This window comes from Halobacteriovorax sp. DA5, assembly GCF_002903145.1.
GTDB lineage: Bacteria > Bdellovibrionota > Bacteriovoracia > Bacteriovoracales > Bacteriovoracaceae > Halobacteriovorax_A.
In genome coordinates, this window is sequence record NZ_PPDJ01000003.1 from 346,028 (window position 1) to 435,307 (window position 89,280).

The 89,280-nt window shown below is 36.4% G+C and carries 92 protein-coding genes and 2 pseudogenes (1 of these 94 running past the window's edge); 54 read left to right on the plus strand and 40 right to left on the minus strand.

All coding sequences use genetic code 11. The features are described from left to right. Window positions 1–336, plus strand: the 3' portion of a protein-coding gene (locus tag C0Z22_RS08325) for a hypothetical protein (RefSeq protein WP_103217898.1). The gene continues 189 nt to the left of window position 1, outside the view; only the last 336 of its 525 coding nucleotides appear in the window; the start codon falls outside the window, past its left edge; it ends in the stop codon at window positions 334–336. Between the two features lie 199 nt (window positions 337–535). Here C0Z22_RS08325 and metG read toward each other — a convergent pair whose 3' ends face one another. Beyond that, entirely contained in the window at window positions 536–2,020 is a 1,485-nt protein-coding gene (gene metG / locus C0Z22_RS08330; RefSeq protein WP_103217899.1) for a methionine--tRNA ligase, read from the minus strand. 2 nt (window positions 2,021–2,022) lie between these two features. Then, window positions 2,023–4,431, minus strand: a complete 2,409-nt coding sequence (gene leuS / locus C0Z22_RS08335; RefSeq protein WP_103217900.1) for a leucine--tRNA ligase — start codon at window positions 4,429–4,431, stop codon at window positions 2,023–2,025. Between the two features lie 179 nt (window positions 4,432–4,610). Between leuS and C0Z22_RS08340 the strand changes: the two genes are divergently transcribed. Genes C0Z22_RS08340 through C0Z22_RS08350 form a run of 3 tightly spaced genes read left to right on the plus strand, consistent with a single transcriptional unit; the run spans window position 4,611 to window position 6,083 of the window. Further along, on the plus strand, window positions 4,611–5,111 hold the full coding sequence (locus C0Z22_RS08340) for a c-type cytochrome (RefSeq protein WP_103217901.1): 501 nt from the start codon (window positions 4,611–4,613) through the stop codon (window positions 5,109–5,111). 54 nt (window positions 5,112–5,165) lie between these two features. Next, window positions 5,166–5,558: a cell envelope biogenesis protein OmpA gene (locus C0Z22_RS08345; protein ID WP_103217902.1), complete on the plus strand. Its 393-nt coding sequence runs from the start codon at window positions 5,166–5,168 to the stop codon at window positions 5,556–5,558. After that, window positions 5,559–6,083 carry a gamma carbonic anhydrase family protein gene (locus tag C0Z22_RS08350; protein ID WP_103217903.1) on the plus strand — a complete coding sequence of 175 codons (525 nt, stop codon included), beginning with the start codon at window positions 5,559–5,561 and terminating at the stop codon, window positions 6,081–6,083. Here C0Z22_RS08350 and C0Z22_RS08355 read toward each other — a convergent pair. Genes C0Z22_RS08355 through C0Z22_RS08375 form a run of 5 tightly spaced genes read right to left on the minus strand, consistent with a single transcriptional unit; the run spans window position 6,073 to window position 10,932 of the window. Continuing rightward, the gene (locus C0Z22_RS08355; protein WP_103217904.1) at window positions 6,073–6,489 is read right to left on the minus strand and encodes a response regulator; all 417 of its coding nucleotides are present in this window, start codon (window positions 6,487–6,489) and stop codon (window positions 6,073–6,075) included. The two genes, C0Z22_RS08350 and C0Z22_RS08355, sit on opposite strands and share 11 nt — an antisense overlap. Next, window positions 6,489–7,964: an ATP-binding protein gene (locus C0Z22_RS08360; RefSeq protein ID WP_103217905.1), complete on the minus strand. Its 1,476-nt coding sequence runs from the start codon at window positions 7,962–7,964 to the stop codon at window positions 6,489–6,491. The genes C0Z22_RS08355 and C0Z22_RS08360 overlap by 1 nt, the downstream gene beginning before the upstream one ends. A 15-nt stretch (window positions 7,965–7,979) precedes the next feature. Continuing rightward, complete coding sequence (locus tag C0Z22_RS08365) at window positions 7,980–8,441, minus strand: hypothetical protein (RefSeq protein WP_103217906.1); 462 nt, start codon at window positions 8,439–8,441, stop codon at window positions 7,980–7,982. Between the two features lie 3 nt (window positions 8,442–8,444). Beyond that, entirely contained in the window at window positions 8,445–9,200 is a 756-nt protein-coding gene (locus C0Z22_RS08370; RefSeq protein ID WP_103217907.1) for a hypothetical protein, read from the minus strand. 7 nt (window positions 9,201–9,207) lie between these two features. Continuing rightward, window positions 9,208–10,932 (minus strand): SpoIIE family protein phosphatase, encoded by a 1,725-nt coding sequence (locus tag C0Z22_RS08375; protein ID WP_103217908.1) that lies wholly within the window; start codon window positions 10,930–10,932, stop codon window positions 9,208–9,210. A 60-nt stretch (window positions 10,933–10,992) separates the two neighbouring features. Here C0Z22_RS08375 and C0Z22_RS08380 point away from each other — a divergent pair, with 60 nt between their 5' ends. Together C0Z22_RS08380 and C0Z22_RS08385 are read left to right on the plus strand one after the other, a co-directional pair. Further along, window positions 10,993–13,896 carry a FecR domain-containing protein gene (locus C0Z22_RS08380; RefSeq protein WP_103217909.1) on the plus strand — a complete coding sequence of 968 codons (2,904 nt, stop codon included), beginning with the start codon at window positions 10,993–10,995 and terminating at the stop codon, window positions 13,894–13,896. A gap of 167 nt (window positions 13,897–14,063) precedes the next feature. Beyond that, window positions 14,064–16,385, plus strand: coding sequence for a hypothetical protein (locus C0Z22_RS08385; RefSeq protein WP_146037846.1), 2,322 nt, complete (start codon window positions 14,064–14,066; stop codon window positions 16,383–16,385). On the opposite strand, the gene C0Z22_RS08390 is transcribed toward C0Z22_RS08385, so the two are convergent. From C0Z22_RS08390 to C0Z22_RS08405, 4 genes are read right to left on the minus strand one after another with little or no spacing between them, the layout of a single operon-like run. Next, the gene (locus tag C0Z22_RS08390; protein WP_103217911.1) at window positions 16,353–17,438 is read right to left on the minus strand and encodes a hypothetical protein; all 1,086 of its coding nucleotides are present in this window, start codon (window positions 17,436–17,438) and stop codon (window positions 16,353–16,355) included. The genes C0Z22_RS08385 and C0Z22_RS08390 overlap by 33 nt on opposite strands. A gap of 50 nt (window positions 17,439–17,488) precedes the next feature. After that, the gene (locus C0Z22_RS08395) at window positions 17,489–17,926 is read right to left on the minus strand and encodes a DUF1499 domain-containing protein (RefSeq protein WP_103217912.1); all 438 of its coding nucleotides are present in this window, start codon (window positions 17,924–17,926) and stop codon (window positions 17,489–17,491) included. Next, window positions 17,926–18,243 (minus strand): DUF2288 family protein, encoded by a 318-nt coding sequence (locus tag C0Z22_RS08400; RefSeq protein ID WP_103217913.1) that lies wholly within the window; start codon window positions 18,241–18,243, stop codon window positions 17,926–17,928. The genes C0Z22_RS08395 and C0Z22_RS08400 overlap by 1 nt, the downstream gene beginning before the upstream one ends. A 12-nt stretch (window positions 18,244–18,255) precedes the next feature. After that, the gene (locus tag C0Z22_RS08405; RefSeq protein ID WP_103217914.1) at window positions 18,256–18,522 is read right to left on the minus strand and encodes a hypothetical protein; all 267 of its coding nucleotides are present in this window, start codon (window positions 18,520–18,522) and stop codon (window positions 18,256–18,258) included. A 54-nt stretch (window positions 18,523–18,576) separates the two neighbouring features. Here C0Z22_RS08405 and C0Z22_RS08410 point away from each other — a divergent pair, with 54 nt between their 5' ends. The 5 genes from C0Z22_RS08410 (at window position 18,577) to C0Z22_RS08430 (ending at window position 21,682) form a co-directional block, all read left to right on the plus strand. Continuing rightward, window positions 18,577–19,125, plus strand: a complete 549-nt coding sequence (locus tag C0Z22_RS08410) for an RNA polymerase sigma factor (protein WP_103217915.1) — start codon at window positions 18,577–18,579, stop codon at window positions 19,123–19,125. Further along, the gene (locus C0Z22_RS08415) at window positions 19,115–19,732 is read left to right on the plus strand and encodes an NrsF family protein (RefSeq protein WP_103217916.1); all 618 of its coding nucleotides are present in this window, start codon (window positions 19,115–19,117) and stop codon (window positions 19,730–19,732) included. Before C0Z22_RS08410 ends, C0Z22_RS08415 begins: the two co-directional genes overlap by 11 nt. 85 nt (window positions 19,733–19,817) lie before the next feature. Beyond that, the gene (locus C0Z22_RS08420; protein WP_103217917.1) at window positions 19,818–20,111 is read left to right on the plus strand and encodes a hypothetical protein; all 294 of its coding nucleotides are present in this window, start codon (window positions 19,818–19,820) and stop codon (window positions 20,109–20,111) included. Between the two features lie 3 nt (window positions 20,112–20,114). Beyond that, window positions 20,115–20,933: a DUF692 domain-containing protein gene (locus C0Z22_RS08425; protein WP_103217918.1), complete on the plus strand. Its 819-nt coding sequence runs from the start codon at window positions 20,115–20,117 to the stop codon at window positions 20,931–20,933. Then, window positions 20,930–21,682: a DNA-binding domain-containing protein gene (locus C0Z22_RS08430; RefSeq protein ID WP_103217919.1), complete on the plus strand. Its 753-nt coding sequence runs from the start codon at window positions 20,930–20,932 to the stop codon at window positions 21,680–21,682. Before C0Z22_RS08425 ends, C0Z22_RS08430 begins: the two co-directional genes overlap by 4 nt. Here C0Z22_RS08430 and C0Z22_RS08435 read toward each other — a convergent pair. Then, window positions 21,632–22,321 carry an RluA family pseudouridine synthase gene (locus C0Z22_RS08435; RefSeq protein ID WP_158246861.1) on the minus strand — a complete coding sequence of 230 codons (690 nt, stop codon included), beginning with the start codon at window positions 22,319–22,321 and terminating at the stop codon, window positions 21,632–21,634. The two genes, C0Z22_RS08430 and C0Z22_RS08435, sit on opposite strands and share 51 nt — an antisense overlap. A gap of 167 nt (window positions 22,322–22,488) precedes the next feature. Between C0Z22_RS08435 and C0Z22_RS08440 the strand changes: the two genes are divergently transcribed. After that, complete coding sequence (locus tag C0Z22_RS08440) at window positions 22,489–23,829, plus strand: hypothetical protein (protein ID WP_103217921.1); 1,341 nt, start codon at window positions 22,489–22,491, stop codon at window positions 23,827–23,829. Between the two features lie 35 nt (window positions 23,830–23,864). On the opposite strand, the gene C0Z22_RS08445 is transcribed toward C0Z22_RS08440, so the two are convergent. Next, entirely contained in the window at window positions 23,865–24,689 is an 825-nt protein-coding gene (locus C0Z22_RS08445; RefSeq protein WP_103217922.1) for a mechanosensitive ion channel family protein, read from the minus strand. A gap of 8 nt (window positions 24,690–24,697) precedes the next feature. Next, entirely contained in the window at window positions 24,698–25,396 is a 699-nt protein-coding gene (locus tag C0Z22_RS08450; RefSeq protein ID WP_103217923.1) for a YdiY family protein, read from the minus strand. A 310-nt stretch (window positions 25,397–25,706) separates the two neighbouring features. On the opposite strand from C0Z22_RS08450, the gene C0Z22_RS08455 reads away from it, so the two are divergent. After that, window positions 25,707–26,180 carry a chemotaxis protein CheX gene (locus C0Z22_RS08455; RefSeq protein ID WP_103217924.1) on the plus strand — a complete coding sequence of 158 codons (474 nt, stop codon included), beginning with the start codon at window positions 25,707–25,709 and terminating at the stop codon, window positions 26,178–26,180. A gap of 3 nt (window positions 26,181–26,183) precedes the next feature. Beyond that, window positions 26,184–27,185, plus strand: coding sequence for an HAD family phosphatase (locus tag C0Z22_RS08460; protein ID WP_103217925.1), 1,002 nt, complete (start codon window positions 26,184–26,186; stop codon window positions 27,183–27,185). On the opposite strand, the gene C0Z22_RS08465 is transcribed toward C0Z22_RS08460, so the two are convergent. Both C0Z22_RS08465 and C0Z22_RS08470 read right to left on the minus strand, forming a co-directional pair. After that, the gene (locus C0Z22_RS08465) at window positions 27,139–27,792 is read right to left on the minus strand and encodes an O-methyltransferase (protein ID WP_103217926.1); all 654 of its coding nucleotides are present in this window, start codon (window positions 27,790–27,792) and stop codon (window positions 27,139–27,141) included. The genes C0Z22_RS08460 and C0Z22_RS08465 overlap by 47 nt on opposite strands. Next, window positions 27,780–28,268: a hypothetical protein gene (locus C0Z22_RS08470; protein WP_103217927.1), complete on the minus strand. Its 489-nt coding sequence runs from the start codon at window positions 28,266–28,268 to the stop codon at window positions 27,780–27,782. Before C0Z22_RS08470 ends, C0Z22_RS08465 begins: the two co-directional genes overlap by 13 nt. Before the next feature lie 177 nt (window positions 28,269–28,445). Here C0Z22_RS08470 and C0Z22_RS08475 point away from each other — a divergent pair, with 177 nt between their 5' ends. The 3 genes from C0Z22_RS08475 (at window position 28,446) to C0Z22_RS08485 (ending at window position 32,530) form a co-directional block, all read left to right on the plus strand. Continuing rightward, a complete protein-coding gene (locus tag C0Z22_RS08475; RefSeq protein WP_103217928.1) occupies window positions 28,446–29,960 on the plus strand; it encodes a potassium/proton antiporter in 1,515 nt (504 codons plus the stop codon). 31 nt (window positions 29,961–29,991) lie between these two features. Next, window positions 29,992–31,407 carry an MATE family efflux transporter gene (locus C0Z22_RS08480; RefSeq protein WP_103217929.1) on the plus strand — a complete coding sequence of 472 codons (1,416 nt, stop codon included), beginning with the start codon at window positions 29,992–29,994 and terminating at the stop codon, window positions 31,405–31,407. An 88-nt stretch (window positions 31,408–31,495) separates the two neighbouring features. After that, entirely contained in the window at window positions 31,496–32,530 is a 1,035-nt protein-coding gene (locus tag C0Z22_RS08485) for a murein L,D-transpeptidase catalytic domain-containing protein (RefSeq protein ID WP_103217930.1), read from the plus strand. Here the strand turns inward: C0Z22_RS08485 and C0Z22_RS08490 are convergent. The 3 genes from C0Z22_RS08490 to C0Z22_RS08500 form a co-directional block, all read right to left on the minus strand. Further along, window positions 32,527–33,396, minus strand: coding sequence for a mechanosensitive ion channel family protein (locus C0Z22_RS08490; RefSeq protein WP_158246862.1), 870 nt, complete (start codon window positions 33,394–33,396; stop codon window positions 32,527–32,529). The genes C0Z22_RS08485 and C0Z22_RS08490 overlap by 4 nt on opposite strands. Before the next feature lie 63 nt (window positions 33,397–33,459). Then, complete coding sequence (locus C0Z22_RS08495; RefSeq protein ID WP_103217932.1) at window positions 33,460–34,353, minus strand: patatin-like phospholipase family protein; 894 nt, start codon at window positions 34,351–34,353, stop codon at window positions 33,460–33,462. Then, window positions 34,328–35,056 carry a hypothetical protein gene (locus C0Z22_RS08500; protein WP_103217933.1) on the minus strand — a complete coding sequence of 243 codons (729 nt, stop codon included), beginning with the start codon at window positions 35,054–35,056 and terminating at the stop codon, window positions 34,328–34,330. Before C0Z22_RS08500 ends, C0Z22_RS08495 begins: the two co-directional genes overlap by 26 nt. Before the next feature lie 122 nt (window positions 35,057–35,178). Between C0Z22_RS08500 and C0Z22_RS08505 the strand changes: the two genes are divergently transcribed. Continuing rightward, window positions 35,179–35,631, plus strand: a complete 453-nt coding sequence (locus C0Z22_RS08505; RefSeq protein ID WP_103217934.1) for a PPC domain-containing DNA-binding protein — start codon at window positions 35,179–35,181, stop codon at window positions 35,629–35,631. A gap of 3 nt (window positions 35,632–35,634) precedes the next feature. Continuing rightward, window positions 35,635–36,159, plus strand: coding sequence for a PepSY domain-containing protein (locus C0Z22_RS08510; protein ID WP_103217935.1), 525 nt, complete (start codon window positions 35,635–35,637; stop codon window positions 36,157–36,159). A 3-nt stretch (window positions 36,160–36,162) separates the two neighbouring features. Here the strand turns inward: C0Z22_RS08510 and C0Z22_RS08515 are convergent, their stop codons facing one another. The 3 genes from C0Z22_RS08515 to C0Z22_RS08525 all read right to left on the minus strand — a co-directional run bounded on the left by C0Z22_RS08515 (window position 36,163) and on the right by C0Z22_RS08525 (window position 37,640). Continuing rightward, the gene (locus tag C0Z22_RS08515) at window positions 36,163–36,717 is read right to left on the minus strand and encodes a hypothetical protein (protein ID WP_103217936.1); all 555 of its coding nucleotides are present in this window, start codon (window positions 36,715–36,717) and stop codon (window positions 36,163–36,165) included. 42 nt (window positions 36,718–36,759) lie between these two features. Further along, complete coding sequence (locus C0Z22_RS08520) at window positions 36,760–36,957, minus strand: DUF2892 domain-containing protein (protein ID WP_103217937.1); 198 nt, start codon at window positions 36,955–36,957, stop codon at window positions 36,760–36,762. 80 nt (window positions 36,958–37,037) lie between these two features. Further along, a complete protein-coding gene (locus C0Z22_RS08525; RefSeq protein ID WP_103217938.1) occupies window positions 37,038–37,640 on the minus strand; it encodes a 2OG-Fe(II) oxygenase in 603 nt (200 codons plus the stop codon). A 139-nt stretch (window positions 37,641–37,779) separates the two neighbouring features. Between C0Z22_RS08525 and C0Z22_RS08530 the strand changes: the two genes are divergently transcribed. Both C0Z22_RS08530 and C0Z22_RS08535 read left to right on the plus strand, forming a co-directional pair. Next, on the plus strand, window positions 37,780–38,193 hold the full coding sequence (locus C0Z22_RS08530; protein WP_103217939.1) for a VOC family protein: 414 nt from the start codon (window positions 37,780–37,782) through the stop codon (window positions 38,191–38,193). A gap of 83 nt (window positions 38,194–38,276) precedes the next feature. Next, window positions 38,277–38,648 carry a hypothetical protein gene (locus C0Z22_RS08535; protein WP_103217940.1) on the plus strand — a complete coding sequence of 124 codons (372 nt, stop codon included), beginning with the start codon at window positions 38,277–38,279 and terminating at the stop codon, window positions 38,646–38,648. Window positions 38,649–38,660: 12 nt separating this feature from the next. On the opposite strand, the gene C0Z22_RS08540 is transcribed toward C0Z22_RS08535, so the two are convergent. Beyond that, window positions 38,661–39,971: a sensor histidine kinase gene (locus tag C0Z22_RS08540; RefSeq protein ID WP_103217941.1), complete on the minus strand. Its 1,311-nt coding sequence runs from the start codon at window positions 39,969–39,971 to the stop codon at window positions 38,661–38,663. Window positions 39,972–40,155: 184 nt separating this feature from the next. Here C0Z22_RS08540 and C0Z22_RS08545 point away from each other — a divergent pair, with 184 nt between their 5' ends. The 6 genes from C0Z22_RS08545 to C0Z22_RS08570 all read left to right on the plus strand — a co-directional run bounded on the left by C0Z22_RS08545 (window position 40,156) and on the right by C0Z22_RS08570 (window position 45,271). Then, window positions 40,156–40,761: a phospholipid scramblase-related protein gene (locus tag C0Z22_RS08545; RefSeq protein ID WP_158246863.1), complete on the plus strand. Its 606-nt coding sequence runs from the start codon at window positions 40,156–40,158 to the stop codon at window positions 40,759–40,761. A 273-nt stretch (window positions 40,762–41,034) separates the two neighbouring features. Then, window positions 41,035–41,808 (plus strand): nitroreductase family protein, encoded by a 774-nt coding sequence (locus tag C0Z22_RS08550; RefSeq protein WP_103217943.1) that lies wholly within the window; start codon window positions 41,035–41,037, stop codon window positions 41,806–41,808. A 57-nt stretch (window positions 41,809–41,865) separates the two neighbouring features. Then, window positions 41,866–42,633, plus strand: a complete 768-nt coding sequence (locus C0Z22_RS08555; protein WP_103217944.1) for an efflux RND transporter periplasmic adaptor subunit — start codon at window positions 41,866–41,868, stop codon at window positions 42,631–42,633. Window positions 42,634–42,635: 2 nt separating this feature from the next. Further along, window positions 42,636–43,877, plus strand: a complete 1,242-nt coding sequence (locus C0Z22_RS08560) for an ABC transporter permease (protein ID WP_103217945.1) — start codon at window positions 42,636–42,638, stop codon at window positions 43,875–43,877. Further along, window positions 43,877–44,548 (plus strand): ABC transporter ATP-binding protein, encoded by a 672-nt coding sequence (locus C0Z22_RS08565; RefSeq protein ID WP_199177540.1) that lies wholly within the window; start codon window positions 43,877–43,879, stop codon window positions 44,546–44,548. The genes C0Z22_RS08560 and C0Z22_RS08565 overlap by 1 nt, the downstream gene beginning before the upstream one ends. A gap of 69 nt (window positions 44,549–44,617) precedes the next feature. Beyond that, window positions 44,618–45,271, plus strand: coding sequence for a hypothetical protein (locus C0Z22_RS08570; RefSeq protein ID WP_103217946.1), 654 nt, complete (start codon window positions 44,618–44,620; stop codon window positions 45,269–45,271). A gap of 36 nt (window positions 45,272–45,307) precedes the next feature. On the opposite strand, the gene C0Z22_RS08575 is transcribed toward C0Z22_RS08570, so the two are convergent. Both C0Z22_RS08575 and C0Z22_RS08580 read right to left on the minus strand, forming a co-directional pair. Continuing rightward, window positions 45,308–47,251, minus strand: coding sequence for a methionine--tRNA ligase (locus C0Z22_RS08575; protein ID WP_103217947.1), 1,944 nt, complete (start codon window positions 47,249–47,251; stop codon window positions 45,308–45,310). 33 nt (window positions 47,252–47,284) lie between these two features. Further along, entirely contained in the window at window positions 47,285–47,767 is a 483-nt protein-coding gene (locus tag C0Z22_RS08580; RefSeq protein WP_103217948.1) for a methylated-DNA--[protein]-cysteine S-methyltransferase, read from the minus strand. 124 nt (window positions 47,768–47,891) lie between these two features. Here C0Z22_RS08580 and C0Z22_RS08585 point away from each other — a divergent pair, with 124 nt between their 5' ends. The 4 genes from C0Z22_RS08585 to C0Z22_RS08600 all read left to right on the plus strand — a co-directional run bounded on the left by C0Z22_RS08585 (window position 47,892) and on the right by C0Z22_RS08600 (window position 51,752). Further along, a complete protein-coding gene (locus tag C0Z22_RS08585; RefSeq protein WP_103217949.1) occupies window positions 47,892–48,413 on the plus strand; it encodes a peroxiredoxin in 522 nt (173 codons plus the stop codon). Between the two features lie 6 nt (window positions 48,414–48,419). Then, on the plus strand, window positions 48,420–49,007 hold the full coding sequence (locus tag C0Z22_RS08590; protein WP_146037847.1) for a hypothetical protein: 588 nt from the start codon (window positions 48,420–48,422) through the stop codon (window positions 49,005–49,007). A gap of 221 nt (window positions 49,008–49,228) precedes the next feature. Further along, window positions 49,229–51,355: a catalase/peroxidase HPI gene (katG, locus tag C0Z22_RS08595; protein ID WP_368667184.1), complete on the plus strand. Its 2,127-nt coding sequence runs from the start codon at window positions 49,229–49,231 to the stop codon at window positions 51,353–51,355. Window positions 51,356–51,482: 127 nt separating this feature from the next. Beyond that, entirely contained in the window at window positions 51,483–51,752 is a 270-nt protein-coding gene (locus C0Z22_RS08600) for a cupin domain-containing protein (protein WP_103217952.1), read from the plus strand. Here C0Z22_RS08600 and C0Z22_RS08605 read toward each other — a convergent pair. The 3 genes from C0Z22_RS08605 to C0Z22_RS08615 form a co-directional block, all read right to left on the minus strand. Beyond that, on the minus strand, window positions 51,749–53,692 hold the full coding sequence (locus C0Z22_RS08605; protein ID WP_103217953.1) for a hypothetical protein: 1,944 nt from the start codon (window positions 53,690–53,692) through the stop codon (window positions 51,749–51,751). The two genes, C0Z22_RS08600 and C0Z22_RS08605, sit on opposite strands and share 4 nt — an antisense overlap. A gap of 181 nt (window positions 53,693–53,873) precedes the next feature. Beyond that, window positions 53,874–54,245: a hypothetical protein gene (locus C0Z22_RS08610; protein ID WP_103217954.1), complete on the minus strand. Its 372-nt coding sequence runs from the start codon at window positions 54,243–54,245 to the stop codon at window positions 53,874–53,876. A gap of 15 nt (window positions 54,246–54,260) precedes the next feature. Further along, window positions 54,261–54,464 carry a hypothetical protein gene (locus C0Z22_RS08615; RefSeq protein WP_103217955.1) on the minus strand — a complete coding sequence of 68 codons (204 nt, stop codon included), beginning with the start codon at window positions 54,462–54,464 and terminating at the stop codon, window positions 54,261–54,263. A 199-nt stretch (window positions 54,465–54,663) separates the two neighbouring features. Here C0Z22_RS08615 and acnA point away from each other — a divergent pair, with 199 nt between their 5' ends. The 5 genes from acnA to C0Z22_RS08640 all read left to right on the plus strand — a co-directional run bounded on the left by acnA (window position 54,664) and on the right by C0Z22_RS08640 (window position 61,551). Further along, a complete protein-coding gene (gene acnA / locus C0Z22_RS08620) occupies window positions 54,664–57,291 on the plus strand; it encodes an aconitate hydratase AcnA (protein ID WP_103217956.1) in 2,628 nt (875 codons plus the stop codon). A gap of 150 nt (window positions 57,292–57,441) precedes the next feature. Next, complete coding sequence (locus C0Z22_RS08625; protein ID WP_103217957.1) at window positions 57,442–58,257, plus strand: isoprenylcysteine carboxylmethyltransferase family protein; 816 nt, start codon at window positions 57,442–57,444, stop codon at window positions 58,255–58,257. A gap of 101 nt (window positions 58,258–58,358) precedes the next feature. Further along, window positions 58,359–58,952, plus strand: coding sequence for an energy transducer TonB (locus C0Z22_RS08630; RefSeq protein WP_103217958.1), 594 nt, complete (start codon window positions 58,359–58,361; stop codon window positions 58,950–58,952). A gap of 79 nt (window positions 58,953–59,031) precedes the next feature. Further along, window positions 59,032–61,053 carry a TonB-dependent receptor domain-containing protein gene (locus C0Z22_RS08635; protein WP_103217959.1) on the plus strand — a complete coding sequence of 674 codons (2,022 nt, stop codon included), beginning with the start codon at window positions 59,032–59,034 and terminating at the stop codon, window positions 61,051–61,053. 15 nt (window positions 61,054–61,068) lie between these two features. Further along, window positions 61,069–61,551 carry a hypothetical protein gene (locus C0Z22_RS08640; RefSeq protein ID WP_103217960.1) on the plus strand — a complete coding sequence of 161 codons (483 nt, stop codon included), beginning with the start codon at window positions 61,069–61,071 and terminating at the stop codon, window positions 61,549–61,551. A 5-nt stretch (window positions 61,552–61,556) separates the two neighbouring features. Here C0Z22_RS08640 and fumC read toward each other — a convergent pair whose 3' ends face one another. From fumC to C0Z22_RS08675, 7 genes are all read right to left on the minus strand, one after another. Continuing rightward, complete coding sequence (gene fumC / locus C0Z22_RS08645; RefSeq protein ID WP_103217961.1) at window positions 61,557–62,945, minus strand: class II fumarate hydratase; 1,389 nt, start codon at window positions 62,943–62,945, stop codon at window positions 61,557–61,559. 145 nt (window positions 62,946–63,090) lie between these two features. Then, on the minus strand, window positions 63,091–64,041 hold the full coding sequence (locus C0Z22_RS08650; RefSeq protein ID WP_103217962.1) for a hypothetical protein: 951 nt from the start codon (window positions 64,039–64,041) through the stop codon (window positions 63,091–63,093). A gap of 8 nt (window positions 64,042–64,049) precedes the next feature. Next, entirely contained in the window at window positions 64,050–64,913 is an 864-nt protein-coding gene (locus C0Z22_RS08655; protein WP_103217963.1) for a DUF4423 domain-containing protein, read from the minus strand. A gap of 52 nt (window positions 64,914–64,965) precedes the next feature. Beyond that, window positions 64,966–65,472, minus strand: a complete 507-nt coding sequence (locus C0Z22_RS08660; protein WP_103217964.1) for a hypothetical protein — start codon at window positions 65,470–65,472, stop codon at window positions 64,966–64,968. Window positions 65,473–65,686: 214 nt separating this feature from the next. After that, complete coding sequence (locus C0Z22_RS08665; RefSeq protein ID WP_103217965.1) at window positions 65,687–66,775, minus strand: methyl-accepting chemotaxis protein; 1,089 nt, start codon at window positions 66,773–66,775, stop codon at window positions 65,687–65,689. Window positions 66,776–66,873: 98 nt separating this feature from the next. Beyond that, window positions 66,874–67,845 carry a cytochrome c peroxidase gene (locus tag C0Z22_RS08670; RefSeq protein ID WP_103217966.1) on the minus strand — a complete coding sequence of 324 codons (972 nt, stop codon included), beginning with the start codon at window positions 67,843–67,845 and terminating at the stop codon, window positions 66,874–66,876. Between the two features lie 71 nt (window positions 67,846–67,916). Next, a complete protein-coding gene (locus C0Z22_RS08675) occupies window positions 67,917–68,450 on the minus strand; it encodes a beta-lactamase hydrolase domain-containing protein (RefSeq protein WP_103217967.1) in 534 nt (177 codons plus the stop codon). Between the two features lie 142 nt (window positions 68,451–68,592). On the opposite strand from C0Z22_RS08675, the gene C0Z22_RS08680 reads away from it, so the two are divergent. From C0Z22_RS08680 to C0Z22_RS08690, 3 genes are all read left to right on the plus strand, one after another. After that, window positions 68,593–68,937: a rhodanese-like domain-containing protein gene (locus C0Z22_RS08680; RefSeq protein WP_255407616.1), complete on the plus strand. Its 345-nt coding sequence runs from the start codon at window positions 68,593–68,595 to the stop codon at window positions 68,935–68,937. Between the two features lie 133 nt (window positions 68,938–69,070). Then, window positions 69,071–69,814: a helix-turn-helix transcriptional regulator gene (locus tag C0Z22_RS08685; RefSeq protein ID WP_103217969.1), complete on the plus strand. Its 744-nt coding sequence runs from the start codon at window positions 69,071–69,073 to the stop codon at window positions 69,812–69,814. Between the two features lie 87 nt (window positions 69,815–69,901). Beyond that, window positions 69,902–70,426, plus strand: a complete 525-nt coding sequence (locus C0Z22_RS08690) for a hypothetical protein (RefSeq protein WP_103217970.1) — start codon at window positions 69,902–69,904, stop codon at window positions 70,424–70,426. A 32-nt stretch (window positions 70,427–70,458) separates the two neighbouring features. Here C0Z22_RS08690 and C0Z22_RS08695 read toward each other — a convergent pair whose 3' ends face one another. Continuing rightward, window positions 70,459–72,852 (minus strand): methyl-accepting chemotaxis protein, encoded by a 2,394-nt coding sequence (locus C0Z22_RS08695; protein WP_103217971.1) that lies wholly within the window; start codon window positions 72,850–72,852, stop codon window positions 70,459–70,461. Window positions 72,853–73,106: 254 nt separating this feature from the next. On the opposite strand from C0Z22_RS08695, the gene C0Z22_RS08700 reads away from it, so the two are divergent. The 6 genes from C0Z22_RS08700 (at window position 73,107) to C0Z22_RS08725 (ending at window position 78,330) form a co-directional block, all read left to right on the plus strand. Next, entirely contained in the window at window positions 73,107–73,694 is a 588-nt protein-coding gene (locus C0Z22_RS08700; protein WP_158246865.1) for a Crp/Fnr family transcriptional regulator, read from the plus strand. Between the two features lie 54 nt (window positions 73,695–73,748). Next, window positions 73,749–74,219 (plus strand): DMT family transporter, encoded by a 471-nt coding sequence (locus C0Z22_RS08705; RefSeq protein WP_158246866.1) that lies wholly within the window; start codon window positions 73,749–73,751, stop codon window positions 74,217–74,219. Beyond that, window positions 74,203–74,952, plus strand: a complete 750-nt coding sequence (locus C0Z22_RS08710) for an arylamine N-acetyltransferase (protein WP_103217974.1) — start codon at window positions 74,203–74,205, stop codon at window positions 74,950–74,952. Before C0Z22_RS08705 ends, C0Z22_RS08710 begins: the two co-directional genes overlap by 17 nt. 92 nt (window positions 74,953–75,044) lie before the next feature. Then, window positions 75,045–76,424 carry an ATP-dependent RNA helicase DbpA gene (gene dbpA / locus C0Z22_RS08715; RefSeq protein WP_103217975.1) on the plus strand — a complete coding sequence of 460 codons (1,380 nt, stop codon included), beginning with the start codon at window positions 75,045–75,047 and terminating at the stop codon, window positions 76,422–76,424. Between the two features lie 14 nt (window positions 76,425–76,438). Continuing rightward, window positions 76,439–76,891, plus strand: a complete 453-nt coding sequence (locus C0Z22_RS08720; protein WP_103217996.1) for a YaiI/YqxD family protein — start codon at window positions 76,439–76,441, stop codon at window positions 76,889–76,891. 149 nt (window positions 76,892–77,040) lie between these two features. Further along, complete coding sequence (locus C0Z22_RS08725) at window positions 77,041–78,330, plus strand: DEAD/DEAH box helicase (RefSeq protein WP_103217976.1); 1,290 nt, start codon at window positions 77,041–77,043, stop codon at window positions 78,328–78,330. A gap of 5 nt (window positions 78,331–78,335) precedes the next feature. Here C0Z22_RS08725 and C0Z22_RS08730 read toward each other — a convergent pair whose 3' ends face one another. After that, entirely contained in the window at window positions 78,336–78,965 is a 630-nt protein-coding gene (locus tag C0Z22_RS08730) for a hypothetical protein (protein WP_103217977.1), read from the minus strand. Window positions 78,966–79,111: 146 nt separating this feature from the next. Here C0Z22_RS08730 and C0Z22_RS08735 point away from each other — a divergent pair, with 146 nt between their 5' ends. Then, window positions 79,112–79,558 (plus strand): YiiD C-terminal domain-containing protein, encoded by a 447-nt coding sequence (locus C0Z22_RS08735; protein ID WP_103217978.1) that lies wholly within the window; start codon window positions 79,112–79,114, stop codon window positions 79,556–79,558. Here the strand turns inward: C0Z22_RS08735 and C0Z22_RS08740 are convergent. Then, window positions 79,548–80,768 carry an NAD(P)/FAD-dependent oxidoreductase gene (locus C0Z22_RS08740; protein WP_103217979.1) on the minus strand — a complete coding sequence of 407 codons (1,221 nt, stop codon included), beginning with the start codon at window positions 80,766–80,768 and terminating at the stop codon, window positions 79,548–79,550. The two genes, C0Z22_RS08735 and C0Z22_RS08740, sit on opposite strands and share 11 nt — an antisense overlap. 88 nt (window positions 80,769–80,856) lie before the next feature. On the opposite strand from C0Z22_RS08740, the gene C0Z22_RS08745 reads away from it, so the two are divergent. From C0Z22_RS08745 to C0Z22_RS08770, 6 genes and pseudogenes are all read left to right on the plus strand, one after another. Then, on the plus strand, window positions 80,857–81,765 hold the full coding sequence (locus tag C0Z22_RS08745) for a LysR family transcriptional regulator (RefSeq protein WP_103217980.1): 909 nt from the start codon (window positions 80,857–80,859) through the stop codon (window positions 81,763–81,765). A gap of 32 nt (window positions 81,766–81,797) precedes the next feature. Next, window positions 81,798–82,190, plus strand: a complete 393-nt coding sequence (locus tag C0Z22_RS08750) for a MepB family protein (RefSeq protein ID WP_255407617.1) — start codon at window positions 81,798–81,800, stop codon at window positions 82,188–82,190. A gap of 16 nt (window positions 82,191–82,206) precedes the next feature. Further along, entirely contained in the window at window positions 82,207–83,052 is an 846-nt protein-coding gene (locus C0Z22_RS08755; protein ID WP_103217982.1) for an EamA family transporter, read from the plus strand. Window positions 83,053–83,114: 62 nt separating this feature from the next. Further along, complete coding sequence (locus C0Z22_RS08760; RefSeq protein WP_103217983.1) at window positions 83,115–84,377, plus strand: NCS2 family permease; 1,263 nt, start codon at window positions 83,115–83,117, stop codon at window positions 84,375–84,377. A 56-nt stretch (window positions 84,378–84,433) separates the two neighbouring features. Next, on the plus strand, window positions 84,434–84,865 hold the full coding sequence (locus tag C0Z22_RS08765; RefSeq protein ID WP_103217984.1) for a thioredoxin domain-containing protein: 432 nt from the start codon (window positions 84,434–84,436) through the stop codon (window positions 84,863–84,865). Between the two features lie 445 nt (window positions 84,866–85,310). Next, a pseudogene (locus C0Z22_RS08770) lies at window positions 85,311–86,012 on the plus strand (C1 family peptidase); the annotation flags it as partial. Window positions 86,013–86,014: 2 nt separating this feature from the next. Here the strand turns inward: C0Z22_RS08770 and C0Z22_RS08775 are convergent. Then, window positions 86,015–86,992 (minus strand): 2-hydroxyacid dehydrogenase, encoded by a 978-nt coding sequence (locus C0Z22_RS08775; RefSeq protein ID WP_103217986.1) that lies wholly within the window; start codon window positions 86,990–86,992, stop codon window positions 86,015–86,017. Window positions 86,993–87,071: 79 nt separating this feature from the next. On the opposite strand from C0Z22_RS08775, the gene C0Z22_RS08780 reads away from it, so the two are divergent. Continuing rightward, window positions 87,072–87,353, plus strand: a complete 282-nt coding sequence (locus C0Z22_RS08780; RefSeq protein ID WP_146037848.1) for a hypothetical protein — start codon at window positions 87,072–87,074, stop codon at window positions 87,351–87,353. A 64-nt stretch (window positions 87,354–87,417) separates the two neighbouring features. Continuing rightward, window positions 87,418–87,508 (plus strand): annotated as a pseudogene (locus C0Z22_RS08785) (DUF188 domain-containing protein); the annotation flags it as partial. 297 nt (window positions 87,509–87,805) lie between these two features. Here the strand turns inward: C0Z22_RS08785 and C0Z22_RS08790 are convergent. Beyond that, entirely contained in the window at window positions 87,806–88,861 is a 1,056-nt protein-coding gene (locus C0Z22_RS08790; RefSeq protein WP_103217988.1) for a M4 family metallopeptidase, read from the minus strand. Window positions 88,862–89,280 lie beyond the last annotated feature (419 nt).

An 89,280-nucleotide genomic window follows, 5' to 3' on the forward strand; every position in this document is an offset into this window, starting at 1 on the left:
CTTTCAAGAGAAATCGCGGGAGAGCGCTACGTGGCCGAGGTAAAGATTATTCTTGATCGGAATGCAAAGACCTATGACATGATCTATTCGGAATATCCATTTCCCGCCAATATAGATCAAACAAACTTTACAACTAGTTTATCAAGTACATATGAAGTTGTGGAAAATACTATTGCTTTAAATAACTTTGCTATTATTAAAGCAACTGTAGAGAATGATAAAATTTCTCCTCTTATGGAAATCACAAATGACATTCGAAGTATTATTGATACTAGAGCTATTGTAGGACGTGCGAAGTTCTATTCAGATGATGATATTGTTAATGAGTGCTTGTAGATTTTTCTTTTCGTTTTATTCTTCAACTTTCCCATTGCTCCAGAGGCAACAGTCAGCTCCGGCTCCTGCCTCTCGCTGACATACAATTCATCCTTAACATAAAAGCCTGCATAAACGCAGGCTTGTTGAATTTGTTTTCTAGCTAAAGTGTAGGGGAGCTATAACAGCGTCAAATCTTAGCTTCGCTAAGATGCCGCAGTTATTTTAATTCTACCTTAGGGAAAAGTGCTTCCGGCGGTTGAGGCGTATAAGTCGCCTTACCAAACTCCATTAACTCAGATCCATTTACGCTTGAACCAATATATTCAAGAGCAGTCTTTGTACAGTTTGGTAGGAAGGCCTGTAGCATATAAGATGCAGCTGCCATTCCGTAGAAACAGTTATAAGCGATTGGAGCAAATGCTGCTTCATCAGCCTTATGCTTCCAAGGCTCTTTGTCGTTAACGTAAACGTTGAGGCTAACGATTAGATCCCAAATAGCATCAATTGCTTTATTGTGCTCACGCTTTTCCATGAACTCTTTAGCGCGCTCAAAATATGGAAGAGCATCGATCTCTTGAGTTACACCTTCAGCGTTATAAACTTTATCTGGGAAGCTCTTAAGACCTAGCTTGATAACTCTCATTAGAAGGTTACCGTAGTCATTTGCAAGTTCACTATTGTGTTTATCTACTAACTCTTGCTCAGAGAATTTTCCATCTCCTGAAGAAGAAATATTCTTTAGCATATAGTAACGGAAAGTATCCGTTGGATATTTTTCAAGCATCTCAAATGGATCAACAACATTTCCAAGAGACTTACTCATTTTCTTTCCGTCTTCAGCAAGTACCATTCCGTGAACGTAAACTTGTTTTGGAAGAGGAAGATCAGAAGCCTTTAGCATACATGGCCAGATTACAGAGTGGAACCAAAGAATATCTTTTCCAATTACGTGCATATCTGCTGGCCAAAACTTTTCTCTCTGGTCTGTAGTAAGAGCAGAGTAGTAGTTAATTAAGGCATCAAACCAAGTATACATAACAAATTTGTCATGACCTGGAACTGGAACACCCCAGCCTTGGCTTGGACGAGAGATGGCAAGGTCTCTTAGATCGTCATTTTCAAGACGAGAGAGGATTTCTTTGTAGCGTGCAGTTGGCACGATAAAGTCTGGATTTGCTTTTAGGTGATCGATAATCCAGTTTTGGTATTCACTTAGCTTAAAGAAGAAACCTTCTTCTTCTTTTAGTTCAAGTGGCTTGTGGTGTTCTGGACAATTGCCATCTGGCGCTTGTGCTTCTGTATAAAAAGACTCACATGAAAGACAGTAATTACCAGAGTAGTGACCGTGATAAATCAGTCCTTTGCTTTCCAGGTTCTTCCATAGTTCAACACATGTATCAGCATGGCGCTTTTCAGTTGTTCTAATGAAATCATCGTATTGGATATTTGCTTTAGCACATAGCTCTTTGAAGATCTCAACATTGGCATTTACGAACTCAAGTGTATCAAGTCCAGCGGCTTTTGCTGATTCAATTAGTTTTTGTCCGTTCTCATCAGTTCCTGTTAGGTAGTGAACTTCTTTTCCAAGAAGTTTATACCAACGAGCGTATGAGTCAGTTACGATCTTCTCATAGGCATGGCCAATATGTGGACGCCCATTAGGGTAGTCAATTGCAGTCGTCGTATAAAATGTATTTTTCATAATTATCCTTTTACAACAATATTACAAATTCTACCTGGTACGTAGATTTCTTTTACAATAGTTCCTGTTAGGAATTTCGCAACTTTCTCATCAGCTTTCGCTTGAGCTAGAAAGTCTTCTTTTGAAATATCTGCTGGAACATCAATTGTTGATCTCGTCTTACCATTTACTTGGATGGCCATTGTAATGAGGTCATCTTTTGCAAGGTCAGCATCAAATACTGGCCAAGCTGCAAGTGAACAAGAAGTCGTCTCACCTAGGTTTGCCCACATCTCTTCAGCAGCGTGTGGTGCAAATGGAGAAAGAAGTCTTGTGAAGGCCTTAGCTGTCTCAACAGAAACCTTGCCAAGCTTGATAACTTCATTATTCATTACCATCATTGCTGAGATAGCTGTGTTAAAACGTAGGTTCTCAACATCTTCAGTAACTTTCTTAATTGTCTTATGTAGGTGCTTTAGAACGTCTTGGTTTGTTTCTTGACCTTCGTAAGTATTTTCTGGGTTACCGTAGAAAGTGAAAGACTTTCTTAGGAAGTTAAATACTCCTTTTACACCTTTCGTTTGCCATGGCTTAACTTTTTCAAGTGGCCCCATAAACATTTCATAAAGTCTTAGAGCATCGGCACCGTATTCAGCGATAATATCATCTGGGTTTACAGTGTTTCCTTTAGACTTACTCATCTTCTCACCGTGCTCATCTAGGATAAGACCTTGGTTGAAAAGTTTTTGGAATGGCTCTTTTGTTGAAACTAGTCCTAGATCAAAAAGAACCTTGTGCCAGAAACGAGCATAAAGTAAGTGTAGAACTGCGTGCTCAACACCACCAACATATAAATCTACTGGCATCCAGTATTCTTCTAATTGTTTATCCCATGCAACTTCAGAGTTTTGTGGATCGATGAAGCGTAGGTAGTACCAACAAGAACCTGCCCACTGAGGCATCGTGTTTGTTTCACGTCTTGCTTTCTTTCCTGTCTTTGGATCAGTTAGGTATAACCAGTCATCAATACGTGCAAGTGGAGATTCACCAGTTCCAGATGGCTCATATTTTTCAACTTCTGGAAGACCAACTGGAAGCTCATCTTCATCAAGGCATCTTACTGTTCCATCTTCAAATTTAAGAATTGGGAATGGTTCACCCCAGTATCTTTGACGAGAGAATAACCAGTCACGAAGTTTGTAGTTAATTTCTTTTTTTCCAATTCCTTCAGCTTCAAGGTGAGCGATTGCTTTTGCGATACCGTCTGCCTTATTAAGCCCATCAAGGAAACCTGAATTAATATGAGTTCCGTCACCTGTGAATGCAGCTTCATTTACATCGCCACCTTCAAGTACTGGAGTAATTTCTAGGTCGTACTTCTTAGCAAATTCCCAGTCTCTTTCATCGTGAGCAGGAACGGCCATGATCGCACCAGTTCCGTACGAGATTAGTACATAGTCTGCAATCCAAACTGGAATCTCTTTTCCATTAAGTGGGTTGATTGCATAGGCTCCAGTGAATACACCAGATTTATTTTTGTTTAAGTCTGTTCGATCAAGATCTGACTTAAGAGATGCTTCTTTAATATAAGCTTCTACTTCAGCTTTCTTCTCATCTGTCGTAATTTGAGCAACTAGGTCGTGTTCAGGAGCTAGAACCATATATGTTGCACCAAATAGAGTATCTGGACGAGTTGTGAAAACATCAATTTTCGAATCAACACCTTTTACAGAAAAAGAAACTTGGGCACCTTCAGAGCGTCCAATCCAATTTCTTTGCAGCTCTTTAAGAGACTCTGGCCAATCAAGATCATCAAGGTCTTCTAAAAGACGATCAGCGTATTCAGTGATTTTTAACATCCACTGCTTCATTGGCTTTCTGATTACAGGGTGTCCACCAACTTCAGATTTACCATCGATTACTTCTTCGTTAGCTAAAACTGTTTTTAGCTCTGGACACCAGTTAACAGAGATCTCGTCTTCAAATGCTAAACCTTTATTGTAAAGTTGAGTGAAGATCCATTGAGTCCACTTATAGTAGTCAATACTTGATGTTGCGATCTCACGATCCCAATCATAAGAAAATCCACAGGCCTTTAGTTGTCTTGTGAAATTTCCAATATTTTCTTTTGTGATCACACTTGGGTGTGTTCCAGTTTTGATTGCATAGTTTTCTGCAGGAAGCCCAAAAGAATCCCATCCCATTGGATGAAGAACATTATGTCCGTTCATTCTCTTGAAACGTGCAAGAATATCTGTTGCTGTATAACCTTCAACGTGACCTACGTGAAGTCCTGCTCCAGAAGGGTATGGAAACATGTCCAATACATAGTATTTAGGTTTTGATTTGTCTGTTGAGTCTGTTCTAAAAGTTTTGTTGTCGTCCCAAAACTTCTGCCATTTTGGTTCAATTTCACCAAAGTTGTACTGCATTAAAAGCTCCTGAATTTACTAGTAAAATATCAGGCCGAATTATAAACCCTATAATGTAGATCGTCTATTATGTGTGTCGCGTTAACTTGGGGATGCCCCGCTAAAGGAATTGCCAAAATAAGTCAGTGGATTTATACTTAAGCCATTAAAAGTAGATTAATTTTTTGAATGGAGAAACGATGTATCGTTTAGTGCTTTTTTCCCTAACGCTAGTAGGGCTAGTTCTTGTTATGAACCTATCGGGTTACCAGAGTGTTGAAGTCAACAATGAGAAATATAACTTTGAAAATGCAAAGAAAGCGCACGCTGCTCACTTAGTTGAAGTTGCGGAACTTGCTAAGAAGCACGCAGAAGTAACAGCACCTCCAAAAGTTAGTGATGAAGTTATCGAAGAGAAGACTCTTATTCCTCTAGATACTCCACAACTTGTTAGAGCAGATAAACTTTATAAGCAATGTATTGCATGTCACGCTAAAGATGGTTCAGGGAAAGCTGCAAATAAGGCACCAAGAATCGGTGGTCAAATGGAATGGTATATTGAGAAGCAACTTCTTGATATGAAATCAGGGGCCCGTGTTAACCAACAGATGTTAACGATTGTTAAAAAACTATCGACTGAAGATATTGCAGACCTAGCGGCTTACTTATCTAAGGTGCCATGGGGCGGAGTTAAAAACTAAAATTGAATATCGATAAGAAGCCGCTTTTAAGCGGCTTTTTTTTTGGGAGCAACCATGAGAATATTTTCACTTTTACTACTTTTGACGATTACTGCTTGTGCATCTAAACCAAAGCTTTATCCGAACTCAGCCTATCAAAGATACGGAAAGGTCCAAGCCGATCGCGATATTGAAATTTGCATGGCCAAGGCCGACGAGTTTCTTGAGAGTGATCGTGGAAGACAAATGGTTCGTGAAGGTGGAAAAGGTGCTGCGTGGGGTGCTATTGTAGGCGCTGTGGCAAGTGCAGTCTTTGGTGGTAATGCTGGTAAAGGTGCTGCTCAGGGGGCCGCAATTGGTGGTGCTAGTGGAGCCGCTTCAGCGGGGCTTAGTGAAGATCAGATCAAGCAACGTTTCGTAAACCGTTGTCTTGCGGAGAAAGGCTACGAAGTAATTGGGTGGAGATAAATGACTTTATATCGTTATAAAAATATTGAACCGACAATTGGAGAGGGATGCTTTATTGCAGACTCTGCTGATGTTATTGGTAAAGTTTTCTTGGGAAAGAATGTTTCTCTTTGGTTTAAAGTTGTGGCCCGTGGGGATGTGAACGAGATTCATATTGGCGACAATTGTAATATTCAAGATTTAACAATGCTTCATGTAGAAGATAATATTCCCCTAATCATTAAAGAAAACGTTAGTGTTGGTCATAGTGTGACTCTTCATGCTTGTACAGTCGAAGAAGGCTGCTTAATTGGTATGGGGGCGACCGTCTTAGATGGAGCAGTTATTGGGAAAAACTCAATTGTAGCTGCCGGAAGTGTTGTTCCTCCTGGTAAGGTATATCCTCCTGAGAGCTTTATTATCGGAACGCCTGCTGTGGTTAAAAGGAAGCTTACTCCACAAGAAGTAGAGCAGTATAGTAACCACTATAAATCGTACTTAATAACAAAAGATGAGTATTTAAACGAAGTCGAAGTTATTTGCTAAGCTTTAATAGATTGAAGACTTTATCAACAAGGTCATCTCTTGAGAAAGGCTTAACAAGAACATTTGTTACTCCTGAATTGATTACACTCACCATTGATCGGTTATCTAAGAATCCTGAAATAAGAAGGTATTTCATCTTCTGATACTTCATCGACTTACTTGCTATATCAATGAAGTAAGTTCCATCTTTATCAGGTAATTTGTAATCAATAATAACTAGATCGAAATCTTCATTTCTTAGTTTTAATAAAGCAACACTTACAGAGTCGGCCGTGACAATATTTCTAAAAGCACCAGTTTGCTCCAGAAACGTTTTTATTAAAAAGCAAATCTTATCTTCATCATCTACGATGAGAATAGAAGGTTTTTTAGGTGTAAGTGAATTCTTAGAAGGGGACATGGCCATTAGTCCTGCTCCTCATTTTTAATACCAAGCATATTTAATATATCTTCTCTATTAAAAGGCTTCTCAATAAAGCCTTTAATCTCTTTATGATTATCAAATTTTGATTTATCCGCTACTCCTGACATTACGAAAGTAGGGGTATTGAGGCCATTTTTTATGATATCTTTGGCAAACTCAACACCATTCATATTTGGCATATCATAATCAGTGATTATGGCATCAACATCAGTACCTTCTAAGATTCTTTTTGCTTCAATAGCACTTGATGCAAAGATCAAAGTAATAGGTCCTTTTGCAAAAAAGTTCGTAAAAAGATTTAAGATCTTTGGTTCATTATCAATGATTAAAACTTTTTGGAAGCTATGGTTTACACTAAGTTCACTATCCGTAAAAGTTGTCGTTTCCATTTTCGGAAGAGTGATTTGAAACTCACATCCAGTTTTTGTATCAATTAATTCAAGTGATCCCGAATATGAATCAATGATTTTAGAAGAAATTGAAAGTCCAAGACCTGTTCCTTCTCCTACCTCTTTCGTGGTAAAGAATGAATCAAATATCTTTCCTCGATTTTCTTCAGGAATACCTCTTCCATTATCTTTAACTGTAATGATGTAGCAGACATCATTGCTGGAGATTGAAAGTGAAATTTTTGGATCTTTAGTATTTGCCTCACCCAGAGCGTGAATTGCGTTGGTAACTAAATTGATAATAACCTGTTCTATCTCGATAGGATTAACTTTAACGATCGAAGATGTGTTTACATTAAAATCAAGAGATATCTGATTCTGCTCTAATGGTAGTTTCAGTAGGGTAAGAGACTTATTGATAATATCTTCAAGGGTAATAAACTTCTTATCACTCTCTCTATTATGAAGAAAGCTCTTTAAGCCTTTGACGATTTTAGTGATACGATCAATTGACTCACGAGTATCACTAATACTTTCGTGGATAATATCATTTTCTTTTAATTCTTCTCCGGCCAAAAGAACACTAATTAATTCAATATTTCCTGAAGCAATAGTAAGTGGATTTGAAATCTCATGGGAAATCGTTGCTGTAATTTCCCCAATTGTACTTAACTTATCAGCTTGAATAATTTGATTGTGAATTTGCTTCAGCTCTTCAATTTGATAACGATACTTCGTATAGAGATTTTTCTCGATACTGATGTCGTTAAAACAAATTACTTTCTCGTTGTTGTCACTTTCAATTGCTTTGATAATAACGTGATAGAAGGTTTGATCTTCTAAGAAAATCTCTACTTCTGGCCCTACCTTTACATCATTCATATCTTCAAGAAAATCTTCAATATCAAAGCCGGTAAATAGGGTGCTAAGCTTTGGCGATTTTTTTAAAACTCTTGGCGACTTTTTGAAGAATGAAGCAAAGAAGTGATTATAATAAACTATCTCATTGTCATTATTTATGACACAGATTGGTTCAAAAATGGAGTCGTATAATTCGTATTTTGCCATCAGTTACATCTTTGTTTACTTCATCTGTTTAATGAATTGAAAGTACTGTGCTTCAATTGCATCAAATTCGAGTTCTTCACCTTCATCACTTTTCATAACAGGTGCCTTGTTATCAACGACATCACTTGTTTTAATAAGCATCATTTTTACATCGTCTGAAGATTCTTCGTAATATGGAGCATAGAAGCTTTCAACTTTTATTCCCGGTTTTATAAAGCCATGAACCATATTAATTTGTTCAATAACTGCCTGTGGACAATGAGAGTAGGTGATTGAACCAGTCAGCTCTGAAAGCATATTAATCCATTCACGAATTCCACATGAGTTAATCATCTCAACAGCATCGAAGTTGATATGAAGATTTTTATCTTTAACTCCAAGGATTGGTGTTAGATCAGCATCTTCATCAATTCTTCCAATTAAATTTAAAATCGTTTCATCATTTTCGGCCTTAATTTCGACCTTTAAGTTACTCATATTTTAATCCTTTAAATTATAAAAACTTATTGATGGTATTCTTTTACTAATATCTTTATACCGTTTATTTTTTTCAATATAGATGTAGAAGCTAGTGCTATCTTGATTTCCAACAATGTGAAGTTGATCACAATTTTGAAGCATCAGATAAAGTCCAAGCCCTGCTCCACGTCCTTCCTGCCTCGGTGTCTTCTCTACAGCTGCTCGGTAGAGAGAATTTATAATTGAGGATTTTCCCACATTAGTATAACTCCTGTAGTGGAGGATCGTTTTATGTTCATCTTGAGAAATTTCAATTTCTCCATGTTTTTGGCTGTTTACTCGATGAAAAATATCATTTGTGTAAAATTCATTTGTAATCAATTTTAATTTATTTTCAAAGCTATCGTGATAATCTTTTAAGTCAATACCATCGAGTAATTGATGGCACTTCTGATCAAATTCATTTTCAAGAGTTATTTCTATTTTGTTTGTTTTTTTTGAATTGATTCTACTATCAAGATTGTTTTGTTTCTGCTTTGTTAGATAGGCAATAACGCTCTCAACCTCATCTTGTATGCAAGGGGAGGCTCCAATGAGGTGATTTGTTCTGTTGTCTTTAAGGTACTTTAAGTTCACAAGTATATCGTAGCGACTCAAAAAGATATCACTTGAATCAGCTAACTGATCACTGATTTTAAGATCAAGACTCGAGGATTGAATTTTCATTTTTTCAATCTCTTTAAATTGTTCGTTTGCAATCTTAAATTCTATACCCATAAGTACATCACTTTATTTCCTGGCAGATGAGTGTAAGATCATCATCAAATGAATCACTTCCTCTGTGGTCGTATACAACAGAAACTATTGTATCACGAATTTCAGTGGCCGTGTGCTCTCCATATGTCATTAAGATCTTTAGTAATTTTCTTAGGCCCCATTGTTTGCCTTCACTATTTTCTGCCTCTGTTATTCCATCTGTCATATAAACAAGCAGATCACCTTGTTCTAGAATGATCGTTTCATAGTCGTAGCTAGAGTCTGCACTTTCTCCAAGTCTTGGCCCTTTAGCATCAAGTAGGGGAATGATATCTGCTTTAGTAATCTCAGGCTTTTTAGGAACCTTAAGCACTTCTAAGTGACTTGCATTAGTATATGAGTATTCCTTAGTCATTGTGTTATAGACCGATACAAAGGCAGTAAGAAGTATTTTATTATTTGAAAGATTAATAACCTTATTTAGATGTGAAGTAATTAAAGCTGGCGAGATTTGACTCGAATCTTCTGTCAGTCTTATTTTAATACTATTAAATGCAGAATTGATTGCTGAAGTTAGAAGGGCCGCTGGCAGGCCGTGACCTGTTGCATCTGCTATGATGGTAATAATATATTCATTAAATTCGAAGTGTCCCCACCAATCTCCACCACACTCAGAAGCTGGAGCAGCATAAGAGCTTAGGCGAACATTTGGTGTATCAATATCTTTTGGCGGAAAGAACTCTTCTTGCACCATTTTAGCAACTTTCACTTCTTCATCTAAGCGTGCTTTCTCTTTCATTTTTTCAATATATTCTAGAATCTCACGACTCATTTGATTAAATGAGTCTCCAAGTGTCCCGAGCTCATCACTAGTGTTGATCTCTACTGTTGATTCAAAATCTCCCTGACCAATACTGATGGCCCTTTGGTAAAGCTTTTCTATCGGCTTTGAGATTGTTTTTGATAGAAGGATAATAATTATAGTCGACAGAGCAATAATAAAGACTGCAAAGAATATAGCTCGCTGAATAAGAAACTTTGTTACCGATAGTGCATCCGACTCTGAAATTGTTGAAACAACAGAAAGTGCAAATGCCTTTGTTTGTGCTATGGAAACAAGGTAGTCGTCATTATTGAAAGTTAACTTTTTTACAATGTTATTTCCCTTAAGTTCATTCTTATCATAATTATGAAGTCCAATAAGGTCATTTCCAAGAACAAGTGCTCCATCTTTAAAGACAAGCGTATTATATGTTCGATTTTGTGAGAGTAGGTTATTTAAAATATTGGCCTTGATAACAATTGAAGTAAGACCTTTATTTATCTTTTTAGTTAGAATAACAAAAACATCTTCTTTGTATTTGAAAGAAGTAAGTGAGTTATCTCTTGTGCTCTTAGGAATCACTAACTTGAAATCATTTTCATTTTGTTCAAAATCTTTATTGATTATGAATTGGTTCTTTTCAATGAAGGCGAGAATATACTTACTTTCTGCTACGGCCTTTGCTCTAAGTTTATTGTTCTTTATAAGAGATAAATTTTGGAGATCATTCTCAATTTTATTAAGAGTATAGTTCATCTCCTTAGCAACACTTGTAACATTGAATAGTGAGTTCTCATATAAGTAGGCTTTCTTATCCTTTTCAAAAAGGTGAGTGGCATACTTAGTTAGAAAAGCGATAACAATTATTAGCAGCGCTGTATTAAGCGATATTAATTTAAGCTTGATCGGAAATGTCGGTCTTTTGCCCATTATTTACCTATGTAGAAGTCTATTGAATATTTAGATACAATGATATTAACGATTTGCGTCATGCGCAAGAATGAGAAAAGAGTACCAGGAACAATTTTGGGGCGACTAAATTCATTAGTTGATACATTTCTAATCTTGATGTGCCTTTGTGTTGCGGCCTTTGCCGGCAACCAAGTTTTTAACACATCATATATTCCACCAATCATGGGTGGGGAGCGCATTACTTTAGGCCAAGTCTTCGAATTACAAAATGATGTGAGAAGAAGAAGTTTTGATAATTTCTCTTGGCATGATCTTGGTTCAAACGAAGCACTTTTCCATAATGATCGTATTTTCACAGATAGAGATTCTACTACTCAGTTGGAATTTAGCTCTGGTAACCGCATTAAAGTCTCCGAAGAGAGTCTATTTAAAATCACACAAGAAACAGATGGAATTAATCTTAATATCGAACAAGGTGTTATCTTTGCTACTCTTAATAATGCAAGTGAAGCCTTTGTTGTTAAAGTAGGTGATCAGATCTATGAGATCACTTCAAATGATTCGAAGATTAAGATTTCAAATACAAATGGTAATAAAGAGTTATCTGTTCTTGATGGTAAGGCAAGCGTAAGACTAGGCGATCGTGAAGAAACCATTGAAAAGGGTGTAAGAGTACTGCTTACTGATGAGAGCTATACTATTAAGCAGAGCTGGCCAAGCGAATTTTCTCCCGTTGATGGTGATGTGTTCTATGTTAATGAAAAAAATAAAATTACATTTAAGTTTAATGAAAAAGTAGAAAAGTTATACATTTCAAACTCTCGTGAAGCTTTTGAAAACGGAGAAGCACATACTGTTAATGGACTCGAACTTAAGTTAGAGAATTTAGCTCAAGGCAGTTACTATTGGCAGGTAAGTGATGAAAGTAATGTTTCAACGGAAAAGTCATTTGAAGTTATCTATGAAGTTGTCCCTGAATTTGAAAACCTCGATGAGATTCAAAACACCGTTTTAGTGAATAAAGAGAAGCTTATTTATACTCAAGCATTTGAAAATATCGAATTAATGATTAATGGAAAAGTTTGGGAAGATTTTGATTATGATGAAGGTGAGTTGAAAATTTCTTTTGAGGAAGTTGGTGAGTATGAACTTTCTTATCGAAATAAAAGTGAGACGCATCCTTATGCGCTCTTTTCTAATCCTGTTCTAATAAAGGCCGTTGCAAAGCCTGGAGATATTGTTTTAAAGAGACCATTTAATGGCGAAGAATATTATTTCTATAATGATGGTACTGTTAAATTTTCTTGGGAAACTCAAGATCTCTTTAGTGGGGTTAGTACTTATCTAGTTTTAAATGGCAAAAGACAACTGGTTGCTGGGAGTTCTTTTTCTACTAGTGTTAATGAAAGTGGAGAATATTTTTGGTCATTGGAGTATGTCCTAAATAATGAAGTGATTGCTCGTTCAAAAGAAAATAAATATGTTGTTACTTTTGATAATGACAATAGTGCTCTTGAACAAGGACGTAAGATAGTTGTTAAAAAGCCAGGTGATGTTATTGATTTAACATGGCAGCAACAGGGGAGTGATGAGTTCATTGTTGAGATCTCTCGCGATCGTAATTTTAGTGCTATTAAAGAATCTATAAAGACCACTGAAAGTAATACTAAGCTACTTATTAAGGAACTTGGTGTTCACTATTGGCGTGTTAAGAATGAGGAAAATAAATTTGTTCCTCCCGTTAAAATAATTATTGTACCTCCGCCGCCACCAAAAGCGCCTCGTATTGATAAGGTCGAAAAGAGAGTTCAAGTTATTAGGCAGTCACTACCAATTGCCATCGTAAATTTACTAATTGATCAGGCATTTGCTCAAGAGAAGATTGAACTTAAGTGGGAGCCTGTAAGTGATGTTAAAGAGTATCGTATACAGATTCTTGATGGTGAAAAAATTATCGTTGATGAGAAAGTTAAGAATAATCGTTATGAGTGGGATGACTATCTAACAGGTAACTTCCAGTGGAGAGTTTCTGCAATTGATTATTGGAACCAGGAAAGTCCATTTTCTGCGCTTGAGGATTTAATCATTACAAAAAAGTTTGGTGGAGCAAAGGGGATTGATCTCGTTTCTCCAAGACACGGCCTTGTTATTAATGAAGGTGATATTGTTGAGATGAAGTTTGACCAAGTTCGTGGAGATAAATTCTTTATCGAAATTTCAAAAGATAAGTATTTCACAAATATTAAGGAAATACCTCTTGGAAATAAAACAACTTATACTTTTAGAAATAAATTAGCAGAAAGCTTTTATTGGCGCGTTAAGGCCATTGAAAAGAAGGACGTAATCTATTCTAAAAAAAGAAGAGTTGATGTTTTAAGTAAAAAAATTGCCAAAGTAGAAAACAGTAGAAAAAAGATTTTTACTCCAGGTAATAAGAAAGAAAAAAATTGGTATGTAGGCTACGCTCCTGAAAAAACAAATTATGAAGCCATTAGTAATGGAAAGAAAATTGTCGTTGATGATATGAACTTGATCTCATTTTATGCTGGCCTTAAGAAAGATTTTAAGGTCGCTGTAACTGATTTTGAATTACGTCATTCGAGTGGTGTTGTTTTTGATGATCTTGCATTTAATCAAACGCGCTTAAAAGTTAGCAGTCACATGCCCTTAAAGAAGCTCCCTCGCTTCAAATATGGTGCGGCAGTTGCTTTTGATTATCGAAGTACCCTTTCTTATGAGGGAAGTGAAGTTGTTTCAAATGCTGAGTTTACTTTCAATATTGGTATAAGCGGTATTTATGAATTTGAAAAAATTAAGATAAAAGCAGAGTATTTCATCCTTGGTTTTTCTGGCCTTAATGCAGAGGCACTCTATCAGATTAATAATAAATATCAGGTTGGTTTCCAATATCAGACCCTTGAAAAAGATGACCCAAGTATCACGCTTGATAAGATGGCCTTCAAACTTCAGTATAGTTTTTGAAAATATATTTTATGGACTGACCAGTATATGGGCCAGATTTTTGGCCCAATAATCTTAATATTCCCTTCTAAGTTATTGATAATGAATAAAAGTAAGGCCATTTTCGGGGCATGCCGATGGGCGTTTTATAATTAGAGCAGGTTTAAACTTGAACTTGTGAGGGCATTTTGAAAAGAGAAAGTAAAAGGCCACATTCACATTTATATTCGGTAAAGCTATTTGCTTTTCTCGTTGGGGTTATGTTGGTTGCTTCATCTTGTGTTCCACAAGATGAAGTTGAGGATTTAGTAAATGTACCGGGAGCAGATCTACCAACGCTTCCAAATCTTGATGTAGCTTGTTACCAAGATGTGTATGCACCTAAAGAAGAAGATATTACGAGAAATATAGATATTCTGGTTATCCCAGATACTTCTGCTTCAATTATTTCTGAAAGAGCGCAAATTGCAGAAGGATTTAATGCCTTCTTAGATGTTCTTCCATCGGCCGCTGATGTAAATATCGCAGTTATGCTGGGGCATGGGTCTGGATCGACACACTTTGGTAAGCTTTATACAAAGTCGACGGAGCCGACAATTCTTTCAAATCGTTCATTAACAATTGAAGAGATTAAAACACACTTAAGAACAAAAATGGAGAACCCAGCTGGAGACTATCGAACTGATGGTGGGGAGGCCGGACTTGCATCTCTTAATCGTGCACTAGAAGACGATTACTATAGCTCTATTCAAGGACAAGGCTTCTTTAGAGAAGATGCAGCTCTTGTGGTTGTATTTGTCGCTGATGAGCAAGATATTTGTGCGATTTATCCGGAAGGTGTAACACCTGTTCCTGACCCTCAAGGTGGTGAGGATCGTTCACGTCTTACTGAATGTTTTGATGGTGAAACACAAATCGTAACTCCTAAGAGTGTTCTAGATAAATTAAAGGCCCGTTATACAGATCGTCCACTTGTTACAGGTGGTGTTATTTATAACAATCTAAGTACTATTCCATTTGGTGGAGAAAACGAAATTGGATATGGTTATAAAGAGTTTGTTGAATTTGGTGGTGGATTCACTGTCGACATGGCAACTGGTGAATACGGAGATGGGTTATCTAAACTAGGTACACTAGCAATGTCACGTATTGATCCAGTTAATTCATTTAACCTAGAAGTAACGAATATTGATACGAATACGATTCGAACTTTTGTTGATGGAAAAGAAGTACAGTATTCATACGATACTGAACTGAATATTGTTTCACTCAATGAGGAGCGAGGTCCATTTTCAATTGCAGCTGTTCAATACTGTGAAAAGCCTTCAGTTACAAAACAGGTTATTCAAATTGTAGCAGGTGGTTCACACTCTTGTGCTCTTATTGCAAATGGTGAAGTAAAGTGTTGGGGAGATAACTCTAAAGGTCAGTTAGGACAAGGTGATACTGTTAATCGTGGTGATGATGAGGGAATTGATTCGATTCCGGCCATTGATTTAAACGGAGAGCTTGCACTACAAGTCATTGCAGGAAATCTTCACACGTGTATTCTAACTGAATCTAATAAAGTTAAGTGTTTTGGTGACAATACTTATGGACAATTAGGGATGGCATCAACTGATACTTTAGGTGATGACGAACAATTATCAGAATACGGTTATACTGAAATTGGCGGAATTGTAAGAAAGCTTTATGGTGGTACTTATCATAACTGTGCTCTTCTAACGACAGGTGATGTTCGTTGTTGGGGACAAAACTATTATGGTCAGCTTGGTACTGGTGATACTGAAATAATTGGAGATGATGAAACTCCAGCTCAGGGTAATCTTGTTGCTTTAGGGGCAAAGGCCATTCAAATGGATATTTCTTCGATGAGTTTCCATGCCTGTGCAATTTTATCTGGTGGTACTCTTAAGTGTTGGGGACGTGGGACTCACGGACAGCTTGGCCTAGGAAATACTAACAATGTGAATTCTCCAAGCTTGGCCACTCCAACGCCGAAAGGAGTAATTGCAGTTACAACTGGTGGTATCCATACTTGTGCACTTCTTTCTGATTCGACAGTATATTGTTTTGGGAATAATTCTCAAGGTCAGCTAGGGGATGGAACAAGTGAAGCAATGGGTGATAATGAAACTTTAGATAATCATACTGCTCTAGACTTAGGTTTTGAAGTTGCCTCAGTTGTTGCTTCAAACACTGCAACATGTGCTCTCTCTAAAGCTGGAGATGCAAAGTGTTGGGGTAACGGAACTTCTGGTAAGTTAGGTCAAGTTGGAACGGCCAAGATTACAGGTGATCTTGCAAACCTTCCAGCAATTGAACTTGGAAAGAGCGTTTCACAAGTTTCAGGTGGACTTAATCATCATTGTTTCTTAACAACTGATGAAGGTCTTGTGAAATGTATTGGTAATGGTAGTAAGGGACAACTTGGTAATGGAAATACAGATTCTATCGGTGATGATGAGTCACCTGTATTAGCAAACTTCCTTGCTCTTTTTAATATTTAAGAAATTAATTCCAAATAATAAAATCATAAGAACGATGGCACCGAGTATACTTTCATTATTCGGTGTCATATCTTCTCTCACTGCGCAGCCAGGATCAATTCCAGATTGAAGAGTTTCAAAACCGTTTGCTCCAAGGGTTACTATCGTTGGGTTAGGTGAGTAAGAACCACCAACTCCTGTAATGACTCCATCAACTTCATCAAGACGAATGATCCCGTCTCCGCCATTTCCACCGGCCCTTCCTAAAACTCCACCTGCGGCTCCACCTGTACCTCCTGAGGCATCGAGAGCAGCATTGAGTTCGATATTACCAACTGCTTGTAAGAAGATAACTCCACCGGCACCGCCACCTGAGCCACCAGAGTCTCCGTTGGCAGAAGTTGTGCCCGGCTGTCCAGCTCCACCATTGGCCAGAATAGGAGCGTTGATATACATATCTCCACCTGCGGCGATATGAATGACTCCACCTCCGCTTCCTCCTGGAGTTGCACCAGTTTCAGTCGCACCACCTTGCTCGCAGCCACCTCCGCCATTTCCGCCACCGGCACCACCAAGCATTTGTGCTTCAAGATTTAAAGCTGAGTCATATGTTACAGATGTGGAACCAGGGGCACTTAGAGTGTCCGATCCATCAACTGGTCCTGAAGAAACACCTGAGCCACCATTTCCACCAAGGGTTGCATGGGAGCCACCGGCACCACCACTACCGCCAATATCTGAAAAGCTTGATCCACCACAGGCTGCATCCGTTGCACTCGATCCTTCTGATCCTGGAAATGCTACTGGACTTAATCCTGCACCATAGCCTCCAGCAAGACCTTCTGCTACTGAGATTGTGTGAGCAATTGTAACGTCACCTTGAACTTTAATGATTAGTGGATTATTTCCAGTGATTGTAAGAGCACCAGTTGTCGTTAAGTCAGTACAATTATAAGTCCCACTTGGGATTAATCCTGTCCAGTTGCACGAAAGATCACTACCATCGCCAGTGTCAACAGCGGCAAAAGTAGTTGATGATAATAGTAGGAATATGGGTAGGATAAATCTCTTCACTGAAGAAATTTTAACATATCTTAACTATGTCTTTAACTAGGTATAAATGGCTAGAAATTGCCTTGAAAGAAGTTAAAGCGAACCGCCTCAATATCCTTTCTTCCTTGATTATATGAGAAGAAACTTTGTTTCAAAACTTGAGAGCGTACTTCAATCTGCTTTGCTGCTTCGTTGAAGATGAACTCAAGTTGAACTTCTTCATTTGTGGCCTTTAAATAGACCTCATTTCTTTCGATTTGATAGCCACCAATCTTTCTGATGACACTTGCTATCTTTTCAATATTCTCTTCAGGAGTTGCCCCTAGCATTTTAAAAGGCATGATATAACTTGAAGATGCTTTCTTCTCTTTAGAAGAAAGACAGTTGTCGATGGATGGACAAGTAAAATTATCTAGACTCGAAGACTCTTGAATTAGAAATTCCTTTGAGCATGATGCTGTTGTTAAAAGAATAGCAATAATCACTGATAGTCTAGCGAGTCTTTTCATTAAATTAGTCCTTCTCTTTTAATTTTCACTAAAACATACGGCTGAACTATTAGGTATTGGAATTCAGTGTTCTCTTCTTCCCACATTGTGATTTGTTCATCTGTTGGACGAAACATCTGTTCATCAGCAAGCCATTTCTTAATATATTCAACTTCGTCACGCGCCATTGTAAATCCTACGGCCGCAAGCTCAAGTTCATCAGTTATCATGAATAATGCTTCTCTTTCATGGTGAGGCTTTAGTAAGTCCCACTTTGCATCATCAATATCATTAGCTAATCTGTCTAATAGGTTCTCATTGTTATTTTCATCGTTCATATTAATTTCCTATTAAATTGCTTTCATCATTTTCTTATCATTATTAATTTGAGCAATTAACTTTTCATCAGTGTCGATGTAGTTAGAAGTGTGAACTTTTTTTGCTGCTTCAATTAATTCTTTAGAAGGATCTTCTTTGTCGATTTCGTTCTTAAGAAGAGAGTAATATTCTCTTTCTAGTTTATTCTTTTTTTCTTCTTTCTTACGGTAGTATGGAGTTAGGATAAAGAGGAAAGCAAGAACGGCAATCATCGACCAAACAATATGATAAATTTTCAAAAATACACCTCATGATTTAGTTTCGTTATAAATATACTATGTTAAAATTGCTCTGTGAATGATTTAAAGAAACTTGTTATTCTTGCCCAAAGCGGTGATGCACAGGCTTATCACGTCTTTTTGGAAACCGTATCGCAAACAATAAAACGCATTGTTTCTTTTAAGGTTTTTAACGAGTCACATCGCGACGATATATGTCAGGAAATCTTAATAAGTATTCATCATTCACTACCGACATACTCGCCAGATCGACCGATAATGCCTTGGATTAATTGTATTATTGAACGTCGAATAATCGATTACATTCGTAAATACACGAAATTAGAAGAAAGAGAAGAAATATTTGATGAGGCCGTCACAAAAGAGGCTAATGCATCGAATAATACAATAGAAAGAGTTGCGCTCGAGCAGCAGCTAGAGCTGTTGATTGAAAAGTATCTAACTGACGAATTGAGTAAACCGCTTCTCATGGCAAAACTTGAAGGGTTAAAAACGAAGGAAATCTCACAAGAGCTCGGAATTAGCGAGGCTGCGACACGAACGAGAATTTCTCGTGCTATGGCAAAGCTAAAAAAAGCGGTTAGGATTAATAATGGAAAATGAAAAGTTAATAAATTCATTAGTAAGTGACTTGAGGCCAGTAAAGAGATTGGCATCGCCAAGTCTTAGGACATTCTTTTGGCTTATTCCACAAGTCGCGATTAGTTTAATTGCAATTTCGATTAGTTCACCAATTGACTTTAAGTATATGCAAAATGCACATTTTATTATCCAAGTAATTGTTGCCCTAATTGCACTTGCCATTGGTTCTTACTTTGGTTTTGCTAATACTGTACCTGGTCTATTAAGTGAGAAGAAAGCAAAGCTTATTTTCGTACCATTTATTATTTTATTCGCTCTTATTATCTTTAATCTTTTATTTCCTATTGGCCTTGATTCGGCCCATGAGCATCGAGCAAATTGTTATCAAGAATTGAGTGTTCTTATGATTATTGGATTTGCTCACAATTACTATATGCTTAAGAAAGGCTTTATCGCTTTTAATAATGCAACTGTAGCGACAAGCTTATTAACAAGTGGGATGATCCCATTAGTAATTCTTTACTTTGGTTGTTCATTTTCGACAAAGCATCTAGTTATTTCTCATTATCTACCAATCTTGGTTATTACAACTTTAGGTATGATAATTTTTAAATTTACAAAAAAATAAAGTAGAATGTAACAATTTTAATTTTATATTCGAATAATTGAGTAAGAAGGAATTTAGCTTCTTAAAAAAAATAAAGGAGAATATTATGAATTCTAAAAAGTCACTATTAATGGGTGCCGCTGTTGCTGGTCTAATGATTTCATGTACGGGAACAGAAACTAAGATGCCAGAAACGGCTGCTAATGAAGTTATGTGTTACGGAGTAAACTCTTGTAAAGGTCAAGGGGCTTGCCACGGTAAAGTTGATGCTTGTAATGGAAAGAATGGCTGTCAAGCAGAGCTTAAGTGTGGTGGACAAAACTCTTGTAAAGGTAAAGGCTTAGTCAAGCTTACAAAAGAAGATTGTGAAGCTAAAGGCGGAAAAGTAGCTGCAAGGTAAGAAATGCAAAAGTACGGTGTTGGATTAAGACATACACATTTTCCATATTTGGAAAGTGAACACTCGAAGTCACAAGAAGGTGTCGAGTGGTTTGAGGCTCTTCTCGAAAATTATATGGGAACTTACGGGCGACCATATAAAATGCTTGAGAAGATTAGGGCCGATTATCCAATAGCGTTTCACGGAGTCTCTTTATCAATTGCCTCTAGTGAAGAATTAAATTTCGATTATATGAAAAAGGCAAAAGAGCTATATGATAACTTCGATCCTTTCGTGACGAGTGATCATATGTGTTGGACAGGGCATGCCCATTCAAATTTACACAATCTTTTGCCTTTTGCGTATACTAAGGAAAATCTTGAATTCATTGCTGATAAGGTAATGAGAGTTCAAGACTTTTACGCAAGAGAGATGGCCTTTGAAAATCTATCGGCCTATTTTACTTTAAATAAATCGACAATGAGTGAAGCCCAGTTCTTAAATGAATTGGCCAATAAAAGCGGCTGTAAAATTCTTTTAGACTTTAATAATGTCTACGTAAATGCAGTAAACCAAAAATTTGATGCAGCTGAATTTTTTGAAACAATTGAGACCAAGAATGTTTCTCAAATACATCTTGCTGGTTACTCTGACTTAGGTACACATCTTTTTGATACTCATTCTCATCCCGTTCACGCCGAGGTGTGGCAATTGTTTAAAAAGTATTGCCATAAATTTGATGTTCCAATTCTTCTAGAATGGGATGAAGACATTCCTGAATTCCCAGTTTTAGAAAGAGAAGTCTTAAAAGCAAAAGAGATTTTTGAAGGGGCCTTATTATGAATCATCATGATTTTCAAAATAAGTTCCTGAAGGGGGTTCTTTCGAAAGATATATCTCACGATATTATGAATGAAATGATTCCTATTGGTGAATTATCAAATGAACAAGTGATGGAAGTTTATCAAAATGACTATCGTGCACGCTTACAAGAAGTTATTGGTGATAATTTTGAAACATGTTGGTTTGTCATAGGCGATGATGACTTCCTTGATATTTCACTGGCCTATGTTGAGTCTAGGCTATCTGAATTTACAAATCTACTTTATTATGGAGATGACTTTCCCGAGTTTATTTCTTCACGTGTAAAAGAAGTTTCTTTTATTAGAGAACTCGCAGAGTTTGAAAAAAGATTTTGGAATTTATTTCATCAAAGAGACAATTCAAAATCGTTTATTCCTCAAGAATTTGGAGAAGGAATTTTTGAAATTCCTTTAAATTTAAAAGATACTTTCTCTCTTTTTTCTAGTGAAGTTCAGTTATCTGAGCTTTGGCAAATGAGAAAAGGTGATAGTGACAAGAGTTATCATGATATTCAAAATAATGAATTAACAATTCTCTATAAGAGAGATGAGAAAATGCAGATTCAAGTGATCTCAGAGGGGATCTTTGAACTCATTACAAACTTAAAGAATCATCAAACAATCTTTGAAGCTGTCGAAGAAATTGAGGAGGATAAATTAAGTGATCCAACTTTGTGGTCAGTTTTCTTCAATCTTCTTGGTTATATTGCCGAGATCAAAGGCAAATAAATCGTTGGCTATTTTAAGACAGTCTTCTGTTACTGGGGACTCGATGACGATATCTTCTTGAGTGATTGGATGCTTAAAACATAATTTATAAGAATGAAGAAAGATTCGGTAGAACTTATAATCTTTCCTAAATTGATTGTTAATCGACGAATGGCCATATTTCGCATCACCAACTAGGTTGTGCATACGACGAGAAAAGTGCTTTCTTATTTGATGCTGGCGACCTGTGAAGATTTCAATCTCAACAAGACTGTACTCTTCATTTGTAGCGAGTCTTTTAAATGCTGTCTTCGCATCTTGAATACCCTTGTCTGTTTTAATTGGAAAGTCGTACACGCCTTCTTCTTCCGCTACGCCCTTAACCATTGCAACATAGTGCTTTGAAACATTGTCACTATTCCATTGCTCCTTCATAAGCTTTGTTGCTTCCTTTGATTTTGCAAAGAGAACTACACCTGAAACTGGTTTATCAAGCCTGTGAATAGGAAAGAGATAAATATCTGTTTGTTTCTTTAGCGATCTTAGAAGACTTCTTCGATCAGAGCTTCTGGCCTTAAAAGGGTGGACTAAAAGATCACTTGGCTTTGTGGCCGCTATATAGTGATCATCTTCAAATAGGACTTGGATTTTATTCTTCACGAGTAAATATATATCAGATTTGATCGAGGTAAGTATATGAAATTTTAGGAAGTCTTACTCTTTTACTAAGGTACTGCTTATAAGTTACCGATATTTGAGATGTGAGAATATTAAGAGAGAAACTATTTTTTATTTTATTTATATGTGTGGGCCTTTCGCTGCCTTCCATGGCATCTGAATCGGGTGTTCTCTATCGCAATGGAGCGACAACGATTTCGTATGACCGCAGTAAAGATCAATTTATCTTTAGAGATGAAAAATCAGTTTCAGAATATTCAAGATTTCGCTACAACGATTTAATTCTCGAAAAATTTCATCGTATTCCTATCGAGGATCACGGGGAAGTCGAAAGAAGATTAAAAATGGTAAAGAAAACGTACCATCTTTCAGCTCCCGCTCCTGAAGAAATTTTACAGGAGAGTCTGGCCGTTGCTTCAAAAATTAATGAGGCAGATGATTATGGCTGTGGGGATTCGAGAATTAATATCGGAGATGACCAAGTTGCTTATACGGCAGAGATTGAAATAGAAAAGCTTGATGTTAAGAAAGAAGGCTTCTTTGGCCTTGGAGAACTTGAGGGTGCCGAGTTTGAATTAAATACTTCAAATGATAATCCATTACATGGAGGATTAATGGCCCTTGGGATAACTAACTTCAATGAGCGTGATGGTATTGAAGGGGATGATCGAGGTCTGACTTTTGGTGCAAAAATTTCTGCTAAGTTAAAATTTGAAAATGGTGAGGTCCTATTTAGCTATAACTCGAGGGCCTATACTAAACTTGTTGAAAAATCTTGTGGAGTCGTTGAAATCCATGGACGTTTATACGAGAGGTTCTGCTATCAAAACGACGACGGTACATGGAATCAAGAAGGATTAAATAGAGACGATATTGACCTTAGTGTTTATCGATTAATAGGTGATGATAAAAAGAGCTTTGTCCAACTTGGAGCAGGTTTAACAATCCTTGACGACAATGGGCTTGCGATGAATACGCAAAGAGCGTGGCATAAAATGTCTAAGTCCGCGGGAACGGTTCAGTATAAGAACTACGGTCATATGGATCAAGTGGTATCACCAAAAGCACATTTTAAGGTTGGAAAGATCTATGATTATAAAAATGAAGAGGGGACGATTTCAACAACCTCTCAAATCTATACTGGTGGACAACTTTCTCATATTAGTGGAAACGAAAATTATGTCGGCTTAGGTGGCGAGTTTAAAGTTAACTTCAAGCCACAAGATAGTAACGGTAAATTTCCAGCGGTAGAAACTCGTTTCTACTATGACGGCCAATATACACAAGAAGGTGAATTAAATCATTACTATGGTGTTGAAGCTAAAACAAATGTCTATACAACGAAAAAGTCTGTTATCTATATTAAAGCGGGTATGGGAATTGAAGATGATCAGTATACTCGCCAATACGAGAATTATGGAAAGTCTTTTCTTAATCGTAATTTAGATATTCAGCACTACTTAGGAATTGGTATAGAAAAAAGGTTCTAAGCAAAGCAAAGAACCTTTTGTATTTATTATGGTGATTATTTTTCTTGATAGATATGAACATCTCTTTGAGGAAATGGAATCGTAATCCCTTCTTTATCAAACTCTAGTTTTACATTCTCATGCATATCAAACATAACTTGCCAGTAGTCCGCAGACTTTACCCATGGCCTAACAGCAAAGTTAACTGAACTATCTGCAAGAGCAGCAACTGCAACGACAGCTTCAGGTTCATCAAGTACCATTGGATGCTCTTTTGTAAGTCTCATTAGAACTTCCTTGGCCTTCTTGATATCGTCTCCGTACCCAATTCCAAAAGTCATATCAACGCGTCTAATTCCTTCAGCTGAGTAGTTTACAATACTTCCAGATGAAAGTGATCCGTTTGGTAGAATGACAGTTTTATTATCTGCAGTATTTAAGATTGTGCAAAATAGTCCAATCTCTTTTACCTTACCAATAAACCCTTGAGCTTCGATTACATTTCCAACTCTAAATGGCTTAAAGAATAGAATAAGTACACCACCAGCAAGGTTACCAAGAGCTCCTTGTAGAGACATACCAAAAGCAAGACCTGCAGCACCAAGCATTGTAATGAAACTCGTTGTCTTAACTCCCACCATTCCAATGATAGTGATGAATAGTCCAATTTTTAGAGCAATACTTACGATTGAAGTGATAAAACCTCTTAGAGATAATTCAACTTCTTTCTTTTGTAGCGCTTTATCAACTAATCTATCGATGAAATTGATAACTTTAAGTCCGATAATTAGGACGACAATTACTTTGATAAATTGAATTCCATACTCAGCAGCATGATTCATTAATTTTTCAATATTGGCTTCATTTAATAATTCTTTCATTTATTCTCCTAAAAATTCGCCAAAAGACTAATTGTTGTTTTGTAATCGTGTTGATCTCTTCCTTCAACTGGCTCGTTTTCGTATTCCCAAATAACACCAGCTTTTAAAGAAAAAGTACTATTAATTAACATACGAATAGATGGCTCCATATTAATAATGTAATTTTCACTATTCTTTAGACTCGGAATATATTCTAGCCAGTAACGAGCATTCACACCTTTTCGAAGTTCCTTACTAATTTCATAATACGCACGCAGTTTTTGTTCGTGGCTATCTGGCTCATTTTGAACAAAATTTTCTCTTGTATAACGATAACCAAGTTCAGCAAACATTTTATAATCATCTTGATCGTAGAACTTATACTTAAAACCTATTTCCATGTTATTTCTGGCCCAAAAACCTTTAAAGCGATCCGACTCAAATAAGTCGCCAAGATAGATATCTACATTTTTTGAAAGTACGTGATCAAGTCTTAGTAGGGCACTCCATTTTTCATCATCAACAATTTCGTCGGACTCACCATAAGAGTATGTCCCATTAAAAGTCAGGGTATTGGTATCCCATTTATAAGAGTTACGTGATGCAAAGTCATATGTCTTTTTGTTAGTATTTCCACCAGAAGCAATAAATGTTACTTCATCTTCTGATTTAAATTGTGCATGAGTAAATTGGCCTACGATAAGGGCCAAAAATAGTAATTTCTTCATAACAAAATCCTTTTTAAAAAAACTATTCTATGTTCATTGTTAATAATAATTATCCTAAATTCTGTCTATTTATCTTAACTACGATTAACTCTTTTGTACAATTCAACCTTTAGCAAAATAATGCCAATAATCATTGGTTTGAGATAATGCTTATTTGAAACTAGTAATTATTTGGCCAACAATTACAGAAGCTTAAAGACTGATAAAAAAACTAGATTAATAATAGTGGGATTATCGGCAAAATGGAGTAAATGTTTGTAGGAAGTGTTTTTCTCAATTAAAATTAATTAATTGCGAAATTGGAGCTGTAATGGAGTTAATCGAACCTTTTTTAAACGCTTTACTTGAAGTGTTTAAAAAGCAACTAAATATCCCTCTTCTGGCAGGAGAGGTCCATCCAAATTATGAATTCAAGGATGTTGTTGATATTGTAGGACTTATTGGAATTAGTAGTGAAAAGATTAACGGAGAGTTAGCACTATGTTTTAATAAGGATAGTTTTTTAACTATTTATAACACAATGTTTTCTGAAAACCAGACAGAGCTAAATGAGGATATTTCAGATTCAGCTGCTGAATTTGTTAATATGGTTTTAGGTCAGGCCAAAGCTGACATTAATAAAATAACAGGACTTACTGTTGAAAGAACAACACCGGAAGTAATCATAGGGGAGAGTATTAAGAATGATCGAATAACAGGACCAAGAACTGTTACGATTCCATTTGAGCTTCCTGTTGGTATGAATAAACAAGTATTTTATATGAGCCTAACAATCGAAGAGTAATTAATGCAAAAAAAAATATTTCTAATTTCCTTTCTATCTATTTTTCTATTTATTTCATGTAACAAAAATGTAGCGCCTAAAGCTGATTTAAAATATTGGAATGATACTGCGGTAACAAATAAGATTAAAACTTATTTGAAAGATATTTCTGATGAAAAATCTAAAAACTTTATTCCTGTTAGTGAAAGAATTGCTGTTTTTGATAATGATGGAACACTTTGGGGCGAGTACCCGATGTATGTTCAATTTATTGCGTTGTTAGACTTCTATAAAGACATCATTGTTGGAAAGTATGATCGACCAAATGCCTTAGTTGATGAAGTCCTTAAGCAGTTTCCTAATGTTGAAGATAAGGGCAAGCTTTATCAGGCCCTACTTGATATGCAAGCTGGTGTTACTAATGACGAGTATATGGAATACATGGCAAAGTGGTTAGAGACTAAGAAGCACCCAAAGTTAAATAAGAAATACACAGAGCTGATCTACGCTCCAAGTGTTGAGCTAATGAGAACGCTTGAAGATTTTGGTTTTAAAGTTTTTATCGTAACAGGTGGGGGAACACACTTTGTTAGGGTTCTAAATAATATTGTATACGACCTTCCTTCATATCAAATTGTTGGAACAAAGTTTGGTAAGAAGTTTTCTGAAAATGGAAAAGTCGAATTTCAAAATGAGGCAAAGCTTGCTTTTTTAAATGACAAAGAAAATAAGCCTGTCGGTATTCTAGAACATATTGGAAAAGTTCCTGTATTTGTTTTAGGGAATTCAGATGGGGACTTTGCAATGGGGAAGTATGCTACTTTAAATTCAAAATATAAATCATTTGTTGGTATTATTCATCACGATGATAGTGCACGTGAGTTTGCCTATGATAGAAAATCACACGTTGGTAAACTTGATAAGGTTCTAACTGAAGGTGATAAATACTTTGTAAATCTAATTAGTATGAAAAAAGATTTTAAGCAGATTTATTTTTCTGAATCAGATAAAGGCCATCGCGAATAGGGAGCATGGTCTTATAAAGATCATCTCTCGATTCAATATAGTTATTAAATTCAATGAGCGCATTGGTTGTCTTATCCTCAGGGTCAACAATATCAGAAGCGACCTTGCCATTCCAAAGAACGTTGTCCACAACAATCATACCATTTTCACTGAGTAGTTCTAAAGAGAGTTCTAAGTAGTTCTTATAACTTCCTTTGTCGGCATCAATGAAAATTAAATCAAAGCTTTGTCCTGCTAACTCTTTTAGAACTAAGTTAGCATCACCGAAGCGAGCTTCGATTTTCTTACCTACTTCGCTACGATCCCAGTAAGACTTTGCAAAAGTATTGATTTTTTTATTCTTATCAATGGTAATCACTTTTCCATCAACAGGAATATTCTCTGCCATGGCCAAGGCCGAATAGCCTGTGAAAGTACCGATCTCTAAAATATTCTTGTAATTATTTGAGCGAATAAAGAAGCCCAGAAGGGAAGCGACCAGTTCTCCCGAAATCATGCGTCCAAGTGGATGATTATCTTTTGTATAATCACCCAGCTCAACGCAAAGATCACTTGGGATATTTGATTTATTTAAACAATATTTTTCAATCTCTTTTAAATTTTCCACTGAAACTCGATAAGTTTATTTCCGCTTATTTCATCGCAAACGCTAGTTAATTCTTTCGATAAGAATAGCATAGAAATATATGCATTGTATTTAATGATATATTTAAATCCAGGAGAAATATAACGATCGAGTTGTTCTTTTAGCACCATGCACTCTGGTGTAGTTGTCATATATGATGTTTCAAAATCTAATCTCTTAAAACCTTTTTGTCTTGAAAAGTCTGCACTATAAAAGCATTGACCATCATTTGACTCAACATCAAGAATAATTCTTCTCGTCGAATCGGAAATACCTAGTTTCGTAAATGAAATATCAAGTCCCGCTATCTCATTTGGCGCAGGGACTTTATCGCGAAAGCTCTTGCACGCAAAAGTTGTAAATTCAGTGACAAATTTCATATCCGTGGCACTTGGAATGATCTCGTCTGAGGCGTAAGTATTTGAAATAAGTAAAATTGTAAGCAGGAGTGTCTTCATTTATGAGGTCCTTTATCACTTTTGTTTGATGAGTAAAACATTAATTCTCCTTTTCATACTCCTGTCTTGGCAAAGAGTAAAGTTAGTATGAAAATTTGACGGGCCAATCTTAAAAAAAGTAAATAACCCGATGTTTTTACTAAAGTTTTAAGAAATCTCTCCGATAAGCCCAGTCCTATGGAGCAGTTTTTAAATAATTTTCTATTGGCATCTTCAATCTTACTTCTTTTAAGTATTGTGCTTAGTAAGTCTTCAAGCCGTTTTGGTTTGCCTGTTCTAGTACTATTTCTCTTCATAGGAATGATGGCCGGTTCTGACGGAATTGGTGGAATCAATTTTAGCAATTATGAGTTAACTCACTCTCTAAGTTTAGTGGCCTTATGCTTGATTATTTTTAATGGAGGTTTTGAAACTCCATTTAGTAAAGTTAAGAGGGACTTTGGGAGAGGTGTTGTTCTTTCTTCAATTGGTGTCATGCTCACAACATTTCTTGTGGGTGGTTTCACACATCTTGTAACGGACTTAGGTTTACTTGAATCACTACTCATTGGTGCCATTTTATCGGCAACAGATGCGGCAGCGGTCTTTGCTGCTTTTAAAGATCCAACTGCACAAGTTGGTGATGTTAAAAATATTCTCCGTTTTGAATCGGGAAGTAACGACCCAATGGCCTACTTTCTTGTTTCAGTCATCATTGGATTTATTGAACAAGGAATGGGGGACGTTAAAACAACAGCAATCATGTTTATTTCAAATCCAATTATTGGTCTAATTGGTGGTTGGGTAACTGCTCGCTCATTCATCTTAATCAATAATGTGGTTAAACTAGATTTTAACGGACTGTATCCACCTCTAACAATGGCCATGTTATTTCTTGGCTACTCTTTGACAACGAAGTTAGGTGGAAATGGATTCTTAGCTGTTTATGTATTTGGAATGATGATTGGTAATAGAAAGATTCTACACAAGAACCTACTATCACTATTCTTTGATGGAGTTACTTGGCTTTCTCAGATTGGACTCTTTATTATGCTAGGGCTACTTGTATTTCCAAGTCGTCTGCTTTCAATCGCTCCAGCTGGACTTTTCATTGCTTGCTTCCTGACATTTGCAGCAAGGCCAATAACTGTTTTCCTATGTTTAGTTAAGAGTCGTTTTAACTTAAATGAAAAGCTCTTTGTCTCTTGGGCAGGGCTCAAAGGTGCAACACCAATTGTTTTTGCAAGTTTTGCAGCTACACATATCGGAGAAAAAGCACACGTCTTATTTGATATTGTATTCTTCGTTGTAATTGTTTCAGCTCTAATGCAAGGTTCATCTTTAAAGTTTGTAGCAAAGAAATTAGGTCTTATTGTTGAGCAAGAAGATGAAACAAACTTTCCTGTGGATCTGGAACTACTGGAACAAACAAAGCATGGTATTGTTCAACTAGAAATTAGACAAACAGATTATGCGGTTGAGCACAGGGTTGTCGATCTACGACTTCCGACAGGGGCAATCGTTCTCTTTATTAAAAGACATGGTGCATTTATTATTCCAGATGGTGCAACAGTTTTTGAAAAAGGGGATAAAATTCTTTTAGTGACTAAACTAAAAGAGGATCTAGAAGCGGCTCAAGAGTGTTTCGTAAAAAAAAAGATTGAAGATTTAGATGAAGAGGATGATGATACACAAGAGTTACATGCGGCCTAAAATTAGTTAGGTCACTAACTAAAGGATATTTGTGGAAGCTCGTGATCTTACACAAGGATCTGTCATCAAGTCTTTGTTTAAATTATCGATACCAATTGTAATGGCCAATTTTCTACAAACGGCCTATCAACTTACTGATACATTTTGGGTTGGGCGTTTAGGAACAAACGCTATCGCAGCACTCTCTCTTTCTTTTCCTGTTATCTTTCTTTTAATTTCAATGGGCGCAGGCTTTGCTGTTTCTGGTACAATTCTTGTTTCTCAGTATACTGGTCAAAAAAATACTAAGATGGTTTCAAAAGTATGTCTTCATACTTTATTTATTATTCTTATTACTTCGGCTTTATTAGCAGGTGTTGCCTACGCAGTTATTCCTTATGTCATTCGCGCGATGACACCGACCGTGGATATTCAAGATATAACAATATCGTATTTAAGAATCTCATTTATTGGTTTGATTTTTAGTTATCTCTACATGATGTTTCAATCTCTATATCGAGGAGTTGGAGATGTTAAGACACCATTTTATATTGTTCTATTCTCTGTCATATTAAACTTCATCATTGATCCAATCCTAATCATGGGATATGGGCCTATTAAAGCTTATGGTGTAGATGGAGCAGCGTATGCGACTATTTGTACCCAAGGTTTATCAGCAGTTATTGGACTTTATTTACTAGCAAAAGGTAAGGGGGGAATAAAAATTGATTTCACAAAAATCTCTTTTGATCTTTCTTTGGCCAAAAGAATTATATATCTTGGCTTTCCTGCTTCGACAGAACAGTCCTCAAGGGCCATGGCCATGATGGTTATGACTTTTCTAATTGCAACTTTCGGTGATATTGCTCTTGCTGCTTACGGAATCGGAATTCGAGTTTTAACTTTAATGATTATTCCTAGTCTTGGTTTTGCGATGGCGACCTCAACTCTCGTAGGTCAAAATATAGGTGCGGGAAAAATTGAAAGAACGAAAGTTGTTACGAGTCAAGCGCTATGGGTAATATTCATTGCTTTATCAATTGCTGGAATAGGCTTTTTCATATTTGCTGAACAAACACTTCAGATTTTTGTACCGAATGAAATTGAAGTTATAAATGAAGGGGCGAAGTTTATTCGTATCATCGCTCTCACATTCGGTCTAATAGGTGTTCAGCAGGTTGCTTCTGGTGCCATGAGAGGGGGAGGAAGTCCGATGATCTCGATGATGGTGGCCATCGTTTCTTTATGGGTCATTCGTTTTCCAATTGCTTATGTTCTTTCAAAGCATACAAGTCTTGGCCAAACAGGAATCTACTTGTCATTTGTTGTAGGTAATATTCTTGGTGCTTCCATTGCGATTTTTATTATTAAACAGAATCGATGGATTAAGAATCTAACGGATCCAATTACTGAAGAAGAGCGAAAGGTAATAGAAGAAACCATTGTTGAAGATGGTGTAATTTCTTGAATTCACTGGATTATAAAGAATAATTGTTAAGTAAGTAACCTAGTCCTCCGATAAGGTATTGAGAGATTTCTTTGAGAGGGGGGAGACGGTGAGAAAGGTTTACTTGATGCTTTGTATGCTGGCCGTACAGGCTTATGCTGATGCCGTTGTTGTTAATACTTACGAGAAAATTTCAACCTCAAACTATGTCGAAGAAGTCACTAATCAAGTTAATAATGTCGTCGATGAAGCAATTGAAGATATGGAAATGGACCCTGTTTCAAATCCTGAAAGTGCCGTCACTTGTAATCCAAATACAGCTATAGATAATCACGCTCCTGAGGCAAAGAGAGTTCTTGAAGAAGGACTTAAGTTAGCAGAAGCTGCCGCAAGAGGAGAGGATTGCCAATTCTATCAAAGATTTATCGATCAAGGTGTTCCTATCGAGGCACTTAAGCAGTCACTTCTTTATTATAAAGAGAATAAGAATAAGTTTAAGAATAAAAATTACATAACTATTGCTGACTACTCTCAGAATTCTAAAAGGAAACGCTTTTTTCTACTTGATATGAAAACTGGTGATGTGAAAAGTTATAAGGTTTCTCATGGTAGTGGAAAAGTTAAAGGAGTTACTTACGCTGATGCAACAATTGCTGATAGTGGTAGAGTGACTAGGGCATCAAATCATGTTGGAAGGTTAGTTCGCTGTCGTGTTCCTGCAAGGGCGAAACCTCAACATGACCAATGGGCGATGACGAGACCAGGCTTTTTTAAGACAGGTGAATTCTATATGTCTAGTAGTCACGACGAAAGAGTAAAAGGTGAGAGAGGATGGCCAACTTTCAAAGCATCTGGAAGAAATTATAACGGTATGCGATTAGATGGTCTTTCAAAAGGTGTAAATGATAAGGCCCGATCGCAAGGTGTTGTGATGCATGAGGCTTATTATAACCGCGGTAATATTATGGGAAGAAGCTTTGGTTGTCCTGCATTCGTACCAGGTGAGGGGCGAGAGATCATGGAGAAAATCAGTAACGGCTCCCTCTATTATTCATATGTTCCTAATGAAGGATGCCGTAGTGATTATAACAAGGCCCTGGGCGATGTTAAGGGTTGGGAAAGAATGTGTACAGGACGTGATTAGCCCTTATTAACATCAAGTGGATTGGAAAACTCAATTGTACGAATTGGAAATGGAATTGAGATACCATTTTGATCGTAGTACTTTTTAATATTAATAACAGCTTGGTGTCGTGCTTTGTAAAAGGCCACTCCTGTCTTGTAGTGAATCCAAACTCTTGCCGTAAGATTAATTGAACTGGCCCCAAATTCTTCAAAGAACACTTCGACTGGAACATTTTCAAGTCTTCCTTCGATTGCCTCTAGTGCTTCTCTAGTAACTTTTTCTACTTTCTCTAAATCATCATGATAAGAGACACCAACGGAGATATCTACTCGACGTTGTGGGGTACTTGTGTAGTTGATAAAAGGTTTTGTGAACATATCTTTATTTGGAATAAAGACTTCAAGACCTTGATATGTTGTAATCCCCGTCGTTCTTAATTCAATATTTGTAACCTGACCAACGATCTTATCAATTTCGATAATATCTCCAATTTGATAAGGCTCACGAAAAGCAATCAGAACACCTGAAACGAAGTTTGCAGCAATTTCTTGGAAGGCAAAACCTAAGGCCAAACCAATTACCCCGGCCCCTGCAAGAATTGATGTAACGGTTTTTTCAAGACCGATAATTTCTAGTGCTGTAAATATTCCGACGACGATAACGATGACATTTGTCGTTGTTCCAAGAATCTCGTTAACTGATTTTTTATAAGAAACTTTTTGGAGAACTTTCTTAACTAAGTTTCGAAGAGTTTTTCCAAGATAGAAGAAAACAAATAGAGCGACGATAGCAACGATCAAATTAGGAATATTCTTAATAAATGCTTCGTACCAAAAAGTTAACTTTCCAGAAATAAGTGTAAAAACTCTATTTATATCAAACAATGTAAACTCCATTTAAATTATTTCCCTAAATTTTATCGTATTTAAAAGAAATAAAAAAGGAGCTTATTTGATTGAAATCTTTGCAAGCTTTTCTTTATAAAGATTTGAAATGACTTTAGGAACCTTAAATGGAATTGTTTCGATTATAAGCTTCTTAAAAAATTCAATATAACTTGCCCTGCGATACCATGTTAAGCTTGAAAGATTTTGAGTCATTGGCCCGTAGCCTTCATTGATTAACTCTTTAATACACTTTGAATTATCGAGTCTGTTGTATTTACTTAAGTCGAGAGAGAGGATGATGTCAGCATCTTGAATTTGCTCCCTTGTTCTAAGGTCTATTGCAATATCCATAGCATTACTTATGATCGCAAATGTATCATCTGGCTCCTGATATTTTTGTACACCATTCAAATCCACCGCAACGATAATACCCGCGCCCATATCTTCTAGAGGGGAAACCGGAACGTTCTCTGTGATACCTCCATCAACAAGAGTTCTACCATCGATTACTTGAGGAATAAATGCACCGGGAACACAGACAGAAGCACAGAGCGCATCCGCAAGATTACCCTTATAGAAAACAACTTGCTCTCCAGTTGAGATGTCTGTTGTACAAATTGCTAAGGGAATCCTTGCATCTTCAATATTCACATCTCCTAAATCTTTGATGATCATTTCTCGTATGGACTTCGTACTAAAAAATCCTTTCTTTGGTATTGTTAAGCTTATTGTATCTTTATAATTGAGCTTATTGGCCAATGCTAAGAAGTCATCGTAGTTCTTACCAAATGCGTAATAGGAAGCGATTATTGCACCGACACTTGTTCCTGATAAGTAGGAAATAGGAATTCTTTGTTCCTCAAAAGCTTTTAAGACGCCTATATGTGCGATACCTTTTGCAGCACCACCACCAAGAGCAAGACCAATTTTAGTATTTAGAAAGTTCCATCTCATATTCTAATCTTATAGGAATATGAGGGACATCTCCACATAAAATTGTAATACCTCTCTCTTGAAGAAAAGCGGCTTTTTTATCGAGAGAGTGGGAGTATTTAAGGGCGAAAATATTTTTTCTTAAATATTTGTTTAGAAGCTTTCTTGGTGATTTAAGGCCTAGTTTATTGGCATGTTCGATATAGAAGGGAGTCAGAAATGAGCTGCGCCCAAGTGATTCAAGAACATGCTTTAGCATACAATTGTAATTTCCATATTTGCTTTTATCAGAGATCTCATTCTCGATATATTCAACCATTCCTAAGTAATCTTCATTTTTTAGTTGTTTGGATAGCTCGGAGCGAAGCTCTTTAATATCGACTGATTCAATATCACTATATTTTAAACGAGGAGCATGTAGCTTTGTTTCAATTTTTGGGGCCTTACTCATTTCGATAAAATCAAGGCAAAGAATTGGAATACCAGCAGTTCTGTATTTATCTAAACTTAGATTTAAGCTCTTTGCATAGATACGCGAGATCTTTTCTGCAAATATTAAGCTATTAGATATTTTCCTGCTTTCTGAATTTGAGATTTTTGAATAGATTTCACGACGTTGGCGATTGCTAGAGATGGCCGCATCGAGATGCTCTTCAAAACATTCCATGGCCATTGAGTCTTGGGCCAAGTTTAGGAAAACAAGAATGAAAAGAAGCGCTTTCATGCTCTAGTACTACCACTTGGCCAAATTTGAGTAAAGTGAGCATAGAAGTTTTTCAGGGAGCAACGGGTCGAGACTTTGGTGGTGAAATTGTTATAATTAGTCTGTAAAATCAGGAGCTTACCATGCAATATATCAAGCAAGAAGAATGTTACTTAATTAAATTATATAAGGATGAAGATCTTTTCACATCTCTAGAGGAATTCGCTGCTGCAGAAGAGCTGGGGGCGGGGATGTTAAAAGGCATTGGTGCTCTGAAAGACGTTGAGCTAGGCTTCTACCATCTTGATACTAAAACATATGATCGAAAAGAATTTAGTGGTGATTATGAATTATTAAGTCTTGATGGGAACTTGTCTCATTTGGATGGAAAACCATTCTTTCATATTCATACGGTTTTAGGTGATGAAGATTTTTCTTGTAAAGGCGGACATCTGTTTCGTGCCACTGTTGCGGTTACTACAGAAATCTATTTCTTTCCAATCATGCAAAAAATTGAAAGAAAGATGGATGAAGAAATCGGCTTAAACTTATTATCATTACCACAAGCTTTTTCTCGATGTGGAATTAAAGGATAGAATATGAAATTTAATCGCCCATTTTTTATTAAGATTCACCTATACTTATCGGCCCTCGCTTCGCCGCTACTTTTGATGATGGCCTTTACAGGTGTTTCTTACTTATTAGGTTTTAAAGGAAGTGAAGTTGTTGAACCTATAAAAGTTGTACAACTTTCAAAATCTGAACTTACGAAAGAAAATATTTCAGTTCAATTAAATGAAATCGATGAAAGCTATGACTTTGCCTATGTTAAACAAGTTGGAGATGGTGCAATCACTAGACCAACAACTCGTGACTACTATAAATTCCAAATAAAAGAAGATGGAACACATATCTCTCATGTTAAGCCAAATCTTCTAAAAAGATTGATTGAACTACACAAAGGTCATGGCCCACAATTTCTTCGTTATATTGAAAAGATTATTGGGATTTTTTTACTGCTAATTATTTTGAGTGGATTGTACTTAGCTTATACAATGAAAAAGGAAAGAAAGATCGTAGGGATTTTATTTCTTATTGGACTAAGTGTTTACCTTTTTATGTAGAGGTTATTTAATCCATCTTGTGAAGCGCTCGTGATTGCTTAATCTCTTATTTTCTTTTTGGATTTTAAGCTTCACGCGCTCTTGTAAACTCAAATTTTCATAAATTGGAGCTTCTATAACCTTTGTATTGTCTCCAAACTCTAAAGTCTCAAGATCAATATACATAAGCTTATTTTTAGTTATAAAGAAATAGTTAAGTTGCCATTCAAAGTGATAGCCGTATGGAGCGGTCAGTTCATTTAGGCGAATTTGAATTTCGGAAACTTTTTTGGCCAAATCCTCATCAATTTTTTCTTCAACAAGCCTTGCAAGTTTTCCGTTAGGAATGTCATAGAGAATGAGTGAATCGGTTTCTTTTAGTAGGGTAGGAAGTTCCGGAAATTCCTCATTAAATCTTCTCATCAATGGAAGAGCTTCAGGTTCGATTTCATTTTTTAAGAGCACCATATAATTCTCTTTTTCATATTTCATGAAAAAGAAAAACTTACTTCTTTTGTCGATATAAAGTGTAATACCATCAAAGCCCAGCTCTGATTTAATAAGCTCTTTTGGATCCAAAACAATGACCTCTCTTTATGAGAGTATATCATAGTTTATTAGTTAGTGGGCCTTCTTCGATTTACGTGTTGAGAATCCAAGCATTGAATAGCCCGGACAAATTCCAACTGCGCCAGTAATTAGAGGTATCAAACCGATAAGACCCCAATATGTTTTGGGACCGACAAAGACAAGTGAGATTAAAACTAACCCTGCAATAACTCGAATCACTCGATCAGCATTTCCTTCATTCATTTTCATAGATTACTCCTTCATTTTCACTATCATTATAAATTTTTAATCTGTAGCTAGAATGAATTAATGTTAAAGAATTTTAAGAGTTATGCTCTAAGCCAACCGGTTAAAGAAAGCCTTGGCTTAAATGCTGGGAGAACTTCGTGTGGAAGGTCTTCAGAAAGAAAAATTAAGATTCTTCCAAGCATTGGATTAATACGAGCAACTTCTTGATCTTGATCGTCGTGATGGTAGATAACGACTTCACCACCATCACCATCATTCATATCACTTAGATAAAGAATAACACTTAAGCGCCTTAGGCCTCTTCCACGGTGTTGATCCACATGCTTGCGATAAAATGCACCTTCATCATAACAAGCAAAGTGGCCTTCATATGAGCGAATACCTAGGTAGAAAATAGGATTAAGTAAATCTTTAAGATCATCGAGAAATTTTAAATATTCTTGTAGTGCCGGTGGATGGTCGGCCATGTCTCCCTCAATCCAAGAAGTGAGGTCTCCACGAATCTTTTCATCTAGGCGCTTTGTTAGCTGTCGTCCAACTTTGGCTTCTTGAAAGTCTCCAATGTGAAAACGTGTCTGGGCCTCGTCCTTTAAAGAACGAGCTAGTTCATTTGAAATAAGCGTATCACTCACGTAGTATCGTTTCTCAGTTAAGGATTCGACCAGCGTTTCAAGCTCTTGCATTAAAATGTTCTCACTAGGCCTAGGGCCTTAAAAGGTGACAGGAAGGATTGGTCACCAAAATAATGGATAAAATCATTTAATCCTAAAGGCTATCTAAGTCAATTTAATTGTTATAACATAAATAGAAATAGGATAAATCATGATCAAGGCACTTTCACATTTAGTCATTACCTCTAAGAATGTTACGAATATTTCGAATTTTTTCACTGATGTCTTCGGTGTTGAAGCGCATTTTGCTAATGAAGACTTTGCTGATTTTGTTCTACCTGACAAAAGCCGTGTGGCCTTTTTTCGTCCAGTAGGTAAAGCTTCTAAGTTCTTTGAATTAGTCGAGAATCCGGCCCAGGTCTCATATGGTGTCACTGTTGAGGATGTTGATGACTTCTACCATAAACTTATGGCGCAAAAGGCTAAGTATGAATTTGAAGTGAGTGGTAAACCAAAAGATCATCCGTGGGGAGAAAAGAGCTTTCTTTTGATTGATCCAGATGGAAATCGTTGGGAAATAACGCAGTCACCCAGTGATGATGGTCATCTCGTAAATATCTCATAATTAGATGGAATCTATATTTTTAATATAATTGATAACTGAACGGCCTCGCGGTAAATAAAGCCTGTGTTTATGTGGAGGTCGTTATGAAATCAGTTGTTGTTCTTTTATCAGTTATTCTTTTTAGCTCGGCCATGGCCTGTCCAGAGTTGAATAATGTTGATCTTGCATCAAGCTATGATCGTGATGAATACACTGAAGTTTACTCTGAGAGACTGCCAAAATTATCAAGAGAGGAATTTGCTAAGTATACAGAATTAGCAGATTTCGAATATGAGTACTGTGCAGACGCCCTAGAGCTAAGAAGAGTAGAGGCGACACAAACTGGCACTGTGTACACAATCGTAGTAACTGTTGAAGATAGCTGCGATGGTGGTAATTCTTATGGAAATATTTTCGATGAGTCTGGAAGTAAGATTCTAGGTAGCATCGGCGATTCGTATATTGCTTGTTTCTAATTTAGAAATAATTCAGCTTGCTTTGGGTATCTTTATCACAAAGCAAGTTGTTTTCTTATTTGGTTCTAAGAATAATTCCCCTTGATGCTTCTCTAAAATCCCTTTTGAAATCGATAGTCCTAATCCCGTTCCTTTCCCAACTTCTTTAGATGTATAGAATGGCTCAAAAATCTTATTTCGAAGATCAAGATTGATTCCGGGGCCAGAATCCATTACATAAACTAAAACGGAATCTTCTGTATTTTTTACGGAGATATCAATCCAAGCAGATTCACTTCCTTCAACGGCATCATAAGCGTTATTTAAAAGATTAATGAAGACTTGAGATAATTGGACTCTATCTACATTTACTTTTATGTTAAAGGCATCGTCGTCGAGATCAAATTTAAGTATAACCCCATGGGCCCTAAACTTCTCTGAACAAATGGCCGTCGCATCAATAATAATATCTCTAAGGGGAATAACTTCTTTTTTTATCTCACCGCTCTCGCGAGAAACAACTTTCAAGCTAGAGATAATGCGAGTAATTCGATCAATTGTATCTAGGATACGATTGATATGAATATCATACGCCTCTTTATTCATCTCACCGATACTTAGAAGTCGCTTGATCTGATAAATTGAGCCGTAAATAACTGTTAAAGGATTATTAATTTCGTGAGCGATTCCACCGGCCATTTCACCAATTGCACTTAGACGAGAACTATAGATAAGATTTTCTTTAGTGCTATTAAGCTTATCCATTGTTTCCTGTAAGGCAATCGACTTATTCACTTCACTTCGATAAGTGCGATCCACAAGACTAAGAAGTCTGTAGAAGAGTAGACTTAACATAATCATAGTCAGAGAATGAATTATGATAAGAGAAGTTTCTGGCTCATCAAGAAGTAAGTAACTTGAAGTAACATAGCTAATAATAGCTAAGAGAGTTATAAGTCCACTATAGATATGTTTACCAGTAACTTCAAAGAAAATATTATTGCTGGCAACGATCATAATGAGGTAGAGATACCAGAACGGTGAAAATGGCCCATCAACGATATAGATTGCAAAAGGACATAGGACACAAATTGCAAAAACTTGTCTGAAGATTTCAATATATAGAGAGTTCTTAACTCGAATACTTATTTGAGAAATTGTGAGATTGAAAATAAGGAAAGCGAAGATTCCAAAGAAGCTATTTAGTCTTTGTGAGATTTGATATTCGTAAACACCCACACAAATTGCAAAGAGCATTGCAAACGGTCCAAGAGTATAATCCATAATTCTCAAGATATCTTTAATACTCTCTGTAGGTCTTTTCGGATTTATTCTTAAATTCATTCTTTTCCTAACTAATTGAAGTCATTATAGATTTACCGCATTAATAAACTGAGTTCAATAATATTTAGATGAATTTGAAGTAATGTAAGGGTAGAGATTCGTACTTTTTCTTGTGAAAGTAACAAGTTAGCACAGAAGTTATGTTAAAATCTGTTCTTAATTTATTAAGAATATGAGGAAAGAAATGGATTTAAATCAGCATAATAAGCTATTGGTACAGCAAGTTAGAGAGAATTGGGAGCTTTTGGGCTATGAAACAAGAAATAAGTATCAATTCTTAGATGAGGCGCAAAACCCTATTGGCTATGCGGCAGAACAACAAAAGGGATTCCTTGGCTTTATCATGCGCCAGTTCCTGGGTCACTGGAGGACTTTTGATCTGCACTTCTTTGACCAAGCTCGTAATGAGTATATGATTGCTAAGCATCCATTTTGCTTCTTTTTTCAACGTCTTGAAATACAGGATCTGAATGGGCAGTTGATTGGTTCTCTTCAGCAAAGATTTTCTTTAATAACAAAGAAATTTGATGTCTTGGATGCTCAGGGAAATGTCATTATGGAAATGCGCTCACCAATTTGGAAGCCTTGGACTTATCCTTTCTATTCTCGAGGGCAAGAGGTTGCACTTGTGTTGAAAAAGTTTTCTGGACTATTTTCAGAGATGTTTACTGATCGAGACAACTTTGCCATTGATTTAAAGAGTCAGACACTAACGGAGCAGGAGAAGAAAATTATTCTCGCGACTTCGATTTTCATTGATCTCGTTTATTTTGAAAGAAAAGCAAAATAAAGAGAGTTCTTGTAAGAAAGAAATTGTTTACGGATAAAGTTGATAATTCTATTTTGTGAAAATGAATTGTCGACTTTGCCGTTATGCAATCTCTATTTCTATCCTTTGGTGGCGCTAGTGCGCCTTTCACACATTATTAGTTAATAATAAATTTCGATCTATTTTTTAAAAAAATTTAAGAGGTAATCATGAAAAAGATTATTTTATGCTTTGTTATATTAGGACAAAGTGATTTGACAAATACGAACTATATTAGAAGAGAGGATTCGTGCCATGAATGACTTTATTCAACAATTACATTCTCATCGTTCAATTAGAAAATTTTCTGATAAGGATATTTCACAAAGTGATTTAGAACTCATTCTAAGTGCAGCAGCAAGCGCATCAAGCTCTGGAAATATGCAATCCTTCTCAGTTGTTGTGACTAGAGATAGAGCAATGAAAGAGAAGATGTACCAGGCCCACTTTGAACAAAGTATGTTAATGGATGCTCCAATTTTTTTAACATTCTGTGCTGATTTCTATCGTATGAGAAGGTGGCTTAAATTAAGTGAGGCGGCCAATAACTTTGATAATTACATGAGCTTTATGATTGCTTCTATTGATGCCATTCTCGCTAGTCAGAATGCGGCATTAGCAGCTGAAAGTCTTGGAATGGGACTCTGTTATATGGGGACAACGTTGGCCAGTGCTGGCGAAATTGGTGAGATCTTAGCGTTGCCTGAGAATGTCGTTCCTGTCGTAGGCTTTGCTCTAGGCTACCCAGATGAGGCACCTGATTTAAGAAAGAGGCTTCCACTTGAATCTCTCGTTCATTATGAGAAATATCATAAATATTCAGATGAAGAAGTGCTAGAAATATATCGAGAAAGAGAAGTCGAGGGGATGAAGCGTTATCGTGACAACCCACGATTAAATCAAATGATTAAAGATGTCGGAGCAAAGAATTTGGCCCAAGTCTATACACAGGCGAAATATACAGAAGAGTCCCATCTTAAATATAGTGAAGATTTAATTGCTTATCTTAAACGTCAAAATTTCTTTTGATATTGGCCACTAGGGTATGCGAAAATAAATAAAAAACGTGTACCCTAGGAGTATTGCTTGAAAAAGATATATATATTTATAATCGTCATTATCTTTGTCGTCTCTGCGATACTTTTAAGAGTTTTCTATTTTAAAAATAATTATGAATTAATCTCCCCTAAAAAGGGTGATGTTGTGGAGGCCATTTATGGCCTCGGACGAGTCGATACAGATAAAGAGTTTAATGTAAAAATTGGAGTCTTATCTCTTGTCGAAAAACTCTATGTAAAAGAAGGCCAAAAAGTTAAAGAAGGTGACCGCCTTGTTAGCTTCGACGGCCGTGTTCTATTTAAAGCACCTTTTGATGGTACGGTTACTCTCGTTGCAAATAAAGAAAAAGAAGTTGTACTTCCACAAGTGACAGTTCTTAGAATGCAAAATCTTAATGAAAAATTTATTGAAGTTTCATTAGAGCAAGAAGCTGCACTGAGAGTTATCCCAAATCAAAAAACGAGAATTATTTTTGAAAGCCAGTCCCAAAGAAAATATGAAGGCTATGTAAAAACAATATATCCAAGGGAAGGAGAGTTCATCACGCGCATCGAGGTGAAGGGGTTGGAGAAAAGTATTCTTCCAGGCATGACTGCGGACGTAGTAATAGAAGTTGGAAAGAAAAAAGGTGTTCTTCTAATACCTGTAAAGGCGATAAGTAACGGAAAGGTTCTTCGTATGCGAGATAAGAAGAGGGAAAAAGTCGAAGTTGTTACAGGAAATAATGATGGAATGTGGGTTGAGGTTATCTCTGGAGATATTAAGCTTTCCGATCTACTTTTTATCAAGAGGTAGTCATGCTGTTCTTGTCGATGAAGCAACTATTTTCTAAAAAGAAGCAAACTCTTCTTATTCTGTTAGGTATTAGTTTCGGTACGATGCTCTACGTTGCTATCTCAGGGATTCAACTAGGACTTAGGCAGTATATCATTAAGGCCCTTTTAAATAATACCGCTCATATCCTGATTTCAGGAAAAGAAGATCTTATTGATCGTCCTCTTGTTAATAAGTGGTTTTATGAAAATAAACAAGTTGATTGGATAACTCCTCCATATGGAAAGAGAAGTGAATCAAAATTAGAAAATTATCAAGGCTGGGCCGATCGTCTTTCTCATCATCCAGATGTCTATGACTTTAGCCCCCGCTTAACAATACAGGTTATGTTAAAGCGTGGTGATCTTACTCACAGTATGGGGCTCATTGGAACAAATGCCAGACGACAAATCAGAATTAGTGATATTCCTGATTACATGGTGGAAGGTGATTTTTCGTCACTTGCCAGTGGAGGAAATAAGATCATTCTTGGTGCCGCTGCTGCTGAAGAAATTGGAGCACGTGTTGGTCAGTATGTAGAGGTCATAGCGGGAAGCCTGACACATAAAAACTCATTTAAAATCGTAGGCCTCTTTTCTTTCGGAGATGATCGAGCAGATAAGTCCATAGCATTCTCTCACCTTGAAGATGTACAAAAACTTAATAAGACACCAGGGCGAGTCTCTGAAATAGCAGTTTCACTATTCGACATGAATAAGTCACAAGAGCTTGCTGATCAGTGGTCTCTATTAAGCCATGATAAAGTTGAAGACTGGAAAGAGTCTAATCCCATGTTTATGGAAATGATAATGATGCAAGATATAGTTCGCTACTTTATTACAATTGCCATTCTCATTGTAGCTGCCTTTGGGGTTTATAATGTTCTAACAATTATGATTAACCAAAAGCGAAAGGAGATCGCTATTCTTCGCTCTATTGGCTATGGCCCCAAACGAATTCTTGAGCTTATTATGTATCAAGGCATATTCCTTGGTGTAAGTGGTGGAGTTGTTGGGCTAATCCTGGGATTCATCATTTGTCGAGCTGTCGAAAGTATTGAGTTAAATATAAATATTGGTGGCGATAATCACTTACTTATGGATTATACACCTTCAACGTATATCATTGCATTTGTTGCGGCCCTTGTTGCTTCGCTGGTTGCAAGCTTTCTTCCTGCTCTATCAGCAAGTCGAATGACTCCAATTGATATCATAAGGGGCGAGTAGTGATAAAAGCTGAAAGTATAGTTAAAGAGTTTGGTGATCCTCCACAACGTATTCTTCACAATATCTCCATGGAGATAAATAAGGGAGAGTTTGTTTCTATTTCAGGACGTTCTGGAAGTGGAAAATCAACCCTTCTTTATATTATTAGCTCCCTCGATGAACCAACATTTGGCCATATTTATATTGATGGAAAGAATGTTACTCATATGAGTGTTGATGAAATTCATGAGTTTCGAAATCGCCACATTGGTTTTATTTTTCAATTCCACTACTTACTTCCTGAGCTGACGGCCTTAGAAAATATTCTATTACCTCCTCGAAATCTTGGTCTCTTAAAAAAGTATGAGCCTCGTGCAAATATGCTACTTGAAAAACTCAATATTCCACATACTCGTAATAAGCTTCCAGGGCAACTATCAGGTGGTGAACAGCAACGAGTTGCTATTGCTAGGGCCCTTATTATGGAGCCAAGTTATATTTTTGCGGATGAACCTACGGGGAATCTCGATACGGCAAATGCTGAGATTGTGATGAATATTTTAAAAGAAACTAATAAAGAGAAGGGAACGACAATTGCGCTGGTTACTCACGATCCTGATTATGCTGCTATGGCAGATCGAGAGATTTTCCTTGTTGATGGCCATGTTTCAGATACTTACACCGGTGACTAAGAATTATTCACCCATTAGAAATCTTACCTTATAGCTTATCTCGATCTATTTTTTTGATAAATTTAAGCTATGAAAACACTAAGCCCAAAACTAAAGAAAATTGTTCTAACGGGAGTTCTTTTACTCTCACAACTAAATCAAGCCGCGACATTTATTCAGGCCGAAGAGACTCCTTATAAGTATATTAAGGCAACGGAAATTGTTAATGACCGTTATATCTTCGAAGAATGTCATGGGAATAGAGAAGAGCTTAAATGCCGCAACCTCTTTTCTGATTACAGAACTTTTGCAAGAAGTGACATTAAGAAGATGGCCGATATGAATGGACGCCACGCTCTTTATGCCGCCGGTGCTGATGTCGCAATCTTAGCAGTTTCTGCTTACCTTGGTCTCATTATTGGTGCAAAGGCCACGGCCGCTTACTATATTGGAACAGGTGTGAGTCTTGATGGTGGTGTTGCCGCTGTTGGTGGGTTCTTCTTTGGTGTACCATCGGGAACGGCCGTGGGGACGACATTTGCAGCAGGCCTTGATGAGCTCGATCCATTTGTTCACAGAGATATGTCAATTGCACTTGAGCAAGTTATCGGCGTTGCTGATAGCGACGATCTTGACGATGTGGAAGCAAGGCAAATTGATGAAGGGATGATTGTTGAAATTGAAGATATTAATTTTGAACAATTAAAAAATAAAATTAAAACTCAGCTTGAAGATTTAGATTAATAAAAAAGGCCTCAAACGAGGCCTTTTCTTTTATCTCTACTCAGCATCAACTGCTGGGAAGTATTCTGCTTGTTCCCCAATCTTGTGATTTTCTGGGAAGTCTTTTGCTAGCTCATCAATCGAGTAAACACTCTCAGGAAGATTTAAAGATACGCGAAGCTTCTCCATTGTCTCCGGCGCAAATGGCCTAAGCATTACTAAGATATTTCTTAGAATGTAGAAACAAGAATAAAGAGCATCAGTTCTTTCTTTCTCATCAAAGCGGTCATCGTGAGGCTTATACTGATTAAATAGTCCGTTAATAATACGAGCATAGTTTTCAAGGGCACCAAGTGCTTTTGGGTATTCTCCCTTTTCCATGAATTTCGTATACTGTTGAACAATCTTAAGAGTTTCTTTTTCTGTCTTACCAATAAGCTCACCCTTAGGAACCACGCCACCAAATTGCTTGTGACAAGCAGAGATTGGCTTTTCAAATGAAGCGTTCATTGGCCCTGCAAGGAATGCATTCTTTGCTTTGAAAACTTCAAAATCAAAGTTTGATGCTTTCTCTGAAAGACTTAGAGTTGATAGGAAGTAGCGAACTTGGTCTGCTGTATATCCCATCTCATCAATTAGCTGATCACCTGTGTAGAAGTTTCCTTTTGACTTACTCATTTTCTCACCATTGATTTGTAGGTGGAAATTAGAGAAGACATCTGTTTGTTGAAATTCACCATTAACAGCTTGTCTCATTGGGTCTTCTTGAACACCAAACCACATCGCTCCCTGCATAAGAACATAGAAGAAAACGTTATCAGTTCCAAGGAATTGGAAAACCTTTGCTTCTGGATCAGTCCAAAATTCTTTATGAAGTTCTGGATCAAGTCCTTTCTTTTTAAGGGCAACTTTTGTAAATGAGATCGGTGCAATTAATGACTCTGGCCATACATATAAAGTTTTACCTTCCATGCCTGGTTCAATATCTGTCGGAACAGGAATTCCCCATGATACATCACGAGTAATTGCTCTATGTGCCCAACCATCGTTAAGCTCACACTCAATTCCTTTTTCTTCTAAAAGTTTTTTACCTGTTGCAAGATCCGCAAGATTTTCAAATTGAACTAGAACTTTTCTTCCTGGAGCATAACGGCTTTTATGAGTTGGAAGAGATTCTTTAATTTCTTTATATGCTGGCTCAGATTTATTTGTGAATGTTACACATGGATAAACAGTTCCAAAAGCTTCTTGAAGAATTGGTTTTCTCCAAGTTTTCTGCTTTGTATTTAACCATTCAATTAACTGATCTGTTACTTTCCACATATTCAGATACCAGTGATCAGTATCTCTAAGCTCTGGTGTCGCATCACTTACTGCTGAAACAGGATTCTTTAACTCATGTGGATCGTAGTTCTTGCCACAAACATCACACTCGTCACTATATGCTTTTGTATTTGAGCAGTCCGGGTTTGGACAATCTCCCTGAACATAGCGATCAGGTAGGAACATATTAAGCTTTGGATCAAACCATTGCTGACTTGTTTTCTTGTCTAACATTCCATTAGCGTGCATTTTTCTAAGAAAATCCTGACAAAGTTCTTTGTGAGCTTCGTAATTTTCTTCTCTTGAAGTTCCAGTATAAGTATCTAGGCCAATCGAGTAGCGCTCCATTGTCTTAGATTGCTTTGCATGAACCTCACTAATGAACTCTTGTGTTGTTTTACCAAGTTTCTTTGCAGCTACTTCACTTGTTGATCCATGATCGTCAGTACCACAAACAAATAGTACGTTATCATCACCAATCAGTAGCCTCATCCAACGCGAGTAAATATCTGCTGGTACGTGGGCACCTGCTAGGTGACCAATGTGAACTGGCCCGTTTGCATATGGCATACCTGCTGTAATAACAGCTTTCTTTGGTCGACTTACACGAGATAGGATTGTTGGAATGTCCTGCTTTGGACGCATGTCTTTTTTGTTTTCTTTTACTTCATTATTCATAGGGAATAATTTAGCATTGCCCTGCGTTTTCGTCTATATAAAGGTACCTTCAAGATTGAGAAGGGCCTCTTTAGTTTGTGCTCCTGCAACGTATCCTGAAAGTTCGCCCGACTTGGCTATGACGCGGTGACAAGGAATTATTAAACAAATTGGATTTTTAGCATTGGCACTACCAACTGCTTGCACAGCGTTGGGGGAACCAACTTTATTTGCAATGTCTGAATAGGTTGTAACTTCACCGTAGGGTATATCAAGAAGCTGGGCCCAAACTTGTTTTTGAAAATCTGTTCCCTTGCTAATACTTAGAGGAATTGAAAACTTCTTACGACTACCTGCAAAGTATTCCTCAAGTTGATCGTGGGCCTCATTGAGATATTTTACAATCCTCTCGTCGTCTTCGTAATGAGGACCATCAAAATCTTGCTCTTGCCAACCCAGGTATGAGACACCGTTTTCATTAGCACAAATATAAATCGTGCCAAATTTTGAATGGAATTCAATTTGTCTATCAGTCATGCCGTGATTATAGCACTATCAAATCTTAAAAAGAACTTATGTTTATGTGATCTGTTTTGAAGTTTATTGCGTATATATAGTTAAGAGAGATAAACTTAACCAATTTTTAATTTCTGGAGGAATTATGAAAGTAATCAGTCGTTTATTTATTGCAATGTGTATCATGTTCTCTTTTGCCCATGGGGAAGAAATTAAATTAGGTCAAAGTGTGCCAGAATTTACAGCAAAGAATCATGAAGGCAAAAACTTTTCAATCGTATCACGCAAAGGAAAGTGGACTGTTCTTTACTTTTACCCAAAGGCGGGGACTCCTGGTTGTACTAAGCAGGCATGTGCCTTTCGCGACAGCATTAAATCAATTAGAAAATTAGGTGCTGAGGTTTATGGGATCAGTATGGACTCTGTAAAAGATCAAGCTGCTTTTCACGAAGAGCATGCTTTGCAATTCGATCTTCTTTCGGATGAAAAAGGTGAAGTGACAAAGAAGTTTGGTGCAAAGATGGCCGTATTTAATATTTCAAAAAGATGGACTTTTATTATTGATCCAAGTTTAAAGATTGTAGCAATTGATCGCGATGTTGATCCAATGTTAGATGCAGATCATGTATCGAAGAAATTAGCTGAACTGCAGAAAACGAAAAAGTAATCATTTATGAGTCAAGCGAGTAGTGCTTTATTATTTTTTCTCGTAAATCACGAAAGGAAATATCCTAATCGTAAATTGGCCGCTGCTATTGAGGCTGCATCAACACATGAAGACTACCTATCTATTTTAAAAACTTTTAACTTCAAAAAAGTTAAAGCAAAGGCCCTCAATGCTCTAATGCATTGGGGGAATAATCAATGGGAGTTTGAACTTCTCGATTATATTCCATCACCATATGAAGTTTTAAAGTTTCAGGCACAGGGGATTCGTCCTGTGACATTAATTGAGCAAGAAAACTTTAAACCGATACTCATGCGTGAAGATTGTTTAGAGTTTTTTCTACATGATCTTGAGCATGGCCATATGTTCTTTCACAATGAAGAATTAAAGAAAATGCAGATCAACTTTTTTAAAAAAGTTGAAGACTCTCTTGAGCGTGGAGAATGGAAACCCTATCTAAAATGTCGAGAATTTAAAGAAAAATTCTTCTACCTCATAAGCGACATGAATAGCCATATTGAGCACTATCGTCACTATCTCAACTCTATGCTTCCTCCGAAAGACATCAATAAATTCGAATACTTGTTTAATTAATTGACCTGTTGCGGTGATAGTTAAGAAAAATTAAGTTTGAGCTTCTATAGTCAAAATCTATCCTGATATAGACGAAATATATTATCTTTACACCTGTCTTTCATCGATACTGATTGCATCGAAAACATAGATTTTCAAAGGAGCTAAATATGAAAAGAAAACTACCTTTGTTAATTGCTGCAGTAACGCTTTTGAGTTGTGCATCGAACTCAAATGATAATATGAAACAGCAATTTGCAAGCGGTGAAGCCAAGCCGAATAACTTTTGGTGGCCTAGCCGAATCGATTTAACACCACTTAGGCAGCACTCTCTCGAGTCAAGTCCATTAGGTCCTAAGTTTAATTATGCAAAAGAATTTAAATCACTAAATCTTTCAGCAGTTAAAAAAGACATCAGAAAAACATTAACAACATCCCAAGATTGGTGGCCAGCAGATTACGGTCACTATGGGCCATTTTTTATTCGTATGGCATGGCACAGTGTTGGAACATATAGATCTCATGATGGTCGCGGAGGCGGCGGTGGTGGTCAACAACGTTTTGAACCACTTAATAGTTGGCCAGATAACGTTTCACTAGACAAGGCCAGGAGATTACTTTGGCCAGTTAAAAAGAAATATGGAAATAAAATTTCATGGGCAGACTTAATGGTTCTTGCTGGTAACGTATCACTTGAAGATATGGGATTTAAAACAATCGGCTTTGCCGGTGGCCGAACAGACGATTGGGAAGCTGATCTTGTTTACTGGGGACCAGAGACTCAGTGGCTTGCTGGTGACAAAAGATATAAAGGTGAGCGCGATCTTGAAAGACCACTTGCCGCAGTACAGATGGGACTAATTTATGTAAACCCTGAAGGGCCAAACGGAAATCCTGATCCATTACTTGCTGCAAAAGATATTCGTGAAACATTTGGAAGAATGGGAATGGATGATGAAGAAACAGTTGCTCTTATCGCTGGTGGACACACTTTTGGTAAGGCACACGGTGCTCATAAACCAGATGACTGCTTAGAAAAAGATCCTGCCGGAGCACCAATTGAAAATCAAGGTTTTGGTTGGAAGAACAAGTGTGGAAAGGGTCACTCAGAAGACACAATTACTTCTGGTCTTGAAGGTGCTTGGAATGCAACACCTACTCAATGGACAACTGGTTACTTAGATAATCTATGGGCATTTGAGTGGAAGCTTACGAAATCTCCAGCGGGTGCACATCAGTGGATTCCAACTGATGAAGGCGCAGCTGATATGGTTCCAGATGCTCACATAAAAGATAAGCGTCACGCACCAATCATGTTCACAACAGATATTGCACTTAAAGAAGATCCTGCATATGCAAAAATCTCTAAGAGCTTTTTAGATGATCCAAAGAAATTTGAATACGCATTTGCTAAAGCATGGTTCAAACTTACTCACCGTGATATGGGGCCACAAGCTCGCTATATTGGTAAGGAAGTTCCAAAAACTTCTTTTAAATGGCAAGATCCAACTCCGAAAGGAAAGAAGATCTCTAATGCAACAGCATCTGCAGTTAAGTCTGATATCTTAAAATCGGGTCTGTCTGTATCAGATCTTGTTAGAACTGCATGGGCCTCAGCTTCTACTTATCGTGGAACTGATATGCGTGGTGGTGCAAATGGTGCACGAATTCGTCTGGCCCCACAAAAAGATTGGGCAATTAATAAGGCCTCAAACGTTGATGCAGTGATTGCTAAGCTTTCAAAAATTAGTAAAAGACATGGAGTTTCTTTAGCTGACACAATTGTTCTTGGGGGAGCTGCTGCAATCGAGAAGGCATCTGGTAACAAAGTTAAGGTTCCATTCTCTTCAGGGAGAGGGGACGCAACTCAGAGACAAACAGATGTAACATCTTTTGCTTTCTTAGAGCCAAAAGCAGATGCTTTCCGTAACTACTACACAGAAGAGTCTGGAAGAACTCCTATATATATGCTTATTGATAAAGCAAATATGTTAGGTCTAACAGTTCCTGAAATGACAGTTCTTATCGGTGGGATGCGCGCTCTTGATGCAAACGCAGATGGATCTAAAAATGGTGTATTCACAAGTCGTCCTGGAAAACTTACAAATGACTTCTTTGTAAATCTTCTAACGATGGACAATAAGTGGGTTAAATCAAGTACTCCTGGACTATACAATGGTGTGGACAGAAAGTCTGGAAAGGTTAAGTACACTGCGACTCCTGTTGACTTAGTCTTTGGTTCCCATGCTGAGCTAAGAGCTGTCGCTGAAGTTTACGCTGCTAACGATGGTCAAAAGAAATTTATGCAAGACTTCGTTAAGGCTTGGACTAAAGTAATGCAAGCAGATCGTTTTGATTTAAAATACTAATTAGTAATATGCCTGGCCGAGCTTTCTCGGTCAGGTTCTTATGATTCCACTCTGGAATAGTAAAAATACCGATTATATATTGTTCAGAAAATCTCTCTCAAAGTAATGTTAAGCATGGAGAGTCGTCATGTTAGAAACATCATTTGGTCATTTAGTTAAGTTAGATATTAGTCAAGTAAGTGAAGTGAACTTCCTTTCTTTTTCAAAGAGGGGCCGTGCTCATAAGCATCCGCAAAAAGAAGTTGTTTATATTACATCAGGAAGTGGAGCGATTCATATTGAGGGTGAAATTACTAAAGTAAGTAAAGGAGACCTCATCACTATTGATAGAATGAAGTCTCACTATATGGTACCGACAGAAAATGAAGTTTTGGAGTTGATGCTATTTTATAGCTAGAGCCCGTAATACTTACTCATCCAGTAGATTAAAGTGATATCGTAGCCAGGGTTCTCGTCTCTAGCAGCACCTCTTTTTTCATAGCCTACAGTGTATGGTTCTCTTTGCCACATGAATGATCCACCAGGATGGCGATGCCTGATATCAAGTGGGTCTGCGGAAATAGACATGAAACCTTTTCCACCATACTCAGGGTATTGCACAAGTTCAATGTCTTCTAGTGGTGGTTTTACAACACTTACATTTCTTGGAGAGCGTTCTAAGAAGCGTACAAGATTTTCTTGAATTCGTGTGATCTTCTCTTGCGAAACCGCATCAGGATTAAAAGAGTATTCAATTAAATTAAAGAAAGAGTTGTCGTGATTTCCTGTGCTGTACTTAATAACGTTATAGCTTCTAAGCATATCTGCACGGCGCTCTTGGTTCTTTTCAAGTCTAAAGTAATTGTAGAAGTGCATATTAAGTAAGTTGAATTTATAATACTTATTAACATTATCTTTTGCTGTAATATTATGAAAAATATAAGCAGTCTTACTTAATTCAGACATGCGGTTAAGTTCTTGTGTGTATTGTCCAGGAAACATATGTTGTCCAATCAATAACATATTAAGTTGCTGCTCAGGACTTCCGAACCAGACAGTTGGAGCAATTACTTTTGCAGGAGTGATGCTGATTTCACGGTCTTCAGAAATTGTCCAATTATTACGAATAAGATAATCAAGCATCATGCGATAATATGAAGCAGCTTTTGTCTTAATCTCTTCGTCTTCAATAAGATCATAGACGATCGTAAGTCCAAAAATAATTCCTGTGTATTGATCTCTTGTAATACCTTTCTTCTCGTGATGGTTTACCCATTTTTCACCTTTGTAATCGACGATTTCATAATCTAGAGGGTCTCTATTGGCCATCAAAGCACGACCGGCCATGCTGTTAAGGGGTTGTGCAGATCTTGAAAGTAAACCAGTAAACCCATTTACTCCTAATAGATTTCCAATACCATCAAGATTGATTCTAATATTATTTAAGGCTTTTTCATTTTGAGAAACACTATAGCGAAAAGCTTGAGATGCAAGATAGGCACCATTCCAAATCGCAGCATCTGAAAAAGTTCCAAAACCAACGACATTTCCTTTTGTTCCAATACCATTTGGCCCATAAGAATCAAACCAAGAAATATAATCATTTTGATCATAAATTAAATTGAGAACAGTACCATTAATTAAATGTTTTTCTGCTATTTTGTCTTCGATATTTTCAATTGTGTCCTCTAGGTCTGAAAAGCTATAAAGTGGAGGAGTTTTTAGGCGTTCAGGAGTAGCTTGTCTAAAACGCTCATTTAGTACGAATACTGTTTTTAATTGTTCACTACCTTGCGCCAATAATTTATCAAAGGATTTGTTGATTTTCTTTTTTAGAACTTTTTTTGTCGCAACAAGTACACCGTTTAGAAGTACATTTGAAGCTTTAAGGTCAAGTTTTAATTTCTTGTCGATAGTATCAATTGACTTAACTCTGATAACACTATTTTCATCTCTGTCATAATTGATAACGTATTTAAACTTTAGCTCTTTGATATTTAGCTTAATAAGCTTTGTCATGCGAAACCATTTTGTTTTGTATCTTAAACGAGCTCTTAGCTTTAATTTCCATTTATTAGAATCTGGAATACCAACAACAATTTTATTATCCGTAATTTCATAGAATTCTATTGGGAAGTCGAGAATATTTGTTTCAGCAATATTGGCACTCATAAGTTTTAAATTACTGCCAATTTCTTTGTTGTTAAAATTTTCTTTAACTTCTTTATTAATATTAAAAATAATGTCTTCTTTGAATCCATTGAATAATGATTTTAATTCATTATTTAGAGTGCTTTCGTGAGAAAAAGCGAATGAATAACTTTGCGCTAAGATGGCAAGGAATAAAACGTACTTCATACTACTATCCTATGTATTACAAGTTTAATTTATCCCTAAGTCAATTTAGAAATACTATAGTGATTCAATTTATTATTTGCAAATATGATAGATGAATTTTTAGGATGATTCTGTCAAAAGTAAGAAACTTAAGAAAAATTAAGTGATCTGACCAGTTGCCTGGTCAGAATGACATCACTTTCTAGTATTTGATTAGTGTTTTTGTATCCATGATAAACTCACCATCACGATCTGGTGAGTAAACTCTGGCCTTGCCATGAGTATAAATTTCAAGAACAATATCGACTTCGTTGTACTTGTCGATAACTTTATCTTCTACGCAAATTTTTTCAAAACACTCAACTGATTTACCTAGTTCTGAATATGGAAATGAGTATGTACCTGGCCCATGAGTAAGCTCTACCTCAACCATATCTTTTGATTGATCAAAGCTTACAACGTATCCAGACCAACCAAAGACATCCATAACCTTATCATCTTGGCATAGTGATTTATAACATTCACCTGCAAAGATAGGCATAGTGAGCATTAAGGTAAAAATAATTTTTTTCATTTAAACTTCCTTGTTTTATTCTTTTGAAAATGTATCAACAAATTTTTTGATTTCATCAACATGCTCAAGAATGTATTTCGCTTTAGTTAAGCCGAAACTCATTACCGTACCATACTTCTCAAGTTCGTTGCCTTCTTCATCAACTTTATAAATTTTGAATATTTTATTTCCTTTAAACTCTTCTACACCAACATTATGTGGAGGTAAGTCATAGCTCATATTAATCCCTTTATAAAATGTAGTTAATTATTCTTATTCTAACATTTAATTGTAAATTCATTAAACTATAAAAATTTAATATCATAAGTGATTATCCGAAAAGTAAAATATTGAAAAAACCATTTAAACTAATTTGATAACCAAGTTTATCACTAAGATATTTAAATATACTTAATTAAATCTATACCAAGGATTTTTTATGGAAAATAAGATCAAAGAAATTGAAAAAGTTTTAGAATTAAAAAATACAAGCTTATCTTACATAAGTTTAAAGAATCTATGTGAAAAGTATGGCGTAAATATTGAAACGCTTCCTCATACAATTAAAATTCTTCTTGAGAATATTGCAAGAAGAGTAGATGGAAAAGATGTTAAGCTCACTGATGTTGAAGCTCTCGTTAAATGGGGCAGTGGCTATGATAAAAAAGCCTCTCTTGCTTTTATGCCTGCAAGAGTTCTTATGCAAGACTTTACTGGGGTTCCGGCCGTTGTCGATTTGGCCGCAATGAGAAGTGCAATGGCCAGAGCAGGGGGAGATCCTAAAAAAGTAAATCCATATGTTGGAGTTGATTTAGTTATTGATCACTCTGTCCAAGTTGATAATTTCGGGCATGCTGATTCATATGAAAAGAACTTGGAGCTTGAATATGAGAGAAATGCAGAACGCTATGCTCTTTTAAACTGGGCCCAACAGGCATTTCAAGATTTTCGAGTGGTTCCTCCTGGTATGGGGATTTGCCATCAGGTAAACCTTGAGCACCTTGGTCATGTTGTTCAGAGTAAGAATGGATGGGCGATCCCTGATACTCTAGTGGGGACAGACTCACATACTCCAATGATTAATGGATTGGGTGTACTTGGTTGGGGCGTTGGTGGAATTGAGGCAGAAGCGGCAATGCTTGGACAACCAATGTTCTTACCTGCACCAATTGTTATCGGTATTCGTACAAAAGGGACATTGCCAGCTGGAGCAACTGCTACTGATTTAGTACTAACTCTTACTGAAATGCTTCGTAAACACGGTGTTGTTGGGAAGTTTGTTGAATTTTTCGGAGATGGCCTAAGTAGTTTAAGTATTGCAGATCGAGCCACTCTTTCAAATATGTCACCAGAATTCGGTGCAACTGCAACTTTATTTCCAGTGGATCAAGTGACTCTCGATTACTTAGTTATGACAGGTCGAGGTGATAAAGTAGAGTTGGTTGAAAAGTACACAAAAGAACAAGGCCTATTTAGAAATGATGGAGATAGAGAGCCTCAGTTTACTGAAGTTTTAGACTTAGATTTAAGTAGTGTTGTACCAAGTCTTGCCGGCCCTAAACTACCTCAGCAGAGAGTTAATCTTAATGATGCTCGTAAATCATTTGATGATAATTTTAAAGTTAGAAAAAATGAGGGAAAAGTTATTAAACATGGTGATGTTGCAATTGCAGCGATAACTAGTTGTACAAATACTTCAAATCCATCAGTCATGCTTGCCGCAGGGCTTGTTGCAAAGAAGGCAGTTGAAGCAGGTCTTAGTACAAAACCTTGGGTTAAAACTTCTCTTGCTCCTGGTTCTCGTGTTGTTACAAATTATTTAAAAAAGGCAGGGTTACTTCCATATTTAGAGAAACTTGGATTTAACTTAGTAGGGTATGGTTGTACTACATGTATTGGAAACTCTGGGCCACTGCCTGAAGAAGTTTCAAAAGATATTAATGAGAATGAGCTTGCGGTAGTTTCTGTTTTATCAGGTAATCGAAACTTTGAAGGACGAGTTCATAGTCAAATTAAAGCAAGTTACCTGGCCTCACCACCTCTTTGTGTAGCCTATGCTCTGACAGGAACTTTCCTTTGTGACTTATCAACTGAAGCAATAGGGCAAAATAAAGATGGAAAAGATATTTTTCTAAAAGATATTTGGCCGACAGCAAGTGAAATTCAAGACTTGATCGCTTCTTCAGTAAGTTCAGAGCAATACGAGTATGAATACGGACGAATTTTTGCAGGTGATGATAAGTGGAAGAGTATGGCCGTACCAAAAGGTGATCTATTTGAATGGCAAACAAACTCGACATACGTTAGAGAGCCCGACTTCTTTGTAAATTTACCAAAAGATGTAGCACCTCTTAAGAATATCAATGAAGCAAGAGTCATGTGCTTACTTGGAGATTCTATAACGACAGACCATATCTCACCTGCCGGAACAATTGGAAAGGATTCTCCGGCCGGAAAGTATTTAATGGAGCAAGGTGTTTCACAAAAAGACTTTAATAGCTTTGGTTCACGCCGTGGTAATCACGAAGTAATGATTCGTGGAACTTTTGGAAATATTCGATTGAGAAATGATATGGCCCCAGGGACAGAAGGGCCATGGACAACACATCTACCAAGTCGTGAACAGATGAGTATTTATGATGCTTCTAAGCGCTATCAAGAAGATGATATTCCTTTAATTGTCATTGCAGGTAGTGCATATGGCTCGGGAAGTTCACGAGACTGGGCAGCAAAAGGAACGACATTACTTGGGATAAAGGCCGTCTTAGCTGAAAGTTATGAAAGAATCCACCGCAGTAATCTCGTTTGTATGGGAGTTCTACCGCTGCAGTTTAAAGAAGGTCAAAGTGCTAAAACTTTAAAGATTACTGGTCTAGAAACATTTACGATTAAAGGTATTGAAGAAGGTATCAGTCCACGTAAAGAACTAAGCATAGAAATGAAGCGTGATGATGGAAGTATTGAAGTGTTTGATGTTATTTTAAGAGTCGATGCACAAGCTGAAGTTGACTACTATACTCATGGTGGAATTTTACAAATGGTTCTTAGGGAAATGCAGAGTAAATGATTTTTTAGAAAAACTAATTTTTACTAATTTGACTTAACTTGCTCTGCTATTAGGTGTTTACGTCTATCACGCTGGCCGTTTTGATTCTCTATTTCCGTGTTGTTATTCAATTTATAATGAAGAAACTCACAACAACATAGGAAGGATAATATGACGAACAAAACAGGTGTTTTAACATTCGGAGTGATTAGCTACTTAGTAGGCTTTTCTGCGCTTGTCGGTTGGATTGGTAGTATGCTGGGGCTAATTCCTTTTCAGTATGGAATTGTAAACTATACAACAGACTCTGTGGGAAGTGCCTTTGCAATTGCCATCGGGCTTACTAGTTTATTTGCGATCCAGCATACAGTAATGGCAAGGCAGACTTTTAAAAGATTTATTAATCAATATATTCCAGCTGCGGCAGAGAGATCGCTCTATGTTCTGATGTCGGGTATAACACTTCATTGTGCTATTTTATTTTGGCCTAAAAATGGAGTTGTTCTGTGGAATATTGAAAACTCAATTGCCTCGACTCTCATTATGAGTATCGGTGTTGCTGGTTGGGCTTACCTTTTTGTTGCAAGCTTTGCTTTAAATCATTTTGAACTGTTTGGTCTTGAGCAAACTTATAACTATTATCAAGGCAAGCCGCTTCATCGTGTGCCTTTTCAAGAAAGTTGGATGTACAGTTTTGATCGCCACCCAATCATGACAGGTGCACTTATCGGTATGTGGTTTACTCCTCAAATGACAGTTGATCATCTTATGTTTAGCGGAATTTTCTCTGCCTATATTATCGCAGGCGTTTCAGTTGAAGAAAGGGATCTTGTTAGGCAATGGGGGACGCGATACATGGATTATCGAAGTCGTGTAAAAACAATTGTTCCTACTTTTGATATGATTGGGCCAAATGATATCAAGGCCAGTGAGTCTAAACAAAATAAACAAAATAAAGATGAAGATGAAACGAAAAAAGCAGCATAGTAAATAGTGAAGGAGTCTTTGACTCCTTCATGTTTATTGAAAAAACTTCATGAATACGAAAGCATTTGTGAATTTGGTCCTATTTGGTGATAATAAGAGCTATGCGCAGGAATCGTTTTCTCTATTCGACAATTATTTCGATAGGAATTCACGGACTATTGATATTTGGGGCAGCTTCATCTTCGAAGTTAGAGTCTCTTAACACGCATTTTTCTGCAAATAAGGCACAGGCAATTCAAGTTAGACGTTTAGTGAAGGTGAAGAAGATTAGCGAATCGCCTAAGAAGCCTGTCCAAAAAAAGGCCCGCTCTAAACAAGCACCAAAGGTAAAGTCGGCCAAAGTATTAGAGCAGACTCTAGAAGTAGCACCAGTAATTCAAAAAGTTACTGAGGCAGGTCAGGCCAATGAGAAGGCAAGGTATCTTAAAAGTATTAGAGACCAAATTCTTGCCCAAAAGCGTTACCCAAAAGTTGCTAAGATGTTAAAAAAACAAGGAATTGTTGATATCTACTTTGAGGTTTCTTATCCAAGTAATCTTTCAAATATTCAAATTCAAAAGGGCAGTGGTCACGCAATCCTTGATAAATCGGCCCTTGAGACAATAGAGGCCCTTGGTGACTTACCTGAGATGCCAGATTTTCTAAAGTCTGAAGTTCTTAAGGTCGCTATTCCAATTAAATATGAGTTATTGTAACAACAATAACGCACTGTAAAAACTAACTTCTTTACTAAAACCATTCCAAAAATCAGTTCAAATATGATAGTTTGCCTGCATGATAAAAAAGTTTGATGGCCAATACAATCTAGTCTTTCTTGGCCTTCTCACAAATTCAATAGTTCTTGCGCAAGACGTAAATCGTCTTGAGTCGATTTATATTACCGATGAAGTAGAGGTTTTTGAAAATACGCAAAACTCTGCCCTAGGACTACAAGAAGAAATTAATTCTGATCAGTTAGAGGATGAAGTTGCACAAAGTATTGATGACGTTCTAAAAAATACATCAGGTGCCACGACTAAAGGTGGCCCACGAGCAATTGGTGAGACTCCACAAGTGCGTGGCCTTGAAGCAAATAAGTTATTTGTAAACATCGACGGTGTAAAACAAACTTTTTATTTTTCTAATCATAATTACTCTCATCTTGCAGTTGATCCAGATAGCATTAAAAAAGTTGATATCTTCAAATCAAATACTGACTACTCTCAAGGAATCAGCCTCGGTGGTGGAATGTCTTTTACAACGAAAGACGGACGCGACTATTTAAAGGCCGGTGAGAATTCTGGAAGTATCATCAAGTACTCTTTTGAAGAAGCTTCTAATATGAATGCCCAGTCTTTGAAGACGTTTGGACTAATGGAGAAGAGCGACTATCTCTTAAGTGCTAGTTACAAAGATTCAAAAGACCTTAAGCTAAGTGATAAGACAACTCTTAAGAATTCAGCTTTTGAAAATTATAATATTTCTTCAAAGTTCACTTTTGATCTTGGAAAAGGTCAGAAATTAAAATTAAGTGGAGAGCTTTATAGTCTTGAGGATGAGTCACCATTAAATGCAACCCTTGATCCACCTAGTGACTTAACAACACTACATGGTAAGACGATCATTAAGCGTGAAACAATTGGATTAGATTACCAAAGAAAGTCTTCTGTCGGAAATATTTATTATTCTGAGCAGTTTAATACGCAAGAACGCGATAGTGATGGACGAAAAGAAGAGCGTAATATTGAAACGCTTGGAGCACGCCTAAAAGATCATATTGAATTTAGAGACAACCTAAAGCTTGTTATTGGGGCAGATGCAACAATTGATAAAGTAACAGGAAAAAGTTCAAAAGGTAGTGTCTCTGATTATCCTGATGGACAAATTACTGAAGCGGCAACATTCGCACAACTTAATTATAAAGCTAGTGGATTAACTGTTGCTCCGGGAATTCGCTTTAGTGATTACAAGCTTGAATCTAAAGATTCTAATTTTAAAGATGTAAAAGATAATAATCTTTCGTCAAAAATCTTAGTGAATTATGAGTACAATGGTTTTAATTTCTTTTCTAACTTTTCACAAGGTTTTAACTCGCCAGACGTTCAAGAAGTCTATGCAACAGGACTGCACCGCCCGGGAGATGGATTCTTTATTGCAGATAATTACTTTGTGACAAATTTAGATCTAAAACCTGAAACATCAAATACAGTCGAGTTTGGAACTGAATTTAAGAAACAACTTTTTTCTGATTTAGATCTTCTTACGTTTAGGGCAAGTGGGTATGTATCAAAGGCCCGAAATTATATCGATCAAGAAATTATCGACTATGCCATTTTTGATGGAAAAAATGGAACAACTCAATTTGTTAACCGAGATAAGGTGACTCTTTATGGACAAGAGTTTGATCTTAGATATCTTTACGATCAAATTGAGTTTGCCGCTAGTTATTCTCGAAGTGTCGGTTGGGATAACTCAAGGAATATGTGGCTTTCTAATATGCCAGCAAATACTTATACTTTTGGATTCAACTATCATCTTGATCAATATGGCATAAAGCTTGGTTATGATGCACTTATGGCCATGAGGCAAGATCGAGTGAATCCGGCATCACTTGAGAGAACAACGGCAACATCAGGTTATACACTTCACAATATCTTTGCTTCGAAAGAGTTTGTTTCAGGAGCTCTTGAAGGACTGAAGCTTACGACAAGACTTGATAACTTAACTGATAAATCATATCGTCGACACGGCTCATATATTAATGAAGTTGGACGAAATTTTAAAATGAGTATTCAATACAAAATAAAACATTTTTAATAAACGGAGTTTCAAATGAAAACAATTTTAGCCTTTTTAATGGTAACATCAGTATTTGCAACTATTCCACAGGGAACTTATCTACTTGATCGTATTGAGTGTACGACAGGTGAGACGCTTAAGCTTGGTGGTGCATTTATGAGATATAATGTGACTCTTAAGGTAGAAGAAGAAAAAGCTGAAATGACTGCAGTTGCAAAGAGTGCAAAGTGGGCACCGTACTTACTAAATTGTACTCAGGTTAATTCAGGTGACTTTAAATATGTTGGTCCAGGTCAGTATCAAGGTGGACTTGAAATGACTAAAGTTAAGTGTAACCTTGGTGTTTGGGAAGGTATTTTAAAGAAGCAACACTTTGGTGTTGAATCAAATGGATCAATCTTTGATTATGAATATAACGACGGAAAGCTTGTCCTAAGTGTAAAAGACACTTTCACAAATTATAAGACATGTCGTGAAGCCGGTGGCTCACCAATTTATCACTATAATAAACAGTAAGTTTTTTATAAAGGTTGTGTCATCTTAGATGGCACAACAAATTTATCAAAGTCATCAGCACTTAGAAGTCCTAACTCAATTGCTGATTCCTTAAGAGTCGTTCCCTTAATATGTGCATTCTTTGCGATCTTGGCAGCATTATCATAGCCTATATGCTGATTTAAAGCCGTCACAAGCATTAGAGAGTTACTTAGATGTTTCTCAATATTTTCATGGTTTGGCTCAATTCCAATAACACAATTTTTATTAAAAGAATCCATTGAATCCGCAAGTAGTGTGAGGGAGTGAAGGTAGTTGTGAATCATAACTGGTTTATAAACATTAAGCTCAAAATTTCCTTGAGATCCTGCAAGGCCAATTACGGTATCATTCCCTAGGACTTGTACACATACCATCGTAATGGCCTCACATTGTGTGGGGTTTACCTTTCCTGGCATGATTGATGAGCCTGGCTCGTTAGCTGGAATTGAAATTTCTCCAATCCCACAGCGCGGTCCACTGGCAAGCCACCTAATATCATTTGCAATTTTCAACAAGGCCGTTGCAAGTCTTCTCATGGCACCAGAACTTGCAACAAGTGCATCGTGTGCTGCAAGGGATGCAAATTTATTTGGGGCCGTCACAAAATTCTTTCCTGAGATTTCAGAGATTTTTTGCGCCACTAGTTTTGCATATTCTGGATGTGTATTAAGTCCCGTTCCAACTGCTGTTCCACCTAGAGCAAGCTCTCTTAAGTTTTCTACCGAATGGAGTATGTCTTTTTTCGCACCTTGAAGTTGTGCCGTGTAGCCGGAAAACTCTTGTCCAAGAGTAAGTGGAGTTGCATCCATTAAGTGTGTTCTTCCAATTTTTACGATGTCTTGAAAACTTTTAGATTTCTCTTCGAAAGTTGTGGTCAAGCGATCGAGTGATGGAATTAATCGGTCTTCAATTTGCTCAACAGCTGCAATATACATTGCTGTAGGGAAGGTATCATTTGATGACTGCGACTTGTTGACATCATCATTAGGGTGAATAGGTTTTTTAGATCCCATGATGCCACCACTTATTTCTATGGCGCGATTAGAGATAACTTCATTTGCGTTCATATTTGTCTGAGTACCAGAACCGGTTTGCCAAACAACAAGAGGGAAGTGCTCATCAAGTTTTCCTGCAATAACTTCATCAGCTGCCTGTGTAATGAGAGCAGCTTTCTCTTTTGAAAGTTTTCCAAGTTCTAGGTTAGCAAGAGCGGCACCTTTTTTAAGAATACCGAGTGCTCGTATCATCTCACGTGTAAAGTGATCTTTACCAATCTTAAAATTCTCTAATGAACGTTGAGTTTGTGCTCCCCAGTAGCGAGAAGACTCAACTTTTATTTCACCATTACTATCTGTCTCAATTCTAAATTCCATCACAATCCCTTCTGTTATTGTTAAGATTTTAGTACAGAAGCATGGCCGGCCATACCTTAAGAAAGGTTAAGTATGGAAAGCCTATGGCCCCTAAATCAAGTTCAACTTTCTTATTGAACGCTTTAATATCTTGGAGAGGTTCACTCTAGAATATAAACGCTCTTGCTTGAATCTCTCCATCTTTGAAGGTGAATTCAATTGATAGGTCATTTTGCTTAATTCTCATTTGACTAGTTGGACTCTCACAATATGTATCTAACCAAAAGTTCATTCTAAAAATTGACTTTGTCTCATTATAGTTTGGCCTTTGCCAGTGACCATTACTTAAATTAAACCCGTAAACTATTTCTTCATCTCCACAAGATAATTGCTTGTAGATATGATGATCTAAACGTTTAACTTTCCCATCGTAGCTATAACTTAAGTTTGAGCTGATATAACTTTTTGCATTTGAAAATAATCGTAGTGTAAGAGGAAGTTCATCTATCTTAATTTCATATGATTGCCAATTCGAATCCCATTGATTTCTTACCTTAGTACCTAGTTGATCTAGGTAGCTATGACTAATAATTCCAATCTGGTGTCCTAATTCGTGAATAAGAATACTAATCATGGCAGGAATGTCATTAGCTATAATTTCTGACTCTTCAAGATTAATAAAAATATGACTTTGCTGATTGAATCCCGTTTTAGCAATACGTGCCGTCATATCATCATTATTATGAAAGAATTCTCCTGCATATTCCTTACTAACAAAAATAAGAGGTCTTTTCATATAGATCTTATTAATAAATAACTGATTGATCTCTCTTAAAACTGCTTCTTCTAGGGCATCGATTTGGCACTCGTATTTATTTGAGAGGCAATTAAAGATTGCTCTTTGAAGGTTAAGATAGGCAAAGCTGAAGTTTTGTTCGATCAGTCCTGAGCCATTGCCAACAATATCACCAGAACCCAATGCATCCATGATCGGTTTTGATTCTTTATTAAAATTCTTCGTTAAGATATAACTCTGAGAAGGGGTTAGCCTTTCAAGTTCTTTTGAAAATATATAATTTGAAAATAGTATTACTGACAAAATTAAGTAACTTTTCATTATTTTTCCTAGTGCTTAACGACTTTCCCAGTATGGGAAAAAAATTGAGTATTTAATTGGTAGAGATTATCTGCTTCGTTTGTTGAAAATTTTTCATTAAAGTCTTTTATAAAATCGAAGATATATTTCTTTGCTGCAGTAACATCACTTTCTTTCACTTTCATTGTTACCGAAGTGATCTGACGCTCATCAACAGGTTGTTCTTGTATTGCTTCTAGCGCTCTGTTTATCATACCGTAGTGATGTCGCTTAATTGCTGAGCTGGGTACATCGTTGGTTGTAATAAGACCTTCCTTTAAAACAATCAAGCGCCCGTCATCGTTTCTACCAATTGTTTTTGTTTCAAGCATTGTCTCAATAGCGTACCTTATTTGATTAATAGCAACTTTCTTTCTGAGCTTAAGGTAGATCCACTCTTCTTCTTCAATAAAAGAAGGCATCGAAATAAGTTGTTTGATTGCTAGATAATACCAATCACTAATAGCATTGAACTCTTTTAAACTAAGTGCAGTTGCTTTATCTTTTGGATTAATCGCTGCAATTTTTTCTAAAATTTCTTTTGTTTCTTTATTTTTCTTTTGAGCTTTTTCTAGTTGAACAAGAAGCATAAAATATTGCTTCTCTTTCATATTCATTTGGAGATCTTCACAAAGAGCGTTGATCATTTCGAGGCTAGGGGGCCTTTGTCCCTTAATGACCATTGTTAATGAACTTGGTGATTTATAACCAAGTCGATTTGCCCATGTTTTAAGATTATTTGCTGTGTGAGAATAGAGGCCATCTGGCATCCCAGCCTTGATTAGGAAATCACAATAACTTTCAAAGTCGAAAATTGAAACTCTTGGATCTTCAATTTTTTGTGTTTCTTCCATCTTTGCCCTAATCAAAGAAAGGCCCTATAAAAGGGCCTTCTATAGTATTTAATTATTCACAAGCTTCAATTGTGTAATTTTTAGTAAATAGTTTTCTACCCAGTTTGTTATCGTGTCTTCTACCGTGAAGTGTTTTGTGTACATCGATGTCGTATGAAAGTGGGTGAGTATATGAATAAGTTTCATATTCTAGACAGATATCACGTCCATCTCTTCTTCCTTGGAGTTTCCATCTTACACATCTTTCTCTTTCTGTAACGATCTCTGCTCTTCCGTAGAAGCTAGTATATGCTGTACAGATACTATCTCTATCGCCACCACGGTGTTGCCATTCAACACATCTCTTAAGCATTTTCTTTGTTCTAATTGTGTCACCATCAATACAACCAAAGAATACTGAGATTGCTCCACCATTATCTAGGTTAAGTGCTGGTTCATTGAAAGTAACTTTCATAAAGTTATCCTTAATTGTTTCCCATGAATCATTTTCATTAGGCATACCAGCGAATACTGATGTCGTTACAAATAATGCGGCAATAAACGTGATTAGTTTTTTCATTTAATTCTCCCTATAGTTAGCTTGATTCAGTTGAATCATGTCTTTTGAGTCTAAACTAAAACTATGTAGCGGCAGAGATTTTGTAAATAAAATTTCACGATAAGGCAAACTATGTTTTCACAAGTTGTGAATCCTGGATTGCGATGAGAAGCCTGTCACCCTTAGTGTGAGCGACAAGCTCTTGAAATATTGTAGAAGTTAAAATGGTAAATTTTTATCTTTCTTTCTTCTCGGCCAGGATTCGATCAAGTCCTCTAAAAACTTCTTCACTGGCATCTTCCATTTGTTGAAAGCCGTCAGTAATAACATCGATATTATTCTTAACATCGTCTAGATAGTTAAAAATGACCTTGGTTCCTGAGTGAACGGCCGCATGATCGCCTTCAATGCAAGGAAAGCTTGATAGGCGAGAGAAGCTGGCCTTACCATCTCCTTCGTAATACCACTTTCCAAGACGACAGTTATGATGATCAACAAAGTTAAAGGCAGGCCTTTCTTCGATGACTGAAATATAAGTGTTTATTTTCCAAATAACGTGGTCAAGCTTTGCTAAGCTCATGAATACTTCATCATTAGTTGCTGAAATATCTGAGAGGGCATCTTTATTCTTAACAGTTGTTTGAGAAATACTTTCATCAAATTGATTAATTTTATCGTTGATGTGATTTGTTTTATTAAGAGACTCATTTGCTGAACTTTGCAGCTGCTTTGAGATCGAGATAAAAGAATCCGTTTTACTTCTAATATTTTCAAGGAGGTCAGTTGTTGATGTTGCAAGCTTTTGAACTTCTTCTGCAACAACAGTAAAGCCTTTTCCAACTTCTCCTGCACGAGCAGCTTCAACAGAAGCATTAAAAGAGAGTAGTTTTGATTGGAAGGCAATTGTTGAAATTCCTTCAATTGCTTCAAGGATATCTTTCACTCCTTCTTCAATATTAAGTGAAGATTTTGAAGTGTATTCCATATTATTCTTAAGGCTCGAGACGTCTTCAAGAATTTCTTTCGAGTCTGTTCTAATACTGTCAAATGAAGCATCTACTTCAGTCAACTTATCTAGTGCTTGGGTGCTATTTCCAACTGAGTCTGCTAAATTCTTTTGAATTTGCGAAAGCCCGTCTTTCAGTTTGTAATTTTCTGTTTCTAACAGTGCAATCTTTTGCAAAAGAAAGTCATTCTGACTTACAAGCTCTTGAACTTTCCCTTGGGTACTTGCTAACTTATTCGTAAGCTCAATATACTCTTGAGTCGGTTGTGTTTCTAGTTCTTCTTTTTTGAAATATGTCTTAAATTTTAGAATACCCATATTTTAATTATCGGAGTTATCTAGATAAATTTAATAGGATTTAGATGATTATTATCAGGAAAAGTGAAAAAAGGCGTGAAAATTCACGCCCTTATTAATTATAGTTTTGGTAAAGCTTTAGCTTCAAGAGAACCAAGGAAGGCCTTGATACTTTCTCTGTCTTCAGCAGAGATCTCTACACCTAATTGGTGCTTGGCCATAATAGTGATGGCCTCATCAAGAGTCTTTACGCTTCCATCGTGAAAATACGGAGCTGTCTTTGTGATATTTCTTAGAGTAGGTACCTTGAAGAAGAACTTATCATCTTCATTCTTAGTTACTTCAAAACGACCTTCATCTTTAGTCGGATACTCTTCAGCAAGTCCTAGTTTTTGGAACATTCCACCACCAACGTTGGCACCATCATGACATGTTGTACATCCAATCTCGTTAAACTTTTTTAAACCAACTTTTTCTTGGTAGCTAAGAGCTGAGTGATCTCCATTTAAGTACTCATCATAGCGACTTGGTGTTAATAGTGTTTTTTCAAAAGCACCAATTGCAACACCAACATTATTAAAGTTGAAAGCTTCTTTATTTCCAAATGCTCTTTCAAAAAGCTCGCGGTACTCTTGTGTATCGATTTTTTTCATCGCATCTGATGCTTGTGCAAGACCATGCTCAACTGGATTTAAAATAGGGCCAAGTGCCTGCTCTTCAACATCTTTCGCTCTACCATCCCAAAACTGTAGGAAGTTTAAAGCTGCATTATAAACAGTAGGAGAGTTACGTCCTCCAAGAGTTCCGTCGTGACCTGGTGATGTTGGTAGGTTATCAACACCAAATTGATCTAGCTTGTGGCATGAATTACAAGAGATGGTGTCATTAATTGATAACTTCTTTTCAAAGTAAAGTGTCTTACCTAGATGAATAAGATCCTTATTTGATTTTGTATCAATTAGAGAAGCTGGTAGTGGAGCTAGAACTCCATCGATTTCAGTAAGTAATCCTTTATCATCAAATTGTTTAACCTCTTGCTTGTTACAGCTTACAGCAAGTACGAACATACCTAAAAGCATACACTTTTTCATGTCTTCTCCCTCTTTAAAAATATAGCGTTATCTACTTATTATATAAGATTTATTAAAATCTAAAATAGGAATTATTTCTCATTTAGATATTTAAGAACCTTGTTTTCAAGAGGTGCTTTTGTTAGTCCTGTTCTGCGAGCAAGTTCTGTTGCTTCTTGTTTAGTCATTCCTTCATACTGGTAGAGGTGAGTTAGATACCAAGCTGCTGCACGATTTCCGCTTGAGCAGTGAATATAGATCTTTTTGTCTTTATTAGCATCGATAAGTTTTGATATTTGATAAAGTGAGTTAGCATCAATTTCGCTCTTCTTATTAAAGAATGGGATTCGATGGTATTGAAGATTTAGCATTTTTGCCGTTGCCTCTTCGTTATATCCTTTAAATTCATCTTCTCCTCTTAGGTTTATTACCATTTCATAACCATCTTTTTTGATTTTACTAAGAGTCATTTTCGTCGGTTGCGGAGCAATTGCTAGATTTCCAACAACCTTGGCCTCTTCATAATTCATTACAAGTGGCTCGCTTGTCGAATTATTAGAAGTTGAGCAAGCTGTTAAGAAAATTGCCGTAATGATTATTGCAAGAAGTGATGTGATTGATTTCATATATTATTCCTTTTTTTATTTATAATTCACTAATCATACCTCCAAATTATTAAATGATATTTGACCTACATCAAATAATTCTTCAAGATAGTGGAATAGGATGTTTTATATGCAAGAACTTATTCAATTTATACGACACAATATGGTTTTTATTATTATCTCTGCTTTTGTCTTGTGGCGAGTATATCGCTTTTTCAAGTCCAAAAAGGAGGTCGAAAAAATATTGAATTCTAATGATTATCAACTAGTCGATGTTCGTAGTGAAGGTGAGTTTCTCTCATTTTCAATTCCTAACTCAGTAAATATTCCAATTGATCGACTAGCCTCTGACTATGAAAAGCTTGATAAGAACAAGTCTGTCATTGTTTACTGCGCTTCAGGTGGAAGAAGTGCAATGGCCAAATTACACCTTCAAAGACTCGGCTTTAAGAATGTAGTCAATGCTGGTGGTGTACATGCATTATCCCGCATTCTACAGCGAAGATAATGGCCGAAAATCGATAATATTTACCCTAAAATACTATTGAAGTACCATATATTGGTACTATTGTGATAAGTATTTAAAATAGTTCTCGCTTGAACTACTTTCTCTTCATTAACTTAATAGCAAGGAGAATGAAATGAGAAATGACGTATTTGTTGCACTAAAAGAAGTAATGAAGGTTCGTAAGGTTAATTATAAGGATCTGGCGGCCCGAATTGATATGTCAGAGTCTGGCCTTAAGAAGCTTATGGCAAGTCAGGATTGTTCTATAAGTAAGTTAGATCAAATTTGTGATGTTATTAATATTGATCTAGGAGATCTCTTTGCCATTGCTCAGAATTCAAAAGAATCAACTTTAAAAATCAATGATAAACAAGAAGCTCTATTTTTAAAGAAACCAATTATCTATCACTTCTTTACTGAGCTGCTTTCTGTCGATGGCGATTGGAAGAAAATAGCTTCAAAACATCGACTCGATAAGAATGAATGTCTTTCAATGCTAAGAGATTTAGATAAGGTTAATCTTATTGAATTAGGAGAAAAGGATCGCGTAAAACTCCTGTTTAAATGGAGTGATATCAATATCTCTGCGAAGTTAGGTGCTCTAGTCAGCTTCAATATTGATCGTGCATTCTTCAAGTATGCTCAAGATCAATTTCAAATGGAACAAAAGACGTCACATGGTTCTAGGGGAAGTTTTTATCTAAAGAAGGAATCAGTATTGGACTATCTTAAGGCCCTGGATGATGTGCAATCGGAATTTGCTAAGAGGTCAAAGAGAGAAGAGCTGCTGTATGGTAAAGAGAATCTTGAAAATATTACTTTCATGACTTATATGGCCTCTGACTTTAGAGCAGCGGATTACGTATTCACTAAGTAAATAATTCATGATTAAAGTTAACTAATGTTATTTAATTTCAAGGTTGCTATATCTCAATAAGTTTATAGAAATCTTTGAGGAGTGAGTGTGAGTGGTTTTTTAAATACTATTGGCATAATTGCAATTATTTGCCTTGTTGTTCTGGGGATAGCTGTATTTTCTTCTTTTAAGTATTCAAAAGATGACGATGGTAAAGTTACACTTTCTCTTTTCTGGGGAGCAATTAAAGTTAATGAAAAAGAGCAAAAAGTGAATATCCTAGGGGACTTTATAGCGGTTGACGGTAAGGATGAAAAAGTTAAAGTTGCTGGTATTGTCGATGTTGATGGTAAAGATGAATTGGTAAATATTGATAATGGAAAGATACTTGTAGATGGAAAAGAGAGTGTTATAAAAGTAGAGAAGTCTCTCGTTGTTGAAGTAAAAGAAGATCATGTTATTATTCAAAATGATTTTAATTCTGATATTTTGAAAGTGATTACTTCTTTAAAGAAAAAAGATGATAAAAATTTAAAAGTCGAGGGGAGAGTTGTTGGTGAAGATGATCGCTATCTAATACTTGAGCCTAAGGATGCTTCAAAAATAAATATCAATGTAAAATTTGAGTCTTAATAAAAAAAAACGCCACTTACGTGGCGCCTTTCTTATATAGCATCTTTGAATCTTGAATCATCTGAACTTATTGAGTCAGAGTCAATCAGTTCCAAATTCTTTTTCTTAGGAAATGGCATTTTAATTACTGATGGAGTCACTTTTGACGCTGTCATAGTGCTTGCTCCAGTTTCATTTTCACCAAATACGATCATTTGAATATCTTGAACAATTCTTGAAAGATCGTTTGACTGTTCTTTCAGTTCTGCTGCTTTTGAAGATGATGTGTGGGCAACAGAAGTATTCTGTTGAGTAACCGCATCAAGTTGTTGAACAGCAGTTGTAATTTCGTTAACACCGGCAGATTGCTCTGTTGAAGAAGCTGCAATCTGTCTAACTGAACTATTTACTTCATTGAAGCTTTCTAGGATTTCACTTAGAACAGAGTCACAAGTTTTGATTTCAACTAAACTTTCATCTACTGACTTCTTACCATGCTCGATAATGCCAGACATTTTAGACTTAGAGCTTTCAACTGTACGGTGTACTTGCCCAATACTTCTATCTAGTAGTTCTGTAATTTCTTGGGCCGCTGTACCACTCATTGCTGCAAGAGCACCAACTTCTTCGGCTACGACAGCAAAACCTTTTCCATGTTCCCCAGCTCTGGCCGCTTCAACCGAAGCGTTGAAAGATAGAAGCTTTGTTTGGAACACGATATCGTTGATAACTTTTGTTTTTTCTGAAATTTCATCAATCACTTTAGTGATATTTTGAATTTCAACATTGTTTTCTTCAACACTCTTGATCAGAACTTCGTTATTCTTATGAATATCTTCGATTTTATGTTTTACGCTACTTACATATCTTTTACCTTCTTGAGCCTTTTCCTGACTTTTTTCTGATAGGTCTGAAGTTGTATTAGCATTCTCTGAGTTTCTATCAACCATTGCAGAGATCTCTGTAATTGAAGCCGAAGTCTCTTGTAAGCTGGCCGCTTGTTGCTCTGTTGCTGATGAAAGATCAGATGAACTTTGAGCTAAGGCATTGGCAGAGTTAAGTACATTGTGTGCTCCAATTTTTAACCCCTCAGCAAGCTTAACAAGGCTATTAGAAATTGTTTTAGCAAAAGTCAGGGCAAGTAGTAGAATTGCAATCCCTGAAATTGTAATTAAAGTCATGATAACTTTTCTTACAGTGTAGAGTGAAGATAAAGCTTCATCTTCATCCATTTCACTTAAGATATACCAGTTTAGACCATTTATGTTTAAAGGTTTATATGCACTAATTACATTTACATCTCTATAGTCTTTAAAGATTTCTGCACCAGACTTTCCTGCAATTGCATGATCTGCTCCAAGTGTATCAATCTTAGTTGCAAGCGCTGAAGTCTTCTTAGACTTCATATAATCGATAGCTTCTTTACTTAATCCAACTTCGTGCATTGTCTTAAAAAAGCTAGCTTCATCTTCTACTATTGTTCTAGAGATACTTCTCATAATCTTATCTTTACCGATTATATAAGTTTCTCCAGTATCACCTTGTCCTTGCTCTTTCCACTTTTCACCGCTTGTTAAGATTTGATTAATCTTTGCAACTGGAACTTGGAATACAAGTACTGCGCTAAGTTTGTTATTTTCAAAAATAGGTGCCGAAATAAATTGAGCAGGAGATTCATAACTTGGGTAATACTTTTTGATATCAGTAAAGAATACTTCATCTTTTGATGTCGCATTCATTGCTAAATTGTATGCTTCTGCTAATCCTGAGTCAGAGTAAGGACCAACTTTTAGATTTGTTGCGAAGTCAGCTTCTTTATATACTGAATAAACAACTTCACCCTTTCCCGCATCAATTAAGAAAATATCGTAGTAGCCAAACTTATTTAAGTAAGTACGAAATGCCTGGTGATATCTTTCGTGTGTTTTTGAATAGCTTGTTCCATCATTAAGAGAAATAAGTGCATCCTTTGAACCAAGAGGATTATTATTTGAACTGATGAAAGCATTTTGAAGAAGTAATTCATTCTTGCTCAGTTCTCTGATAATTTCACTAGTCTTATCAAACTCTTTTCCAATATTTGTTTTATTGTATTGTTGCCCAAACTCATTTGCATAAAAAGATGTTAATGAGGATTTTGCAGCATTAAAGTCTGTTCTCGTCTCTATTTCAAATGATTGAAATGAACTTTTGAACTTCCTAGCAGCATCAATCGTTGAAATATTTTGTGCCAATGCAGATGCCTGTCCGGCCATTGTTTTGTAAAGCTCTTCTAGCTGAAAACTTCTTCCCTCGCGGATCGAAACTAACATATTTTCTGCATTTTCATGTAGTGTCTTGTCGACATTACTTAAGACAACAAAAGTAATTGTTAATGAAGGGATGAGCCCGGCCAATAAGAAACCGAGAACTAGTTTTTTATTAAGGGAAAATTTACTTATACTCATTAACTATCCTTTTTCATTAGGCTAAAATAAAATTGTTAACTGAGTTATCGAAAACTTTCTAAATAACTTTATAGTAAATATTGTTATTTTTTTATAGATAAACTTTGTTGAACCCTGGGAGTCTTTTGATAACAGTTAGTTAAATATTTTTTGAATAAAATTGCTGATTTTAATTATAAAAAAACCCTAATTAAAAATTATTAAGATTGGCAATTATGTTACTCGTGATACGAGTTGGAGATAGAGGACAAGCTATGGAAGCTTTAAGTTATTTGAAGAGTGTGATGGATTCGTATCATGAGTTATCGAACGATTGTTGGGGAGAGCTTCAACAAGCATTGCGAATCAAGTCTTTTAAAAAGGGGACTGTTTTAGTCAACTTTGGCGATATTCCAACAAAGTTTTATTTTGTCTACAAGGGACTTGTAAGGGCCTATTCTATGGGACAAGATGAGGCGGCCAAGGAAGTTAATAAGAACTTCTTTGATGAAGGCAGGTTCCCATCTGCAGTCGTTGCTACACTTGATCGTACTCCTTCTGAGATTTGCATTGAAACACTTGAGGATTCTACTTTAGTTGAAATAGATCATACTAAGTACCGTGAACTACTTGAGAAGTATGAAGACCTAAAGTGGTATCACATAAAATATTTAGAAAAACACTGGGTAAAGGAAAAAGAGCCCGTTGAGATATCTTTATTGGATGGGGAAGCAAAGGAGCGCTATCTTTCCTTTATCGCAGAAAATCCTCTATTGGCGAAACGAGTCCCTCTCTATCATTTGGCTTCCAAGCTAGGCATTACACCAACCCAGTTGAGTCGAATCAGAAAAACAATTAATTGATTCTTCTCAACATATGTAAAGGAAATGTTACCTCTATTTTTATATATTAGGGGCATGACAAATTTAGCTTTAGTATTATTATCAATTCTTTCGGGATGTCTTATCCTTTTACAAAGTAGTCTTAATGGGCAACTTTCTAAGTATACGCATAATCCCTTCTTTTCATCGTTTGTGCTTTACTTCTTTAGTGCTGTTTTTATGATGTTCATATTTCTAAGTACACGTCTAAAAATACCTAGCCTAGAAGTTATAAAAGAGGTTCCTCTCTACCTTTGGGGAGCTGGAAGTATTCTGAGTATTGTGGGTCTAACTCTCGTTTATTGGTTAATGCCAATTTTAGGGGTTTCAAAAGTATTAAGTGGTATAATTACAGGACAAATTATTGCTGGAATGATTGTTTCTCATTTCGGTTTTTTTGACTTACCTGTAATTGAAATAAATCGTTACAAAATTCTTGGCGTAGCCTTCTTATTTATAGGTGTATATTTTATCAATTGGAGTGCAATTAATGAAACAGTTAAATAATGAAATTAAAGAGTTTCTTCTAAATAACACATTTAACAACATTGATATTTTAATCAGTGATAGAGAAATTTTAAAACTTGATGATGAGAGTTTAGAAAACAAACTTATTGTGAGAAAGCGTGGAGGTTATTGTTTTGAAAATAATCAATACTTCTACACAAAGTTAAAAAAGAATGGCCTTGAGGTGAAAAGAGTTTTAGGTCGTGTTGTTTACGGTGATACACCTGATGATAAGCCGAGATCTCATCAGGCTACAGTCATAACACATGATGGTAAGTTATACTTAGTGGATGTAGGATTTGGACCATATACACCTGGAGCAGTAATCCCTTTAACTGGTCAGGAAGTCGAGAGCTTCAATAAGCGAACTTATCGAGTTTCTAAAATTAATGATGTTGATTATCAATTAGAAATTAAAAAGGAGGATGGGTTCTTTTCTCTCTATCAATTTAACCTTGCTAATTATAACGATGCTGATTTTAAGGTCGCAAATTACTATACAAATACTCATGATGATTCAAAATTTACGACATCTCTCATCTTGTCTCAACAAATCGAAAATGGAACAAGATTTATCAATAATCTTATCTATTCTGAAATCTATGAAAATGAACGTAAAAGTATTGATATAAACTCAGCAGAGGAGTTATATAAGCTAATTAGTGATTCATTTAACGTTAATATTACAAAAGAAGAATGCTCTTATCTATTCGATATTGTGAGTAATTTTTAATAAGCTAGTATGCCTAAATTGTTTAGGTTGACGGGAAGCTTATAAAAAGAGACTAATGACTTAATAAATATAATAAAAGAGAAATAAACTGTATGAGCAATAGCTTCACTAATTTAAAGATAGATAGCAGATTAAAAAGCAATCTCAAAGATTTAAAGTTTGAGAATATGACACCTATTCAGGAAAAGTCTTTACCAATCATTCTTGAAGGCAAGGATATAATTGCTCAAGCTAAAACAGGTAGCGGGAAAACTGTAGCATTTGGACTTGGTGTCTTAAATACTATTGATGTTAAACAAACAAGACCACAATGTTTAATTTTATGTCCAACAAGAGAATTAGCAGAACAAGTTGCAATGGAGCTAAGGAAACTCGCTCGAGCAATTTCTAACATGAAAGTATTAACAATAACTGGTGGAAGATCAGAGTATCAACAAGAGAAGTCTCTATCTCATGGTGCCCATATTGTGGTAGGAACACCGGGAAGAGTATTGAAGCTTTTAAAAAGAAAAATTCTCGTTCTTGATTTTGTTAAAAATTATGTTCTTGATGAAGCTGACCGTATGCTTGATATGGGCTTTTATGAAGATATCTCGAGAATTTCAGCATTTGTTCCAAAGCAAAGACAGACTTTACTTTTTTCGGCAACATTTCCTGAAGACATCGAAGATTTAAGTAAGAAACTTCAAAACGATGCTATTAGACTTAGTGTTGATGTTGTCCATGAAGAAACAAATATCAAAGAAGAGTTTATTCAACTGGGTTCTCATAAAGATAAAATGGATATGCTTTTTAGAGTTCTTGGAAAGTATCAGTCTAAGCGCTTTATCGTTTTTTGTAAGACAAAGAGAATAACTGATGTTGTTGCTGATGAGCTTTATAAAGCCGGTGTGGCCGTCGAGTCAATTCATGGTGATCTAGACCAAAATGAAAGAACCGCTGTTTTAACGATGTTTTCAAATAAAAGTCTTTCTGGAATTGCTGCAACTGATGTCGCGGCCAGAGGGATTGACATTAAAGATCTTGATCTTGTTGTTAATTATGATCTCTCTAATGATCCTGAGGTCTATGTTCATCGCATAGGACGTACTGGACGAGCTGGAAATGAAGGAAGGGCCGTTAGTTTCTTTGTTGAGCAAGAGATTGATAATTTAGAGAACATAAAAGAGTATCAGTCACGAGATTATGAAATTATTGATCCATCTAATTTTAGTGAAAGCACTGAGTACAATATTAGACCACTTATGGCGACAATCTATATTCATGCAGGGAAAAGAGATAAACTAAGACCTGGTGATATTGTTGGGGCAATCGTCGGTGAGTCTGGAATTGATTCGAAAGAAATTGGTGATATTTCGGTGACTAAGAATATGAGTTATGTTGCTGTAAAAGCTGAGCATATAAAGCATGTCGTTGAAAGTCTTCGAAATGGAAAAATTAAAAAAAGAAAATTTAAGTTAGGAATTCTATGATGAATAAAGAGCTGATGAAGATTTGGGTCGATGCTGATGCCTGTCCTAAAGTTATAAAAGAGGTTTTATTCAAAACATCTATTCGTCTACAAATTCCATTAGTTCTTGTCGCAAACTCTTATATGAATATTCCTCTTCATGAACTTATTACTTTTATAAAAGTTGATAGCGGTGCGGATGTTGCTGATATGTATATTGCTGACAACGCTAAAATTAATGATCTCGTTATTACAGCAGATATTCCTTTAGCTGCAGAGGTCGTAAAAAATGGAACTCTTGCTATAAATCCTAGAGGAGAGCTTTATGATGAAGAAAATGTCGGAGAACGTTTGTCTATGCGTGACTTCATGAAAGAGCTTAGAGATGGTGGTCTTATTACAGGGGGACCTGATGCATTTAGTACTAAGGATAAGGCAAATTTCGCGAACTCGTTAAATAAAATCCTTTCTAAGAAGGGGTTTAAGTAAATATAGTTTACAGAGGGGATTATAAAGGTTGACTTGTATCTCTATTCGGGAGATGAAGAGGGTTGATCTAGATACATTTTAAATATTCGCCTTTGCTAGTATTTGGATTAAGCAATGGCACTAGCGCTTTTTAAGCAAGGATATTTATTATGTCTTCAGTCAAATCTTTTGATTCTTTAAATCTATTACCTGAAATTCTTTCTGCATTAAAAAAGAAAGGTTATACAGCACCAACGCCGATTCAAGCAAATTCAATTCCACACCTATTAGATGGTGGAGATATCTTAGGGATTGCTCAAACGGGAACTGGAAAGACTGCTGCATTCTCTCTTCCTATTTTAAATAATTTAAAAATTAAAAAAATAAAAACAAAACCAGCTCGTATGAGGTGTCTAATCTTAACTCCGACAAGAGAATTAGCATCGCAGATAGAAGAGAATATAAAAGAATACTCTAAAGGATTGGGGATTTCATCCGCAGTTATCTTTGGAGGTGTTAGTCCTAGGCCTCAAGTTCAGAAACTGTCACGTGGAATGGATATTATCGTTGCAACACCAGGCAGACTTCTAGATCTAATGGGTGATGGCCACGTTCGTTTTGAACAACTAGAAACTTTTGTTCTTGATGAAGCCGATCGTATGCTAGATATGGGCTTCATTAGAGACGTTAACAAGATCATTGCTAAACTCCCTGAAAAAAGACAAACTCTCTTATTTTCGGCCACAATGCCTCAGGATATTGTGAACCTTTCTAAGAAATTGCTTGTTAAGCCTAAGAAAGTTGAAGTGACACCTGAGTCGACAACAGTTGAAAAAATTGATCAAAAGATAAATCTTGTTCATAGAACAAATAAGCCGAAGCTTTTAAAGAATATTTTAGAGGATACTACAATTGAGCACGTGCTTGTTTTTACTAAAACTAAGCATGGCGCTAATCGTGTGGTTAAGCATCTGGATCAAGTTGGAATTACGGCCGCTGCAATACATGGCAATAAGTCTCAGGGGGCACGAGAGAAGGCCTTGGGTGGTTTTAGAAAGGGAACTGTTAGGGTGCTTGTTGCTACTGATATTGCTGCTCGTGGAATTGATGTTTCCCATATCACTCATGTTATTAATTATAATCTTCCTGATGATCCTAAGAGTTATGTACATCGTATTGGGAGAACTGCTCGTGCTGGAAGAGAAGGGATTGCTATCTCTTTTTGCGACGATACAGAAACAAAGCTATTAAACGATATTGAAAAAACGATTAACTACAAAATTCCTGTCGACACGAATCATGCTTTTCATGGAGTTGCGGGGCAACCTGACTCACAAGAGGCGCCTAGAGCTCCTAGGACGCCTAGGCTTAGAGCAAAATCTTCTAAAGATAATAACAATAAGCAAAGAAGCGCTAGGCGAAGAAGAGCAAAACAAAAGTCTAAATCATCGTCTCTTTAAGAACACTAAAAACGCGTTAAAAACTCAAAGTAAGTCGCACCATCTAGCATAAAAGTGGTGTAGACTTCTGTGTTTTGACCGATTTTCCCGCCAATTGGGGCAGTATTAATATCTGAGAAATCATAATTCTTATCACCGAATTCCTTAATAACAAAGACGAGTAAACCCGCACCTTGTGAAAGAAATTCTCCAAGTCCATTTTCTTTCGCTACAGCGTAAGCAACTTTAGAAAAGCCTGCATGACACCATTTATTTGAAATATCTCCTTGGTTATGTAAAGCACTACAAGGATCATCATTTTCGACAAAGTAGTCAGACTTAGAATTTGATAAGAAAAGGGCCGATTCACGACTTAGTCCTAGGACTTTAAAATCTTGGGGTCTTTCTTCATTATTCTTTATATATTTTTCAAAAAAGATTGAGGCAGCTCGAGTTGATTGTTCACTGTCTCCAATAACTATATCTTTGTACTTTTCCGAAAGCTCTACATACTCTCTGGCCATTCTAGAATATGAATCTTCTTGCGCCTGCATCATGTTTGGTTTGATGTTAAATCGCATATCACTAATATTTTCAGTGCTCGATAGGGCAGAGAGAGATAGTAAGATACTTAGTGGCATTATCAATTTCTTCATATGTCGTCCTCTTAAATTATTTTGATCATCTTAACTAATTAGTTAGTTTGATGGTGAAAATATGAAAAAATGAGTGCCTGTTCTAAAATTAGACAGACGTGATTTCATATGGTTATACTATGAATTGAGAGTTGGAGGTTATTGATATGAAAAAGATTTCCGAGCAATACAAGCGTGATTTACTGGAGTCGATTCCAGTCGTCTCAGGAATGAAGCTTGAAATTAAGACTGTAGAAGATCAGAAAATCGTACTAAAAGCTCCTTTAAGTAAGAATATTAATTATGAAGGAACTGCATTTGGTGGAAGTATTAATACACTAGCAATTCTTTCTTGCTACCTCTTAACTCATCATACGATGAAAGTTCATAATATTGATTTCAAGTCTCTCGTTATCCAAAATAGTGAGATTGATTATCTTATGCCCGTGGATTCTGACTTTGAGGCCATTGCAGAAATTGATGAAGCTTCAGTAAATAATTTCATACAATCACTTAAGCGACGCAAAGTCGGCCGCTTAAATGTTCATTCAAAGATTATGGTAGGAGACAGTGTTAGAGCGAGCTTTAAAGGACGCTTTGTTGCTACTTTATAATACGAATTCTTCTCTTATTAGAAAGAAGCGACCACGCCCATTGCATAAAGACCATAACCTTATTTCTAAAGTTGATTAAGAAGAAGATATGGACAAGACTCCACGCAAGCCATGCAATTGGACCTGCTAGCTTAACACCTTTCCATTCTAGTACAGCTTTGTATTTACCTACTGTCGCCATCGATCCTTTATCAAGGTATTTGAAGGCAAAGCGCTTATTTTTTAGTAGTTGCTTGGCAAGATGCTTTCCTTGTTGGGCCGCAACTGGTGCAAGAGAGGGAAGTGGGCTACCGTCTAATGACTGGAAGTTAGCTGCATCTCCTAAAATGAAAATTTCGGGAAAATCTTTTAAACTTAAGTCTTTTTCTACTATTGCACGTCCCATTCTGTCTTGTTCAACACCAAGCTTTGAAATTAACTTTGTTGCGCGATTTCCTGCTGCCCATATGATATTCTTAGATTCAATTTTCTGGCTTTTAGTTTTTATATAATCGTCACCAATTTCTTCAACGACTTCATCTGTTAAAACAATCACACCTAGCTTTTCGAGATAGTTCTTAGCCTTTTCTGAAGTTGGATGGCTATAGCTTGAGAGAATATGTTGACCACCTTCAATTAGATATATCTTTGTTAGTTTTGGATCGAAGTCGTGATATTCGTTAACAAGAGTTTTATAGGCAACTTCTGCAAATGCCCCCGCAAGCTCTACTCCAGTTGGGCCACCACCAATAATAACAATGTTTAACTTCTTTTCTTCTTGATTAAGCTTTATCTCTTCTTTTTCAAATGAGTAAAGGACACGGTCACGAATACTAAGAGCATCAGTTAGAGTCTTTAAGCCAGGGGCACTCTTTTCCCAGTCATCATTGCCAAAGTAGAAAGGTTTTGATCCTGTTGCTACAGCTAGGTAGTCGTATTGATATTCATCACCACTTTTACATTCTATAACTTTTAGATCTTTATCAATTGAGACAACTTCCTGCATGTGTACTTTGATATTTTTAGCATGAGATAAGATTTCACGTATTGGCATTGATATATCTCCTGGAGATAGGGATGCAGATGCTACTTGGTAAAGAAGAGGGTGGAATAAATGATGATTTTTCTTGTCTAGTATCACGACTTCAAAAGAATCTTTATTAGCAAGACCTTTTGCCAGGGCAATTCCTGCAAAGCCAGCTCCAATAATGACCACTTTTATTTTCTTCATGATTTCCCCCTTGTTCTAGTATATTTTAAATTTAATTCAATTTTGCGCTTGAAACAATAAAGCTAATTTGAAATAATTTATTTCTAATATGGAAATAATAGAAAAGACTACATTTGATCGTTTATATGCCCTTCAGGTGGCAACTGTAGTTGCTCGAGAGGGAACATTTGCAAAAGCAGCTAAATTTCTAGGAACATCAGCTTCAAATATAACTAAAGAGATTCAGAAATTAGAGAGTTATCTCGGAGTTGTACTATTTAAAAGAACAACTCGATCTTTTGTTCTTACCGAAGAGGGAATGCTCACTCTTGAGAAGTCTAAAAATCTTTTAGAGGAATTAAATAATCTAGAAGAGCAGTTACATGGAGTTGTTGACTCAGTTAAAGGTGTTATTCGTATTACTGCGCCAACGACAATCGGTCAAAGCTTCTTGGCGTCAATTTTTGCTGAATTTCAGCTTCATTATCCATATGTTGAAATTGATTTGATTTTGACAGATAGAGTACTTGACCCTGTTGAACATAATATCGATTTAAGTATTAGAACGGCATTTCAATTAAAAGATTCAAATCTTTATATGAAAAGAGTTACACAAATCGACCGTGTTATTTGTGCTTCCCCTTACTATATTGATCATTTTAAAAAGCCAACAAACCTTGAATCTTTAAGCAGGCATAACTGCTTGCTATATCTAAGAGGAGATAGCCCTTTTATTTGGAGCTTCAAGAAAGGTCAAAAGATTAGTCATATTCAAGTACAAGGCTCATATAAATCGAATAATTTAATGTCTCTCATAAAGGCTTGTGAGTTAGGAGTTGGGATTCTCAATGTACCTCGTTACTTAGTAGATGAACAAATACAAAGAGGTGAGTTAATTGAATTATTTAAGAGTTGGGAGCTTCCATCTCATAGTCTATTTTTCTTAACCTCTAGAAAACCTTCTAGTTCAAAGAAACTAGAAGTATTAGAAGAGTTTTTATCGGAGAGATTGACATAAAAAAGATAAGTGAAAAACTTGATTCATATATTATTCATGAGGAAGCGCAGGAATATAATGGTTGTTCATATATATATGAAGGAAAGTACTATATTCAACGATCTTCCAAAGTAACACCTAAGAAAGTTGGCCAATTTGTCACATTGTGGAAGAGAGACGAAAGTGGAAAAACAATACCATACCACTTAAATGACCCTCTCGATTATGTTTTGATTATTTGCGATACAGAAAGTGAACAGGGTTACTTCTTATTTCCAAAAGATGCTCTAGTGAAAAAAGGTATTCTCTCTAGTGAATATAAAGAAGGAAAGCGTGGATTTCGTCTTTACCCCAAATGGGATCAAGCTACTAGTAAACAGGCTATCAGTTCACAAAAATGGCAACTCGATTATTTCTTTAATGGAACTTTTCAAGGGATTCGTTAGAAGCTAGTATAGCCAAATGAAAAGATTAATACTTGTTACAGTTTTATGGGCATTTTCATTTAGTCTAATAGGGCAATATATTGCTGGTAAGATGGATACCTATCTGGCCATATTTCTAAGACTCCTTTTCGCATTCTTAGTGTTTGTTCCATTTTTAAATTTTAGAAATATTTTTAGAGTAGAATCTCTTAAGACAATGCTCATTGGAATATTGCAAATCGGAGTGATGTACCTCTTTTATTACAATTCCTTTAAGTATCTATCAGTATCAGAAGTAGCACTTTTTACTATTTCAACACCTCTCATTATTTCAATTATTGGAAATATTATTGAGAGACGCTTTATCTTAAGACAGCTCTTCAGTGTTTTCTTAGTTGTTTTTGGTGCGGCCATCATAAAGTGGAGTGAGATCTCAAATGACTATATTATCGGCTTCTTACTTGTTCAGGGAGCAAATATCTGTTTTGGACTAGGACAGGTTCTTTATCGCAAGATAATCTCTGAACAAAATCAGATGCAAAAATTTGCACTGTTCTTTTTAGGTGCCCTTATTCCAATCTCATTTGTTTTAATCTCTAGATCAACCTTCGCAAATCTTTCACAAATTACATCCTTGCAGTGGGGAGTCTTGTTGTGGTTAGGCTTTATTGCATCTGGTGTGTGTTACTATCTTTGGAATACTGGTTCTAAGCAAGTTTCATACGGAGAACTCGCTGTTATGAATAATGCAGTTATCCCTGCAGCTATACTTGTTAACGTCTTCTTCTGGGGAGCAAAGATTCAATGGACATCATTTCTACTCGGTGCTTTCATTATAATTTGTGGTATTTTGATTGAAAATAGGAGAACTCAAGATTGTTAATGTAAGAGTTGTGAATATTATTTAAGTTTTTTTGTCCTAAACTGAAATGCTAGAATACATGTATGAAAGCAAATAGTATTCGCACAGAAGTCATTGCAGGAATCACAACCTTCTTAACGATGAGTTATATTATTTTTGTTAATCCACTCATCTTATCATCAGATGGCACGGGAATGTCTTTTTCTGCTGTTATGACAGGGACTATCCTGGCCAGTTTCGTTGCAACACTTCTTATGGGTCTCATCGCAAAGCTACCTTTTGCCCTTGCTCCTGGAATGGGGCTTAATGCTTTCTTTACTTATACATTAATTCTCGACCAAAAAATTCCCTGGGAGCAAGCCTTGGGCCTGGTCTTTTGGTCAGGTGTTGTCTTTGTTATCTTGTCAGTGACGCCATTTAGAGAGAAGTTAGTTAAATCGATTCCAAAGAACTTAAGAATGGCCATGGCCGTTGGGATCGGTATTTTCCTTGCATTCATTGGTCTTAAGAATACCGGCATTATCATTGACCATCCAGTAACACTTGTTCAAACAGCACCGCTTTCAAGTGAGGGGGGAGCAGTCATCCTTGGCTTTGTTCTTATTATTGCCTTATTTAAGAAGAATATTCCTGGAAGTCTTCTGATAGGGATATTTTTTACTTGGACACTAGGAGCTCTCTTTGGAAAGTCGACTCTTCCTGAAAACTTCTTTGCAACTCCTGACTTTAGCTACTTTATGCAAGCAGATATCTTGGGGGCCATAAAGATTGCTTATATCCCAAGTATTCTCACTCTTATGATGACTGATCTTTTTGATTCATTATCGACTTTCATTGGAGTTGCAGAGACAGCTAATCTTAAAAATGAAAAGGGTGAAATTAAGAATATGAAACAGGCCCTAACTGTTGATGCACTTGCGACTCTCTTTTCTGCGTTCTTTGGAACTTCTACGACAACAACCTTTGTCGAAAGTTCCGCAGGAGTAAGCGTCGGTGGCCGCACAGGATTAACATCAGTTATTACAGCGATTTGTTTTCTTCCTTTTCTCTTTCTTGCTCCATTTGCACAGTCCATTCCAAGCTATGCAACGGCTCCAGTTCTTATCTTTGTTGGCATCCTCATGTTTAAGAATATCTCATCAATAAATTTCGAAAAATTTGAAGAAATGATTCCTGCATTCTTATGTATTGTACTTATTCCACTAAGCTTCTCAATTACAACGGGAATCATGTGGGGATTATTTGTTCATACTATTTTATATATTGTTGCTGGTCGTATAAAGGACTTAAGCCTTACAGAATGCTTACTTTCTATTGTTGCCGGTCTATATATAATTTTTCATTGATCTCTATCAAATATTTTTTAAGTTTTTATTGGTATATTAGGATTAAGGAGTGAAAAATGAAAAAAATTATTATCTGTGAATCATGCGGTGCAATTAATCGAATTGATAAAACAAAACTTTCGGCTAGTGGTGCTGTATGTGGAAAGTGCTCTAAAGATTTGGACACAAGTGCAAAAGTTCAAAGTATTACCTTTGATAAGTTAGAAAAGATCATTCAACACTCTGAACTTCCTGTCTTTGTTGACGCTTACGCAGACTGGTGTGGCCCATGTAAAATGTATGGCCCAATTTTCACAGAGTTTGCTCAAAAGAATTGGCAGTCTGCAGAGTTTTATAAAATTGATACTGAAAAGAATCCAATGATCTCTGTTAAGTATGGAATTCGAGGAATACCAACTACTCTCATCTTTAAAGGGGCAAAGCTAGAACATTCACAAAGTGGCGTTTTGCAAGTTGGGCAGTTAGATCAAATGCTCTCTATTTTTTAATATAACCAACAACTTTAATAAGTTCCATATTCAGGTACTTTTAACTTGGTTGTTATGCGCTTTCTCAATATGGGTTATGGTTTATTTATCATCTAAATCTAATTAGGTGAATTATTGAAGGAGCGTATTATGTTTAACTATTTAGGTACAATCATTATTATATAATTTCAAAGCCTCCTTAAGTGGAGGCTTTCTTATTTATACAGATTTTCAAGCCCTTACGAGAGATAAGTATCGAATAGTCCTGTAAATGTAACTGATTTTTAAGAAGTCATTTGAAGAAGTTCTTCCTTTTTACTAAATTCAGCGAGAATAAAGAAGGGAAATTCATGAAAATCATAATCTTAAGCCTATTATTATCTCTTGGTGTTAACGCTGAAATGGTGTCGATTAGACAGTATCAAACTCCAGTTAAAAACCAAAAGACAGAAATACATGTGCATACTTTGCGGTTACGGCCATGCTTGAGGGTGCCATTAAGAAGAGATTTGATATGGAATTCGATATTTCAGAGCAATTTCAAATCTACTATGGAAAAGAGCACTTTGGAGAATATCCAAATGCTGAGCATGGGTACACTTACGAAATTGCACGTAATTTTCGCAATCAATACTTCTTTATCGAAGAGGCCCAGCTTCCTTACCAAATGAGTTATTTTGAAAATAATGGCCCTTGCTCGCAATTCGATCCATTTGATGAAAGCGCGCCTTCATATTGCTTCTCCCATGCTCCAGTCGATACTAGCTCGCTTAAGAGAGTGAAGGTGGATGGGTTAGAAGTGAAAATGGTCACAAATCTGTGGAGCTCTTGGAAATCCAAAACTGATTTATACGAAGATGAGATTAGAAGTGGGAATGGCCTTGTTGCAACAGTTCTCGTTTATTCTCCTCTTTGGGAAAATGCCCATGTGACACTTCCTGATGAAGTTTTTGCAAAGTGTGAGTCTGGTGAAGTCGCCTGCTATGGCCATGCGATTCACTTTACTGGATACGACAAAGAAAAGAGAATCTTTCAATTCAAAAATAGTTGGTCAAGTGAGTGGGGTGATGAAGGCTATGGTTATATGTCTTATGACTATGTCATGAAACATGCAGTTGATCCCATCTCATTTAGATGGGACCGTTTTTTGGCCGATATCAGAAAATAATATCAAATAAGATATTTAAAATTCTGACTCTCAATTGAATTAATACTTTCAAATGTTGTCTGTGCAATATTACTTAATGCCTCATGAGTTAAGAAAGCTTGATGAGAAGTAATTAGAACATTTGGAAAAGTCATTAACCTTGCTAGGTCATCATCTTGAAGTACGTCTTGAGAGTGATCATCAAAGAATAGATTTTCCTCTTCTTCATATACATCAAGACCTGCAGCTAATATCTTCTTCTCTTTTAGGTTTTTAATAAGGGCCTTCGTATCGACGAGCCCTCCACGACTTGTATTAATAAGAACGACACCGTCTTGCATTTTAGCAATATTGGCATCATTAATGAGATGGTATGAGCTTTTATTAAGAGGAATATGAAGTGAGATGATCTTCGATTCTTTTAAAATTTCATCAAATCCAACATACTCAACACCCAGCTTCTCTAACTCAGTGTCTTTTGTTAGGTCAAACGCTAGAACTCGACATCCAAAACCAAGGGCTATCTTACAAAAGGCTTTCCCAATCTTACCCGTACCAATAACTCCAATCGTTTTCTTATAAAGGTCAAAACCGACAAGTCCATCGAGATTAAAATTATTCTCTCTAACGCGATTATACGCCTTATGAGTTTTTCTATTTAAAGTTAGAATCATTGCCATCGTATGCTCTGCAATTGCTTGAGGGGAGTATTCTGGAACTCTTGTAACAGGGATTTTTTTTGATTTAGCGTATTCCAAATCGACGTTATTAAAACCTGCACATCTTAGTGTGATGAGCTTAATACCAAAATCACTTAGCTGGTCTAGAACTTCTTTACTCACTTTATCATTTGTAAAAATACAAACGACATCATGACCTTTAGCAAGTTGTGCAGTTTCTGGATTAAGTTGCTCTTTGATGAATGTGACATTGTGTCCATTCGCTTGCTTTAATAAATATTCTTTTTCAAAATTGTGGGTACTGAAAACAATTATCTTCATACTTCCTCTCTTAGGCGGTAATAAATTATATCTAGTATATGATACAAATATTGTTAATATTGTAACTTATAATCTTAAAATGAAGTTCTTCATGAAACAAATAATGCTAACACTCTTATCTTTACAAACATTTGCGCAAGTACCGGTGATTAGACCAAATAACTCTGTTATTATTGAAGATTTTTGTATTTGTAGCGAACAAAAAGATATTCGAGCATCAGCAGGTGAGAGTTGTACTCAAGTATGTCAGAATACTTCTTTTGATATAACAACAATGATTGCTAAAGCTAGCGTAGGAAAAGATATTTCTACCAACCCTGACTTAAGAGATCTTAACGGTTGGTGTTCTCATGAACTTTAAATGGGAATTATAGGAACTTAGTTAATGAAAAAACAAGAATTTAAAATATGGGTGGATGCGGACGCTTGCTATTAACCCACGCGGAGAGCTCTATGAACAGAATATTGGAGAGCGCCTTTCAATGAGAGATTTCATGCAAGAGCTGGCCGAGATGGAGTTGCTATTTCATTTTGTGATGACACAGAAAAGAACCTTTTAAAGGATATTGAGAAAACGATTAAGTATCAAATTCCTCAAGATAAGGATCACCCATTTCATGGTGTCGCAGGAGCTCCTACACAACCTCAAAATAATCGACGTTCAGAAAAGAAGAAGCAGGCTTCTTCAAGAAGTGGTGCGAAGTCTAAAGACAACAAAACGAGTAAGTCGAATAATCAGCAAAGAAGTGCGAGACGCAGACGTGCTGCAAGTAAAGCGAAGTAGATTAAAATAGGTTAGTGGGATTGCTTCTTTTATGGCCCAATATGCTTCCATACAGAAAGCAGGGTTTTAAGTGTTTGCTTATGATTTAAGTCTTGGGCTTCATTTAAATATTTAACTGTTGCCAACTTTATATCCCTGATAGTTGAATTCTTATTAAGATATTTCATGTAAGCATTGAAAAAAACTTCAGTTGCAACTTCATATCCTACACCCTCAAATTCAGCTGTTCCCTCAGACAAGAGATAAAAAGCATTCGTTACTATGCCTGCATTATAATAAACATTAGGGCCATTAGGCTTGTATTCGTCAAAGTTACTTGCTTGACCATTTTGTTCTGGGTTTGAAATATCACGTAAGCAATTACCCTGACCAATATATGCTTCATGTCCTAACTGATAGCAATCTGCACTTGGATTATTTTTAAAGCAAACAAAAACCCCGATAATATCTGCAAATGCTTCATTGAGTGATCCCTGGTCACCTTCGGAAGCAAGTTCTATTGTATTTGCTAACAGCCCATGAGCAAATTCATGGGCAACGATTCCAATACTTGCAGACAAGTGTGTGTGATCTGAAATATCTGAACTCTGCCCGAATGTAATTATATTTTTATCTTTATCCCACCATCTTGCATTATCATTAAATGAGCCTTTTTTTAAAAGCACTGAAATTACTTCCGCGCCTTTATTATCAAAGCTATTAAACCCTAAGTGCTCTTTTACGATTCTTATTGTTTTTATAGTATTAACATGAGTATCTACGAGAGCAGGGTTTGAGAATAAGCAATTTTGTGATTGTACAATTTTTCCTGGTACTCCCCAAAAATCATCAGAGAGGAAATACAATGGATCATTGTTTAGGTTGCCATTGCTGTGACCTGTAGTAGTTGTAACTTTATATTCTTTGGAGTGAAGGTATTGTTGAGCACTATAAATATTTTCAACAACGTGAAACACCTGAGTCTGACCTCGAGAATCTTTACTATGACATGTGACCATACGGTGATCTTTAAACTGATTAGCAAAGTTATAAGGAAAAGCCTTAAGCGATATGAAAATGGTTACAAGAGCTAATAATTGATACATATGCTCTTATAAGGAGTCTAAATATGAGTCGCAACATATATAATTATAATTTCAGTATTTTGTAAAAACTACAGGCAATCGACGTACCGATGGACTTGCTGGGATGAGTTGCGTCATCTGCTCCTGCTCTTTGCGATAAAGAGTCAGTACTATAAAAATGTAATTGAGATTGCTTGGTTGGTTACCCGAATCGTCCCATCATCGTGTGTACGTATAAATGTAGATTGGAAATTTTGCGGAGAACCCTCTCTCCCTCGCATCCTGCTCGGTCGTGCAGGGGTGTTCCGCGCAAAATGCCTTCGTGGCATTTTTCGCGTCCAAAAAAAAAGCCGAGTGGGTTCTGACCTGCGGTGAGAGCGTAAGCTCTTAACGCTGAGTCTGCATAGGCTTGCGAAAGAATGGCTCTTCACACTTGAAGG

What these genes read in the sequence shown, in the direction of transcription:
- metG (WP_103217899.1), bottom strand. Translation starts at nt 2,020, where the DNA reads ATGAAAAATACATTTTATACGACGACTGCAATTGACTACCCTAATGGG.
- leuS (WP_103217900.1), bottom strand. Translation starts at nt 4,431, where the DNA reads ATGCAGTACAACTTTGGTGAAATTGAACCAAAATGGCAGAAGTTTTGG.
- C0Z22_RS08340 (WP_103217901.1), top strand. Translation starts at nt 4,611, where the DNA reads ATGTATCGTTTAGTGCTTTTTTCCCTAACGCTAGTAGGGCTAGTTCTT.
- C0Z22_RS08345 (WP_103217902.1), top strand. Translation starts at nt 5,166, where the DNA reads ATGAGAATATTTTCACTTTTACTACTTTTGACGATTACTGCTTGTGCA.
- C0Z22_RS08350 (WP_103217903.1), top strand. Translation starts at nt 5,559, where the DNA reads ATGACTTTATATCGTTATAAAAATATTGAACCGACAATTGGAGAGGGA.
- C0Z22_RS08355 (WP_103217904.1), bottom strand. Translation starts at nt 6,489, where the DNA reads ATGGCCATGTCCCCTTCTAAGAATTCACTTACACCTAAAAAACCTTCT.
- C0Z22_RS08360 (WP_103217905.1), bottom strand. Translation starts at nt 7,964, where the DNA reads ATGGCAAAATACGAATTATACGACTCCATTTTTGAACCAATCTGTGTC.
- C0Z22_RS08365 (WP_103217906.1), bottom strand. Translation starts at nt 8,441, where the DNA reads ATGAGTAACTTAAAGGTCGAAATTAAGGCCGAAAATGATGAAACGATT.
- C0Z22_RS08370 (WP_103217907.1), bottom strand. Translation starts at nt 9,200, where the DNA reads ATGGGTATAGAATTTAAGATTGCAAACGAACAATTTAAAGAGATTGAA.
- C0Z22_RS08375 (WP_103217908.1), bottom strand. Translation starts at nt 10,932, where the DNA reads ATGGGCAAAAGACCGACATTTCCGATCAAGCTTAAATTAATATCGCTT.
- C0Z22_RS08380 (WP_103217909.1), top strand. Translation starts at nt 10,993, where the DNA reads ATGCGCAAGAATGAGAAAAGAGTACCAGGAACAATTTTGGGGCGACTA.
- C0Z22_RS08395 (WP_103217912.1), bottom strand. Translation starts at nt 17,926, where the DNA reads ATGAAAAGACTCGCTAGACTATCAGTGATTATTGCTATTCTTTTAACA.
- C0Z22_RS08400 (WP_103217913.1), bottom strand. Translation starts at nt 18,243, where the DNA reads ATGAACGATGAAAATAACAATGAGAACCTATTAGACAGATTAGCTAAT.
- C0Z22_RS08415 (WP_103217916.1), top strand. Translation starts at nt 19,115, where the DNA reads ATGGAAAATGAAAAGTTAATAAATTCATTAGTAAGTGACTTGAGGCCA.
- C0Z22_RS08420 (WP_103217917.1), top strand. Translation starts at nt 19,818, where the DNA reads ATGAATTCTAAAAAGTCACTATTAATGGGTGCCGCTGTTGCTGGTCTA.
- C0Z22_RS08425 (WP_103217918.1), top strand. Translation starts at nt 20,115, where the DNA reads ATGCAAAAGTACGGTGTTGGATTAAGACATACACATTTTCCATATTTG.
- C0Z22_RS08430 (WP_103217919.1), top strand. Translation starts at nt 20,930, where the DNA reads ATGAATCATCATGATTTTCAAAATAAGTTCCTGAAGGGGGTTCTTTCG.
- C0Z22_RS08440 (WP_103217921.1), top strand. Translation starts at nt 22,489, where the DNA reads ATGGCATCTGAATCGGGTGTTCTCTATCGCAATGGAGCGACAACGATT.
- C0Z22_RS08445 (WP_103217922.1), bottom strand. Translation starts at nt 24,689, where the DNA reads ATGAAAGAATTATTAAATGAAGCCAATATTGAAAAATTAATGAATCAT.
- C0Z22_RS08450 (WP_103217923.1), bottom strand. Translation starts at nt 25,396, where the DNA reads ATGAAGAAATTACTATTTTTGGCCCTTATCGTAGGCCAATTTACTCAT.
- C0Z22_RS08455 (WP_103217924.1), top strand. Translation starts at nt 25,707, where the DNA reads ATGGAGTTAATCGAACCTTTTTTAAACGCTTTACTTGAAGTGTTTAAA.
- C0Z22_RS08460 (WP_103217925.1), top strand. Translation starts at nt 26,184, where the DNA reads ATGCAAAAAAAAATATTTCTAATTTCCTTTCTATCTATTTTTCTATTT.
- C0Z22_RS08470 (WP_103217927.1), bottom strand. Translation starts at nt 28,268, where the DNA reads ATGAAGACACTCCTGCTTACAATTTTACTTATTTCAAATACTTACGCC.
- C0Z22_RS08475 (WP_103217928.1), top strand. Translation starts at nt 28,446, where the DNA reads ATGGAGCAGTTTTTAAATAATTTTCTATTGGCATCTTCAATCTTACTT.
- C0Z22_RS08495 (WP_103217932.1), bottom strand. Translation starts at nt 34,353, where the DNA reads ATGAGATGGAACTTTCTAAATACTAAAATTGGTCTTGCTCTTGGTGGT.
- C0Z22_RS08500 (WP_103217933.1), bottom strand. Translation starts at nt 35,056, where the DNA reads ATGAAAGCGCTTCTTTTCATTCTTGTTTTCCTAAACTTGGCCCAAGAC.
- C0Z22_RS08505 (WP_103217934.1), top strand. Translation starts at nt 35,179, where the DNA reads ATGCAATATATCAAGCAAGAAGAATGTTACTTAATTAAATTATATAAG.
- C0Z22_RS08510 (WP_103217935.1), top strand. Translation starts at nt 35,635, where the DNA reads ATGAAATTTAATCGCCCATTTTTTATTAAGATTCACCTATACTTATCG.
- C0Z22_RS08520 (WP_103217937.1), bottom strand. Translation starts at nt 36,957, where the DNA reads ATGAAAATGAATGAAGGAAATGCTGATCGAGTGATTCGAGTTATTGCA.
- C0Z22_RS08525 (WP_103217938.1), bottom strand. Translation starts at nt 37,640, where the DNA reads ATGCAAGAGCTTGAAACGCTGGTCGAATCCTTAACTGAGAAACGATAC.
- C0Z22_RS08530 (WP_103217939.1), top strand. Translation starts at nt 37,780, where the DNA reads ATGATCAAGGCACTTTCACATTTAGTCATTACCTCTAAGAATGTTACG.
- C0Z22_RS08535 (WP_103217940.1), top strand. Translation starts at nt 38,277, where the DNA reads ATGAAATCAGTTGTTGTTCTTTTATCAGTTATTCTTTTTAGCTCGGCC.
- C0Z22_RS08540 (WP_103217941.1), bottom strand. Translation starts at nt 39,971, where the DNA reads ATGAATTTAAGAATAAATCCGAAAAGACCTACAGAGAGTATTAAAGAT.
- C0Z22_RS08545 (WP_158246863.1), top strand. Translation starts at nt 40,156, where the DNA reads ATGGATTTAAATCAGCATAATAAGCTATTGGTACAGCAAGTTAGAGAG.
- C0Z22_RS08550 (WP_103217943.1), top strand. Translation starts at nt 41,035, where the DNA reads ATGAATGACTTTATTCAACAATTACATTCTCATCGTTCAATTAGAAAA.
- C0Z22_RS08560 (WP_103217945.1), top strand. Translation starts at nt 42,636, where the DNA reads ATGCTGTTCTTGTCGATGAAGCAACTATTTTCTAAAAAGAAGCAAACT.
- C0Z22_RS08570 (WP_103217946.1), top strand. Translation starts at nt 44,618, where the DNA reads ATGAAAACACTAAGCCCAAAACTAAAGAAAATTGTTCTAACGGGAGTT.
- C0Z22_RS08575 (WP_103217947.1), bottom strand. Translation starts at nt 47,251, where the DNA reads ATGAATAATGAAGTAAAAGAAAACAAAAAAGACATGCGTCCAAAGCAG.
- C0Z22_RS08580 (WP_103217948.1), bottom strand. Translation starts at nt 47,767, where the DNA reads ATGACTGATAGACAAATTGAATTCCATTCAAAATTTGGCACGATTTAT.
- C0Z22_RS08585 (WP_103217949.1), top strand. Translation starts at nt 47,892, where the DNA reads ATGAAAGTAATCAGTCGTTTATTTATTGCAATGTGTATCATGTTCTCT.
- C0Z22_RS08590 (WP_146037847.1), top strand. Translation starts at nt 48,420, where the DNA reads ATGAGTCAAGCGAGTAGTGCTTTATTATTTTTTCTCGTAAATCACGAA.
- katG (WP_368667184.1), top strand. Translation starts at nt 49,229, where the DNA reads ATGAAACAGCAATTTGCAAGCGGTGAAGCCAAGCCGAATAACTTTTGG.
- C0Z22_RS08600 (WP_103217952.1), top strand. Translation starts at nt 51,483, where the DNA reads ATGTTAGAAACATCATTTGGTCATTTAGTTAAGTTAGATATTAGTCAA.
- C0Z22_RS08605 (WP_103217953.1), bottom strand. Translation starts at nt 53,692, where the DNA reads ATGAAGTACGTTTTATTCCTTGCCATCTTAGCGCAAAGTTATTCATTC.
- C0Z22_RS08610 (WP_103217954.1), bottom strand. Translation starts at nt 54,245, where the DNA reads ATGAAAAAAATTATTTTTACCTTAATGCTCACTATGCCTATCTTTGCA.
- C0Z22_RS08615 (WP_103217955.1), bottom strand. Translation starts at nt 54,464, where the DNA reads ATGAGCTATGACTTACCTCCACATAATGTTGGTGTAGAAGAGTTTAAA.
- acnA (WP_103217956.1), top strand. Translation starts at nt 54,664, where the DNA reads ATGGAAAATAAGATCAAAGAAATTGAAAAAGTTTTAGAATTAAAAAAT.
- C0Z22_RS08625 (WP_103217957.1), top strand. Translation starts at nt 57,442, where the DNA reads ATGACGAACAAAACAGGTGTTTTAACATTCGGAGTGATTAGCTACTTA.
- C0Z22_RS08630 (WP_103217958.1), top strand. Translation starts at nt 58,359, where the DNA reads ATGCGCAGGAATCGTTTTCTCTATTCGACAATTATTTCGATAGGAATT.
- C0Z22_RS08635 (WP_103217959.1), top strand. Translation starts at nt 59,032, where the DNA reads ATGATAAAAAAGTTTGATGGCCAATACAATCTAGTCTTTCTTGGCCTT.
- C0Z22_RS08640 (WP_103217960.1), top strand. Translation starts at nt 61,069, where the DNA reads ATGAAAACAATTTTAGCCTTTTTAATGGTAACATCAGTATTTGCAACT.
- fumC (WP_103217961.1), bottom strand. Translation starts at nt 62,945, where the DNA reads ATGGAATTTAGAATTGAGACAGATAGTAATGGTGAAATAAAAGTTGAG.
- C0Z22_RS08650 (WP_103217962.1), bottom strand. Translation starts at nt 64,041, where the DNA reads ATGAAAAGTTACTTAATTTTGTCAGTAATACTATTTTCAAATTATATA.
- C0Z22_RS08655 (WP_103217963.1), bottom strand. Translation starts at nt 64,913, where the DNA reads ATGGAAGAAACACAAAAAATTGAAGATCCAAGAGTTTCAATTTTCGAC.
- C0Z22_RS08660 (WP_103217964.1), bottom strand. Translation starts at nt 65,472, where the DNA reads ATGAAAAAACTAATCACGTTTATTGCCGCATTATTTGTAACGACATCA.
- C0Z22_RS08665 (WP_103217965.1), bottom strand. Translation starts at nt 66,775, where the DNA reads ATGGGTATTCTAAAATTTAAGACATATTTCAAAAAAGAAGAACTAGAA.
- C0Z22_RS08670 (WP_103217966.1), bottom strand. Translation starts at nt 67,845, where the DNA reads ATGAAAAAGTGTATGCTTTTAGGTATGTTCGTACTTGCTGTAAGCTGT.
- C0Z22_RS08675 (WP_103217967.1), bottom strand. Translation starts at nt 68,450, where the DNA reads ATGAAATCAATCACATCACTTCTTGCAATAATCATTACGGCAATTTTC.
- C0Z22_RS08680 (WP_255407616.1), top strand. Translation starts at nt 68,593, where the DNA reads ATGGTTTTTATTATTATCTCTGCTTTTGTCTTGTGGCGAGTATATCGC.
- C0Z22_RS08685 (WP_103217969.1), top strand. Translation starts at nt 69,071, where the DNA reads ATGAGAAATGACGTATTTGTTGCACTAAAAGAAGTAATGAAGGTTCGT.
- C0Z22_RS08695 (WP_103217971.1), bottom strand. Translation starts at nt 72,852, where the DNA reads ATGAGTATAAGTAAATTTTCCCTTAATAAAAAACTAGTTCTCGGTTTC.
- C0Z22_RS08700 (WP_158246865.1), top strand. Translation starts at nt 73,107, where the DNA reads ATGGAAGCTTTAAGTTATTTGAAGAGTGTGATGGATTCGTATCATGAG.
- C0Z22_RS08705 (WP_158246866.1), top strand. Translation starts at nt 73,749, where the DNA reads ATGACAAATTTAGCTTTAGTATTATTATCAATTCTTTCGGGATGTCTT.
- C0Z22_RS08710 (WP_103217974.1), top strand. Translation starts at nt 74,203, where the DNA reads ATGAAACAGTTAAATAATGAAATTAAAGAGTTTCTTCTAAATAACACA.
- dbpA (WP_103217975.1), top strand. Translation starts at nt 75,045, where the DNA reads ATGAGCAATAGCTTCACTAATTTAAAGATAGATAGCAGATTAAAAAGC.
- C0Z22_RS08720 (WP_103217996.1), top strand. Translation starts at nt 76,439, where the DNA reads ATGAAGATTTGGGTCGATGCTGATGCCTGTCCTAAAGTTATAAAAGAG.
- C0Z22_RS08725 (WP_103217976.1), top strand. Translation starts at nt 77,041, where the DNA reads ATGTCTTCAGTCAAATCTTTTGATTCTTTAAATCTATTACCTGAAATT.
- C0Z22_RS08730 (WP_103217977.1), bottom strand. Translation starts at nt 78,965, where the DNA reads ATGAAGAAATTGATAATGCCACTAAGTATCTTACTATCTCTCTCTGCC.
- C0Z22_RS08735 (WP_103217978.1), top strand. Translation starts at nt 79,112, where the DNA reads ATGAAAAAGATTTCCGAGCAATACAAGCGTGATTTACTGGAGTCGATT.
- C0Z22_RS08740 (WP_103217979.1), bottom strand. Translation starts at nt 80,768, where the DNA reads ATGAAGAAAATAAAAGTGGTCATTATTGGAGCTGGCTTTGCAGGAATT.
- C0Z22_RS08745 (WP_103217980.1), top strand. Translation starts at nt 80,857, where the DNA reads ATGGAAATAATAGAAAAGACTACATTTGATCGTTTATATGCCCTTCAG.
- C0Z22_RS08755 (WP_103217982.1), top strand. Translation starts at nt 82,207, where the DNA reads ATGAAAAGATTAATACTTGTTACAGTTTTATGGGCATTTTCATTTAGT.
- C0Z22_RS08760 (WP_103217983.1), top strand. Translation starts at nt 83,115, where the DNA reads ATGAAAGCAAATAGTATTCGCACAGAAGTCATTGCAGGAATCACAACC.
- C0Z22_RS08765 (WP_103217984.1), top strand. Translation starts at nt 84,434, where the DNA reads ATGAAAAAAATTATTATCTGTGAATCATGCGGTGCAATTAATCGAATT.
- C0Z22_RS08775 (WP_103217986.1), bottom strand. Translation starts at nt 86,992, where the DNA reads ATGAAGATAATTGTTTTCAGTACCCACAATTTTGAAAAAGAATATTTA.
- C0Z22_RS08780 (WP_146037848.1), top strand. Translation starts at nt 87,072, where the DNA reads ATGAAGTTCTTCATGAAACAAATAATGCTAACACTCTTATCTTTACAA.
- C0Z22_RS08790 (WP_103217988.1), bottom strand. Translation starts at nt 88,861, where the DNA reads ATGTATCAATTATTAGCTCTTGTAACCATTTTCATATCGCTTAAGGCT.